Origin of the sequence: Bradyrhizobium paxllaeri (genome assembly GCF_001693515.2) — a bacterium.
In the GTDB taxonomy this organism is placed as follows: domain Bacteria; phylum Pseudomonadota; class Alphaproteobacteria; order Rhizobiales; family Xanthobacteraceae; genus Bradyrhizobium; species Bradyrhizobium paxllaeri.
This window is the reverse complement of record NZ_CP042968.1, coordinates 3,354,217-3,467,941: the sequence shown is the minus strand read 5'-3', so window position 1 is coordinate 3,467,941 and position 113,725 is coordinate 3,354,217. Positions and strand designations below refer to the sequence as shown.

General features: G+C 63.4%; 103 protein-coding genes, 3 tRNA genes and 3 pseudogenes (2 of these 109 running past the window's edge). 57 read left to right on the top strand and 52 right to left on the bottom strand.

Translation table 11 applies throughout. The annotated features are described in order from the left end of the window. Together LMTR21_RS16350 and LMTR21_RS16345 are read right to left on the bottom strand one after the other, a co-directional pair. On the bottom strand, window positions 1–1,099 hold the 5' portion of the coding sequence (locus LMTR21_RS16350) for a hypothetical protein (protein WP_141688556.1). Its footprint begins 143 nt before the window's first position; the window shows 1,099 of its 1,242 coding nt (coding positions 1–1,099); its start codon is at window positions 1,097–1,099; the stop codon falls past the left edge of the window. A gap of 2 nt (window positions 1,100–1,101) precedes the next feature. Further along, entirely contained in the window at window positions 1,102–2,475 is a 1,374-nt protein-coding gene (locus tag LMTR21_RS16345; protein ID WP_065755588.1) for an APC family permease, read from the bottom strand. Between the two features lie 357 nt (window positions 2,476–2,832). Here LMTR21_RS16345 and LMTR21_RS16340 point away from each other — a divergent pair, with 357 nt between their 5' ends. Then, entirely contained in the window at window positions 2,833–4,074 is a 1,242-nt protein-coding gene (locus LMTR21_RS16340) for an alpha/beta hydrolase (protein ID WP_141688555.1), read from the top strand. Window positions 4,075–4,088: 14 nt separating this feature from the next. On the opposite strand, the gene LMTR21_RS16335 is transcribed toward LMTR21_RS16340, so the two are convergent. Together LMTR21_RS16335 and LMTR21_RS16330 are read right to left on the bottom strand one after the other, a co-directional pair. Then, window positions 4,089–5,204: an MFS transporter gene (locus tag LMTR21_RS16335; RefSeq protein WP_065755576.1), complete on the bottom strand. Its 1,116-nt coding sequence runs from the start codon at window positions 5,202–5,204 to the stop codon at window positions 4,089–4,091. Between the two features lie 107 nt (window positions 5,205–5,311). Then, window positions 5,312–6,580, bottom strand: a complete 1,269-nt coding sequence (locus LMTR21_RS16330) for a hypothetical protein (RefSeq protein ID WP_065755575.1) — start codon at window positions 6,578–6,580, stop codon at window positions 5,312–5,314. A gap of 256 nt (window positions 6,581–6,836) precedes the next feature. On the opposite strand from LMTR21_RS16330, the gene thrS reads away from it, so the two are divergent. Both thrS and LMTR21_RS16320 read left to right on the top strand, forming a co-directional pair. Continuing rightward, a complete protein-coding gene (gene thrS, locus LMTR21_RS16325) occupies window positions 6,837–8,882 on the top strand; it encodes a threonine--tRNA ligase (RefSeq protein ID WP_065755574.1) in 2,046 nt (681 codons plus the stop codon). An 82-nt stretch (window positions 8,883–8,964) separates the two neighbouring features. After that, window positions 8,965–9,528 carry a nitroreductase family protein gene (locus tag LMTR21_RS16320; RefSeq protein WP_065755573.1) on the top strand — a complete coding sequence of 188 codons (564 nt, stop codon included), beginning with the start codon at window positions 8,965–8,967 and terminating at the stop codon, window positions 9,526–9,528. Between the two features lie 145 nt (window positions 9,529–9,673). Here the strand turns inward: LMTR21_RS16320 and LMTR21_RS16315 are convergent, their stop codons facing one another. Next, entirely contained in the window at window positions 9,674–10,747 is a 1,074-nt protein-coding gene (locus tag LMTR21_RS16315; protein WP_148636059.1) for a hypothetical protein, read from the bottom strand. A gap of 234 nt (window positions 10,748–10,981) precedes the next feature. Here LMTR21_RS16315 and LMTR21_RS16310 point away from each other — a divergent pair, with 234 nt between their 5' ends. Next, window positions 10,982–12,043, top strand: coding sequence for a patatin-like phospholipase family protein (locus tag LMTR21_RS16310; protein WP_065755572.1), 1,062 nt, complete (start codon window positions 10,982–10,984; stop codon window positions 12,041–12,043). A gap of 3 nt (window positions 12,044–12,046) precedes the next feature. Here the strand turns inward: LMTR21_RS16310 and LMTR21_RS16305 are convergent, their stop codons facing one another. After that, entirely contained in the window at window positions 12,047–12,475 is a 429-nt protein-coding gene (locus LMTR21_RS16305) for a CBS domain-containing protein (RefSeq protein ID WP_065755571.1), read from the bottom strand. 189 nt (window positions 12,476–12,664) lie between these two features. Then, entirely contained in the window at window positions 12,665–13,462 is a 798-nt protein-coding gene (locus LMTR21_RS16300; protein ID WP_187399359.1) for a rhomboid family intramembrane serine protease, read from the bottom strand. A 566-nt stretch (window positions 13,463–14,028) separates the two neighbouring features. Here LMTR21_RS16300 and LMTR21_RS16295 point away from each other — a divergent pair. After that, a complete protein-coding gene (locus tag LMTR21_RS16295) occupies window positions 14,029–14,583 on the top strand; it encodes a PAS domain-containing protein (protein ID WP_065755570.1) in 555 nt (184 codons plus the stop codon). Between the two features lie 104 nt (window positions 14,584–14,687). On the opposite strand, the gene LMTR21_RS16290 is transcribed toward LMTR21_RS16295, so the two are convergent. After that, a complete protein-coding gene (locus LMTR21_RS16290) occupies window positions 14,688–16,094 on the bottom strand; it encodes an adenylate/guanylate cyclase domain-containing protein (protein WP_065755569.1) in 1,407 nt (468 codons plus the stop codon). 89 nt (window positions 16,095–16,183) lie between these two features. Continuing rightward, entirely contained in the window at window positions 16,184–16,957 is a 774-nt protein-coding gene (locus LMTR21_RS16285) for an enoyl-CoA hydratase-related protein (protein WP_065755568.1), read from the bottom strand. A 138-nt stretch (window positions 16,958–17,095) separates the two neighbouring features. On the opposite strand from LMTR21_RS16285, the gene LMTR21_RS40875 reads away from it, so the two are divergent. From LMTR21_RS40875 to LMTR21_RS16225, 12 genes are all read left to right on the top strand, one after another. After that, window positions 17,096–17,470 (top strand): hypothetical protein, encoded by a 375-nt coding sequence (locus tag LMTR21_RS40875; RefSeq protein ID WP_246175588.1) that lies wholly within the window; start codon window positions 17,096–17,098, stop codon window positions 17,468–17,470. A gap of 66 nt (window positions 17,471–17,536) precedes the next feature. Further along, entirely contained in the window at window positions 17,537–18,154 is a 618-nt protein-coding gene (locus LMTR21_RS16275) for a PilZ domain-containing protein (RefSeq protein WP_057837294.1), read from the top strand. Window positions 18,155–18,551: 397 nt separating this feature from the next. Further along, entirely contained in the window at window positions 18,552–19,115 is a 564-nt protein-coding gene (locus tag LMTR21_RS16270) for a transglutaminase-like cysteine peptidase (RefSeq protein ID WP_430642552.1), read from the top strand. 271 nt (window positions 19,116–19,386) lie between these two features. After that, window positions 19,387–19,851 (top strand): GNAT family N-acetyltransferase, encoded by a 465-nt coding sequence (locus LMTR21_RS16265; protein ID WP_065755566.1) that lies wholly within the window; start codon window positions 19,387–19,389, stop codon window positions 19,849–19,851. 23 nt (window positions 19,852–19,874) lie between these two features. After that, window positions 19,875–20,762 carry an alpha/beta hydrolase gene (locus tag LMTR21_RS16260; protein WP_065755565.1) on the top strand — a complete coding sequence of 296 codons (888 nt, stop codon included), beginning with the start codon at window positions 19,875–19,877 and terminating at the stop codon, window positions 20,760–20,762. A 157-nt stretch (window positions 20,763–20,919) separates the two neighbouring features. Next, the gene (locus LMTR21_RS16255; RefSeq protein WP_065755564.1) at window positions 20,920–21,426 is read left to right on the top strand and encodes a hypothetical protein; all 507 of its coding nucleotides are present in this window, start codon (window positions 20,920–20,922) and stop codon (window positions 21,424–21,426) included. Between the two features lie 425 nt (window positions 21,427–21,851). Then, window positions 21,852–22,739 carry a dienelactone hydrolase family protein gene (locus tag LMTR21_RS16250; protein ID WP_065755563.1) on the top strand — a complete coding sequence of 296 codons (888 nt, stop codon included), beginning with the start codon at window positions 21,852–21,854 and terminating at the stop codon, window positions 22,737–22,739. 252 nt (window positions 22,740–22,991) lie between these two features. Further along, window positions 22,992–23,867, top strand: coding sequence for a tyrosine-type recombinase/integrase (locus tag LMTR21_RS16245; RefSeq protein WP_187399165.1), 876 nt, complete (start codon window positions 22,992–22,994; stop codon window positions 23,865–23,867). A 14-nt stretch (window positions 23,868–23,881) separates the two neighbouring features. Then, window positions 23,882–25,081, top strand: coding sequence for an IS91 family transposase (locus LMTR21_RS16240; RefSeq protein WP_065756975.1), 1,200 nt, complete (start codon window positions 23,882–23,884; stop codon window positions 25,079–25,081). Between the two features lie 578 nt (window positions 25,082–25,659). Beyond that, window positions 25,660–26,772 carry an MBL fold metallo-hydrolase gene (locus LMTR21_RS16235; RefSeq protein ID WP_065756096.1) on the top strand — a complete coding sequence of 371 codons (1,113 nt, stop codon included), beginning with the start codon at window positions 25,660–25,662 and terminating at the stop codon, window positions 26,770–26,772. A gap of 35 nt (window positions 26,773–26,807) precedes the next feature. After that, the gene (locus LMTR21_RS16230; protein WP_347339175.1) at window positions 26,808–27,383 is read left to right on the top strand and encodes an SCO family protein; all 576 of its coding nucleotides are present in this window, start codon (window positions 26,808–26,810) and stop codon (window positions 27,381–27,383) included. Between the two features lie 387 nt (window positions 27,384–27,770). Continuing rightward, window positions 27,771–28,262 carry a peptidoglycan-binding domain-containing protein gene (locus LMTR21_RS16225; RefSeq protein WP_065756094.1) on the top strand — a complete coding sequence of 164 codons (492 nt, stop codon included), beginning with the start codon at window positions 27,771–27,773 and terminating at the stop codon, window positions 28,260–28,262. Window positions 28,263–28,906: 644 nt separating this feature from the next. Here the strand turns inward: LMTR21_RS16225 and LMTR21_RS16220 are convergent. The 4 genes from LMTR21_RS16220 to LMTR21_RS40030 form a co-directional block, all read right to left on the bottom strand. Beyond that, complete coding sequence (locus LMTR21_RS16220; RefSeq protein WP_187399358.1) at window positions 28,907–30,661, bottom strand: ShlB/FhaC/HecB family hemolysin secretion/activation protein; 1,755 nt, start codon at window positions 30,659–30,661, stop codon at window positions 28,907–28,909. Between the two features lie 356 nt (window positions 30,662–31,017). Continuing rightward, window positions 31,018–37,917 (bottom strand): MBG domain-containing protein, encoded by a 6,900-nt coding sequence (locus tag LMTR21_RS16215; protein ID WP_084030964.1) that lies wholly within the window; start codon window positions 37,915–37,917, stop codon window positions 31,018–31,020. Window positions 37,918–38,125: 208 nt separating this feature from the next. Then, window positions 38,126–38,275: a hypothetical protein gene (locus LMTR21_RS40035; protein WP_187399439.1), complete on the bottom strand. Its 150-nt coding sequence runs from the start codon at window positions 38,273–38,275 to the stop codon at window positions 38,126–38,128. Window positions 38,276–38,379: 104 nt separating this feature from the next. Next, window positions 38,380–38,997 (bottom strand): hypothetical protein, encoded by a 618-nt coding sequence (locus LMTR21_RS40030; protein WP_065756091.1) that lies wholly within the window; start codon window positions 38,995–38,997, stop codon window positions 38,380–38,382. Window positions 38,998–39,690: 693 nt separating this feature from the next. Between LMTR21_RS40030 and LMTR21_RS16200 the strand changes: the two genes are divergently transcribed. Beyond that, window positions 39,691–39,918 carry a hypothetical protein gene (locus LMTR21_RS16200; protein WP_065756090.1) on the top strand — a complete coding sequence of 76 codons (228 nt, stop codon included), beginning with the start codon at window positions 39,691–39,693 and terminating at the stop codon, window positions 39,916–39,918. Continuing rightward, complete coding sequence (locus LMTR21_RS40025; RefSeq protein ID WP_187399357.1) at window positions 39,915–40,082, top strand: hypothetical protein; 168 nt, start codon at window positions 39,915–39,917, stop codon at window positions 40,080–40,082. The genes LMTR21_RS16200 and LMTR21_RS40025 overlap by 4 nt, the downstream gene beginning before the upstream one ends. 36 nt (window positions 40,083–40,118) lie before the next feature. Here the strand turns inward: LMTR21_RS40025 and LMTR21_RS16195 are convergent, their stop codons facing one another. After that, window positions 40,119–40,649, bottom strand: a complete 531-nt coding sequence (locus LMTR21_RS16195; RefSeq protein ID WP_065756089.1) for a gamma carbonic anhydrase family protein — start codon at window positions 40,647–40,649, stop codon at window positions 40,119–40,121. A 73-nt stretch (window positions 40,650–40,722) separates the two neighbouring features. Further along, window positions 40,723–41,052, bottom strand: a complete 330-nt coding sequence (locus LMTR21_RS16190) for a DUF6949 family protein (protein WP_065756088.1) — start codon at window positions 41,050–41,052, stop codon at window positions 40,723–40,725. Window positions 41,053–41,266: 214 nt separating this feature from the next. Here LMTR21_RS16190 and LMTR21_RS16185 point away from each other — a divergent pair, with 214 nt between their 5' ends. Then, the gene (locus tag LMTR21_RS16185) at window positions 41,267–41,980 is read left to right on the top strand and encodes a hypothetical protein (protein WP_065756087.1); all 714 of its coding nucleotides are present in this window, start codon (window positions 41,267–41,269) and stop codon (window positions 41,978–41,980) included. Between the two features lie 115 nt (window positions 41,981–42,095). Here the strand turns inward: LMTR21_RS16185 and LMTR21_RS16180 are convergent, their stop codons facing one another. Then, on the bottom strand, window positions 42,096–42,314 hold the full coding sequence (locus LMTR21_RS16180; RefSeq protein ID WP_025590201.1) for a DUF3126 family protein: 219 nt from the start codon (window positions 42,312–42,314) through the stop codon (window positions 42,096–42,098). A gap of 108 nt (window positions 42,315–42,422) precedes the next feature. Beyond that, window positions 42,423–43,250, bottom strand: coding sequence for a serine O-acetyltransferase (gene cysE, locus LMTR21_RS16175; RefSeq protein WP_065756086.1), 828 nt, complete (start codon window positions 43,248–43,250; stop codon window positions 42,423–42,425). Between the two features lie 225 nt (window positions 43,251–43,475). Here cysE and LMTR21_RS16170 point away from each other — a divergent pair. After that, window positions 43,476–44,810: pseudogene (locus LMTR21_RS16170) on the top strand (hypothetical protein); the annotation flags it as partial. 12 nt (window positions 44,811–44,822) lie between these two features. Here the strand turns inward: LMTR21_RS16170 and LMTR21_RS16165 are convergent. Beyond that, the gene (locus tag LMTR21_RS16165; protein WP_084030965.1) at window positions 44,823–45,575 is read right to left on the bottom strand and encodes an alpha/beta fold hydrolase; all 753 of its coding nucleotides are present in this window, start codon (window positions 45,573–45,575) and stop codon (window positions 44,823–44,825) included. Between the two features lie 56 nt (window positions 45,576–45,631). Next, a complete protein-coding gene (locus tag LMTR21_RS16160) occupies window positions 45,632–46,789 on the bottom strand; it encodes a hypothetical protein (protein WP_065756084.1) in 1,158 nt (385 codons plus the stop codon). A gap of 248 nt (window positions 46,790–47,037) precedes the next feature. Here LMTR21_RS16160 and LMTR21_RS16155 point away from each other — a divergent pair, with 248 nt between their 5' ends. Continuing rightward, a complete protein-coding gene (locus LMTR21_RS16155; RefSeq protein ID WP_057860210.1) occupies window positions 47,038–47,283 on the top strand; it encodes a zinc-finger domain-containing protein in 246 nt (81 codons plus the stop codon). A 7-nt stretch (window positions 47,284–47,290) separates the two neighbouring features. Next, a complete protein-coding gene (locus tag LMTR21_RS16150; protein ID WP_065756083.1) occupies window positions 47,291–48,493 on the top strand; it encodes an FAD-dependent monooxygenase in 1,203 nt (400 codons plus the stop codon). A gap of 560 nt (window positions 48,494–49,053) precedes the next feature. On the opposite strand, the gene LMTR21_RS16145 is transcribed toward LMTR21_RS16150, so the two are convergent. Both LMTR21_RS16145 and LMTR21_RS16140 read right to left on the bottom strand, forming a co-directional pair. After that, the gene (locus tag LMTR21_RS16145; RefSeq protein ID WP_065750576.1) at window positions 49,054–50,208 is read right to left on the bottom strand and encodes an IS110 family RNA-guided transposase; all 1,155 of its coding nucleotides are present in this window, start codon (window positions 50,206–50,208) and stop codon (window positions 49,054–49,056) included. Between the two features lie 93 nt (window positions 50,209–50,301). Then, window positions 50,302–50,736: a twin-arginine translocation pathway signal gene (locus tag LMTR21_RS16140; protein WP_065756074.1), complete on the bottom strand. Its 435-nt coding sequence runs from the start codon at window positions 50,734–50,736 to the stop codon at window positions 50,302–50,304. Between the two features lie 188 nt (window positions 50,737–50,924). Between LMTR21_RS16140 and LMTR21_RS16135 the strand changes: the two genes are divergently transcribed. After that, window positions 50,925–51,011: transfer RNA gene (locus LMTR21_RS16135), tRNA-Leu, on the top strand. Between the two features lie 220 nt (window positions 51,012–51,231). Next, window positions 51,232–51,789, top strand: coding sequence for a TMEM175 family protein (locus LMTR21_RS16130; RefSeq protein ID WP_065756073.1), 558 nt, complete (start codon window positions 51,232–51,234; stop codon window positions 51,787–51,789). Here LMTR21_RS16130 and LMTR21_RS16125 read toward each other — a convergent pair. Then, window positions 51,786–52,523, bottom strand: a complete 738-nt coding sequence (locus tag LMTR21_RS16125) for a lysophospholipid acyltransferase family protein (RefSeq protein WP_065756072.1) — start codon at window positions 52,521–52,523, stop codon at window positions 51,786–51,788. The two genes, LMTR21_RS16130 and LMTR21_RS16125, sit on opposite strands and share 4 nt — an antisense overlap. A 128-nt stretch (window positions 52,524–52,651) precedes the next feature. Between LMTR21_RS16125 and LMTR21_RS41825 the strand changes: the two are divergent. The 3 genes and pseudogenes from LMTR21_RS41825 to LMTR21_RS40020 all read left to right on the top strand — a co-directional run. Next, window positions 52,652–53,074, top strand: a pseudogene (locus LMTR21_RS41825) (alpha/beta fold hydrolase); the annotation flags it as partial. Between the two features lie 71 nt (window positions 53,075–53,145). Continuing rightward, window positions 53,146–53,508: an alpha/beta fold hydrolase gene (locus tag LMTR21_RS41455; protein WP_283813556.1), complete on the top strand. Its 363-nt coding sequence runs from the start codon at window positions 53,146–53,148 to the stop codon at window positions 53,506–53,508. A 52-nt stretch (window positions 53,509–53,560) separates the two neighbouring features. Continuing rightward, entirely contained in the window at window positions 53,561–53,704 is a 144-nt protein-coding gene (locus tag LMTR21_RS40020) for a hypothetical protein (RefSeq protein WP_187399356.1), read from the top strand. A 79-nt stretch (window positions 53,705–53,783) separates the two neighbouring features. On the opposite strand, the gene LMTR21_RS16110 is transcribed toward LMTR21_RS40020, so the two are convergent. Next, window positions 53,784–55,406, bottom strand: coding sequence for an ABC transporter substrate-binding protein (locus LMTR21_RS16110; protein WP_065756071.1), 1,623 nt, complete (start codon window positions 55,404–55,406; stop codon window positions 53,784–53,786). A 277-nt stretch (window positions 55,407–55,683) separates the two neighbouring features. Here LMTR21_RS16110 and LMTR21_RS16105 point away from each other — a divergent pair, with 277 nt between their 5' ends. The 8 genes from LMTR21_RS16105 to LMTR21_RS16065 all read left to right on the top strand — a co-directional run bounded on the left by LMTR21_RS16105 (window position 55,684) and on the right by LMTR21_RS16065 (window position 66,020). Next, entirely contained in the window at window positions 55,684–56,814 is a 1,131-nt protein-coding gene (locus LMTR21_RS16105) for a M20/M25/M40 family metallo-hydrolase (protein WP_065756070.1), read from the top strand. Window positions 56,815–56,999: 185 nt separating this feature from the next. Next, a complete protein-coding gene (locus tag LMTR21_RS16100) occupies window positions 57,000–57,941 on the top strand; it encodes an ABC transporter permease (RefSeq protein ID WP_065756069.1) in 942 nt (313 codons plus the stop codon). Between the two features lie 11 nt (window positions 57,942–57,952). After that, a complete protein-coding gene (locus LMTR21_RS16095) occupies window positions 57,953–58,843 on the top strand; it encodes an ABC transporter permease (protein WP_065756068.1) in 891 nt (296 codons plus the stop codon). Window positions 58,844–58,993: 150 nt separating this feature from the next. Then, the gene (locus LMTR21_RS16090; RefSeq protein ID WP_065756067.1) at window positions 58,994–60,634 is read left to right on the top strand and encodes an ABC transporter ATP-binding protein; all 1,641 of its coding nucleotides are present in this window, start codon (window positions 58,994–58,996) and stop codon (window positions 60,632–60,634) included. A 228-nt stretch (window positions 60,635–60,862) separates the two neighbouring features. Further along, entirely contained in the window at window positions 60,863–62,389 is a 1,527-nt protein-coding gene (locus LMTR21_RS16080) for a M81 family metallopeptidase (RefSeq protein ID WP_065756066.1), read from the top strand. Between the two features lie 7 nt (window positions 62,390–62,396). Then, window positions 62,397–63,560, top strand: coding sequence for a M20 aminoacylase family protein (locus LMTR21_RS16075; protein WP_065756065.1), 1,164 nt, complete (start codon window positions 62,397–62,399; stop codon window positions 63,558–63,560). Window position 63,561: 1 nt separating this feature from the next. Continuing rightward, window positions 63,562–64,983, top strand: a complete 1,422-nt coding sequence (locus LMTR21_RS16070) for an amidase (protein WP_065756064.1) — start codon at window positions 63,562–63,564, stop codon at window positions 64,981–64,983. A 146-nt stretch (window positions 64,984–65,129) separates the two neighbouring features. After that, window positions 65,130–66,020: a crotonase/enoyl-CoA hydratase family protein gene (locus tag LMTR21_RS16065; protein WP_065756063.1), complete on the top strand. Its 891-nt coding sequence runs from the start codon at window positions 65,130–65,132 to the stop codon at window positions 66,018–66,020. 104 nt (window positions 66,021–66,124) lie between these two features. Here the strand turns inward: LMTR21_RS16065 and LMTR21_RS16060 are convergent, their stop codons facing one another. The 3 genes from LMTR21_RS16060 to LMTR21_RS16050 form a co-directional block, all read right to left on the bottom strand. Next, window positions 66,125–67,099: an NADPH:quinone oxidoreductase family protein gene (locus LMTR21_RS16060; RefSeq protein WP_065756062.1), complete on the bottom strand. Its 975-nt coding sequence runs from the start codon at window positions 67,097–67,099 to the stop codon at window positions 66,125–66,127. Further along, on the bottom strand, window positions 67,099–67,707 hold the full coding sequence (locus tag LMTR21_RS16055) for a 2-hydroxychromene-2-carboxylate isomerase (RefSeq protein ID WP_065756061.1): 609 nt from the start codon (window positions 67,705–67,707) through the stop codon (window positions 67,099–67,101). Before LMTR21_RS16055 ends, LMTR21_RS16060 begins: the two co-directional genes overlap by 1 nt. 139 nt (window positions 67,708–67,846) lie before the next feature. After that, window positions 67,847–68,548 (bottom strand): glutathione S-transferase N-terminal domain-containing protein, encoded by a 702-nt coding sequence (locus LMTR21_RS16050; protein WP_065756060.1) that lies wholly within the window; start codon window positions 68,546–68,548, stop codon window positions 67,847–67,849. A 117-nt stretch (window positions 68,549–68,665) separates the two neighbouring features. On the opposite strand from LMTR21_RS16050, the gene LMTR21_RS16045 reads away from it, so the two are divergent. Further along, window positions 68,666–69,688 carry a methionine synthase gene (locus LMTR21_RS16045; RefSeq protein ID WP_065756059.1) on the top strand — a complete coding sequence of 341 codons (1,023 nt, stop codon included), beginning with the start codon at window positions 68,666–68,668 and terminating at the stop codon, window positions 69,686–69,688. Between the two features lie 97 nt (window positions 69,689–69,785). Here the strand turns inward: LMTR21_RS16045 and LMTR21_RS16040 are convergent, their stop codons facing one another. The 3 genes from LMTR21_RS16040 to LMTR21_RS16030 form a co-directional block, all read right to left on the bottom strand. Continuing rightward, a complete protein-coding gene (locus LMTR21_RS16040) occupies window positions 69,786–70,403 on the bottom strand; it encodes a hypothetical protein (RefSeq protein ID WP_065756058.1) in 618 nt (205 codons plus the stop codon). A 136-nt stretch (window positions 70,404–70,539) separates the two neighbouring features. After that, on the bottom strand, window positions 70,540–71,058 hold the full coding sequence (gene gpt, locus LMTR21_RS16035; RefSeq protein ID WP_065756057.1) for a xanthine phosphoribosyltransferase: 519 nt from the start codon (window positions 71,056–71,058) through the stop codon (window positions 70,540–70,542). A gap of 27 nt (window positions 71,059–71,085) precedes the next feature. Beyond that, entirely contained in the window at window positions 71,086–71,823 is a 738-nt protein-coding gene (locus LMTR21_RS16030) for a competence/damage-inducible protein A (RefSeq protein ID WP_065756056.1), read from the bottom strand. Between the two features lie 220 nt (window positions 71,824–72,043). Here LMTR21_RS16030 and LMTR21_RS16025 point away from each other — a divergent pair, with 220 nt between their 5' ends. The 4 genes from LMTR21_RS16025 to LMTR21_RS16010 all read left to right on the top strand — a co-directional run bounded on the left by LMTR21_RS16025 (window position 72,044) and on the right by LMTR21_RS16010 (window position 76,617). Then, complete coding sequence (locus LMTR21_RS16025) at window positions 72,044–73,462, top strand: circularly permuted type 2 ATP-grasp protein (RefSeq protein WP_065756055.1); 1,419 nt, start codon at window positions 72,044–72,046, stop codon at window positions 73,460–73,462. 16 nt (window positions 73,463–73,478) lie between these two features. Beyond that, the gene (locus tag LMTR21_RS16020) at window positions 73,479–74,423 is read left to right on the top strand and encodes an alpha-E domain-containing protein (RefSeq protein ID WP_065756054.1); all 945 of its coding nucleotides are present in this window, start codon (window positions 73,479–73,481) and stop codon (window positions 74,421–74,423) included. Window positions 74,424–74,572: 149 nt separating this feature from the next. Then, the gene (locus LMTR21_RS16015; protein WP_148635931.1) at window positions 74,573–75,718 is read left to right on the top strand and encodes an IS4 family transposase; all 1,146 of its coding nucleotides are present in this window, start codon (window positions 74,573–74,575) and stop codon (window positions 75,716–75,718) included. A gap of 59 nt (window positions 75,719–75,777) precedes the next feature. Beyond that, window positions 75,778–76,617, top strand: coding sequence for a transglutaminase family protein (locus tag LMTR21_RS16010; RefSeq protein WP_065756733.1), 840 nt, complete (start codon window positions 75,778–75,780; stop codon window positions 76,615–76,617). Between the two features lie 160 nt (window positions 76,618–76,777). On the opposite strand, the gene LMTR21_RS16005 is transcribed toward LMTR21_RS16010, so the two are convergent. Both LMTR21_RS16005 and LMTR21_RS16000 read right to left on the bottom strand, forming a co-directional pair. Further along, window positions 76,778–78,385, bottom strand: coding sequence for an ABC transporter substrate-binding protein (locus LMTR21_RS16005; RefSeq protein WP_065756732.1), 1,608 nt, complete (start codon window positions 78,383–78,385; stop codon window positions 76,778–76,780). Window positions 78,386–78,447: 62 nt separating this feature from the next. After that, a complete protein-coding gene (locus LMTR21_RS16000; RefSeq protein ID WP_065756731.1) occupies window positions 78,448–78,648 on the bottom strand; it encodes an SEL1-like repeat protein in 201 nt (66 codons plus the stop codon). Between the two features lie 169 nt (window positions 78,649–78,817). Here LMTR21_RS16000 and LMTR21_RS15995 point away from each other — a divergent pair, with 169 nt between their 5' ends. Both LMTR21_RS15995 and LMTR21_RS15990 read left to right on the top strand, forming a co-directional pair. Next, window positions 78,818–79,576, top strand: a complete 759-nt coding sequence (locus tag LMTR21_RS15995) for a proteasome-type protease (RefSeq protein WP_065756730.1) — start codon at window positions 78,818–78,820, stop codon at window positions 79,574–79,576. Between the two features lie 13 nt (window positions 79,577–79,589). Beyond that, the gene (locus tag LMTR21_RS15990; RefSeq protein WP_057860841.1) at window positions 79,590–80,354 is read left to right on the top strand and encodes an SDR family oxidoreductase; all 765 of its coding nucleotides are present in this window, start codon (window positions 79,590–79,592) and stop codon (window positions 80,352–80,354) included. Here LMTR21_RS15990 and LMTR21_RS15985 read toward each other — a convergent pair. After that, a complete protein-coding gene (locus tag LMTR21_RS15985) occupies window positions 80,351–81,628 on the bottom strand; it encodes a hypothetical protein (protein WP_065756729.1) in 1,278 nt (425 codons plus the stop codon). The genes LMTR21_RS15990 and LMTR21_RS15985 overlap by 4 nt on opposite strands. 103 nt (window positions 81,629–81,731) lie before the next feature. Next, window positions 81,732–81,965 (bottom strand): annotated as a pseudogene (locus LMTR21_RS40870) (MFS transporter); the annotation flags it as partial. A 309-nt stretch (window positions 81,966–82,274) separates the two neighbouring features. On the opposite strand from LMTR21_RS40870, the gene LMTR21_RS15975 reads away from it, so the two are divergent. The 3 genes from LMTR21_RS15975 to LMTR21_RS15965 are packed head-to-tail and all read left to right on the top strand — an operon-like array spanning window position 82,275 to window position 86,545. Further along, on the top strand, window positions 82,275–83,480 hold the full coding sequence (locus LMTR21_RS15975; RefSeq protein WP_065756728.1) for an HlyD family secretion protein: 1,206 nt from the start codon (window positions 82,275–82,277) through the stop codon (window positions 83,478–83,480). Next, window positions 83,480–85,450: a glycosyltransferase gene (locus LMTR21_RS15970; protein ID WP_065756727.1), complete on the top strand. Its 1,971-nt coding sequence runs from the start codon at window positions 83,480–83,482 to the stop codon at window positions 85,448–85,450. Before LMTR21_RS15975 ends, LMTR21_RS15970 begins: the two co-directional genes overlap by 1 nt. A 60-nt stretch (window positions 85,451–85,510) precedes the next feature. Then, the gene (locus LMTR21_RS15965; RefSeq protein ID WP_148635972.1) at window positions 85,511–86,545 is read left to right on the top strand and encodes a cache domain-containing protein; all 1,035 of its coding nucleotides are present in this window, start codon (window positions 85,511–85,513) and stop codon (window positions 86,543–86,545) included. Window positions 86,546–86,581: 36 nt separating this feature from the next. Here the strand turns inward: LMTR21_RS15965 and LMTR21_RS15960 are convergent, their stop codons facing one another. After that, window positions 86,582–87,805, bottom strand: coding sequence for an MFS transporter (locus tag LMTR21_RS15960; RefSeq protein ID WP_065756725.1), 1,224 nt, complete (start codon window positions 87,803–87,805; stop codon window positions 86,582–86,584). A 108-nt stretch (window positions 87,806–87,913) separates the two neighbouring features. Here LMTR21_RS15960 and LMTR21_RS15955 point away from each other — a divergent pair, with 108 nt between their 5' ends. Further along, complete coding sequence (locus tag LMTR21_RS15955; protein WP_065756724.1) at window positions 87,914–89,164, top strand: NupC/NupG family nucleoside CNT transporter; 1,251 nt, start codon at window positions 87,914–87,916, stop codon at window positions 89,162–89,164. A gap of 98 nt (window positions 89,165–89,262) precedes the next feature. On the opposite strand, the gene LMTR21_RS15950 is transcribed toward LMTR21_RS15955, so the two are convergent. From LMTR21_RS15950 to LMTR21_RS15940, 3 genes are all read right to left on the bottom strand, one after another. Further along, on the bottom strand, window positions 89,263–89,802 hold the full coding sequence (locus tag LMTR21_RS15950) for a cupin domain-containing protein (protein ID WP_065756723.1): 540 nt from the start codon (window positions 89,800–89,802) through the stop codon (window positions 89,263–89,265). Between the two features lie 486 nt (window positions 89,803–90,288). Next, window positions 90,289–91,446, bottom strand: a complete 1,158-nt coding sequence (locus tag LMTR21_RS15945) for an IS110 family RNA-guided transposase (protein WP_148635971.1) — start codon at window positions 91,444–91,446, stop codon at window positions 90,289–90,291. An 87-nt stretch (window positions 91,447–91,533) separates the two neighbouring features. Next, window positions 91,534–91,821, bottom strand: a complete 288-nt coding sequence (locus tag LMTR21_RS15940; RefSeq protein ID WP_057833772.1) for an usg protein — start codon at window positions 91,819–91,821, stop codon at window positions 91,534–91,536. A gap of 381 nt (window positions 91,822–92,202) precedes the next feature. Here LMTR21_RS15940 and LMTR21_RS15935 point away from each other — a divergent pair, with 381 nt between their 5' ends. From LMTR21_RS15935 to LMTR21_RS15915, 5 genes are all read left to right on the top strand, one after another. Next, window positions 92,203–92,517: a co-chaperone GroES gene (locus tag LMTR21_RS15935; RefSeq protein ID WP_057833773.1), complete on the top strand. Its 315-nt coding sequence runs from the start codon at window positions 92,203–92,205 to the stop codon at window positions 92,515–92,517. A gap of 91 nt (window positions 92,518–92,608) precedes the next feature. Then, window positions 92,609–94,252: a chaperonin GroEL gene (groL, locus tag LMTR21_RS15930; RefSeq protein ID WP_065754204.1), complete on the top strand. Its 1,644-nt coding sequence runs from the start codon at window positions 92,609–92,611 to the stop codon at window positions 94,250–94,252. A 435-nt stretch (window positions 94,253–94,687) separates the two neighbouring features. Continuing rightward, on the top strand, window positions 94,688–95,101 hold the full coding sequence (locus tag LMTR21_RS15925) for a phasin family protein (RefSeq protein ID WP_246175583.1): 414 nt from the start codon (window positions 94,688–94,690) through the stop codon (window positions 95,099–95,101). Window positions 95,102–95,311: 210 nt separating this feature from the next. Beyond that, the gene (locus tag LMTR21_RS15920; protein ID WP_065754203.1) at window positions 95,312–95,524 is read left to right on the top strand and encodes a hypothetical protein; all 213 of its coding nucleotides are present in this window, start codon (window positions 95,312–95,314) and stop codon (window positions 95,522–95,524) included. A gap of 42 nt (window positions 95,525–95,566) precedes the next feature. Beyond that, window positions 95,567–95,764, top strand: a complete 198-nt coding sequence (locus LMTR21_RS15915) for a hypothetical protein (protein ID WP_065754202.1) — start codon at window positions 95,567–95,569, stop codon at window positions 95,762–95,764. A gap of 49 nt (window positions 95,765–95,813) precedes the next feature. On the opposite strand, the gene LMTR21_RS15910 is transcribed toward LMTR21_RS15915, so the two are convergent. The 10 genes from LMTR21_RS15910 to LMTR21_RS15870 all read right to left on the bottom strand — a co-directional run bounded on the left by LMTR21_RS15910 (window position 95,814) and on the right by LMTR21_RS15870 (window position 104,070). Then, window positions 95,814–96,542, bottom strand: a complete 729-nt coding sequence (locus LMTR21_RS15910) for a Crp/Fnr family transcriptional regulator (protein WP_065754201.1) — start codon at window positions 96,540–96,542, stop codon at window positions 95,814–95,816. Between the two features lie 357 nt (window positions 96,543–96,899). Further along, a complete protein-coding gene (locus LMTR21_RS15905; protein WP_065754200.1) occupies window positions 96,900–97,295 on the bottom strand; it encodes a MarR family winged helix-turn-helix transcriptional regulator in 396 nt (131 codons plus the stop codon). Continuing rightward, window positions 97,288–98,439, bottom strand: a complete 1,152-nt coding sequence (locus tag LMTR21_RS15900) for a slipin family protein (RefSeq protein ID WP_065754199.1) — start codon at window positions 98,437–98,439, stop codon at window positions 97,288–97,290. Before LMTR21_RS15900 ends, LMTR21_RS15905 begins: the two co-directional genes overlap by 8 nt. Window positions 98,440–98,777: 338 nt before the next feature. Beyond that, window positions 98,778–98,844, bottom strand: a tRNA-Tyr gene (locus LMTR21_RS15895). A gap of 8 nt (window positions 98,845–98,852) precedes the next feature. Further along, window positions 98,853–98,921 (bottom strand) — tRNA-OTHER (locus LMTR21_RS15890). A 381-nt stretch (window positions 98,922–99,302) separates the two neighbouring features. After that, on the bottom strand, window positions 99,303–100,445 hold the full coding sequence (locus LMTR21_RS15885) for a DUF2778 domain-containing protein (RefSeq protein ID WP_084030724.1): 1,143 nt from the start codon (window positions 100,443–100,445) through the stop codon (window positions 99,303–99,305). Window positions 100,446–100,714: 269 nt separating this feature from the next. Beyond that, window positions 100,715–101,758, bottom strand: coding sequence for an RtcB family protein (locus tag LMTR21_RS15880; protein WP_246175572.1), 1,044 nt, complete (start codon window positions 101,756–101,758; stop codon window positions 100,715–100,717). Continuing rightward, window positions 101,697–102,056, bottom strand: a complete 360-nt coding sequence (locus tag LMTR21_RS40865) for a hypothetical protein (protein ID WP_246175564.1) — start codon at window positions 102,054–102,056, stop codon at window positions 101,697–101,699. Before LMTR21_RS40865 ends, LMTR21_RS15880 begins: the two co-directional genes overlap by 62 nt. Window positions 102,057–102,637: 581 nt before the next feature. Then, window positions 102,638–103,279 carry a glutathione S-transferase family protein gene (locus LMTR21_RS15875; RefSeq protein WP_065754198.1) on the bottom strand — a complete coding sequence of 214 codons (642 nt, stop codon included), beginning with the start codon at window positions 103,277–103,279 and terminating at the stop codon, window positions 102,638–102,640. Between the two features lie 95 nt (window positions 103,280–103,374). Further along, window positions 103,375–104,070: a DUF899 family protein gene (locus LMTR21_RS15870; RefSeq protein WP_065754197.1), complete on the bottom strand. Its 696-nt coding sequence runs from the start codon at window positions 104,068–104,070 to the stop codon at window positions 103,375–103,377. A 279-nt stretch (window positions 104,071–104,349) separates the two neighbouring features. Here LMTR21_RS15870 and LMTR21_RS15865 point away from each other — a divergent pair, with 279 nt between their 5' ends. Both LMTR21_RS15865 and LMTR21_RS15860 read left to right on the top strand, forming a co-directional pair. Continuing rightward, the gene (locus LMTR21_RS15865) at window positions 104,350–104,871 is read left to right on the top strand and encodes a FecR domain-containing protein (protein WP_065754196.1); all 522 of its coding nucleotides are present in this window, start codon (window positions 104,350–104,352) and stop codon (window positions 104,869–104,871) included. 11 nt (window positions 104,872–104,882) lie between these two features. Next, window positions 104,883–106,778 carry a CHASE2 domain-containing protein gene (locus LMTR21_RS15860; RefSeq protein WP_065754195.1) on the top strand — a complete coding sequence of 632 codons (1,896 nt, stop codon included), beginning with the start codon at window positions 104,883–104,885 and terminating at the stop codon, window positions 106,776–106,778. Window positions 106,779–106,787: 9 nt separating this feature from the next. Here the strand turns inward: LMTR21_RS15860 and LMTR21_RS15855 are convergent, their stop codons facing one another. The 3 genes from LMTR21_RS15855 to LMTR21_RS15845 all read right to left on the bottom strand — a co-directional run bounded on the left by LMTR21_RS15855 (window position 106,788) and on the right by LMTR21_RS15845 (window position 110,113). Next, complete coding sequence (locus LMTR21_RS15855; RefSeq protein WP_065754194.1) at window positions 106,788–108,287, bottom strand: glycosyltransferase family 39 protein; 1,500 nt, start codon at window positions 108,285–108,287, stop codon at window positions 106,788–106,790. Between the two features lie 241 nt (window positions 108,288–108,528). Beyond that, window positions 108,529–109,659, bottom strand: coding sequence for a glycosyltransferase (locus LMTR21_RS15850; protein WP_065754212.1), 1,131 nt, complete (start codon window positions 109,657–109,659; stop codon window positions 108,529–108,531). 253 nt (window positions 109,660–109,912) lie between these two features. Further along, window positions 109,913–110,113 carry a hypothetical protein gene (locus tag LMTR21_RS15845; RefSeq protein ID WP_065754193.1) on the bottom strand — a complete coding sequence of 67 codons (201 nt, stop codon included), beginning with the start codon at window positions 110,111–110,113 and terminating at the stop codon, window positions 109,913–109,915. Between the two features lie 301 nt (window positions 110,114–110,414). Between LMTR21_RS15845 and LMTR21_RS40565 the strand changes: the two genes are divergently transcribed. Beyond that, complete coding sequence (locus tag LMTR21_RS40565; RefSeq protein ID WP_246175563.1) at window positions 110,415–110,933, top strand: phasin family protein; 519 nt, start codon at window positions 110,415–110,417, stop codon at window positions 110,931–110,933. 148 nt (window positions 110,934–111,081) lie between these two features. Then, window positions 111,082–111,909 carry a DUF72 domain-containing protein gene (locus tag LMTR21_RS15835; protein WP_065754191.1) on the top strand — a complete coding sequence of 276 codons (828 nt, stop codon included), beginning with the start codon at window positions 111,082–111,084 and terminating at the stop codon, window positions 111,907–111,909. A gap of 7 nt (window positions 111,910–111,916) precedes the next feature. On the opposite strand, the gene LMTR21_RS15830 is transcribed toward LMTR21_RS15835, so the two are convergent. Continuing rightward, window positions 111,917–112,888, bottom strand: a complete 972-nt coding sequence (locus LMTR21_RS15830; RefSeq protein ID WP_065754190.1) for a Bug family tripartite tricarboxylate transporter substrate binding protein — start codon at window positions 112,886–112,888, stop codon at window positions 111,917–111,919. Window positions 112,889–113,028: 140 nt separating this feature from the next. On the opposite strand from LMTR21_RS15830, the gene LMTR21_RS15825 reads away from it, so the two are divergent. Next, window positions 113,029–113,493, top strand: coding sequence for a DUF488 domain-containing protein (locus tag LMTR21_RS15825; protein ID WP_065754189.1), 465 nt, complete (start codon window positions 113,029–113,031; stop codon window positions 113,491–113,493). Between the two features lie 137 nt (window positions 113,494–113,630). Here the strand turns inward: LMTR21_RS15825 and LMTR21_RS15820 are convergent, their stop codons facing one another. Beyond that, window positions 113,631–113,725, bottom strand: partial view of a PhzF family phenazine biosynthesis protein gene (locus LMTR21_RS15820; RefSeq protein WP_065754188.1) — the final stretch only. It continues 820 nt past the right edge of the window; the window shows 95 of its 915 coding nt (coding positions 821–915); its start codon lies beyond the right edge, outside the window; the stop codon is at window positions 113,631–113,633.

Sequence of the window (113,725 nt, the reverse complement as noted above, 5' to 3'; positions counted from 1 at the left end):
CGGGCGATCCATCGTCCGGCAATCTCACCGACAGCAGTACATTCGTTTCCGGCGTGCGCCAGCGATAGCCGATCCCGAAATCGATCGGCTGCGCGCGGCGGAACAGCGCAGCATAGGACTCCTGGTAGCGCCCCGGGAATTCATCGATCGGCCCGAGATAGCGGCCGAACGGAAACAGCCGCCATTTCTTCGTGCTGTAGTAGGCGAGCGGAACTCCTGAATCGTCCTGGATGATAGTGGCGCTGTTGTTGAGCAGGAAGTTGCGCACAGTGGTGAAATTGCCGGAATGCAGGAGATAGGACGCGCTCTTGATCAGGCTGTTGCCGGGCGCGAGCGTCTCACAGAATTTCAGGAAGCCGCTCGCCCTCACGCCGGAATTGGAAAGATCGGTCGAGAAGTAATACAGCGTCTTCTCCGCACCGTCGGGGCCTGCGAAGATGATGCGCACGCCGCGCACGGCATTCGGCCCGGGATTTTCGCTAGCCGAATACGCCGCGCCCTTGTCGTCCAGCGAGATCGGACTCGTGCTCTTCACCGTCATCCCCGAGCGCGCCAAGAACACATAGAGGATCGGCAAGGTGCCGCTGATCTGGCCCGCCTGCAGATCGGTCTTCATCTGCTTGGTGATGAAGAAGCTGAAGCTCAGGACCGAACTGAGCGAACGCTCGACATTGTAGAGTGCCGATGCGATGCCGCCGCGCGACAGTCGCGTCAGATCGGGTACTGAACCTACCGGCTCCAGCGCGCTCAGCACGTAAGTGGATGCCTTCGAATAGAAGGCGTTGGCGTAGAGAAAATCCGGACCAGAGAACATGTAGAACATGGTCGGCCGCGGCGCCGCCAGGTTGGTGTCCGCCCATGTGCGGATCTTTGACAACTGCCGCTGCTCGAGCTGCTCGAACGCGCCGTCGAAGAATTTGGCATGGCGCTGCCAGGCCGGCTCCCTGGTGAGCGGCGCGAGCGGCGAATCCGCCGCCGGCATCATGCCCGCAAGAAATTTCGCGGTGTCGTCCACCGTTGCAGTCTGGGCGTGACCGGCAGCGACAGCCGCCAGCAGCATGAAAGCCGCCAGCGTCGCCATTCTCAGGGAATGCAGCATGTTCACTCGGGCCCCGCAGAGACAGCCACAGGGCCTTGATCCGCCCGCTTGCGGAAGACCGCGTAGATCAGCAGGCCGGAACACATGATCAGGATACTCAGCATCGACCGCAGCGGCTGTTCGGCCAAAAGATAGTACATCATGAAACCGGTCACGAGCAGAAAGACGGCAGGGGTCACCGGGTACCCCCAGGCGCGGTACGGCCGCGGCAGATCGGGATGCGTGATGCGCAGCTTGATCACGCCGAGCACGGTGAAGAACGAACAGAACAGCAGCGCGAACTGGATGAACTCAAGCACCGCCTCGAAGCTGCGCGTGAACAGCATCAGGCTGGCGACCGTGAGTTGGAACAGGATGGCATTGGCCGGCGCACCATTGCCGGAGCGGCGGGCGAACGGCCGCAGCACCGGAATGTCCTCGCCCATCGTCATCATGACGCGCGGCCCGATCCACATCATCGCGCTGATCGAGGAGATCAGCCCGAAGCAGATCATCGCGCCGACGATGCGGCCGCCGAATTCGCCGAAGATATAGCTGCCGGAGATGCGGGCGACGTCGATCTGGCCGGCGAGCTTGTCGATCGGCGCGGTATGCAGGAATACCGCATTGAGCGCGACATACAGCACGAGCACGATCAGCGTTCCGATCAGCATCGCCCGCGGCACGTTGCGCTCGGGCAACCTCACCTCGCCCATGATGTAGGTTGCCGCGTTCCAGCCCGAGAACGAATACATCACGAACACGAGGCTGATCGCGAACGGCGCACTGACGACATAGGTGAAGTCGGAAGCCGATGGCGCAAACGACACCGGCTGCGCTGTGCCGATCACGAAACCGCAGGCCAGGAAGGCCAGGATCAGCACGACCTTCAGGATGGTCGCGACCAGTTGAAAGGTCGAGGAGTGCCTGACACCGGTGAGCTGCACCAGCGACACCAGCCAGACCACGCCCACCGCGAGCACCAGTGGCGGCGCATCAGGGAGCACCGACTTGCCGTACTCGCCGAACGCCATCGCGGCCAACGCCACCGGCGCCGCAAAGCCCACCGTCGCCGACACCCAGCCCGCCACAAAACCAAAGGCCGGGTGATAGGCCCGGCCGAGGAAATTGTACTCACCGCTCGAGCGCGGAAACATCGCACCGAGTTCGCCGTATGAAAACGCGCCGCACAGCGCGACGATGCCGCCGACCGTCCACAGCAGCAGGATCGAAAAGCCTGACGGGATGTCCTTGACCTGAAAGCCGAGGCTGGTGAAGACACCGACGCCGACCATGTCGGCAACGACGATGGCAACCGCCACCAGAACCGAAACGCCGGAGCCACTACTGGTGGGCGAGCCAGCCCAAGCCGGGCTTCCCGTTTGTGATGCTGCCATCTCGGACCCCATCTTCAAGCGCCCGCAGCCGAGAGCTGCATCGTGCAGGCTGACGCCGCGCAATTCAAGCAGTGTTAACAAGGGTTTAAATTGAGACACGAAATAGGTTCGATGGTACCGCCAAGGGCCCCCGTGCCACTACCGGATTGCGAAAACATCGTGACCATCCCACAATCGCGACACGATTGGGTGGTCTCCTCAAGCTTCCGGACGTGGGGAGTTTTTCCGGACGCTTAACGTCGCCGCGTGCAAACTTAACCCCGGTTGACGGTGGATCTTGGGACATTGGGGTGGATGGTCGGAGCTGATCCGAAATTCCAGACAATTGGTCGCGCCATGCGGTTGGCGTCATCAGTCATGCCGCGCCGCGTCCTGCAGCTGCGATGGCACTGGGTTGCCCTGGCTGCGCTGATCGTGCCGCTATCCTTTGTGCTCGTTCAGTGCGGCAAGGCGCCCAGCGCCGGCATGCTGGCTGCGAACACGGACGGCGCCAAATCCCGCGCCGCCAAACCGCAGGCTTCGGCCGATACGTTCGACGAACGTTTCCCCGGGCCGCAATTCGCCGACCGTTTCCCGACGGCAAGCGAAAGCCTCCAGCAACAGGTTGCGCTGACGCCGCAGCCGCGTACCGTTCGTACCGAACCTGTGAGAGTAGCGTCGCTGACGCCAACGCTGACGCTGTCCCGCACCGAGCGCGAAGAGCTGACTACGCTGGTCAGCATGAAGTCTTCGGCCTTTCCCTATTTCGGCAACAACCCGCGCTCCGAGGAGCCGTTCCTCAACATCACCAAGGGCGACCGCAAGGGCCACCGCAGCTATGGCGGCCGGGTCTACTGGCAGGACGAGACCTACAACGACAGCCGCGTGCTGGTGCATGTCCCCGAGACATTCGACGTCAAAAAGCCCGGCGTAATCGTGCTGTTCTTCCACGGCAACGGCGCGACGCTGGAGCGCGACGTGCGCGACCGGCAATTGGTCCCGCAGCAGATCACCGATTCCGGCGTCAACGCCGTGCTGCTCGCGCCGCAAATGGCGGTCAATGCCGCCGACTCCTCGGCCGGCAAGTTCTGGCAGCCCGGCGGCCTGAAGCGCTTCATCGATGAATCGGCCGGCCATCTCGCCCGCCTCTACGGCGATCCGAAGTCGGCGCAAGCGTTTGCGAATATGCCGATCGTGATCGTCGGCTATAGCGGCGGCTTCCTGCCGACCGCCTGGAGCCTCGAGGTCGGCGGCCTCCCCAACCGCGTCCGTGGCGTGTTCCTGCTCGATGCCGTCTATGGTGAACTCGACAAGTTCGCGTCCTGGATCGAGAAGAACCGCACCGGCTTCTTCGTTTCTTCGTACACCCGCTACACCAAGCGGCATGACCTGGAGCTGATGCAAATGCTCCGCGACAAGGGCATCACCGTCACCGAGAGCATGGACGGACCGCTGCGTCCCGGCAGCGTCGTGTTCGTGCAGACGCCTGACGGCGTCACCCATCGCGATTACGTGACGCAAGCCTGGACCGAGCATCCGGTCAAGGACGTGCTGGTCAAGATGGCGGCAACGCCCGCTTTGACCCGGATCGCCAGCGGCGCGCCTTACGCAAATCGGTAAACGCCTTCGCCGGATCAGGCCTTTTTGGGTTTGGTCAGGATCACCGTCGTCAAGGCGATCGCGACAAAGGCCGCCCCGACATAGCCATTGGCGAGGAAGAGATCGCGCGCATACAGGAAACCGCCGATGGCCGAGCCGATGGCCTGCCCCACATAGAGTACCGACGTGTTGAGCGATATCGACGCCGACGCAAGCGCAGGTGCTGCGCCGACCAGCCGCACCTGCTGCATCGAATTGGTGGAAGCAAATCCAATCCCCCAGATCGCGACGGCAGCCGCCATCAGCGGATAGATGCCGGCGCTGAGCGCCCATCCGCTCACGCCGGCGAACAGCACCGATGTGAACAGGACCGAGGTCTTCCAGGCGCCCCAGGAATCGACGATGCGGGTGGCGATCGCGGTGCCGATGACGCCGCAGATACCGTAGCAGGCGAAGACCAGGGCAATCGGATCCGGGCCGGCGCCCGTCAACCGCGCCAGCAACGGGCCCATGTAAGTAAATATCACGAACTGGCCGGACATCTGCGCGGTCGTGATCAACAGCAGCAGCAGGATCATCCGGTTGCGGCCGATGGCGGCCCATGTCTTCAGGTCGACCGGCGCGCCGATCAGCCCAGCCGGCAGGCGCCACGCCAGCAGAAGGAAACTCAGGCAGCTCATCGCGCCGATGGCGCCATAGACTGCCTGCCAGCCATAGCGGCTGGCGATAAACGTGATCGCCGGCAGGCCGACGGCAGCCGCCAGCGACCAGCCGAGAAAGATGTAGGCGATGGTGCTGCCGCGCTTTTGCACCGGCACGATCAGGGCGCCGGTGCCCGCCGCTTGCGGCGTGTAGAGCGCGCCGACCGCCAGCATGATCAGGCGAATGCCGAGCAGGCTCGCGTAGTCAGGCGCAAAGGCCGACGCAATGTTGGTCAGCGCCAGCACGGCGAGCGTAGCCGTGAGCAAGGTGCGGCGCTCGATCCTCGAGGTCAGCCACGCCGTGACCGGCGAACCGACACACAGCATGATCGCGCCGAAGGTGATCAGAAGACCTGCCGTGCGGATCGAGACGTCAAGACCGGAGGAGAGTTCGACCAGCATACCCGCCGGCGCCAGCACCGAGCAGCCGGTGACGACGTTGCCGAGCATCAGGGCGGTGGGAGCGAAGCGTTTCACACCGTCGCGTATAGTCAGCCGCCGAGTTCAATGCAACTGCATGCAAATGCATGGCCGCTGATCGAATCCGTGCCCTCTGCTCACTTCGCCGGATTTGCCGCGGCTGCCGGATCGGCGTTGACGTTGGTGGATGCCGCCGCCGGCGGTCGTGGGTTGTTGGCCGGGCACGATGCCAGCAGCCGCGTCCACGCCGCTCCGAGGCCTACCGTGTCGATGTCGAATGTCGACAGGTCGGTCTTGCCATCCGCCGCCGGTGTGCGTTCGCCCATCTGCAGGCGGGGAGCGGCCAGCATCGCCTCCATGGCCTCGGGCGCAACGATGTCGCTCCAGATTTCGAACTTGCCGACGCGCGCGGGGTATCTTCCAAAGGCCACGGATTTTTCCGGACCCGCCATCAACATCACCGTCTTGTTGCTGCTGACGTCCTTCTTGCTGCCGGCATCCTGGTCGGCGTCACGGACGAACATCAGCCTGGCGCGAGTCGTGTTCTCGCAGAACAGCCGCCACTCCATCGATCGGAACGACCCGCCCTCGCCCTGCCTAGCTGATGCGAGCTTGCGGACGTATGGGCGCGCCGCGGTCTCGAAGGTCCAGGGCGTTTCGAGCAGCGAGCGCTTGTCGATCCCGAAGCGATAGAGCTCAGCCCGCGTCAGCACGTGCAGGCTCTCGAACTTTACCGTCTTGATGAGATCGTCCAGCTCCCGGCTGACGCCCATCGAGGTGACGAACGCGGCGCGCTCGCGATCGGCGCTCGCCATGCGGCGCTGCTTGTATTCGGCGATCACCTGCGCCGGGATCGGCCCGTGAACGACCAGCGTCAGTCTGGAGTTATGCACGGCCATGACGGCATCGGGCGCAACCTCGCGAGTCGTGGCGCCGAGAAACAGGTAGCCGCAGGCCGAATTGCACATGGCGTTGCGCGTCGTGAGTTCAGCCTCAACCTCGCCGCCGCCCGTCTTGATCTTGAGGCAGGCCGCGTCGACCTGGGTTCCGCCGGCGCAGGCGGTTGCGATGGTGCGCCCGATCCGGGCAACGGCCTTCCTGCCGCGCAGCATTCGGGCGATGACATAGGACGGCCTGACCGAACCGCCAGGCGAATGGAAATAGATCGGGCGCGTCGTGTCCCTGGCGTTACGCAGGAAGCGGCTGACACGCGCTGCGGCTCCCTCATCGACCTGGCCTTCGATCGCGACCCAGCGGTCGCAACCCGGACCGCAGGAATTGGCCGGACCCTTGGCATTGTAGATGATCAGCCTCGGCGCAAAGCCGGCCTTCTCGGCCGGCGTTTCGGCACGCAATTCGCCACTGACCAGCAGCAGGGCTGCGAGAACGAGAAACCGAAACATCATCAGACCGGCACAATCGGGCGAATGGGCGAGCAAACACGCAATACGCAAGGCTAGACAATGCGCGACTGTCCGGCAATCCCTGGTGGCGAACCAGGCCTCCTGTGAGGTTAGAGCGACCGGCACTTTCCTTCATTGTGATCGCGATATGGCGTGATTTTCTCGATATTGCCCGATTGCAGGAGCCGAATCCCCTGCTATACCGCTGCTTTCCCGCTTACCTGCGCTCGTTCGCAGGAGTGAGCTCTAGGAGACGACAATGCCTGACCAGAATACGCCCGCCTCGGGATTCCAGTTCGGCCTCGCTAATTTGAAACCGGCCGAACCCGTGCAAAAGATCACCCTCACCTTCCCCGACGGCGCCAAGCGCGAATTTGCCAAGAACATCACCGGCCTCGACATCGCCAGGGGCATCTCGCCCTCGCTCGCCAAGCGCACGGTCGCGATGGCGCTGGATGGCGTGGTCGCCGATCTCAACGATCCGATCTCGGACGACGCGAAGATCGAGCTGATCAACCGCGAGGATCCCCGCGCGCTGGAACTGATCCGGCATGACTGCGCGCATGTGCTGGCGGAAGCGGTGCAATCGCTGTGGCCGGGCACGCAGGTCACCATCGGCCCTGTCATCGAGAACGGTTTCTACTACGACTTCTTCCGCAACGAGCCGTTCACGCCGGAAGACTTTGCGGCGATCGAAAAGCGGATGCGCGAGATCATCGCGCGCGACAAGCCCTTCACCAAGGAAGTGTGGGACCGCGAAAAGACCAAGCAGGTGTTCCGCGACAAGGGCGAGGCCTTCAAGGTCGAGCTGGTCGATGCCATTCCCGGCGACGAGCCGATCAAGATCTATTTTCAAGGCGACTGGTTCGATCTCTGCCGCGGCCCGCATATGTCTTCGACCGGCAAGATCGGCAACGCCTTCAAGCTAATGAAGGTGGCGGGCGCCTATTGGCGGGGCGACGCCAACAATCCGATGCTGACGCGCATCTACGGCACGGCGTTCGCCAGGCAGGAAGAGCTCGACGCCTACCTCAAGCAAATCGAGGAAGCCGAGAAGCGCGACCATCGCAAGCTCGGCCGCGAGCTCGACCTGTTCCACTTCCAGGAAGAAGGCCCCGGCGTGGTGTTCTGGCATCCGAAGGGCTGGACCATCTTCCAGGCGCTGATCGCCTATATGCGCCGCCGCCTGACCGGCGACTATGACGAGGTCAACGCGCCGCAGATCCTCGACAAGGGATTGTGGGAAACCTCGGGCCATTGGGACTGGTACCGCGAGAACATGTTCGCGGCCCAATCCGCCGGGGACGAGGCCGAGGACAAGCGCTGGTTTGCGCTCAAGCCGATGAACTGCCCCGGCCATGTGCAGATCTTCAAGCACGGCCTGAAGAGCTACCGCGACCTGCCCTTGCGCCTTGCCGAATTCGGCGTGGTGCATCGCTACGAGGCATCAGGCGCCATGCACGGCCTGATGCGCGTGCGCGGCTTCACCCAGGACGATGCGCACGTTTTCTGCACGGAGGCCCAGCTTGCCGACGAGTGTCTCAAGATCAACGAGCTGATCCTGTCGACCTACGCCGATTTCGGCTTCGACGGCGAGCTGACGGTCAAGCTCTCGACCCGGCCCGAGAAGCGTGTCGGCACCGACGAGATGTGGGATCACGCCGAACGCGTGATGGCGACCGTGCTGGCGGAAATCCAGGCCAGCGGCAACAACCGCATCAAGACCGAGATCAACCCGGGCGAAGGCGCGTTCTACGGGCCGAAGTTCGAATATGTGCTGCGCGACGCCATCGGCCGCGACTGGCAGTGCGGCACCACGCAGGTCGACTTCAACCTGCCGGAACGTTTTGGCGCGTTCTATATCGACGCCGACGGCTCGAAGAAGGCACCGGTGATGGTGCATCGCGCGATCTGCGGCTCGATGGAGCGTTTCATCGGTATTCTCATCGAGCACTTTGCCGGCAATTTCCCGCTCTGGCTGGCGCCGACCCAGGTCGTGGTGACGACGATCACCTCCGAAGGCGACGAATACGCCAAGGTGGTCGCCGCCGCCGCGCGGCGCGCGGGGCTGCGCGTCGAAATCGATCTTCGCAACGAGAAGATCAACTACAAGGTCCGCGAGCACTCGCTGGCGAAAATCCCGGCCCTGCTCGTCGTCGGCAAGAAGGAAGCCGAGACGCATTCGGTCTCGATCCGCCGGCTCGGCAGCGATGGCCAGAAGGTGATGCCGACCGACGAGGCGCTGGCCGCACTCGTCGAGGAGGCAACCCCGCCGGATGTGAAGCGGGCGCGGATGGCCGTCTGATCACAATCGATCTAAAATAGCTTCCGCTGGACCGGCTGCGCCCCTATCTCTGGCGCAGCCTTTTCCGACGAGAGACATCCTTGTGCTTGATGCCATTGAACTGCTGAAAATCCGCCGCTCGGTGAAGCCGCGCGAGATGAGCGGCCCTGGCCCGACGGCTGGCGAACTCGAGACCATCCTGACCATCGGCGCGCGGGTGCCCGATCACGGCAAGCTGACGCCGTGGCGCTTCATCGTGTTCGAGGGCGACGCCCGGGCGCGCGCCGGTGATGTCATCGCGCGGGTGTTTGCAAAAAAGAACCCGTCCGCGCCGGCCGCCGATATCGAGGTGGAGAAGCGGCGGCTGATGGATGCGCCGCTGGTGATCGCCGTGGTGAGCTTTACCCGGCCACACCCGAAGGTGCCGGCCTGGGAGCAGGAATTGTCCGCCGGCGCCAGCGCCATGAACATTGTCACCGCCGCCACCGCGTTGGGCTACGGCGCCAACTGGCTCACCGGCTGGTTTGCATTCGACCGCGACGTGCTCGACGGGCTCGGGCTGAAGGCGGACGAAAGGCTCGCCGGCTTCATCCATATCGGCACGCCGGCAAAGCCCGTTGAGGATCGCCCTCGTCCGGCGCTGTCCGATATCGTGACGCGGTTCTGAAGCCGACACGCCGCGAACCATCTCGCGCTGCGGAAGCAAGCGGCGTGAGCACTACGAGCCGGGGCGAATTCTACTTTGCATGGGGTTGTTTTGCGATTTTTTGTCCGGGCCCCGCGGTGTACCGCCAAGCCGTCTCGCGGCTAATCTAGCGCGCGATGACCTCGACCTCGGTATCGACGCCGTTGACGACGTTGAAGGGACGCTCGAACACCTTGCCTTCGTTCTTGGCAATGGCCCGGTATTCGCCTTCGGACAGGACGACGCGGGGAAACGCGCCGATCGATTCCTTGATCACGTCGCCGCCCGGCGTAATCACCGACCATGCGGTGTTGGCGAGCGCCTCGCCGCCCCTGTCGCCGACGAGTTTCAGCGTAATCACCGCCGCGCGGTGGCTGACGGTGACGTCGGTCAGTTTGCCGGCCTGCACCCGGATGTCGGAGCGCACCACGGAATTGGCGTCGCCATAGTTGGAGATGATGTAGTAGGTCCCTTCGGGGAGCAGCGCGACGTCGGTGGCGGGAACGCTCGGCAGTAGCGGGCTACGCTCGGCGCCGCCCTCGAACTGGCTGCCCTTGTACAGCGCGAACGAAATCTGGTTCGGCGGAATCTTGCTAGAGCCGACGCGGCCTTCGATTCGCAGACCTCCGGCCGGCAGCACGAAGGCGACGCGGTCGGTCTCCGCCTTCAGGCTCACCGCCCGCACCGCACTGACGAGGCCGAGGGCGACGTGGACGACGTAGTTGCCCGGCGGCAGCACGATGTTCGGGGTCGCGCCGCGCTCCTCGCGAATCAGCTTGAACGTGCCGGTATCGTCGGGCTTGTCGGCGAACACCCGCCACACCAGCCCGCCATTGATCACCGGCAGGTCCTTGCCGTAGCGCGCTGTCAGCGACAGCACCCCCTGGTTTGCGGGCGAGGCCCCCTGCGGCGCGACCGCCGGCGGGGCCGTGGCGATCGAGGGAGGGACGATGGTCGGCTGGTTCAGCGGCGGCGGAGCGGTCGGGATCGCGCCGGTCCCGGAGGGCGGCGCCAGGTTCATGGCCGGCCCGGTCTGGACGTCAGGAACCGCGGCCGGCGGCACCGGTGGCGGGCGGTCGGAGAACATCTGGGCCGAAGCAGGGACCGAAAGCGCCGCGACGAGCGCCAATGCAAGCATAAGCGCCGGGAAAGGCCGTCCGCCCTGCCCGTTTCCAGCAATGCCGTTGCCGCCCGAAATCATGGCCATGCTTTTCACCGAAAACGCGGCAAATTCAAGCCTTGGTGGCGAAAGTCAGGCCGCCCGGCCATGGCGGAACCGTGCGAGCACGTCATGTTGATGCTGCGGTCGCGGTCCAGTCACATTCCCTGCCTACGCCGGGTGTGCCGGGGCATAAACCATGCATCGGGATCGCGATAGTCTATTCTGGCGCAGCCGCGCTGCGGCGAATATCGTGGCAGCCGCAGGAGAGTTTGCGTGTTGGACAGCTGGATGGGGCGCGGCCAAAAGGGCTCCGATGCCCAGGACAAAGACAAGGTAGGGCTCGGCAGCATCCGCCGGCCGGTGATCGGACTGGCGCTCGGCGGTGGCGCCGCCCGCGGCTTTGCCCATATCGGCATCGTCCGGACGCTGGTGGCCCACGGAATCATTCCCAATGTCGTGGTCGGAACGTCGATCGGCTCCGTGGTCGGCGGCGCCTATGCGGCCGGACATCTCGATACGCTGGAAGAATGGGCGCGCAGCCTGCAGCCGCGAACCGTCCTCTCCTATCTCGACATCCGTCTGAACGGTTCCGGCCTGATCGGCGGCGCCAAGCTCGCGGCCGAGTTGGAGACCGCGCTGGGTCAGAGCCTGATCGAGGACCTGCCGGTGAAATTCGCTACCGTCGCGACCGAAGTGCGCACCGGCCACGAGATCTGGCTGACCCATGGCCCCATGGTGGATGCGATGCGCGCCTCCTACGCGCTACCCGGCATATTCTCGCCGGTCCTGGTCGGCGACCGCTGGCTGGTCGACGGCGCCCTGGTCAATCCGGTGCCGGTGTCGGCGGCGCGCGCGCTCGGCGCGGAAATCGTCATCGCCGCCAATCTTTCCAGCGACGTCTTCGCGCACTCCACGACGATCTATTCCCACGGCCCGACACCCGGCGTCTCGGTCTCGGTGATGCCGGAACCCGAACCCGAGCCGCGGAAACGCGGTATCGGAAAATTCTTCTCCGCGGAGCGCACGATGAAGCGTGAGTTCTTCGGCGGCGGCGGACGGCCCGGCATCTCCTCGGTGATGGTCGATGCCTTCAACATCATGCAGGACCGCATCACCCGCGCACGGCTTGCCGGCGATCCGCCGGATCTTCTGATCTCCCCCCGCGTCGGCAAGATCGGCTGGTTCGATTTTCATCGCGCCGACGATCTGATTGCCCACGGCGCACGCGCCGCTGAGCGCGCCATCGATTCGATCCAGGAAGCGATCCACATTCTCGTGCCGCCGACGACGGCGAGCGAAGCTGCGGCAGCGGCGGAAAAGGCCGAGAAGGAATAGCGATCAAGCCGTCTTGATATAGTCGCGCAGTGCTTCCTGCTCGGCCTCGTATTCCTGCACGCGGCTCTTGACGATGTCGCCGATCGAAATCAGCCCGACCACCTTGCCGTCCTCGACCACGGGCAGATGCCTGAACTTGCCGATCGTCATCATTTCCATGATGCCGGCGACGGTGTCGGACTCCCGGCAACTCACGACCTTGCGCGTCATGACGGCGCTGACCGGCTCCTCGAGAATCCTGGCGCCGCGCTCGCCCAACACCCGCACAATGTCGCGCTCCGAAATGATGCCCTCGAGACGTCCCTGGTTCATCACCAGCACGGCGCCGATCTTGCGCTCACCGAGGAGCTTGATCGCGGCCGAAACCTTGGCGTCCGGTTCGACGCTCATGATGTGATGGCCTTTGGTGTCGAGAATTGTGCGTACCGTCATTGTCGCCTCCTGAATCCCTATCGCGCCCCCGAGAGCCCGACTTGTTCGCGAGTCTTCAATCAACAGTTCCGCGCCGCGTTCGTTTCGGGCGCAGTTGGCAGGCGCGGCTGTCCTGCTCGGCAGCGGCTTTGGCTTGCATTGAAACCTGTGTGGATGATGGATGAAATCGTCCTTCGCCGCAAGCGGCGATCAGACGCGGCCAGCTTCGTCCGGCGATGAAGCATCTGCAGCATGCGGCATCGCACGCGGCACCGGATCGAACAGCGAGAACAACATCAGGCCGGCGAGGAATCCGCCGATATGTGCCTGCCAGGCGACACTGGCGCCCTCGGACCCGATCGAAATCGAGCCGAGGCCGAAGATGATGTTGACGCCGAACCACACCGCCAGAAATCCGAGCACGCGCCCGTTGCGCAGCGCGCGGGAAAGCGACAGCGCCGGAACTTTCGCCGCGGCATCGGCATCGCCCCGATGGAACGAAAGAAAGCTCCCCTTCACGAAGGCGAAGCGGATGGCGGCGGCCATGGCGCCGGACACCGAGGCCGAGGCGCCGATCATCGGTGCGATGGCGTGCTCATGGGTGACGAGATGGGCCAGCGCGCCCGCTGCCGCCGTCACCGCCATGAATACGAAGAACCTGACCGGGCCGAACCGGCGCGCCAGTGCGCTGCCGAACGGCAGCAACCACAATATGTTGAAACCGATATGGCTGAGATTGGCATGCAGCAGTGAATAGGTGACGAAGGTCCAGACCTTGGCGCCGGCCCCGCCGGGAAAGGTGATATTGAGCAGCGTAGAGTCGTAGCGCTTCGGAATGAAACCGAAGACGTCGATGGTCCAATTCTCCAGCTCCACCGGCAGCAGCACCCGCAAGTGGATCGCCGCGATCAACGCGATATAGGCCGTCAGCGCGCCGGGCAGCGTCAGGATCGGCTCACGCGGGGCGTCCGGCGGCTCGACCGGGGATGAGTACGACTGGGATTCCAAGGGATCCAGAACCTTAGCTGGTGCTTCGCGGCATATTGGCCCAGATAGGCGGCTTTGCCCGCCCCGTGCAAGTGCACAATCGGTCAATGTCCGGGAATTGGCACAGCGTCGATCCCGAGGCCGGTGTTGGGTCGGCCCTGCGTCGCGTCACTGCGTGCCGCGCCGCGTCCGGGACACGAGACCCCAAAATAGAAAAAGGGAGGATGCTGAGAACATCCTCCCTTGTCTCGTTGATCTTTTCGCGCCCCAGGAGCCGGGATCAGATCCCCACCCCTCCCCGCGCGATGACCAAACTGATTGACGCCGCCCGTGTACCAACTGCGCCGAGAATTCAGAGATAAGCCGGCGCCGACTGATGCGTTCCACCCTACGCGCGCCGCTCTGCGTTCGCCAACCTCATAGTTAATTTAACGTTAACAACGCAAAGCCGCGCCGCGCGCGGCCAAATCGCGTTGACGGCATGGACGCTGCAAAGCCTGTCCTGCACAACAGCCGAGGGAAGGCGTGTTGCGCAAAAGCGAGACAGAAGTGTCTCGCCAGGCAACCCGGGGGGCGAGGATAAGGATATGAAACACCCATCGAGCCGCGAGTTTTTCGCCTATTGGGATGCGAAACGCGGCGATGCGCGGGCGCCGGACCGCAGCGAGATCGAACCCGGGGCGGTACGCGAGCTGCTCGGCGACATTTTCGTATTGTCCTACGACAACGACGCCGGCTACCCGTTTCGCGTTGCCGGGACGCGCGTCTGCGCCCTGCTCGGCCGCGACCTCAAGGACACGAGCTTCTCCGCCCTGTTCACCCCGGACAGCCGCCGCGAGATCGAGGAAGTCATCACATACGTTGCGGAGGAAATGCTGGCGGCCATTGCCGGCATCACCGCGACGTCTGAAGACGGCGCGACGGCGCATCTGGAGTTACTGCTGCTGCCGTTCAACAACCGGGCGCATGCGCCGATCAGCCTGACCGGATTGCTGGCGCCGTTCGAAAACGACCTCGGCACGATCAGCGATTTCAAGCTGACGTCGTGGCGCTATCTGCACCGTCCCGAGAAGTTCGTCCCGCGCGCCCTGCGCAAGCTCGCCATCGCGCGCGGCTTCATGGTGTATGAGGGGCTGCGGTAAGCGGCAACCAGTTCGTCGGCCAGGTCAGCTAACCGAGCCGCGCATTGCCTGCAGGAGCGAACGTGTCTGTAGGATTTGACCTGCAGGCTCAACGAACCGCCGTGTCAAGAAATCTCGTAGACCAACACCTCGTCCTCGATGCCGCTCAACGCCACGCGTTTGAGCGACGGTTTTAACCCGTTGGACTCCAGCAGTGCCTGAGTTTGCGCGTTCTCTACCACGGACTTCGTCACGACGATCGAGCGCGAGGCCGCAAGGCTTTGAACGCGCGAGGCAATATTGACGGTCTGACCAAAATAGTCCTGCTGGGCATTGAGCGTGACCGCAAGGCACGATCCTTCATGGATGCCGATCTTCAGACGCAAGCTTTGATGCTGACGCTGGGCGCCGAGATCGCTCATCGCCTCACGCATGCGAATAGCGGCAGCGATGGCGCGGTCAGGCGTCTCAAAGGTCGCCATTACGGCATCGCCGATGGTCTTCACGACCGCGCCCCTTTCGGAAACGATAATCTCCTGCAGCAGCCGGAAATGCTCGTCGACGAGATCGAAGGCGACGAGGTCACCGACGCGCTCATACAGCTCCGTCGAGCCCTTCAGATCGCTGAACAGGAAAGTCAGGCTCAGAATCTTGAGACGTTGGCCGATGGCAAGTGTGTCGGTCCGGTAGAGGTCGCGGAAGGTCTGATTGGTGAGCAGACGTTTCGCGGTGAGAATGGGCTTGCGGCGATTGAGGAGGTTGTCCAGCGCCTGGTTCGCCATCCATACCGCCGGCAGCACACGGCTATCGGTACGGTTCTCCAGGGTCAGGCGAAGTGGCCCGGGATGCAAAGCAATGGTTTCGACCGGGACCTGCACCTTGTTGAAGACTACGGACAGGTTCTGGCGCCCGTTCGTCTCCCCGCCGCTGACTTCGAGGAATTGCGCCGCATGTGTCACGGGATCGAACACAATCAATGTGCCTGCCGGCAAGTGCAGGGAGAGGATGGCCCTCTCTCCCGGCGGCAAGTCGACGCTTTCAAGCGTGACCTCGTCCAGCACCTTCTCCAGATCCGCCGGAAGATCGATGGCCGAACTCCAAAAGACCTGGCGATAATATTCCGCCACGGACAAACCATCGGGGCTGTGGGCCGCGATCCTGCGTACGCGCGGGCTCACCGTGAAGGTCACCTCGACGAGGTTGTCCAGCGTCGTCTCATAGCCGGCGGCGCAGAAAGCGCAACTATACTGCCTCCTGTCCAGCGTCTTCAGGCTCTTGTTGGCGGAAAGAACGCCTGCGCAGCTCAGACACATGACATTCCATGTCATCTCGAAGATGCCAAGCGCCACCGCGTTCAATAGCGCCGCGACGACCCGTTCCTCGGAGAGGCCTTCCCTGGCAGCGAGGTCAAGCGCGTTCATCTTGTTCAAGGCATGATCCGGGGCGTCCCGCACCATACGCTCGAGCATATCAACCACGTCGTCACTGGCCGACTGACGCAGGGCCGCAAACAGGGTCTCTGCTTCGCTCATGCGACAATGCTACCTGAAAGAGTGCGGGACGGAAACTGCTTCGGCCTCACGCCTTCAACAACGACTCGTGACAATAACAGCCAGGGACATCAGCGGCCGCTGAATACGGCCGCCCGCTTCTCGAGAAAGGCGTTGCGCCCTTCCACCGCATCAGCACTCAGGCGGATCACCGCCTGTGTTTCGATCTCGCGCCGGAACTGGTCGGCATAGCTGGCGTGCTCGCTCTCATCGATCAGGCGGCGCGTCGCGACCAGCGCACGCGTCGGACCCGCGGCGAGCTTGCGTGCCAGTTCGAGCGCGCCGTCACGCAACGCCGCATCGTCAAACACGTCGCGGACCAATCCCCATTCTTTCGCCTGCTCGGCCGAGAGCGGCTCGTTGGTCATCATCAATTCGAGCGCGCGCTGCCGGCCGACAAGGCGCGGCAACAGCCAGGTCGAACCGAGATCGGGCACCAGCGCGATACGGCTGAACACCTGAATGAAGCGCGCCGAGCGCGCGGCAACGATCATGTCGCCCGCCATCGCCAGGCTGAACCCGCCGCCCGCCGCCACGCCGTTGACGGCGACCACGATCGGCACGCGGCACTCCCGCATCGCCTTGAACGCCGGCCAGTAATACTTCATCACACCGGCCGCGATGTCGTCGCCGAGGATCTGCGCGGCCTTGAGATTCTGACCGGAGCAAAAGCCGCGGCCGGCGCCCGTCAGCACCAGCGCCCGCACCTGCGGATCGTCGTTAACTTCACCGATGGCAATGGCGAGATCGCCCAATAGATCAGGCGTCATCGCGTTCAGCGTTTCAGGCTCATCCAATGTCAGCACCGTGACATTGCCATCACGCTCGCGCTTCACTCCCGGCATTTCGCAACCTCCGTTCACAGGTATTTTGGCCGGCCCGGCCGGGCGCGACAAACCCTGATGGTACCGGAAGAAGGACCTCGATCAACTGGCACAGAAATAGGCGATACCGCCATCACTGTGCCAATATCGGCGCAGTGATTGTTTACCCTGAGAGGAGCGAGCGTTGAGCAATCGCTGGGGTATTCTGGCCGTGCTGTTCATCGTGCGGCTGACCGTGGCGTTCCAGTTTCAGAGCGTCGCTGCGGTTGCGCCCTGCTCGGCGCCAAGTTCGATGCCAGCCTGGCCGATATCGGACTCCTGATCGGCCTCTATTTTACGCCGGGCGTTGCGCTGTCCTTGCCGGGCGGCGCGGTCGGAAAAAGGATCGGCGACAAGACCACCATATCAGGTGCGCTCGTGCTGATGTTGATCGGACAACTCGCCATGGTCCGGTATTGTTATGGGGATACAACCGGATTGTTGCGCCGCGACCGCAGTTCACGTAGTGCCCGCACATCCTGCAACCGCCGCTAACACATCGTTAACCCTGTCGGCCTTAGGGTCTTTCCGACGCCGAAGGACCGGCTGTCTGGTGGCAAGATGTCGTTTGCGCAAAAGAAAACAGTTACTGTCCCGTCCGCCGAGGAGCGACGGCGCTTTCAGCGCGTCAAGGTCCACCTGCTCGGCCGCTACATGCTGCCGGATCGGCGCGAATTTCCTTGCCAGATTATTAACATGTCGCCGGGCGGACTGGCGCTGCTGGCGCCGGGCATCGGCAATGTCGGCGACCGCGTGATCGCCTATCTCGACCATATCGGCCGGGTCGAAGGCAAAATCACCCGCATCATCGACAATGGCTTTGCCATGACGGTCGGCGCGACCGCGCGCAAGCGCGACAAGCTCGCCGCGCAGCTCACCTGGCTCGCCAACCGCGATATCCTCAACCTGCCCGAAGACCGCCGCCACGACCGTATCGTGCCGCGCAACCCGATCGCGCTCTTGACCCTCGAGGACGGCAGCAAGATGACCTGCCGCATCATCGACCTGTCGCTGTCGGGTGCTGCCATCGCCGCGGAGAACCGCCCGCCGCTGAAATCGCTGGTCATGCTCGGCAAGGTGCAGTCCCGCGTCGTGCGAAATCTCGAGGAAGGCTTCGCGCTGGAGTTCGTCCACGAGCAGGTCGGCGAGACGCTCGAAGACGCAGTTACCGCGCGGTAAAGCGCCAACCGGCAAAAAACCCTGATTTTTCAGCTTCAAAGGCGGTATCCGCGTTGCCGGATACCGCCTTTTGGCTGTTCGACGCCGGCCAAAGTCAGTTAACGCGAGGCGCTTTTGCCCGCGCAATCCCTGCGATTTGCAGCGTCACAGGAGTTAATCCGTAAAATTTGAATCAATTGCAGTTGTTTCAAATTTTAGTCGAATTCGATTCAAGTATAGATCGAATTCGTCGCGCCTTTTACTAGTATTCACGTCAAATGTACTTGCCTGACTTAGCGGCGGCGCAAATCCTTTGTGCGAAACGTGGTCCCAACAAGAAACGGGGGCCACGATGTTGTTCAGGGGACAGGGGAAGGGACTGGCGATCATCGCCGTCCTGTTAGGGATAAACGCTTCGATGAGCGTCTCGGCGAAGGCCGGTGACGTCCTCTACGCCAGCCTGGGCGAGACCGCGCGTTCGCCAATCGGCTGGGTCGAATTCTGCGCCGAGAACGCTGGCGAATGCCGCGGCGGCGCGTCTCAGCCGCGCGACATCGTGATGTCGCAGACGGCGTGGCGGGATTTGCTGCGGGTCAACAAGTGGGTCAACGAGACCATCAAGCCGATCACCGACATGGATCATTGGGGTGTGATCGAGAAGTGGTCGTTGCCGACGGACGGTTACGGTGACTGCGAGGACTATGTGCTTCTGAAGCGCAAGATGCTGATCGACGCCGGATGGCCGCGCGAGGCGCTGCTGATCACGGTGGTGCGCGACAAGAAGGGCGAAGGACACGCGGTACTGACGGTGAAGAGCGACAAGGGCGAGTTCGTGCTCGACAACCAGAACGAAAACGTCCTGGCCTGGACCGAGACCGGCTACCGCTTCGTCAAGCGTCAGTCGCAGAGCGACCCGAACGTGTGGGTCTCGCTCGGTGACAGCCGCCCGGCGGTCGCCACCGCCTCGTCACGCGATCGATAACAGAAGGAATTTACGAACCCGCGACCCGGTCACATCCCCACCCCTCCCCGTCCCAGACCGGTTCGCGCGCGGCCACCCTTCCCCCAAAGGGTGGCCGCAACTTTTTTGGGGTGCCATTTGCCGGCTGTCCACTTTTGTCGCCGGGCTGACAGTCGCTTTCTGCCGCGCGCCTGCAATATCCGCCTGCCATCGGAAGGCCGCCAACGGATTTACGAGTGCTCGCCCAAGCGCGATAATGCACAGGCTGAATCGTTGAAGGACGCCGCCGCCGATGGACATGCTGGTAAAGCTCTACGCGCTGCCTGCCTCCCGCGACGTGTTCGAGCGCCTGAGCAAAGCCGGCATCACGACGCGGCGCGCCCTGGCTCCGGAAAAGCACAAGGTTGTCGCCTGGGTCCGCCAGAACTTCAGCGAGGCGTGGGCCAGCGAAGTCGATGTGGCGTTTTCCCGACAACCGGTCTCCTGCTTCATCGCCATCAGGCAAAAGAGCATTCTGGGGTTTGCCTGCCATGACGCGACCTGTCCCAACTTCTTTGGACCCACGGGTGTGGACGCGAACGAGAGAAAGCACGGGATCGGCAAGGCGCTGCTCTTCAATTGCCTCGAAGCCATGAAGCAGCAGGGATATGGCTACGCCATCATCGGCGGCGTAGGGCCTGCGGAGTTCTATGCAAAGACAGTCGGCGCGATACCGATCGAGGGTTCCGAGCCCGGGGTTTATCGCGGGCTGTTGTAGCGCGGACATTCCGAGAGGATGACATGGCCGAACGCGAAATCGACGCCATCCGCAAATTGCTTGCGTCAAAGCCGCGGCCGGTCGGCTGGTCGGAACGGCGCGAGCGCCTCGACGAGGTCGGATCGACATGGCCGGTGGCTGCGGACGTTCGATGCGAGGCGGTCGATTGCGACGGCGTTGCCGGCGAGTGGTCGATCGTACCGGGCAGCGAGCTTTCGCGCGTGCTGCTGTATTTCCACGGCGGCGGATATTGCTCCGGCTCGATTGTCAGTCACCGCCGCCTGGTGACGGAAGCCGGACGCGCGGCGGGCACCCGAACCCTTGCGATCGGCTACCGGCTTGCCCCTGAACATCCCTACCCCGCCGCGCATGAAGACGCGCTTGCGGCCTGGCGCTTCCTGCGCAAGCAAGGCATCGCGGCGGCACGTATCGCCGTCGGCGGCGACAGCGCCGGCGGCAACCTGACGCTCGCCCTGATCAACCACCTGCGCACCGCCGGCGAGGCCTTGCCGGCCTGCGCCTGGCTGGTCTCGCCCTGGACCGACCTCACGATGTCAGGCAGCACGCTGCAGACCAAGGACGCCGTCGATCCCCTGATCCACAAGGCCTATCTCGACGAACTCGCGGATGCCTACGCGCCGCCGGGCGTCGACCGGAGGGATCAGCTGATCTCGCCGCTGTTCGCCGATCTCGCGGGCTTGCCGCCGGTCCTGATCCAGGTCGGATCGGCCGAGACGTTGCTGGCCGACGCCACGCGGCTCGCCGAGGCTGCGGGAGCGGCCGATGTCGATGTGACGCTGCAGATCTGGCCGCACATGATCCACGCCTGGCCGGTCTGGAATGCCAATCTCGAAGACGGCCGGCGCGCATTGGACCAGGCCGGCCAGTTCATCCGGGCGCATATCCGTTAGCCCAATCTGTTAGCCCAAGGGCGTGCTCCCCCACTCAACCCCTGATCGCGCGGGGTTTTGCCCGGAATTCCCCCGCCGCCCGGTAAATCCCGGGTTTTGGCAGCAGCATGGCTGTGCTATTTTGGAACTTCGGAATCGCGTCCGGATTTGGAGTCGCATGATCGAACTCACGCCCCGGAGTGCCAGCCCCATCGCGCGTTTCGGCGGACAGCCGATTGCGATCGCCGCTGTGGCTCTCGTCACTGTCGTGCTTGGAGTTAGTTCTATCGCCGTGTGGCGCGCCTATACCGGCAGCGCGCCCGAGACCGATCGCGCCGTCGCGGCCCGGCAGTTGCAGGCCCGCGCGGCGCAGGCGTCCGAGCAACTGGTCGAGAAGACCAAAGGCCTGGAAGCGACGCAGCAAGAATCGATCGATCAGCTGCAGATGGTGCAGGACCAGTTGCAGACGGTGCGCCGCCTGCTTGCTGCCCAACAGACCGAAAGCAAGAAGTTGTCCGAACAGGTCGGAACGCTCACGGAAGCGATCGAGGGCTTGCGGCAATCCTTTGCCAGCGCGCAGGCCACCGAACCCGCCGCATCGCCCGCGCCGCGCAAGCGGTCGGGCAAGGCAACGTCCCGCTCCGGTAGGGCGGCTAATCGGAGCCGCGCCAAGGCGCGCGGCTAACCGGCTGGCTGGGACCGCATTCGGCGATGACCCATGCCTGCGCGATCTGAGGGGTCCACGCGGCAATTTGGCCATTTTCAATCCCTATGGCGGCCGTGAACGACAACGTGCCCCCCGCTGCCAGGATATTTTCCACCGTTGAAGCGCCCCTTGCCGCAACATTTTTGCAGCTTTGTGAACTGGTTCACACATCACCGGTTGAATCCCGGGCATCCTGAAATTCACCGGATGGCGTGAGCCGATTTCAATATCCGGGGCTGGCAAGGTCGTTGACGGTATACTGCGTCGACGGCCTTGTTCTTTTGTGCCCGATTTTTGGGCGGTTAAATCCTGACGCCCCAAGCGGCTGACATCTCGCAAGCAGGTGATTTGCGTTCACGCCGGTTTGCAAGCTGAATGCGCCTCCCAAAAAAAGGAGAGCCGCCATGAGCGCCGAATCCCTGCCGACCTCTGATGTCATCGGGCTGACCAGGGTCGCACCATTCTCGCGGCGCGGCTTCATGACTGCGACGGCTGCCGTGACGGCTGGCTACACGCTGGCCGCCGGGCCGGTGCGTGCCGACGCGATCAAGACCGACACCAGCGGCCTCACGGCCGGCGACGCCAGGATCAAGCTCGCCGACGGCGAGATGCCCGGCTATTTCGCGCGGCCGGCCGGCGTCAGCAACCCGCCGGTGGTGTTGGTCGCGATGGAGATTTTCGGCCTGCACGAATACATCAAGGACGTGACGCGGCGCCTCGCCAAGCTCGGCGCGTTCGCGGTCGCGCCCGACTATTATTTCCGCAAGGGCGGCGACCTGACGAAGATTACCGAAATCCCGCAGCTCATGCCGATCGTGAATTCGAAGCCGGATGCCGAACTATTATCCGATCTCGACAGCACCGTTGCCTGGGCCAAATCGCAGGGCGGCGACGCTTCGAAACTGGGCATCATCGGGTTCTGCCGCGGCGGACGCACGGTGTGGGAGTATGCCGCCCACAGCGGCGCGCTCAAGGCGGGCGCCGCGTTCTACGGTTCGCTGGTCGATCCGCCGAACCCAGTCTGGCCGAAGAGCCCCACACAGCTCGCAGGCGAGATGAAGGCGCCGGTACTCGGCCTCTATGGCGAAGCCGACGCCGGCATTTCCGTCGCATCGGTGGAAGCCTTCAAGGCGGCGCTCGCGGCGAACAAGAAGACCGCCGAGTTCAAGATCTATCCCGGTGCCCCGCACGGTTTCCATGCCGACTATCGCCCGAGCTACCGCAAGGACGCGGCCGAGGACGCCTGGAGCCAGATGCAGGCCTGGTTCAGGAAGTACGGGGTGTTGAGCTAGCCGGAATCCGTGGCGTGAACTAGGGCGCGCTCATAAATCCGGCGCTTAGTTTGGTCGCACCTGATGTCGGCTCATCGCTCAACAGCAAGCACAAAGGCGGATATCGCCGGAGGTCGCCGAAGGGCCAAAGGACTAAACCGCTCGCGCGGTAGGGCGCCGCGGCTGGCGACGGAGCCAAGAGGATAGCGCAACGGGGCGTCCTGCCTTGAGATCGAGGGGTTCGACAACCTCACTCAAGACAGGAGCATCCCCATGACCGACGAGGCAGTGAGCCCGTTGCGCCGGCGCATGATCGAAGACATGACGATCCGCAAGTTCGCGCCGAAGACCCAACATGACTACGTGCAAAGAATCAAGAACTTCGCTGCGTTTCTCGGGCGATCACCCGATACGGCGAGCTTCGAGGATGTCCGCCGCTACCAACTTCACCTGACGGCGAGCGGTGTTGGCGTGCCGACGATCAACCAGACCGTCTCGACCTTGCGGTTCTTGTTCCGGGTCACGCTGAAGCGGCACGAGATCGTCGAACATACCCATATCATTCACGAGCCGCGCAAGCTCCCTGTGGTGCTTAGCGTCGAGGAGGTGGCGCGGCTACTCGATGCTGCACCGGGGCTCAAATGCAAGGCGGCACTGAGCGTGGCCTACGGCGCCGGTCTGCGCGCCACCGAGGTGGTCTCGCTCAAGGTCTCCGACATCGACAGCAAGCGCATGATCATCCGCGTCGAGCAGGGCAAAGGCGGCAAGGACCGTAATGTCATGCTGTCGCCGAGCTTGCTCGACCTGCTGCGGACCTGGTGGAAGGCGGCGCGCCCACAGGGCTGGCTGTTCCCGGGCCGCGATCCGGCGCAGCCGATGACCACGCGCCAGCTCAATCGTGCCTGTCATGCCGCCGCGCAGATGGCGGAGATCAGCAAGCGCGTCTCGCTGCACACCTTGCGGCACAGCTTCGCCACCCACCTGCTCGAGCAGAACATCGATGTCCGCGTCATCCAGGTGCTGCTCGGTCACGCCAAGCTCGACACCACGGCGCTCTATACCCGCGTCGCCACCAAGACGATCAGCGAGGTCATGAGCCCGCTGGAGCATATCGCGCTCAAGCTCAAGGAGAGCCGACCGCCCAGCTGACGCGCAGGCCGCTCGTGTCGCGCCCGGCCTTGGAGGTTGCGGATATCTTCCGCAACCATGGCCCGGCATGGCGTCAAGCCCATGCCGGCCATGTCAGCCTCGATCAGTTGAAGGTGATGTCGGCGATCGAGCGCTGTCGCACGGCGGCGCTGGGCGGCCATGTCGCGCGCTGCGCGGACTGCGCCTATACGACGATCGCCTACAACTCCTGCCGCAACCGGCATTGCCCGAAGTGCCAAGGCGCCGCCGCGAAAGACTGGCTTGCCGACCGCGAGACCGAGCTGTTGCCGGTGCCGTACTATCACGTGGTGTTCACGCTGCCGGCGGCCATCGCCGACATCGCCTACCAGAACAAGGCCGTGATCTACGACCTGCTGTTCAAGGTCTCGGCCGAGACCATGCTGACGATCGCCGCTGATCCGAAGCATCTGGGCGCCAAGATCGGCATCACCTCCGTGCTGCATACCTGGGGCTCGGCGCTCACCCATCACCCGCATGTGCACATGATCGTCCCGGGTGGCGGCATCTCGCCCGACGGCCAGCGCTGGGTGTCCTGCCGGCCGGGCTTCTTCCTCCCGGTGCGCGTGCTCTCCCGCCTGTTCCGCCGATTGTTCCTGGAGAAGCTCATCGCCGCCCACCAGACCGGCCGCCTCAGCTTCTTCGGCGAGAACATCCATCTGGCCGATGCGCGATCCTTCGCGGCCTATCTCGCCCCGCTGCGCAAGGCCGAGTGGATCGTCTACGCCAAGCGCCCGTTCGGCGGACCCGAGGCGGTGCTGGCCTATCTGTCGCGCTACACCCACCGCGTTGCCATCGCCAACAGCCGCTTGATTGCCTTCGACGATCGCGGCGTCACCTTCAAGTGGAAGGACTACCGCAGCGAGGGCCGCGATCGATACAAGCACATGACGCTCACCACCGACGAGTTCATCCGTCGCTTCCTCATCCACGTCCTGCCCAAAGGCTTGCACCGCATCCGCCACTACGGCCTGTTCGCCAAAGGCGCTTGTGCCGACAACATCGCCCGCGCCCGTGAACTGCTCGCCGTTGCAAAACCTGACGACCAGCCTACCGCTGCCGCCGTCGATCCCAAAAAGCCGAGCTGTCCATGCTGCGGCGGTCGTATGATCATCATTGAGGTCTTCGAACGCGGCGCAACGCCACGGCATCGGCCGACAGCTCCAGCGACCGTCATCAGGATCGACACCTCATGACCGCGTTACAATCCCGCAAATCTGCGCGTCGCGCCCGCTGCCCCTCCGCCAGCCACGGCAGAGCGCGCCCAGCTCTCTGCCCACCGTCGCAAATCGTCGGACAGCTTATGCAGTTCAGCGTCATCCGCCGCTCGTTCGTCAGCCGCTTCACCGTCGCACAACGCGTTGCTTCGGCTCGATCCCAATCAGCCAGCGCGCCCGCGGCACTCAAATTCCCATAGCGCCTGCCGCACCGCCGTACGTTCCCTTAAGCGCGGTTTCCTCCCTTGGAGGCTTTCGGACGCCGGCCGCCGAGCACGCGGCGCCGTCCCTCAAGCGGCCGGCATCCGAAACCCTTCACAGAAGCGGAAGTGAACCTGCTCCTTTGGCTGCGCCGATAGTGGTATACTCTTCGACGAGTTGCCAATGAGACGTGCCGGAGTTCTGTAGCTAAGTGCAGCAATAGTGCCGTCGGCGGGCGAGCACTACTCATTCATTGATATTGGATTTGAGGGTGCGATTTCGCTCCCTCTATTCTTCACCAGTTTCGGAGCCAGTCAGCCAAGTCTAACGCTTGGCTCCATTGCAGGGAGGGATTGATGATCGAGCAATTCAAACGCCGCGATTTTCTGACAGGTTGTGCGGCCATCGGCGGGGCCGTCGCGGCCGGCAGCTTCTCCTGCATCGAATTCGCCAAAGCAGCTGCGATTGACGTACCCATGGTGGACAAACTGTCGATCCGGGTGCTGATCGACGGAAGCCAGAATATCTTCGAGCGGCCGGCCAAGGTGGGGAACGTCTCGATCGAACCGGCACCACGGCAGCAGGACTATCGTCGTGCGCTACACAATCAATGGGGTTTGTCTCTGTACCTGCAGTCCCAACGCGGCAATGAGCAGCGCACTATCATGCTCGACTTCGGCTATACGCCGGAAGCTCTGCTCAACAATATCGAACTGACCGGCGCTGATCCCAGCAAGATCAATGCATTGGTCGTGAGCCATGGCCACTTCGATCACTACGGCGGCCTCATCGGCTTCCTGCAGAAATACCGCAGCGCGTTGCCCGCCGATGTGAAACTCTATGCCGGCGGGGAGGACAATTTCTGCCAGCGTTATAGTGGCGCACCCGGCGCACTGACCGAATTTGGCGCGCTCGATCGCCGCGAGCTGCTTGCAAACAAGGTCTCAGTCGTTCTGGCGGAAAACCCGACGGTTGTCGCCGACCACGCTTTCACGACGGGCAAGATCAAGAGGGCGGGCATCGAAAGAGTGTTGCCGAATACGCACGTTGGATTTGCTGTGAAGGATGGTCTCGGCTGTAACGCGAGCCACTACCTGCCAGCGGAGATGGTAGGTAAGATCGTTCCGGACGAGCACATCCACGAGCACGCCACCTGTTTCAATGTAAAAGACCGCGGGCTCGTGGTGATCAGCTCCTGCGGTCACGTCGGCATCGTCAATTCGGTCCGGCAGGCACAGGAAGTTTCCGGCGTGCAGAAGATACATGCTATCGTCGGTGGCTTCCATCTCGGGCCGGCACCCGAGGACTATCTCAATCAAGTTGTCGCCGAGATCAAAAAGCTCGAACCGGATGTGATTATCCCGATGCATTGTAGCGGCGACAACTTCGCTCGCGCCGTGCGCGCGCAGCTGCCGGACAGACTGCTAGTTTCGACAACCGGCGTCCGTATGACCATGGGCGCAGGATGAAGAGTCAGGTGCTTGTCGCCTCGGTCCTAGCCGCGGTGCTGCTCGGTGCGGCGCCCATGACGCACGCGCAGGGCGAACGCAGCGCCGGCGAACTGATGGACGCTGTGATGTTTGGCAAGGAGCCGATCGGCGGCCCCTTCACTCTCGTCGATCACACCGGCAAGCCTCGTACGGACGCGGATTTCCGTGGCAAGCTAATGCTCATCTATTTCGGGTTCAGCTTCTGTCCGGACGTCTGCCCGACCGATCTGATGGCGATCGGGCAGGCCGTCGACAAACTTGGCCCCGGCGGCGACGCAGTGCAGCCGTTATTTGTCACTGTCGATCCCGACCGGGATACGCCTGCGCATCTCGCCGACTACGTGCCGTTCTTTCACTCGCGCCTGCTCGGCCTGACGGGCGATGCTGCGCAAGTTCGCGACGCCGCGCGCTTGTATCGGGTCTTCTACACCAAGGTCGCAATTGAGGGCGCCGCAGAATACACTGTCGATCATTCCGGTTTCATCTATCTGATGGATCGCGACGGCAAGTATCTCGGGTTCTTCCCGCCGGGCACCCCTCCGGATCGGATGGTCGCGGTCATCAAGCCTCATCTCTCAGCCGAACGCTAAAGGCTACCGCCGTGAACCCTTTTGTCTCGACCCTGAGGTCCGCTTCGGGTCATTTCAAGAACTCGTTGGGTGAGTACACTACGTACGCCTTGCCCCGATAAGCGGGCTTCGCTGCAGTGTCCTGCAAGGTCAGAAGAGGGCCAGAAGTTGACCTCGGCGGCGCTGGCTCTAGACGTCTCTAAGCTTGAAGGGCGATGCGCCGATCCCATGCCCCCGTGCAATGCGTGTAACAATCGGCGCGAGGCTAGGGAACCGTGTGCCGCGGGCAACAGTTGCCCCCGCGACGAAGCGAAGTGGCGCCGTCGGACGTTGATAGTTCAGGACGGCGCGGTGTATGTTCACTTTCCAGGCTGAACCATCGGCAGACTTGAGGGCGAAGGAAGGGCCATGCGCGCTTTGATCCTAGCATTGTGTATCCTGGCGATCGTCGACAGCGCGCACTTTGCTACGGCGGGTCTGAGTAGCACACCTCGCGAAACGTTGGCACCCGCCGAAACGGCAATCGCTACCGACGAAGCGACTCAGGAGACTGAGGAACAGATCGGCCTCACCAAGGCGGAGCGTCGTGGAGTGCAACGTGGGCTAACCAAGCTCGGGTTCAAGACCAAGGTCAATGGGAAGTTCGACGAATCGACTCGCGCCGTCATCGCGCGCTGGCAGGAGGACCAGGGCTACCCTACGACTGGCTTCCTCAACGCCGCCCAGCACAGGGTACTAACGGACGCCGCGGCACAGACTAGCAAATCTGGCGATCAAGACCGTCGTCGCGCTGGGAGCCGTACTCGCCATTCACGTGGCATCGGCGGCCCAATCGGCGCGATCGGCAGCGCGGTGCACGGCGTTGTGGGGGGTGTGGTGGGCGGACTATTCCGCAGGTGACTCGTCCAGCCTCAAGATAGTAGGAAAGGCGCCTAAGCAGCCTACTCAGGGCATGCGCGTGGCTAGGGGCCGGAGGGTGATAAGCCGCCCTCGTCTATTGCAGGAGGTCAAACGCAGCCACCAGCAACACAGACGACGCGATCCCGATGGTGATCACCCGCAGCATATCTTTGCGCTCGAATGGCGTCATCGTGCGCACTCCATCTACTCTACTGGCACCAGAGGTCCCGACGCAGAAGGCTGGTTATCCCTGCGCCGGGACCACTCGATCCGCCGATCTGTGTCAGGGGGCTGGGAACGATGAAATCGAGCATTCCAAGTCAAACACAACCCTAGCGGAATACAAGGACAGTTTGCACCAAACACATCGCAAGATTGTGAACTAGTACACCCCAATCTTAGGCTACGTGGGAACCGAGCGGCCGCGCAACAGCTTCGCTCCAGCGCCGCGACCCTTGCCGGCCTTGCGCGAGACACGGCCTCGGAGAAAGTCGGTGTGTCGCAGCAAGCCATAAAAGCCGTTGCAGGGCGTGGGACGCGACTTCCGTTCTGGGTCACCAGTAGTAGTGCTTGAGCCGATCAGAAGTTTCCCGCTCGGCCCTCAGAAGCCGACATTGCCTCTATGAGTCACGTCCTAGCGGCCCTCAATAGCTGACCGATGCCTGCACCGATACACGCCAGGACCCGGCCGGGGTGTGGAGGCCGTCGGTCAAGGCCCTCGCCGCCAGCAGTTTGGAATTGAAGTTCGCTCCGGCCGCAAAGTCGAATCCGGCGCCGACCGAGGACAGCGTGGAGTCGCGGCGGGAAAAGAGATCCCGCCCCCAGCCGACATCGGCCAGCAGGAACGGCGCCAGCGTGCCCGGCATCCAGGAAGGCATGTTGGGTATCGAGGCATAGAGCGAATTGCGCAGGATCAGGGCCTGGTCGACCGAGCCGTCCTCGGTCACATAACCGCGCACGGCCTGGATGCCGCCGAGCCCGATGCGCTCGGTGTCCGGAAGCGGCTTGGACGACGCCAGCATGGACACTTCCGATTTCAGCGACAGGCCCATCGGCAGCGGCGTCACGCGGCCATACTCGAGCGTCACGAGATTGGTTTGCGTGTCGGTGACGCGGCCGTTGGTGAAGGCGCTCCAGGCGTTCGAATTGTTGTAGGGCAGAATGCCGCCGGGATTGGACTTGAAGCGGACATCGAGGTTGTTGGTGCCCAGATCGTCGGACCAGCGCCCGTTCCATCCCACCACCAATTGGGCGACGTCGGCGCTGCCCTCCGCGACCGGCGTACCATCGAAGATGGTCGTACGCAGCTGGTGCTTGAGTTCGACGCCGCCCAGGAGATCGCCGATCGTCGGCGGCAGCAGATCGGACAGCGCGGTGCGAACGATCGCCGAGGCCTGGCTGGTTTCGGTCTTGATCCGGAACAGATTGTTCGGCCGCTCATTGGTCAGCACATGATCGCCGACCACTTCAAGACTCGTGCGCAATCCGAGCGGCGTCAGCAGCCGCCCCGCCTGGCTGACATACTGGGCGTCGTCGGGCCGGTAGAACAGCCCCTCATTCATCCAGAAATTGCTGCTGCCGGTGAGCTGATAGGATGCGACGATATCGGCGGACGGCGCCCCGCTGACGCCGACATAATAACGATTGCGGTCGGTCAGCAGCGTGCCGCTGTTGGCATAGCCGGCATACACTTGCCACGGCTTGCGGTCGGTCACCTGGATGTTGACGTCGGTCATGCCGAGATCCTTGCCGGGACCGAACACCGCTTCGACCTGTCGAAACGGATGGCGGTTGGCCCAGTCGAGATCGGTCTCGAGCTTGCGCGCATCGATTTCCTGTCCGGGGACAAGGCGGATGCGGCTTGGCGGATAGCTTTCGGGCGCCGCCCCCGCCACCTTGATGTTGGCGACCTTGAAGGGGATCACGCGCAGTTGCAGCACACCGGTCGATACTTCCTGCGGCGGCAGCGTGATCGACACGAACGGCCGCCCGGCATCGCGGTAGGCTGCGGCTACGGCCGCTTGCACCTCGGCAATGACCTTGCGGCTGAGCGGCTGATCGAGAAACGAGGTGAGTCGCTCGCGCAAGCCGGCGGCGTCGATGCCGCTGACCTGCTCCACATCGATACCCTTCACGCCGCTTATCGGCTTCGCGCCGCCGATTGCTCCAATCAAGACGATGGCTTGAACGTTCACGCCGAGCGGCGTGGCATCGTCGCTCTTCAGCAGATCGTCGGTGCCGATCTTGATCGTCGGCGCACGACGCGCCGGCTCCGGCGGCAGATTGCGCTCCACGATTTGCGCCTGCGCGATGCTGCCCGGCACGACTGCAACAGCGCAGGCCACGAGCAGCGCGCAGCGTCTGTCGATTGCGCTCTCATGACGCGCGGATGTTCGCATCCGCTGTGTCTGCGATCTGAAATGTTTGGACAGCGCCAGCATCATGACGACCGGAGCCTGTCAGAGCTTCGCGATGTCGACATGTAAGTCCGCATGAGGCTGCACGCTTCCGACGTTCTGTCGCACACGGCGAACAATGAAGAAGTCAACCAATATGGTTTCTGGATTAATAACGGTTTAAGGTTGAGTTCCATGTGTGACATAACTGAAGCGTGTGCACGGTTGAGTTGCTGACGGCAGCACTAACTGCTGCGTGCAGAGACATGCAGCGCCGCCAGTTGAAGACCATGCGCCACTTCCGAAAAGGCGAATCTTCCGGCGACGCACGCGATGCGCGCAGCCGCATGCAATCAACATCAATTGTCGGCAAAGGCCGGCAGGCGATCACGCATCTGCATCGTGTCGACGAATCTTGCGCGCGTGCCGATGCGCCGATTGTTGGGATGAGGAAGCTCGAGGCACTGCCTGGACTTGCAGGCGATCGCGGCGGACGATTGCTCGATGCTCTCGGACTCGCGCATCTGCCCGGGCGGCTGCGGCGCGGGCAGCGTCACCCGCGACTTCACATAGGAGCCGAGTTCTGCGGTCGGTACGCGCGGAGTGGCTGCCGGCGTAATCGTGAGATTCGCGCCGACGAAAGTGAAGGCGTAGTTCAATGAGGCTGCCAGCGTGCCCTGCGTGATGTCGTAGTCTCCGGCGTTGCTCGACGTCGTCGCCGACGTCATGAGCGTACCCGAGAGCGTGTCGCCATTGACGAGACCTGCGCCGCCGATCTGATAGGTCAGCGCCGGATTGGCATCGCCATAGGCGCGGCTCTTGGCGTCAGCGGTTACCGTGATCGCGCGCTGGGCAACGGTCAGGTTGTTGCCCGCATAGCTCAGCGCATAATTGCCCGAGGCCGCCAGCGTGCCCTGCGCAATGCCGTACACGCCGACGTTGCTCGCTGTCGTCGCCGAGGTCGCCAGCGCGCCCGACAACGTGTCGCCGTTGACCAGGCCCGCGCCACCGACCTGATACGTCAGCGCCGGATTGGCGTCACCATAGGCACGGCTCTTGGCATCGGCCGTTACGGTGATGGCCCGCTGGGTGACGGTCAGGTTGTTGCCCGTATAGTTCAGCACGTAATTTCCCGACGCCGCCAGCGTGCCCTGCGCAATGCCGTACACGCCGACATTGCTTGCCGTCGTCGCCGAGGTCGCCAGCGCGCCCGACAACGTGTCGCCGTTGACCAGGCCCGCGCCACCGACCTGATACGTCAGCGCCGGATTGGCGTCGCCATAAACGCGGCTCTTCGTATCCGCGGTCACCGTGATTGCGCGCTGAGTGACGGTCAGGTTGTTGCCCGTATAGGTCAGTGCGTAGTTGCCTGAAGCGGTGAGCGTGCCCTGCCCGATCCCGTAGGTACCGACGTTACTGGTCGTGGTCGCCGACGTTGCCAGTGCACCTGACAGGCTGTCGCCATTGACGAGGCCGGAACCGCCGACCTGATAGGTCAATGCTGGATTGGCGTCGCCATAGGCGCGGCTCTTGGCATCCGCCGTCACCGTGATGGCGCGCTGGGTGACAGTCAGGTTGTTGCCCGCATAGGTCAGCGCATAGTTGCCCGAGGCCGCCAGCGTACCCTGCGTGATCGCGTAGACGCCAACATTGCTCGCTGTCGTCGCCGAGGTCGCCAGCGCACCCGACAAGCCGTCGCCGTTGACGAGGCCCGCACCGCCGACCTGATAGGTCAGCGGCGGATTGGCATCGCCGTAGGCACGGCTCTTGGCATCGGCCGTCACGGTGATGGCGCGCTGGGTGACGGTGAGATTGTTGCTCGTATAGTTCAGCGTATAATTGCCTGACGCCGCCAGCGTGCCTTGAGTAATGCTATAGACACCGACATCGCTGGCTGTGGTCGCCGACGTCGCCAACGCGCCCGACAAGCTGTCGCCATTGACGAGACCCGCACCGCCGACCTGATAGGTCAGCGGCGGATTGGCATCACCATAGGCACGGCTCTTGGCATCGGCCGTCACGGTGATGGCGCGCTGGGTGACGGTGAGATTGTTGCTCGTATAGTTCAGCGTATAATTGCCTGACGCCGCCAGCGTGCCTTGAGTAATGCTATAGACACCGACATCGCTGGCTGTGGTCGCCGACGTCGCCAACGCGCCCGACAAGCTGTCGCCATTGACGAGACCCGCACCGCCGACCTGATAGGTCAGCGGCGGATTGGCATCACCATAGGCACGGCTCTTGGCATCGGCCGTTACGGTGATGGCCCGCTGGGTGACGGTGAGGTCGGCGCTTGCATAGTTCAACGCATAATTGCCGGAGGTTGCGAGCGTGCCTTGCGTGATACCGTAGACACCAGCATTGCTCGCTGTCGTCGCCGATGTTGCCAGCGCACCCGACAGGCTATCGCCGTTGACGAGGCCCGCCCCACCGACCTGATACGTCAGTGCCGGATTGGCATCGCCATAGGCGCGGCTCTTGGCGTCGGCCGTCACCGTGATGGCGCGCTGGGTCACGGTGAGGTTGTCGCCCGTATAGGTCAGCGCATAATTGCCCGACGCCGCCACCGTCCCTTGTCCGATCCCGTAGGTGCCCACGTTGCTCGACGCCGTGGCCGAGGTCACTAGCGCGCCCGACAGGCTATCGCCATTGACCAGACCCGCGCCGCTGACCTGATAGGTCAGGGGCGGATTGGCGTCACCATAGGCGCGACTCTTGGCGTCGGCCGTCACCGTGATCGCGCGCTGGGTCACGGTAAGGTTGTCACCCGCATAGGTCAGCGCATAGTTGCCCGACGCCGCGAGCGTGCCTTGCGTGATACCGTAAACGTCAGCATTGCTCGCCGTGGTCGCCGACGTCGCCAGCGCGCCCGACAGCGTATCGCCGTTGACGAGGCCGGAACCGCCGACCAGATACGTCAGCGCCGGATTGGCATCGCCATAGGCGCGACTCTTCGCTTCCGCCGTCACCGTGATCGCGCGCGGCGTGACCGTCAGGTTTGATCCGGTAAACGAGGACACCGTGTAGTTGGACGAGGCCGCGAGCGTACCTTGGGTGATCCCGTAGGTGCCGACATTGCTGGCTGTCGTCGCCGATGTTGCCAGCGCGCCCGACAGCGTGTCACCATTGACCAGCCCGGAGCCCCCGACCTGATAAGTCAGCGCAGGGTTGGCATCGCCATAGACGCGGCTCTTGACGTCGGCCGTCACTGTGATCGCCCGCGGCGTCACCGTCAGCGTGGCAGGTGTTTGGATCAGGCGATAGGCCTGCCCAGTGGTGCTGATGACGCTGCCGCCCGCTGTGATCGCGTAGCTACCGACATTGGAGGTTGTCGTCGCCGCGGTCGATAGCGAGAGGCCGGAGAGAATGGCTGATGTGTCGCCTGTGTGCAGGCCGTAGGTCGTCGTATAGGTGAGAGCCGGATTGGCGTCGCCATAGACCCGTGACGCATTGGTGGGCTCGACGCGCAGGACGTAGTTGACCCCGTAGAGCTGCGGATAATAGCCGGCGCTCGGCGCCGACCACACGTTGGTGAAGTCCCAGCCGGCGTAGGTGGTCGCGTAACTGGCAGGATTCTGCATCTGGCTGGTCGTCAGGCCGATCCCGCCGTTGACGCCTCCAGTTCCGATGACGCTGTTCCGGCCCGTCGTCGCCGTATCCCAATAGGATTGAGTGATCGTGCCCGAGTGATAGCCGACCAGCCCGCCAAGCGTGCTGGCGCCGCTCACCGCCCCGGCCGCGTAGGCCTGGATGATGGTGCCGCCACTGTAGCCGGCGAGACCTCCGGCGCTGTTGCCATTGACGGCCCCGACGGCGTAGGCTTGTGCGATCGCGCCTTCATTGAAGCCGACAAGTCCGCCGACATAAAAATTGGGAGTGCCGACCGTCCCGCTGGCGTAAGATTGCGTGATACTGCTGCCCGTACCAACGTTTTTCCCGACCAGCCCTCCGACATCATTGCCGCTGCCGTTCACCACGCCGGTCGCGTAGGACCGCGTGATAGCCTTGGCGTTACCACCGGCCAACCCACCGACCTCGCTCCCGCCGTTGACCGCGCCGACCGCGTAGGACTCCGTGATCGTGCCTTCATTGATGCCGACAAGTCCACCAACATAAGAGTTGGCGCTGCCGACCGTCCCGCTGGCATAGGATTGCGTGATGTTGCCCGTACTGGTGCTTTTCCCGACCAGCCCGCCGACATTATTGCCGGTGCCGTTCAGCACACCGGTCGCATAAGACCGCGTAATCGTGCCGGCGTTGGCACCGGCCAGCGCGCCGACACGGTTCCCGCCGGTCACAGAGGCGCCCAGCAGGCCGACGTCCTGCACCGTTACACCCTCGCCAACATATCCAAACAGCCCGACATCGTCGGTGGTCGATCGATTGATGGTCAGATTGGCGATGGTGTACCCTTGGCCGTTGAACGCCCCGGTGAATTGCGCGGCGGTGCTGCCGATCGGGGAAAAGCCCGCCGACGACCACATGCCAGGATATTTGCCGTTGACGGCCGCCAGGCTGGAGCTGAGGTCGATATTGCTCGCCAGCGTGTAGCTCGCACCGAGATTCATCGCCATCAACTGAAGCTGGTGTGCGTTGGTGATGGTGGTCTGGTATTCCCAGCGGCCGAACGGCCGGGTCTGGCCGTCGACCATGTACCAGCCGGTCGTGCCGGTTCCCGGAAAGCTGAAGCTGCCATAGGCGCTCTGCTTGAAGGCGTAGTTGGCAGCGGCGGATTGCGCCGGGTCGCTGGTCACGGCCGTCACGCCGCCTGAACCGCTGCCGATGGCGAGCGTCTGTCCGCTGGTGTAGCTGTCCCAATAGGACGCCGTGACTGAGCTGCCATTGAAGCCGACGAGGCCGCCGATAGAAGTTGGGCCAGTGCCCGTACCGATCACAGCGCCCGTCGCATAGACCTGCGATACCAAGCCGGGAAAATTGACGCAGGGATTGGCACAATTGTTCAACCCAACGGCGCCGCCGACATACAACGGTCCGCGCACAGTGCTGTTCGAGTAACCATTCGACAGGCTGTAAAAGTTGTAGCCGATGAGCCCGCCAGCGCCGGCAGAGATGGCGGTGACCGATCCGCTTGAGTAGACATTGCTGACCGTCCCGTAGTTCCCGCCGACGATCGCACCGACAGTAGTCCCGCCGGTGACGGTCGCATCAATAACGCCGACGTTGCTTACCGTGCTGCCGGCGGCGAGATAGCCGACCAGCCCGACGTATTGGTCTGACGGCCGATAGATGAAGAGGCCCGAGATCGTGTGGCCCTGGCCGTCCAAATTCCCGGTGAAGGAGTTGCTGCCACCGATCGGCTGGAACCCGGCCCCGCTATTCCAGGTGGACGTGATGCCGGCATCGATGTCGCGGCCGAGCACGTAGGTGCCGGCCTTGTTGTTGTTCATGTTCTGCAGGTCGAAGACATTGTTGACCAGCATGTTCGTCTTGAGCGCGGCGCCGCCCACGACGTTGCCGCTGAAATTCGTCTGCGTCGGCGCCGTGTATTTGGTGGTGTTGACCGTCGAACTGCTGCCGGTCGGGTTGTAGTAGATCGAGACCGTTCCCGCGGTCGACACCTGCCCGCCCCCGAACGTCACGGTGCCGGTGCCCGTGCCGGCATTGTCGGCGCGCAGCACGACACCGCCGCCGCCGGTGCTGGTGATGTTGGCGTTGACCGCGATGTTGCGATAGGCGCTGAGCGTCAGCGTTGCGCTGGTCGACCAGCTGATCCCGCTGGTCACCGTAATGTCGCCGCTGCCGCCACTGCCGGCCGCGTTCGTCTCCTGGGTGACGTTGCTGCCGCCGTTGAGCGCGCTCGCGATGGTGCTGGCAAGCGTCGAGTTGATCGTCAGGTCCACCGGATCAAGCAGCCAGGTGCCGCCGGGACCGGCATTGACGCGGCCGCCCGCGAAGTCGAACGTATGCCCTGAGGTCTCAATGAAGCCGCCGCGCAAGCCAGTGGCGCTGATCGCGCCGCCGAACGACGTCGTGCCGTCCGACCACACCACCACATTGCCGCCGGCGCCCGACGTGCCGTCGGCCGCGATCGTCGCACCCGCCTCGATCGTCGTGTTCTGCGCATTGGCGATCGCCTGCGGCAGAAATTTCCGCGCGGCGTCCGATCCGCCGGCGCGGTCGCCGCCGATCAGCACGGTGCCGCCGGACGTCCCGCTGGCGTCGATCTTTGCGCCCGTGGTCAGGGTGACGTCCTTGCCGGTCACCACCACGGTCCCGCCGGTGCCGTCACTGCCCTTCGCTGTCACGGCGCCGCCGACCACCACCTTGTCGCCGCTAACGACGACATCGCCGCCAGTGAAAGAGCGCGGTCCGCTTGGACGTGCAGGCGCGACCGGGGCATCCGCCCGGATGCGCCGCGCCACCACCTTCTGCGTTACGTTGACCGAGCCGCCCTCGGAGGTCAGGAAAACGCGCCCGCCCTTGTTGGCAACACCGGTTGCCGAGATCGCACCATTGGTATTGCCGGCCAGCGCGTAGATGTTGCCGCCATTGGCGCGCAATTCCACTTCCGTGGCGCGGATCGCGCCGCTGTTGCGGATCTCGCCGTCCTGCACTGGGCGCCGCACCAGCACCTTGCCGTTGCCGAGCGAGCCGTCGCTCAGCAGCACCTCGCTGCCGGACGCCAATGCGGCGGTGCCGTTGCGTGCCGTCAGCGAGCCGTCGTTGCGAACCTGGCGCGCAATCAGGACGACGTCGCCCTTCGACGCGCCGATCTTGCCGAGATTGACGACCGAGGCGTTGCTGTTGCCGCTGAAGGTCAGCGCGCCGCCGGCCCGAAAGTCGGCGTCCTTCACATCCAGCGTCGAGGCGACGAAGCTGCCGCCGGTCTTGATCACGCCGGTCGGTCCAACCACGACCCCCGACGGATTGACGAGATAGACGGAGCCGGTTGCCGACACCACGCCGTTGATCGACGACGGCACGTTACCGGTCACGCGGTTCAGCGTCGCACCGCTCCCGTTATTGAATTGAACCTGATTGCCCTGCCCGACCGAGAAGCTCGACCAGTTGACGATGCCGGTGGCGCTCGACTGAGTGATTGTAAGACTGGTCGGCGACGTCTTGCCGATCGAAACATTCCCGCTCGCCACCGTTCCGCCTGATGGCAGCGATTGCGCCATCAACGGTTGCGCGCAACTGAGGCCGCATAACAGCGCGATCAGGCTGACGGAAGTTCGAAAATCCCTGGTGGACGACTGGATGGACGACGAAAGACACGACCTGGATGAGACGATCATTGAACCACCATCCGCTTAAGGCGGCACCGCAAACTTCTCGTCTCCCAAGTTCTTTGTCGGACATGCACGCTTTCGTGCAGATGGAACCTGACAGGTTCCCATCTAAGGATGTATCAAGCAACAAGCGCAATTTATCGGAAAATTGCAGATATCGGGCGTGAATCGTCGCGCGTCGCGCGAGACAGACCGCGCAATGTCACATCAGCTATTAGATGCCGTCGCGCTTGCGATGCGGTCTGGACATCCGACGCAGCCTGGACATCATCTGCTCGATTTCCCAGAACATCCAGACGAACGCGGCACCCAGAGCAACCACCACCATCAAGAACATCAATGTCAATGCGGGCGCTGTGAGCATGTTCAACATCCTCATGCGATGCAGACGGTATCAGCAAGAAATATCAAACAGCGGCCTCGATGTAATATCACCGAGACCGCGCTATTCATCTGGGCCTGACGGGATCAGACGCAGACCTGCACGCGGCGGATGCGCCAGCCGAACGGCGTAAGCACACTTCGCCGAACGATGTAGCAGCCGCCATCGCCGTAATAGTAGGAATCGTCGTAGCCGTATCCGGCGTAATACGGATACCCGTAGTCATAATAATCGTTGTAGTAGCCGCCGTATAGGCCGTAACCTAGGCCTAGACCGATTGCCGCCGCGGCGATCGGAAATCTCCGGTGATGCCTGAATCCGCGGTGGAAGCCGCCGAAGCGGTTGACCGCAAAGGTGCCGCCGCGAAATCCGGCCGCCGGCAACGCGGCCGCGCGGAAACCGCCGCCGCCAATCACGGCCGGACGGAAACCGCCGCCAATCGCCGCAGTCCGGAAGCCGGCGCCGCCCACTCCAATCGCGCCGCCCCGGAAGCCGCCGCCGCCCACTCCAATCGCACCGCCGCGGAAACCGCCGCCCATTCCCATCCCACCACCGCGGAAACCACCGCCGCCCATTCCCATTCCGCCGCCTCCGCGGAAGCCGCCACCGCCACCGCCAAACCCGCGTTGGGCCATAGCCACGTCCGGCACCAGCATGGCGACCGATGCGCATGCGAACAAGGCGATCATCATCTTGCGTAACATGACCCATCCCTCCGTGATTTCGCATTCGAACGCTCGACGCTTTCGGCGTCGGATCCTCATAGATCCCGAACCAACTCTAGGACGAGTTCTCGGAAGTGGCGGGGTAATCTTGCTCACTTCTGCGCGACTGTCGTTGGAAGATCAGCAGCCGCGGCAAATGCTCTTGATCTTGCGATCGACCGCCTTGTTCTCGTCAGAGATTGCTGCGTCAACGCTTTCTGACCCCGCCGATCTTCCCGAGCCCGTCGTTACACCGCTTTCGGTGTTGACGCCACGACCTGAAGACTGGGCGGTGCCTAGCGTGTTGGTGCCGGGCGCGGGTGGCGACGCGCGCCTTACCGAGTTCGCCGCGCCGCTCGGATCTTCGCCAGCATTGTTCAATCCGCCGGGGGCGGCGGGCCCAGGAGGAACGCCGCTGATGCCCTGCGATCCGGCACCCGCGGAGCCTGCGCTCGGCGAGCCGGCAGCGCTTCCGCTACTGCCACCGGCGGATGATCCGCCTGCACTCTGGGCGAGCGACATGGCCGGGGATATCAGGATTGTGATTGCCGCAACTGCGGCTGTTACAGACGCCAGCTTCATCGGAAATCTCCTTTTCGGAGCAACGATGGCTACCAGACCTTGTTCCTGCCGGAACGATTCCCGTGCCAGATCATTCAATTCACAACCGCTCGACGCCCGGAGTGATCGCGCTTGCGCAAATTGATCGCCTTCGACGACGACACGTTCGACAAGCTCAAACAGCTTGCACGCGACCGGATGGCGACATTTCAGGAGCTGGCTGACGAAGCCTTTGCGGACCTGTTCAAGAAGCACGGCATTCCCATCGACCTCAAGGATGCGCTGAAAAAGAGCGCCGGCGTTTCGAAGGTCACCACCGCGCGGAAGGCGAGATCGAAAACCGGAAAGACGCCGTCATGAATTCCGCCCCGGATCCGTTCGAGGAAGGCGAGCGCGCCGCGCGCCAGAACATTCCGGCGGAAGCCAATCCGTATCAGAACGGCAGCGAGGAGCATGCGCTCTGGGCGGCCGGCCACGAAAAGGTGGCCGGCCCTCGCGAGGCGAACGAGAGCGAAGGCACCTGAGCCGCGTTTGAATGTCGGGTGTGGACCGGCGGGTCTTCAGCCGATCTTCTTCAGTCCATTCTTGAATCGTGGCCCGTTCCGCGCGTAGGACTTCGCGGCACGCCCCATCGCCGTCGACTGCTCCGGCGTCAACGTCCGGACCACGCGTGCGGGCGAACCGATGATCAGGGAATATTCGGGATACTCCTTGCCTTCGGTAATGATGGAGCCTGCGCCGACGACGCTACCGCGGCGTATTCGCGCGCCATTCATGACGATCGAGCCCATTCCGACGAGCGCGTCGTCTTCAAGCGTGCAACCGTGCAGGATCACGTTGTGGCCAACGGTGCAGTTGCTGCCGATCGTGAGCGGAAAGCCGGGGTCCGTGTGGCAGGTAGAATTGTCCTGCACGTTGGAACCTTCGCCGATCTCGATCCACTCATTGTCGCCGCGCAGCACCGCGCCGAACCACACGCTGGCAGAATTCAGCAGGCGCACCTTGCCGATCACGACAGCGGTATCTGCGATGAAATAGTTTCCGTCTGCGGGGAGTTCAGGTCCCTGCCCGTCGAGTTCGTAGATCGCCATAACAAAAAGGCCTCCGTTAACGGAGACCTTGGCACAGCCGCTAGTGCGGGATCAAGCGAACAGGCCGGCCGCCTCAGGCCAGCACGCCCGCGGCACGCAGCGTCATCAGGAAGAACGTGCCGGACATCATGCTCCAGAATCCGGAAAGCACGGTCGCCATCATCACGAATTCGAAGCGGCGGCGCTCGATCTTCACGCCGCGGAGCGTATTGCGCATGATGATGAACGGTGCGGCGAAAACCAGAAACGGCACGGCCGCAAACGTCTTCGGCGCCACGCCCTCGCCCAGCAGCCCGAACCCCGCCGGCCGCTCCGCCATCGCCTGATAGCCGCTGGCGAGCGCGCCCGCGAACGCAAAGCCGATGCACAGGGCGAACAGGGAATTCAACGCTTCGGGCGACATGACAACTTCCGCTACTCGACAAACCGCGCGCCCTGCTTTCGCAAAATTGGCCGGCGGCCGCCACAGCATCCTTAAGGAAAGGTTAACAGCGGGCCGCCAGGATCTCGTTTGCGCATGGCTTGAAGGGGGCGGACTCCCGCGAAATCATGAGGAAATCGCGCGCCGCATGGCATATTCGCGAAATGATTCGCCTACTTGTTCCCCGGCCTCGTTCATGACCCTGCTTTCGACGGCCCAGCACCTCGCCCGCGATACCCGCAGGGACCCGCGCTCGCACATGATCCTGATCATGGTCGCGGTAACCATTGCCGCGGGCGCCATAGCGCTGGTCGCCTATTTGCTGTGGCCGACCTGGGTAGCGCGGCCCGCCAGTGCACCGGGACGGCTTCCGGTCAGCGTTGGCGCCACGCTCTTCAACGTGCCGACATCAGCGATCCGCCGCAAGATCCAGCGCCACTCGGGCCCGCAGGAACGCGTCGATCTCAGCTTCGTCTTCCCGTCGCTCGAACCACCGGATGCGCCGAAGCACGTCAGCGCCGATACGGTCGAGGAAAAGGCGCAGCCGATTGACCGGATCTTCGTCTCGATATCGGCTCATCACGATGCGCTGGCGCCGGATATGCGGGTCCGCACCATCTATCCGCGCTACCTCGAACAGAAGGCAACACCGATCGACGATGCATTGACGATGCGCGCGTTTCGTGACGGCTCGCCCTACGCCAATGAAGACCTGTTCTCCGCCACGTCGCCGAGCCTCAACGCGCGCTGCTCGCGCGATGGCCAGACGCCCGGCATGTGCCTGAGCGAGCGCCGCGTCGACGGCGCCGACCTGACGTTCCGCTTTCCACGAAGCTGGCTGTCGCAATGGCGCGACGTAGCGAATGCAATGGAGCGGCTGACGGCCCAGATGCGCGGTCCGAGGGGATAGCTACGGACGCGTAGGGTGGGCAAAGGAGCGTTAGCGACGTGCCCACCATCTATCACCGATCGCGCTTCGAAATGGTGGGCACGCTACGCTTTGCCCACCCTACGCGGCACGCGCATCAGCCGACGTCGGCGAGATCTTCCTCGAGGATCGCCATCTGGAATTGGAACGAACGGTCATCGTCCTCGTCATCGACGAACAGCACGCCGATGAACTCCTCGCCGATATAGACTTCGGCGGAGTCGTCCTTCTTCGGGCGCGGCACGACGCGGATCTTGGGATTGCCGAATACGCGCTTGAGATAGGCGTCTAGCTTCCTGACTTCCTGAACGTCCACGGGCGGTCTCCAATCGGATTCTCTAAATTTCCGGGAGGTTTTTAGGACGAGACGGAGCAGACTACCAGCCGTAACTTCACAAATACGGCTGGCAGAAAGTGTGGAAAATCAAAGGCCGATTGCGCCGAGCATCTGATCCATGGTGCGCGACGGCTCCGCACAGCCGGCTTCGCCCACGATCTTGGCGGGAACGCCGGCGACCGTGACGTTGTGCGGCACCGGCTTGACCACCACCGAACCTGCCGCGATGCGCGCACAATGGCCGATCTCGATATTGCCGAGAATCTTTGCGCCCGCCCCGATCAGCACGCCGCGCCTGATCTTCGGATGACGGTCCTCGTTCTCCTTGCCGGTACCACCCAGCGTGACGCCATGCAGGATCGAAACGTCGTCGTCGATGACAGCGGTCTCGCCGCAAACGAAGCCGGTGGCGTGATCGAGGAAAATGCCGCGGCCGATCCTGGCGGCGGGGTTGATATCGGTCTGAAACACCGCCGACGAGCGGCTCTGCAGGTAGAAGGCAAAATCCTTCCGGCCCTTTTGATAGAGCCAGTGCGCCAGGCGATGGGTCTGCAGCGCGTGGAAACCCTTGAAGTAGAGCAGCGGATCGATGAAGCGCGAGGTTGCGGGATCGCGATCGTAGACCGCGACCAGATCGGCGCGGAACGCATTGCCGAGATCGGGTTCGTCACGCAGCGCCTCGTCGTAGGTCTGGCGGATCAAATCGCCCGATAGCGCCGAATGATCGAGCCGCTCGGCGAGACGATGCACCACCGAATCTTCGAGGCGGTCGTGATGCAGCACGGTCGAATAGATGAAGGACGCAAGCTCGGGCTCGCGGCGGACGATGTCTTCCGCCTCACCCCGGATGCGATCCCAGATCGGATCGAGCGCGGCGATCTTCGACGCTTGCGGATTGACCTGATGCACTGCCATGATGGCTCTCGCAAATTCGCTTGGTTGGCCGATATTATAGCACGGCGGGCGGGTTTGTCCCGGGCACGCTTCGGCAGAGTAAACCATCGCCAAATGCCGTTCGGGGTTAGTTCAAGGTGGTCAGCCAATTCCGGAAATCAAGCCGGATGATGTCCGACTATTGGTCAATTTCAGCCGGCCAGCCATTCCGGGATGCTGGGGCTAATGGGGGAAAGTCGCATCAGCATGCAGATATTGCAGGCGCGGACCGCTGCGGACTCGCGGGCCGCCTGGATCGCGGCCATCGCCATCCCATTGATGTTGCTGGCCCCCGCCCTGTGGAATGGTTACCCCCTGCTCCAGTGGGATACCGGCGGCTATCTGGCGCGATGGTACGAAGGCTACCTGGTGCCCAGCCGCTCCACGACGTTCGGTCTCTATCTGCATTTCGGCGAGGATTCGAGCTTCTGGCTCAACCTCGGAATCAACGCGCTGGCGACGTTGTGGATCCTGCAACTGACACTGCGCGTGCTGGGCCAGTCCCAGCCATTGCGGCTGCTGGCCATGAGCCTTGTGCTGGCCCTGACCACCTCGCTGCCCTGGCTCACCAGCACGCTCCTGACCGATATTTTTGCCGGCCTCGCCGTGCTCGCCCTCTTCATCCTGATTACGCAGGGCGAGCGGACTTCAATCCCGGAAAAATGCCTCCTGTTCGGCCTCACCGCTTTCGCCGCGGCGACGCATAGCGCAACGCTCGCGGTGCTGCTCGGGCTGTGCGGCATGGGGTGGATCGCGCGCCCTTTTCTGCGCGGGCGGATTTCCGTTTCCGGGCTGACACAGGGCAGCCTCACCATTGTCGCCGGAGCCGCGCTGTTGCTCGCGACCAATTTTGCACTATCAGGTAAACTGGCGTGGACGCCCGGCGGCTACGGCGTCGCCTTCGGGCGCATGCTGCAAGACGGCATTGTCGCGCAATATTTGCGCGATCATTGTCCGAAGCAGAACTTCAAACTCTGCCCCTATCGCGATCAGCTTCCTGCCACGGCGGACCAGTTCCTGTGGGGCAACAGCATGTTCAACACGCTTGGCCGCTTTCAGGGACTGAACGACGAGATGGGCTTTATCGTGCTGCATTCGCTGGCCGAATATCCGGCCTGGCAGGTCAAGTCGGCGCTGACGGGGACGGCGCAGCAACTGGTGCAGGTCGCCACCGGCGAAGGCATCGGTGTCTGGCTCGGCCACACCTACGGCATCATGGAGCGCTTTCTTCCCGCGCAGGTGAAGCCGATGCGCGCGGCGCAGCAGCAGCGCTGGCATTTCGACTTCACCGCGATCAACCGGATTCATGTCCCCGTCGCATTGGCGTCGATGCTGCTGGCCGTCATCCTGTTCGGCCGCGGCGTACTGCGCCGGCCGTTCGACGATCTCACTTTGCTCGCCGGCACGGTCTCGTTCGCCGTGCTCGGCAATGCCTTCATCTGTGCGGTGATATCGGGCCCGCATGATCGCTACGGCGCACGGATGGCGTGGCTTGCTACCGCGGTGGTGCTGATCGCAGCTATCAGGCACTTCACCAGTGATGCGCGCGAGCGTTCATTGGCGCCGCGACAGGAAGTCGGTGACGCCGACCTTGTAGACCTTGTCGCCGACCGCGCGCATGTGATCGCGGTTCGGAATGTCGAGCACCTCGGCACCCGGAATGATTTTCCCGAGCGCCGCGGCTGAGCCGGCGATTTCGTCCCTGGTGCCGACCGCGATCAGGACCGGCACGCCGATGCCGGCGGCCTCCTCCGTCGTCATCAAGCGGCGCGAACCGCGCAGGCAGGCGGCCAGCGCGCGACGGTCGGAACGGGTCTGATCGGCGAAGGCGCGAAACGTCCGCCCGACCGGATCGGTGACGTCCTCCAGCGACGGCGCTTCCAGCGCGATCGCCACGTTCTCGCCGGGGCCGCCGCCCTCGATCAGTCCGATCCCGATGCCGCCGAGGATCGCCGAGCGCAGCCGCTGCGGCTGCTCGCGCGCCAGGATCGCCGTCATGCGCGACCCCAATGAATAGCCCATGATGTCGGCGCGCGCGATTTGCAGATGATCCAGCAGCGCGATGACGTCGCTCGCCATGATGGCGATTTCGTATTCGGCGGAATCGTAGAGTTTTTCCGACTCGCCATGGCCGCGGTTGTCGAGCGCGATGACGCGGCGGCCGTCCTTTTTCAGATCGGAAACCCAGGTCGGATAAACCCAGTTGACGTTCTTGCTGGAGGCAAAGCCGTGCACGAGAACGATCGGATCGCCCTCGCCCTCGTCGAGATAGGCAATTTCGACAGCGCCGTTGCGAAAACTCGGCATCATCAGTTCCATTTTTTGGGGGGATCAAAACGGGCGAGCTTGCAATGGCTGCAAGTCTAGCCCTGCGCGGCAGCACTCGCCAGAGCCGGGTCGGACGGCGAGCATGCTGCTGCCGCCTGCCTTAACCGGCGCGCTTTCTTGCGACGCAGCCACGCTTCGGTGGCGCGCTCGGTGGTGGCCTTGATCGATGAGAGAAAACCGAACAGCGCCAATAGCGCGCCGAACACCCACATCGTCAGATTGAAGGCGCCGGTCGCCAGCAGCAGCGCGCCGCGGCCGAGCACCTTCAGAATCGCGCGGGTCTGGCTGCCCTTGGATTCGGCAAGCCGTGCCGCGCGGGCGACATCCTTCGGCCCTTGCGCGATGCGCAGCGTGTCGAGTGCGCCGCGGGTGCCGGCCTTTTCGCCGACGCGTCCGACGTCCTTTGCCAGCCGCACCAGCGCACCGGCCTTCTCGGCGCGGAACGCCGCCTTGATCGCGCTGATGGTCTCGCCGGGCCGCAGCACCGAACCCTTCGCGACCGCCTGCTGCAGCACGGGCGCATCGACGACCTCGCGCGCGGAACGGCCGGCCCATTGCGTCAGCCCCTCGCCGATACGTCCAACCTTGCGGGCATCCTTGACCATGGAAAGGCCGGCACGCACCGGGCCAAGACCGCCGACGGATACGTAGGTCGCGGCAGTCACCGCGAGGCCCACTGTCGCCAGGCCCAGCACCAGCCGGTCGACCTCTTCGCCGGTCGCGAGATGCTTGCCCTCGCGCACGACGTCCCTGATGTCGCCGAACACGAAGAGATCGCCGGCGACCGTGCCGGACAAGCTTGCAACGTCGTCGGCATTACCGGTCACGAGACCCGTGGCAAAGCGTTTGGCAAAATGCGATGCAGAACCTGCCTCCGTTACGGCATCGCTGACCCGCTTCGACAATTCATCGCTGACGACAATGCCCCTGTCGCGGGCGAGTTCGACAAAGCTGTTGGCGAGATCGGAATCGCCCTCGGCGAGTGCGGCCTCGATATTCTCGGTGACCAGCGCCTGATTGCTCTGCAGGGCGGAATTGATGTGGATATCGGACAGCGCCGCGGGATCGTCCTGTGCGGCCAGAATGGCGCCAGCCTCGCGGGCGTGCGGCCACAGCGCGGCGCACACCGCCACGCTGAGCACAAGGCATCCCACTGCCCCTGCCAGAGCCGAACCGAGCCGCAATCGCCTCATCCAAAAAAACCTAATGTTTCGTCTTTATCTAGATGGTATGCCGTTTTTAAGACACAACTGCCCCGACGAAAGAAGGGCTTTTCTCCGACGACAAGATTGTGTCGAATTTGCATGAGCAAATGTGCGGCGGGACATCCCGAATCGGCTCTAGGAATCATCGGCACCCCCCACTATGGTGCGCGGCATTTCGAACCAGCCGCGTCGCGTTGATTGCGTGCGCCCGTCGTTGCTATCCAAGGTGAAACCCGATGTCCGACCATGTCGTCCCGCACTTCCATAACGACGCCGGGGTCTCGGTAATCGAGATCGGCTCGCAGGAATTCATGTGCGTGGGCGCCAACCCGCCGTTCGACCATCCGCACGTGTTCCTGGACCTCGGCAACGACAACGAGATCATCTGCCCCTATTGCTCGACGCTGTACCGCTTTGCCGCCGACCTCGGCGCCGGCGAAGCCCGGCCGCCGGAATGCGTCCTGAGGGACAAGGTCGCCTGACCTTTCGGTGGCTGCCGCGCGCACCATCATTGTTGCTGGTGCCGGGATCGGGGGACTGACGGCAGCGCTTTCGCTCGCTGCCAAGGGCTTTCGCGTCATCATCCTGGAGAAGGCGGAACGGCTGGAGGAGGCCGGTGCCGGGCTGCAGCTTTCGCCCAACGCCAGCCGGATCCTGGTCGATCTCGGCCTGCGCTCGCGGCTCGCTGCCCGTGCCGTAACGCCCGAGGCGATCAACATCATGAGTGCCCGCGCGGGCGGGGAGATCGCCCGCCTGCCGCTCGGCGAGGCCGCCAGCCTTCGCGCCGGCGCGCCCTACTGGGTGATGCACCGCGCCGATCTGCAAGCCGCACTGCTGGCTGCGGTCAACGACCATCCGGACATCGACCTCAGGCTCGGCTGCCAGTTCGAAGACGTGACTTCGCACGCCAAGGGGCTGACCGTGGTCCAGCGCCGCGGCAATACGCGGCAACACGAGCTCGCGGCGGCGCTGGTTGGCGCCGACGGCATCTGGTCGGCAGTGCGGAACCATCTGTTCCCGGAGGTGCAACCGCAATTTTCCGGCCTGATCGCCTGGCGAGGAACGCTCGATGCGACGACGCTGCCGCGCGAATATACGTCGGCCCGCGTGCAACTCTGGATGGGGCCGGATGCCCACCTGGTCGCCTACCCGATCTCGGGGGCGCGGCAGATCAACGTCGTCGCGATCGTGCCGGGAACCTGGAACCGGCCGGGCTGGAGCGCGCCGGGCGAAGCCAACGAACTGAAGAGCGCGTTCGCCTCGCAGCGCTGGCCTGCGACGGCGCGGATGCTGATCGGCGCCGTCGACGGCTGGCGGCGATGGGCGCTGTTCACCCTGCCCGATATCGGCGAATGGACCGACGGCGCCATCGCGCTGCTCGGCGATGCCGCGCATGCGATGCTGCCGTTTGCCGCGCAAGGCGCCGGCATGGCGATCGAGGACGCCGCCGTGCTCGCCAAATCCTTGAGCGAAAGCCCGGGCGACAATATCGCGGGTATCCCGGCGGCGCTGAAGCGCTATGGCCGGCAGCGGCGCGGTCGCGTGCTGCGCGTGCAGCGCGCCGCCCGGCAGCAGGGGCGCATCTATCATCTCACCGGACCGCTGGCGCTGGCGCGCGACTTCGCCATCAAGGCGATGGGACCGGAGCGCATGCTGGCGCGGCAGAACTGGATCTATGATTGGCGGGTGTAGCGGAGAGGCTGTAGCCCGCATGAGCGCAGCGACATGCGGGAAACGGCTACCCGTGTAATTCCCGGATGTCGCTTCGCTCATCCGGGCTTGTATGGGGTAGTGGTTGTCAAGGGGATTGATTCATTAGGGCATGGCTTTGCCTTGGCATGTTCGGTGGAGAGCAACGGCTCTTGATGGCTGTTTCGTTCCGATGGATAGCCGCTGCGCCGGACGCGGCACGGTCAAGGCTGGCCGCAGGCCACCGCCGGAGGCGGCGCGTAGCGGCCTTGACGGTGGCAAGGCCGGTGCGAAGCTTTCGGATCGGGACGTTTCGAGGCGCGCGATTGACAGCTTGACGTGATGTCCTGGACTGGGCCGTGACGTCGTATGCGGCCAACACCGCATCAACTTGTATCCGGTCGGGTGTGGTGGCCCGGACCCTGATCTTTCATGCACGGGTGAAGGTAAGGCCCAGAAGAGACGGGACCCATCTACGAAAGCGGAATCCGAAGACCCAAGCCCGGGTTCGGTCACACGTCTGTCCTGGATCACGTCGGCCGTCATTGGCACACCGGCGTTGGTTAGAGACTTGGACGCATCACAGCGCCGCTCGGCACAAGGCCGGTTTCCAGATAGCGCCAGAGCGCCACCATCAGCTTGCGCGCCAGCGCCACGATGGCGATCTTGCGGATGCGACCCTTGAGGTTGCCAACCCGCTCGCGGAACCAGCGGCTCAGCTCGCTGTCGGGCTGATGGCTCAGCCATAGCCAGGCGAGCTCGATGGCGGTCGTTCGCGCTCGGCGATTGCCAGCCTTGCTGATGCCCTGTTGCCTGCGGCTGGCGCCGCTGTCGTAGGGCATGTCGGTCAGTCCGAAGCAACTGCCGACCTGACGCCGGTTCTTGAAGTTGCGGTAGAAGACCTCGTTGGCGAGAAGCTGGGCGATGTGCGGGCCGATCGCCTTGAGTTGGGCAAGCTGAACCGCCTTCGCCTCTACCGAGTCCTTGGCCGGTGCCCGATGCGCGGCCGCATTCGCTGCCTCGAGCGCCTTGATCTGCTTGTGCACCAAGACCAGCCGCTCATGCTCGCGACGGATCTCGTCCTTCAGCCGCGGCGGCAGAGCGCGCCCATCGCCGGTACGCATCTCCTCCAGACCCGACAAGAAGTCCGGCTTCAGGGGCATGACATCGCGGATACCCTGGCCATGCAGCAGCCCCTTGATCCGATTGCTGTGCCCGGTGCGCTCCTCCAGCAGCCGCTCGCGCTCGCGCGTGCGCCGTTTGCGGTCCTCCTCCTCAGGCGTGGGAACCCGAACCATGCTGCAAACCCGCGGTTCGCCACGCAGGTAAGCCAGAAACGAGCGCATCAACTGCGCCAGGTCGATCCGATCGGTCTTGGCACGCCGTGCCCGCCGGTTCACCTCGATGCTCGACGCATCGATCTCGTAATTGAGCACCTCGTTGTCGGCAAGCCAGCGGTGCAGCCAATGACCGTCGAGACCTGCTTCATAGCAAGACAGGATACGAACCGGCTTCCCCGTCTGCGCCGCCTTCGATCGAGCCTTGACCAGCAAACTCGACAACGCCGCCAAGTCGCCACCGTCAATCCGGTAACGGCTCACCTTCTCGGCACCAGGCATCATTATGCCTAGCTGCCATTTCGCCTTGCTCAGTTCGAAAGCAACGTAAACCGTGGCATACTCGCAGCCGGCGGGTGTGTCAGCGTGATCTGTGCACATCGTGGATCCTCTGGGTGAGTGGGGGTCGCAAACTCAACTTACCCCCTGAACACCTGCCACCCATAGGATCTACAAGACAGCTACTAATTTGCGCTAGCCGCTCGTCTTCGCACGGCCCTTCTTGGCGACGGGAGCCGGCGCGATCGATGGCGGGGTCGGCGCCGGCCTGGCTTCCGGTTTCGATTCGTGACACCGGTTCTTCTGCCAGGCCTCCTCGGCCAGCTTCGACTGTCCGCGTACAGCGATGTAGTCGTTGCGGTAGGCCACCTCCGCCACCACCGAACCGCCGACGCCGGTTTCCGCCTTCGTCATCAGCCGCTGCAATTCGTCGGTGCGATTGGCAAGGCTCTTGCGCTCCGGCTCGAGCTGCTTGCAATCGTAGAGATCGTATCTGGCGGGATCGACGAAGGCCGGCGAAATGGTATCGCTCATGCTGGCGCAGCCGGACAGGGCGACGCTCAGCGCAACCAGCGCCAGCGCGGCGGGGCTGCGCGAGAATAACCGGCGATGGGACAACGAGTTGGACATCAGACCTTCGTTAGATGGATTATGTTGAGATCGCCTAAAGCTCGCCGCAAGTAAACACCCCAAGTGTCCGCATTGAGGCTTTGCTTTGGCGCGCGCGCTCACTTAAAGGTGGGGAGCGTTCGGGCTGGAGATTATCCCAATTTCACTTCTCCGGAAAACGCGCTAAGTATCTGATCTCCTGAGACTAAGCGGACGTGGCGGAACTGGTAGACGCAAGGGACTTAAAATCCCTCGATGGCAACGTCGTGTGGGTTCGAGTCCCACCGCCCGCACCACGCTTCGCCCTGACGGGCTACGCGTGGCGCAGCCACGCTGAGGCCGGCAGGGCGAAGCGTATCCGGCGAAGCTTGAGCACAGCGAAAGCGAAGACGGACTGTTGGACGGCCGCGAGCTACGGCTAGGCAAGCCGCGCCCTGCGAGGCATAGCTTGAGCGGGTGGCCGGGAACGGACTTGGGAGCCTGGGGACTACATTGCCGCAAATCGGTCTTTTCGAAATGCGCCGGCTGGAGATGCTGAGCAACACCATCTTCGGCGTTGCCATGACGCTGCTCGCCTATGATCTGCCGAAGGCCAGCAGTTTCAAGGAAGCGCCGACCTGGATGGGTCTGATCCACGTCTACGCGCACCCCGTCATCGCGCTGACGATCAGTTTCATCGTCGCCGGGCTATTCTGGTTCAGCCATCACCGGCGGCTTGCCGTGGCGCCGGAAGGCGGGCGCGGCGTGGTGTTTCTCAATCTGTTTTTTCTGCTCTCGATCATCATCCTGCCGGTGACGAACGGTCTCTATGGCGTCTATCGGATCGATGGCGTGATCGCGGTGCTCTATGGATTCCACCTGACCGTGATCGCCGCGCTGAACGCGCTGTTGTGGGTCCTGGCGCTGCGGGGCCAGAGCAATCCGCCGTTGCTGGCGACGGCGCTGCTTCCGCTGGGCGTTTTCGTGCTCGGCACGGCCGTGGCTTTCGTCGCGCCGAGAATCTCACAGTTCATCTGGTGCCTGGCATTCCTTGCGCCTCTCGCAGGCTGGCTCGCCGCGCGTCGCGAGGGCTAGCGCGAGACCTTTGCCTCGTTCACCTTCAGCAGCCGGCTCGCCTCCTCCGCAATCATCCGCTCCATCTTCTCCTGAAATTCCTTTCGCGGCAGGCCCGGCGCAATCGGCGGCAGGAACGAGAGCGTGATAATGCCGGAGTGCATCATCAGGGTCTTCTTGCCCCAGAACAGCCCCGAATTGCACGCCGCCGGCACCACGGAGACTTCGAGATTGGTATAGAGCGCGGAGATGCCGGCGGACTGAAACACCACGGGCTCGTCGATCGCCTGCCGCGTCCCCTGCGGAAACAGCAGCACCTTGCGGCCCTCGCCGACTGCTCTTCTCGCTTCATCGACCATCTGGCGCAGCGCGTGCCGGCCCGCCGAGCGATCGACCAGGATCATCGGATAGCGCTCGAGAAACCATCCCACCATCGGCAGCTTTCTCAGCTCCTTCTTGGCGACGATGCTGGCGTCGGGGAAGATCACGCAGAGCGCTGCGGTCTCCCACAGCGACTGGTGATTGCAGGCAATGATGCAGGGGCCGTCAGGAACGTGCTCACGACCCTCGACGCGATAGTCGAGCCCGATCACGTACTTCATCAGGAACATGATGCCGTTGGCCCATACCTGGGAGACCGCACGCACGGTCGCACTGCTCGCGTTGAACAGCGCCATGAACGGCACCGTCGATGCAACGACGACCGTCAGGATCACCACGGCGGTATCGAATAGTATGGACCTCAGATAGTGCAAACGTTCCGTCCTCTCGGGCCTATGGTGCGGCTTCCCATACAGCACTTTTCCCGGGTTGCACAATTCCGCCCGCCCGGCTGAAATAGGCCCACCATGGATCGGCCCGATTATCCGTCCAGGATCGCCGCATGCCCGACAGCGAAAAGATCGCCATCGCGCCACATCTCGTCTTCGATGCCATCACGGCCGGCCCGCCCGGCGCGCCGCTGGTGCTGTTGCTGCATGGCTTTGCGGAATCGATGCATTGCTGGCGCGCGCAGGTCACGGCGCTCGGCGACATGGGTTATCGCGCCATCGCGCCGAGCCAGCGCGGCTATTCGCCGGGCGCCCGCCCCGATCCGCGCGAATTTTCGCATTACCTGATCGACCGACTGATGGACGATGCGTTGGCGATCGCGGCGGCCGCGGGCTATGGCGAAGCGCGTTTTCATCTCGCCGGCCACGATTGGGGCGGCAGCATCGCCTGGGGCATCGCTGATCGCCACCACGAACGGCTGGCCTCGCTCACCATTCTCTCCCGTCGCATCCGAATGCGTTCAATCGCGCGCTCGAAACCGACGGAGAGCAGGCGCAGCGCTCAAAACATCACAAGGCGTTTCTGGAACCTGACGCCGCCGATATCGTGCTCGCAGACGACGCCAGATGGCTGCGCGAGCGTCTCGCCGCCAACGGCGTTCCCACCGAGGCGATCGAGCGGCATCTTGCCGTGCTCGGCAACAAGGACGCCATGGAAGGGGCGCTGGCCTGGTATCGTGCGCGCGGCGCAATCCGCGGGCCGCTCGGCCCGATCCGCGTGCCGACGCTTTATATCTGGGGCGACGTCGACGACACCGTCGGCCGCGCCGCCGCCGAAGGCACCGTAGATTTCATCGCCGCGCCCTATCGCTTCGAGGTGCTGCCCGGCGTCGGCCACTTTGCGGCGGATCAGGCGCCGGAACGTGTATGCGAATTAATGCTGGAACATCTCGCGGCGCACCCTGCGTGAGGAACGCAACGCCCGCAAGAATGTTGTCGTGCACAAAAAGGAGCACGACAAATTGGCCAACGAACAACCCTTGGACAAACCCGCCGCAACCGACCGCAAGCCGGCCCGGAACCAGGCACGTCAGCCACAACAGCCGCAGGTTCGCTCGCCGCTGTTGAACGACGGCCCGGAACTGGAGCGCGACAGCCACTGCTGACGCAGACTGCAAAAAAGAAGCGCGACGGAGGACGAAACCTCCGTCGCGCTTTTTGTTGTCCGATTGAAGCTGGTGCGCCCTACTCGCTCTTGTCGATGTTCCAGAACACCGGCGTTGCCGGGCCGTCGACGATGCCGGTGAGCGATTTGCGCCAGCCGCTCGGGATCAAATACTGGCCAAGCGGGATGTAGATCACCTGTTCATAGGCCTGCTTCTGGATGTCGGCAGCGATCTTCTTCTGCTCGTCCAATGAGCCGGAGCGCGCAAACTTGTCGCGGAGCTCTTCGATCTTGGCGTCTTCAGCCCAGCCGAACCAGCCGCCGTTCTTGCCGCGACCGCCGACTGAAGCGTTGGCGACCGGATTGGAAACGTCGGCGGCAACCCAGTTGGTGAAGAACATGTTCCAGCCGCCTTCCTTCGGCGGCTTCTGGCTGGCGCGGCGCGTCACGACGGTCTGCCAGTCGGTGGCCTGCACGTCGACCTTGAAGCCGGCTTCGCGGAGCAATTGCGCCGCGACGATCGGCTGCGCCTTCAGCGTCACGACGTCACCGGGCGCCATGACCACGACCGGCGTGCCGTCATAGCCGGACTCGGCGAGCAGCTTCTTCGCCTCCGCCATGGCATTGCCCTTCACCAAACTCTCGGCGCCGACATCGCTCTCCAGCGGAGTGTCGCACACGAAGATCGCGCCGCAGATCTTTTGATATTTGGCATTGCCAACCAGCGCATCAAGCACGTCCTTCTGCTTCATGGCCAGGAAGGCGGCGCGGCGAACCTTGACGTTGTCGAAGGGTGGATAGAGGAAGTTCATCCGTCCCAGCGTCTGGAAACCGAACTTGTTGAGGACGTCGACCTTGATATCCTTGTTCGCCTCCAGCACCGGCAGCAGATCGAACGGCAGGTTCTCCATGAAGTCGATATCGCCCGACTGCAGCGCGTTCACCGCGGTCTGCGCGTCCGGCATCGTGATCCATTCGACGCGATCGACCTTCACCACCTTGCCGCCGGAGGTCCAGCTCGGCGCTTCCTTGCGCGGCACGTAGTCCGGGTTCTTTTCATAAACGGCCTTCACGCCCGGCTGGAATTCCGCCTGCACGAACTTGAACGGACCGGAGCCGACCTGTTCCTTGATCTGCTGGCCGGCAGGGGTTTCCGCGAGCCGCTTCGGCATCATGAACGGGGTGTAGGACGACGGCTTGCCGATCGATTCCAGCACCAGGCCGTAGGGCTCCTTCAGTTTCAGCGCAAAGCTCTTGGCGTCGATCGGCTCCAGGCTGGCGACGAAATCCATCAGCTTCTGGCCCATCGTGTCGTTGCGGCCCCAGCGCTTCAGCGAGGCGACGCAATCTTCCGCCGTAACCGGCTGGCCGTCATGCCACTTCAGGCCATCACGCAATGTGAATGTGTAGGTCAGTTTGTCGTCACTGACTTTCCAATCGGCCATCTGCGGCTGGATCTTGAAATTGGAATCCGTTGCCAGCAGCGTGTCGTAGACCATGTATCCATGATCGCGGGTGATGTAGGCGGTCGTGAAACCGGGATCGATGACGCGCAGGTCGGAATGCATCACGGCGGTGATGGTCTTCTTGCCGGCGGCCATGGCCTGCGAACTGAGGGCAAGCGATGTCACCGCTACCGACAGCGCAAGCGCCGACAATGCGGACGCTATCGTGGGACGTTTCCAACGCATGATGGGGAACATTCGATCTCTCCTGACGTGAAACTGGTCAAAGTCCGCTGATTCATTATGCATGCGGTTCGTTATTTGGGCGAACTAACACGCTGTAAATCCTGACTATTTGAAGACTTGCATCAAGCGCGCGGCGCGTCAATCGGCTTTGAGGCGGCCACCACCCTGCGGATACCGCGGACGCGCGCTCATGTTTCACTTTACAAATCCGCGCGAGATCATTCTCGTAGGTGGCGAGACCGGTGCCCGACTAGTCGAAACCCAAGATCAAGAAAACCAAGAGAAGTCCATGAACCCAGCCAATCTTCCCTTTGATTCCGAGGCCATGCTGCAGGGGCTGCGTAGCTGGGTGGAATGCGAAAGCCCGACCTGGGACAAGAGCGCCGTCGAGCGCATGCTCGACCTCGCCGCGCGCGACATGGCGATCATGGGTGCGACCATCGAGCGCATCGCCGGCCGCCAGGGTTTTGCCGGTTGCGTCCGCGCCCGCTTTCCCCACCCCAAACAAGGCGAGCCCGGCATCCTGATCGCCGGACACATGGATACCGTCCATCCCGTCGGCACCATCGAGAAACTGAAGTGGCGGCGCGAGGGCGGCAAGTGCTTCGGCCCCGGCATTTTCGACATGAAGGGCGGCAATTACCTCTCGCTGGAAGCGATCCGGCAACTGGCCCGCGCCGCGTTCACGACGCCCCTGCCGATCACCGTGCTGTTCACGCCGGATGAAGAGGTCGGCACCCCCTCGACCCGCGACATCATCGAGGCGGAGGCGGCGCGCAACAAATATGTGCTGGTGCCGGAGCCCGGACGCCCCAACAACGGCGTCGTCACCGGCCGCTATGCGATTGCGCGCTTCAATCTCGAAGCTGTCGGCAAGCCGAGCCATGCCGGAGCCACGCTCTCTTCCGGCCGCTCCGCGATCCGCGAAATGGCACGCCAGATTATAGCGATCGACGGCATGACGACCGAAGATTGCACATTCTCGGTCGGCATCGTGCATGGCGGTCAATGGGTCAATTGCGTCGCCACCACCTGCACCGGCGAGGCGCTGAGCATGGCCAAGCGTCAGGCCGATCTCGACCGCGGCGTCGAACGCATGCTGGCGCTATCTGGCACCAGCAATGACGTGAACTTCACGGTGACGCGCGGCGTCACCCGCCCGGTGTGGGAACCCGATGCCGGCACCATGGCGCTGTATGAAAAGGCCCGCGGGATTGCCGCGCAGCTTGGCCTCGAACTGCCCCATGGCAGCGCCGGCGGCGGTTCTGACGGCAATTTCACCGGTGCTATGGGTGTCCCGACGCTGGATGGCCTCGGCGTCCGCGGCGCCGACGCCCATACGCTCAACGAACATATTGAAGTGGATAGTTTGGCTGAGCGCGGCCGCCTGATGGCGGGGCTGCTGGCGACGCTGGAGTGAGGGCTACGTTCTCACCGCCGTCATTGCGAGCTGAAGCCCGCTCCTTTGCGACATGACATTCGCTTAGCTGCATCGCAAAAAACGCAGGCGCAATGGCACGGGACTTGCTGAAATGCTACGTTGGTGGCGCGGAAACCAGCTCCAAGGCCGGCGCTGCCCAATTCACCCACAACTGACGGATCAAGATGCTCGGATATCTGCTTCGCCGCATTCTCGCCGCCATTCCCGTGATGGGCGTGGTCGCGCTGTTTGTGTTTCTCCTGCTGCGGCTGACGCCGGGCGATCCCGCCGCGATTTTGGCCGGCGACAACGCGACGCCTGAACAGCTCGAGCGCATCCGCACGTCGCTCGGCCTCAACGAGCCGCTTTACACCCAGTTCTTCACCTGGATCGGCAAGCTGCTGCAGGGTGACCTCGGCATGTCGCTGATATCAAACGTGCCGGTGCTGACGATGATCAGCCGGCGTGTCGAGCCATCGATCTCGATCGCACTCTGCACCATCATCCTGGCTGTCATTGTCGCCGTGCCGCTGGGCGTGATCGCGGCGTGGAAGCACGGCACGTGGATCGACCGTTTCGTGATGGGCCTGTCGGTCATCGGCTTCTCGGTGCCGGTGTTCGTGATCGGCTACGTCCTGATCCAGATCTTTGCAATCGAGCTGCGCTGGGTCCCGGTGCAGGGTTTCCGCAGCATCACGGCAGGCTTCGGCCCGTTCTTCGAGCGCATCATCCTGCCGACCTGCACGCTCTCCTTCATCTATGTCGCGCTGATCGCGCGCATGACGCGGGCGGCGATGCTCGATGTGCTGGGTGAGGATTACGTCCGCACCGCTCGGGCGAAAGGCATCAGCGAGACCGGCGTTCTGCTGCGCCATGCGCTGCGCAATGCTGCCGTGCCCGTCATCACGGTGATCGGAACGGGTTTTGCGCTGCTTATTTCCGGCGTCGTCGTTACCGAGAGCGTGTTCAACGTGCCCGGCATCGGCCGCCTCACCGTCGATGCGGTGCTGGCGCGCGACTATCCGGTGATTCAGGCGATGATCCTTTTGACGTCCGGCATCTATGTCGCCGTCAATCTCTTGATCGATCTCGCCTACACCCTTCTTGATCCCAGAATTCGTTACTGAGGTTCGGCACGATGGCGATCGAAACCCTTCCCGAACCGTCAATCCCGGTCACCACGCCGTTCCGGCCGAAACTGGGATTCCTCACAGCGACCCCGATCATCGCGGTCGCGACCATCTGCCTCGGGCTGATCATCCTGATGGCGATCCTCGCACCCCTGCTCGCGCCGCACGATCCGCAATTGCTGACGCCGGCGCAACGGCTGAAACCGGCCAGCGCGCAATTTCTGCTCGGCACTGATGCCTTTGGCCGCGACGTGCTGTCGCGCATCATCTATGGCGCGCGGATTTCGCTGCTGATCGGTCTTGGCGCCGCGGTCTTCTCGATCGGCATCGGCCTTCTGATCGGGCTCGTCTCCGGCTTCTTCCGCTGGGTCGACGCCGTGATGATGCGGGTGATGGACGGCCTGATGGCGATCCCGTCCATCCTGCTCGCGATCGCCGTGGTCTCGCTGTCGGGCGCCAGCCTGACGACGGTGCTGGTCGCGATCACCATTCCCGAAATTCCCCGCGTGGCGCGGCTGGTGCGCTCGGTCGTGCTGTCCGCGCGCGAGGAACCTTACGTGGAGGCCGCGATCTCGGTCGGTACCAGCCTGCCCAAGATCATGTGGCGGCATTTGATGCCGAACACGGTGGCGCCGCTGATCGTGCAAGGCACGTATGTCTGCGCTTCCGCTATCCTCACCGAGGCGATCCTGTCGTTCCTCGGCGCCGGCATCAGCCCGGAAACGCCGACCTGGGGCAACATCATGGCCGAGGGCCGCGCCTACTTCCAGGTCAAGCCATCGCTGATCTTCTGGCCCGGCCTGTTGCTGTCGATTGCCATCCTGAGCATCAACCTGATCGGCGACGCCGCCCGCGATGCGCTCGATCCGCGCATGAAGCAGCGGGAGGCCGGAAAGTGACGCCTTCAATGCAATTGAAGCCGTCACTCCGGGGCGCGAAGCGAACCCGGAATCTCGTCATTCCGGGTCTGGTGCTATCGCACCATCCCGGAATGACGCCCCACCAATCTCGTTGCTTCGCTCCTCGCAATGACAGTCGAAAAACCTGAAATGAAAAACATCGTTCTCGATATCGACAATCTCGTCGTCGGCCTCGGCAAGAACCCGTCCGGCCAGCGCATCATCGACGGCGTCTCCCTACAGGTCCGCGAAGGCGAGACGCTGTGCGTGGTCGGCGAAAGCGGCTCCGGCAAGTCCGTGACCTCGCTGACCGTGATGGGGCTCCTGCAAAAGGGCGCGCTGGTGCCCTCCAGCGGCAGCGTCAAACTGGTCGGCGAGGAATTGCTCACCGCCACCGACAAGCGCTTGCGGCAATTGCGCGCCACACGAATGGCGATGATCTTTCAGGAGCCGATGACGGCGCTCAATCCGGTGGTGCCGGTCGGCCGCCAGATCGACGAAGTCCTGCGTGCCCACACCGATCTCGATGCCCGCGCCCGCCGCCAGAAAATCCTGGCAATGATGGAGCATGTCCGGCTGCCCGACGTCGAGCGCATCTTTGCCTCCTACCCGCACCGGCTGTCCGGCGGACAGCGCCAGCGCATCATGATCGCGATGGCGCTGGTGCTCGAACCGAAGCTCCTGATCGCGGACGAGCCGACCACCGCGCTCGACGTCACCACGCAGAAGCAGATCCTCACCTTGATCCGCGACCTGCAGCGCGATCACGGCACCGCGGTCCTCTTCATCACCCATGACATGGGCGTGGTCGCCGAGATTGCCGACCGCGTCGCGGTGATGCGCCACGGACGGCTGGTCGAGACCGGCACGCTCGACGGCATCCTGCGCACGCCGGCGATGGAATACACCCGCAACCTGCTCTCCTCGGTGCCGAGCCTGGTGCCGCGGGCGCCGCGCGCGGAAACCGACGAGCCGATCGTGCTGGAAGCCAACGAGCTCGGCAAAGTCTACCGCGAGCGCTCCTTCTTCGGCAAAGCCCGCGAAGTCGCCGCCGCCAAGGACGTCACCCTCACGCTGCGCAAGGGCCGTACGCTCGGCATCGTCGGTGAGAGCGGCTCCGGTAAGTCGACGGTGGCGCGCTGCATCGTCCGCCTGATCGATCCGACGTCAGGCGGCGTTCGCCTGGCGGGGCGCGAAATCTCCGACCTGTCGCGGCGCCTCCTGCAGCCGCACCGCAAGAAGATCCAGATCATCTTCCAGGACCCCTATCGCTCGCTTAATCCGCGCATCACCGTCGGCGAGACCATCGCGGAAGGCCCGATCAATTACGGCATGCCCCGCGCCGAAGCGCTGGCGAAGGCGCGCGAGCTGCTCGAGCTGGTTGGCCTGCCGGCGGATGCGGTCTCGCGCTATCCGCATCAATTCTCCGGCGGCCAACGCCAGCGCATCGCGATCGCGCGTGCGCTCGCGCTCGATCCCGACGTTCTGGTCGCAGATGAAGCGGTTTCCGCCCTCGACGTCTCGGTGCAGGCGCAGGTGCTCGAGCTGCTCGACGAAATCCAGAAGCGGCTGGGCATCGCGCTTCTGTTCATCACCCACGATCTTCGTGTTGCAGCGCAGATCTGCGACGACGTCGCGGTGATGCAACATGGCCGGATTGTGGAACAGGGACCGGCGGCAGAGGTGCTGACCCATCCGCAACAGGCCTATACCAAGGCGCTTCTCGATGCCGCGCCGGGCCGCGGCTGGGATTTTGCCAATTTCCGGCCGGTGGAAGTGGCGGCGGAGTAGCGCGTCAACGTCATTCCGGGGCGATGCGCAGCATCGAGCCCGGAATCTCGAGATTCCGGGTCTGGTCCTTCGGACCATCCCGGAATGACGAGCTCTCAAATTTGCTGCCTTGCTTCGCGGCGCTATTCCGTACCACGCGGCATGCAAAACGGAATTGCTCCCCGGCTTGCGCTTGCCACGATCTCCCGCTTAACGTCCTCCCAAACCAAGAACACCGGCTGAGATAAAATGACCCGCATCGCCGTCGGCGGCTTCCTGCACGAGACCAACACCTTCGCGCCGACCAAGGCGACCTATGCCGATTTCGTTCATGGCGGCGGCTGGCCATCGATGGCGCGTGGGCCCGATGTGCTGAAGGTCATGCGCAAGATCAATGTCGGCCTCGCCGGCTTCATCGAGACGGCTGAGGCTAATGGCTGGGAACTGGTCCCTACCATCTCCGCCGCCGCGAGCCCATCGGCACATGTCACAACCGATGCCTTCGAACGCGTCATGAAGGAGATGGTCGACGGCATCGCCAATGCCGGCCCGCTCGACGCCGTCTATCTCGACCTGCACGGCGCCATGGTGACCGAGCAGCACGACGACGGCGAAGGCGAGATCCTCGCCCGCGTGCGCAAGGTGATAGGCCCGGATCTGCCGCTGGTCGTGAGCCTCGATCTCCACGCCAACGTCTCGCCCAAGATGATGGAGCATGCCGACGCGCTGATTGCCTACCGCACCTACCCCCATGTCGACATGGCCAACACCGGCCGCGCCTGTGCCAGACACCTCGCGCTGTTGCTGAAGACGAAGCATCGCTTTGCAAAAGCGTTCCGGCAACTGCCGTTCCTGATCGCAATTTCCTGGCAATGCACCAACGACCAGCCGACCAAGGGCATCTATGAAAAGCTCGCGGCGCTCGAAAGTGACGCGGTGCCGACGCTGTCTTTTGCGCCGGGCTTTCCGGCAGCGGATTTTCCTCATTGCGGTCCGAGCGTGTTCGCCTATGGCAGAACACAGGCCGATGCCGATGCCGCGGCCGACAGAATCGTCGCGCTGGTCGAGAGCCACGAGAACGATTTCGACGGTCGTATCTATTCGCCCGATGACGGCGTGCGCCTCGCGATGGAGCTTTCGAAATCGGCGACCAGGCCGATCATCATCGCCGACACCCAGGACAATCCCGGCGCCGGCGGTGATTCCGACACTACCGGCATGCTGCGTGCGCTGGTGCGCAACAAGGCGTCGGGCGCCACCGGCGTGATCTACGATCCGGAGTCGGCCAAGGCGGCGCACGCAGCCGGCGTCGGCGCCACGGTCACACTTGATCTCGGCGGCAAGTCCGGCATACCGGGCGATGCGCCCTACAAGGAAACCTTCATCGTCGAGAAACTGTCGGACGGACAGTTCGTGGCGTCCGGCCCCTATTACGGCGGCCGCGACATGGACATGGGCCCGTCGGCCTGCCTGCGCATCGGCGATGTTCGTATCGTCGTGGGCTCCTACAAGGCGCAGCTCGCCGACCAATCAATGTACCGCTATGTCGGCATCGAGCCGACCGAACAGAAAATCCTGGTCAACAAGAGCTCGGTGCATTTCCGCGCCGACTTCGAGCCGATCGCCGAAAAGCTGCTGATCTGCGCGGCTCCCGGCGCAATGCCGGCCGATACCGCGACGCTGCCCTGGACGCGCCTGCGTCCGGGCATCCGCATCAAGCCGAACGGCCCCGCCTTCACTCCATCCGCCCAACCCAAATCTTCAGTCACGGGATAACAGAGACATGCCCACTATCGAACGCATCGACGGCTTTGCCGACGAACTCACCGCCATCCGCCGCGATCTGCATGCCCATCCCGAGATCGGCTTCGAGGAAGTCCGCACCTCCGGCATCGTCGCCGAGAAGCTGAAGGGCTGGGGTATCGAGGTGCATCGCGGCCTCGGCGGCACCGGCGTGATCGGCGTGCTCAAGGGCAAGGGCAATGGCGGCAAGCGCATCGGGTTGCGCGCCGACATGGACGCGCTGCCGATGGAAGAGAATACTAACCTGAAATGGCGTTCGACCATTCCCGGCCGCTTTCACGGCTGCGGCCATGACGGCCACACCACCATGCTGCTCGGCACCGCGCGCTACCTGGCGGAGACGAAGAATTTCGACGGCACCGTGCATTTCATCTTCCAGCCCGCCGAGGAAGGCCTCGGCGGCGCCCGCGCCATGATCAAGGATGGCCTGTTCCAGAAATTTCCCTGCGACGAGATCTATGGGCTGCACAACGCGCCGGACCTGAACCACGGCGAGATTGCGATCCTGCCGGGCCCGGCAATGGCCGGCGCCGACTTCTTCGACATCACCATCCAGGGCTATGGCGCGCATGGCGCGATGCCCGAGCGCTCCAAGGACGCGGTGGTCATCGCAACCACGCTGGCGCAGGCCCTGCAGACCATCGTCAGCCGCAATGTCGATCCGTTGAAGTCGGCGGTGCTGTCGGTGACGCAGATCCATGCCGGCTCCGCCAACAACGTGATCCCCGGAGAGGCCAGGCTCGGCGGCACCGTGCGCGCGTTCGACGACGGCGTGCGCGCGTTGATCCGCGAGCGCATGCGCAAGATCTGCGCCGGCGTTGCTGCGACATTCGAGTGCGAAATCACCGCCGACATCAACGATACGTTCAGCGTCCTCATCAACGAGGAGGAACAGTCCAGGGTGGTCGAAGCCGTGGCAAAGACCGTGGTCGATCCGGCCAACGTGTTGACGCGTTCGGCCCCGAAGATGGGCAGCGAGGATTTCGCCGACATGATGCAGGCGGTGCCCGGCGCCTATTTCTGGATCGGCCATGATGGCTCGGTGCCCGTGCACAATCCCGGCTATGTGCTCGACGACAAGATCCTGCCGATCGGCGCCAGCATGTTCGCCCGCATCATCGAAACCCGGCTCCCGGTAGGTTAGCATGCAGAACGCAGCCCCCGAGGAAGAGGTCACCTCGCTGCATGACCTTTCCGCCACTGATCTGATCGCAGGCTACCGCGCAAAACAGTTCTCGCCCTCGGAAGTGCTGGAGGAAGTGATCGAGCATGTCGCGGCGTGGGAGCCGCACATCAAGGCGCTGTATCTGTACGATCCCGACGGCGCACGCGCGGTCGCAAAGGCTTCGACCGACCGCTGGCAGAAGGGTGAGCCGGTGAGCACGCTCGACGGCGTGCCGGTGACGATCAAGGACAATATCGCCACCAAGGGCCAGCCGATACCGCTGGGATCAGCCAGCGTAAAGCTGGTGGCAGCGGAAAAGGATGCACCGCCCGCCGCGCGCTTGCGCGAATCCGGCGCGATCATCTTCGCCAAGACCACGATGCCGGACTACGGCATGCTGTCGTCAGGCCTCTCCAGCTTCCATCCGCTCACCCGCAACCCCTGGGACCTCTCCAAGAATCCCGGGGGCTCCTCCTCCGGTGCGGGCGCCGCGGGCGCGGCCGGTTACGGCCCGCTGCATCTCGGCACCGACATCGGCGGCTCGGTGCGGCTGCCGGCCGCCTGGTGCGGCCTGGTCGCGCTGAAGCCGAGCCTCGGGCGCGTTCCGATCGATCCGCCCTATGTCGGCCGGGTCGCCGGCCCCATGACCCGCACGGTCGACGACGCGGCGCTGATGATGTGCGTGCTGTCGAAGCCGGATCGCCGCGACGGCATGAGCCTGCCGGCGGATACCATCAACTGGCGGGCGCACGACAAGTCGCCGCGCAAGGTCCGGATCGGCCTGATGCTCGATGCCGGCGCCGGGCAACCGCTGGAAGGTGACGTGCGAAACGTTGTCGTCAACGCGGCCAAGGCGTTCGAATCCGCCGGCGCCGTCGTCAGCGAAGTTGGCGGCATCCTGACCCGCGAGATGCTCGACGGGCTCGACGATTTCTGGCGGGCGCGGTTGTGGGACGATCTGTCAAAATTGTCGCCCGAGGAGCGCGCCAAAACGCTGCCCTACATCCACAAATGGGCGGAAGCCGGTGGAAAGCTTTCCGGCGTGGACGTCGTCAGGGGTTTCAATGCCACCATGGCGATCCGTGCCGCGGCTGCAAAACTATTCTGCGAGCTCGACTACGTGATTTCGCCGGTATCGCCGGTGGTGAACTTCCCGGCCGAATTTGCCGCCCCGATCAACGATCCGGACAAACCGTTCGAACACATTGCCTATACCGTGCCGTGGAATATGTCGGAGAACCCGGCGCTCTCGATCAATGGCGGTTACGACGCCAAGGGTTTTCCGATCGGCGTGCAAATCATCGGCCGCCGCTTCGACGATCTCGGCGTGCTCGGCATGGCCAAGGCCTTCGAGGCCCTGCGCGGTCCGCAGAAGCCGTGGCCGACGCCACCGAAGAAGTAAACGCAAGACCTGCAGGGACATGCGGGATTGTCATGCGCGGGCCTAACCCGCGCATCCATCGTCTTCATAAAAGATGGATTGCCGGGTCAAGCCCGGCAATGACAAGATGAACATCAACAATAAGTATCACGCGAGGAACCGCACCCATGGCGTATGAGACCATCAAGTACGAGGTCGACGATCAGATCCTCACCATCACGCTGAACCGGCCCGACAAGCTCAACGCCTTCAACGGCACGATGCAGCAGGAACTGATCGACGCCTTCGACGCCGCCGACAAGGACGACAATGTCCGCGCCATCATCGTCACCGGCTCAGGCCGCGGCTTCTGCGCCGGCGCCGATCTTTCCTCCGGCGCCAACACGTTCGACCGCGACGCGCGGCGCGGCCCGGTGAAGCGGCTCTCCAGCGGCGCGGTGGATTACAGCGATCCCATGGTGCGCGACGGCGGCGGCCAGGTGACGCTGCGGATTTTCAAATGCTTGAAGCCCGTGATCGCGGCGGTGAACGGACCGGCGGTCGGCATCGGCGTCACCATGCAGCTCGCGATGGATATCCGCATCGCATCGGATGCCGCGCGCTTCGGCTTCGTGTTCTCCCAGCGCGGCATCGTGCCGGAGGCCGCCTCGAGCTGGTTCCTGCCCCGCATCGTCGGCATCTCGCAGGCGCTGGAATGGTGCTATTCGGGCCGCGTCTTTCCGGCGCAGGAGGCACTTGCCGGCCGTCTCGTCAGCAAGGTGGTGCCGCCGGACGACCTGTTGCCGACCGCGCGTGCGCTGGCAAAAGAATTCGCCGCCAAGACCGCGCCGGTGTCGGTGGCGCTAATCCGGCAGATGATGTGGCGCATGATGGGTGCCGACGATCCGATGGAAGCCCACAAGGTCGACAGCCGCGGCATTTACGCCCGCGGCCGCTCGGATGACGTGAAGGAAGGCGTGGTGTCGTTTCTGGAAAAGCGCCCGGCCGAGTTCAAGAACAAGGTTTCGAGCGACATGCCGGACTATTTTCCATGGTGGCAGGAGCGCGAGTATAAATGACGGCGTAGATGCCGTAGGGTGGGCAAAGCGAAGCGTGCCCACCACTTTTCATGCCGCGAGAATGGTGGGCACGGCGCAAGTGCGCCTTTGCCCACCCTACGAGTTCAGTCCATCATCAACGCCACCCTTCCAATCGCCTTGCGATCGATCAGCAGCCGCATGGCTTTCGCATAGTCTTCCAGCGGCAGGCGGTGCGAGACGTTGGGGCGCACCTTTCCAGCCTCCGCCCATTCCGTCAGCGCCTTGATCCTGACCTCGCCGAGCGCCGGATTTCGCCGCACCGCTTCGCCGGCGCGGACGCCGAGCACGCTGGCGCCCTTGATCATCAACAGATTGGTTTTAGCGAGCCCGATGCCGCCGGTGAAGCCGATGATGAGAAGCCGCGCGCCCCAGTTGATGCAGCGCATCGAGTTCTCGAACACCTCGCCGCCGACGGGATCGAACACCACGTCCGCGCCCCGCCCGTCGGTGATGCGCTTGACGGCGTCGCGGAACGGCTCGCGGTCGTAGCGGATGAGGTGATCGGCGCCCCTCGCCTTCGCAATCGCGAGCTTCTCGTCGCTTGACGCCGTCGCGATCACGGTGGCGCCGAGCATCTTGCCGATCTCGACGGCGGCCAGCCCCACGCCGCCGCCCGCGCCATGCACCAGCAGCACCTCGCCGGTTTGAAGCCGGCCGCGATCGATCAGCGCGTGATAGGCGGTGCCGTGTCCGGCCAGAAACGTCGCGCCCTCGGCATAGTCGAAGTTCGACGGCAATTTTACGAGCTGCGACGGGTCGGCGACGGCTTCATCGGAATAGGCGCCGTGCCGCATCTTGACGATCACCTTGTCGCCAACCGCAACGCCCGTGGCTTCGTTGACCTCCACGACATCGCCGGCAGCTTCCATCCCCGGCGTGAACGGGAGCGGCGGTTTGAGCTGATACTCGCCCGCGGCCATCAGCACGTCGGGAAAATTCAACCCGGCGGCGCGAATGGCGACGCGCACCTGCCCGGGCTGCAGCGGCACGGTGGCAAAGGTTTCCAGATGCAGCGCCTCGGGCGGACCGAGCTCGCGGCAGACGACAGCCCTCGGCATCAGGCGGCCCGCGCCTTCACGCGCTCCAGCGCTTCGCGGATCAACGGCATCCGGTCGTTGCCGAAATACATGTCGGTCTTGTCGACAAAAATCGTCGGCGAGCCAAAGCCTCCACGCGCCATCACCTCATCGGTGTTGGCCTTGAGCTGGTCCTTGATCGCCTGCTGGCCAATGCCCTCGAAGAATTTGACATGGTCGACGCCGACCTTCTTGCAGACTTCCGTCAGCACCGAGTCCTGCGAGATGTCCTTGTCGGCACCCCAATAGGTCTCGAACACCGCGGTGGCGAACGGCACCACGTCCTTGCCGAGCCAGATACAGCCGCGCATCGCTTTCACGCTGTTCACCGGAAACACCGTCGGCGGCATTTTGATCGCAAGCCCCGCCGAGCGCGCCCAGTCGGCGAGATCCTTCTTCATGTAGCGCGCCTTCAACGGCACCGGCGTCTCGCGCTGCGCGTAGACGCTCGGATTGACGGTATTGAAGATGCCGCCGACCAGGATCGGTCGCCAGCTGATCTCGACGCCGAGCTCTTTGGCGAGCGGCTGGATGTTGTGGAAGGCGAGATAGGTCCAGGGGCTTGAACAGTCGAAGAAGAATTCGAGCATGGGGTTTCCTTTTGTTGTTTGTGATCCGTGTTGCTTCCACCGTCATTGCGAGCGAAGCGAAGCAATCCATGGCGCTACCCGGGGAAAGAATGGATTGCTTCGTCCGCTTCGCTCCTCGCAATGACGGCTGGGCGGCGGCCTACCCTTTGCCCGCCATCTCCTTCGCGCGCGCACCGAACATATTCCGCCGCGCCTCCTCGTCGAACGGCTCCTTCACGAACTTGCCGATCGCCAGCCCCGCCTGCACCTGCGGCCGTGCACGCACTTCCGCGTACCAGCGCTTGACGTTCGGGTAGTCGTCGAGGGTAAAGCCCTGCGCCTTGTGGGTCATCGTCCAGGGAAAACAGGCGATGTCGGCGATCGAGTAATCGCCGGCGACATAGGCACCGGTCTTGCCGAGTTGGCGGTCGAGCACGCCATAAAGTCGCGCGGCCTCGTCGCGGTAGCGCTCGATCGCGTAGGGAATCTTCTCAGCCGCATAGAGCGCGAAATGGCCGTGCTGGCCGAGCATGGGCCCCAGCCCACTCATCTGCCACATCAGCCATTGCATCACCTGGGACCGTGCCCGCATCTCCGTGGGCAGGAAGCGCCCGGTCTTGTCGGCGAGATAGATCAGGATGGCGCCGGTCTCGAACACCGAAAACGGCCCCTGCCCGTCGGCGGGTTCGTGGTCCACGATGGCGGGAATGCGGTTATTCGGGCTGATCGCCAGAAATTCTGGCCTGAACTGCTCGCCGGCGCGGATGTTCACCGGAATGACCCGATAGGGAAGCCCGAGTTCCTCCAGCATGATCGAGATTTTCCAGCCGTTCGGCGTCGGCGCGTAATGCAGCTCGATCATGGCTCCCCTAGCTGTTGATGCGGAAATATTCCCCGCGATGGCGACTTTTGTTGTTCTGTACCTCCAGCATAAGACATGGCAGACAGGCGCTCAATCAGAACTGACCGGGAGGCTCCCATGCTGTTTCCAACCACGATCGCAGGCTCCTTGCCGAAGCCGGAATGGCTCGCCGAGCCGAATACGCTCTGGGCGCCCTGGAAGTCGAAAGGCGACGAGCTCGCCCGCGCCAAGCGCGACGCCACCATGCTGGCGGTGAAACTGCAGGAAGATTCCGGCGTCGACATCGTCACCGAGGGCGAGCAGGCACGCCAGCATTTCGTCCACGGCTTCCTGGAGAAGGTCGAGGGCATCGATTTCGCCCACAAGGTCGAAATGGGCATCCGCAAAGACCGCTACAAGGCGATGGTGCCGCAGGTGACAGCGCCGCTGACGCTGAGGGGCCGCGTCCATGCCGACGAAGCCCGCGTCGCCCGCACCCACACCACCCGCAAGCTGAAATTCACCCTGCCCGGCCCGATGACCATCGCCGACACGGTCGCCGACAGCCATTACGGCGACAAGGTCAAGATGGCGTTCGCCTTTGCCGAACTGCTCAACGCCGAGGCCAAGGCATTGCAGGCCGACGGCGTCGACGTGATCCAGTTCGACGAGCCCGCCTTCAACGTCTTCATGGACGAGGTCTCCGACTGGGGCATCAAGGCACTCGAACGTGCCGCCGAAGGGCTGACCTGCACCACCGCCGTGCACATTTGCTACGGCTACGGCATCAAGGCCAATACCGACTGGAAGCAGACACTCGGCAGCGAGTGGCGGCAATACGAGGATATTTTCCCGGCGATCGAAAAAAGCCCGATCCAGCAAGTCGCGATCGAGTGCCGCAATTCCAAGGTGCCGCTGGATTTGCTGGCGCTACTCCCCGGCAAGGTGATCCAGGCCGGCGTGATCGATGTCGCCAGCGACATGGTCGAGACCGCCGAGGATGTCGTGAAGGTGATCGAGGCGGTATCGAAATTCGTACCGCTCGGCAACATCGTCGCGACAACCAATTGCGGCATGGCGCCAATGCGGCGGGACATCGCGGAGGCGAAGCTCGCGGCGCTGGGTGCGGGGGCAAAGCTGGCGAGGGAGAGGTTGGGATAGTAACCCCGTCATTGCGAGCGAAGCGAAGCAATCCATGCTTCAACTCGGGGATAGATGGATTGCTTCGTCGCTTACGCTCCTCGCAAGGACGGAGTATCTAGCCCATCGCGCTCGGATGCAGTACCGGACGATAGCCCACGCTTAGCGCGCGTAGCGTTGACGGCGGCGTCAACAGCATCGCGTCATCGATTGCTCCTTCTGCTGCGCTGTAACCAGCCATCGACCATCGCAACGCCCTGCCCTGCACGATCACAAAACTCTCCTCACCCACCTGCACCATCGCCCCATCGGGCAATTGCGCCACCGGCGCCGGCAGCGGATGCAGCCGCCTCCTGCCGCGCTCCAACCGCTCACGATGCAACACGGCATCCATCTCCCGCGCACGAATATCCGAAACGCCGTTACCCTCCTCCCACGCCGCCCGAAACCGGTTGGCGTCGTCGCGGCGGCAGAAGAAGCATGGGCGGTGGCCGGCGGCGAATGCGGTCGCCTCGTCGAGAAAGAACAGCTCGGTCCAGCTTCGCCGGCCCATCACCGGCCGCCGCCAGCCCCGGAATTCGCAGAGGCAGGTAATCCAGGCCGGGCTCGACCAGCGCTTTTTCAATAACGTCCTTGTCGCGGGGTCATGGATGATGCCGCGATTGCCGGTGAACAGGCCGCGATGCGGGGTGGCGATGATGTCGCCCAATGGCGTGACGCGGTTTTGCAGGGGCATGGGAAGGTTGGATATTCTCCGTCATTCCGGGAGGGTCCGAAGGACCAGACCTCAGATGCGCAATTGCGCATCGGGAATCTCGAGATTCCGGGTTCGCTTCGCGCCCCGGAATGACGAGACCATCACGCCCCAGCCGTCACGGTCGGATCGGCGGCTGGAACGATAGCGCGGTGTCCCAGGGAAAATGGATCCAGGTATCCTGCGATACTTCGGTGATGAACGTATCGACCAGCGGCTTGCCCTTCGGCTTGGCGTAGACGGTGGCGAAATGCGCATCGGGGAGCATCTGGCGCACCAGCCGTCCGGTGGCGCCGGTGTCGACGAGGTCGTCGACGATCAACAGCCCCTTGCCGGTGCCGCCGCCGAGTTTTGCGACCTCGGGAGATACGCCCTTGAGCACCTGCAGGTCGCCCTGGCTGGTGTGGTCGTAGCTCGCTATGCAAACGGTATCGATGATGCGGATGCCGAGCTCGCGCGCCACGATCGCGGCCGGCACAAGGCCGCCGCGGGTGATCGCGATGATGGCGTGAAACGGGCCGACGTCGTTGAGCCGCCAGGTCAACGCCCGGCAGTCGCGGTGAAATTGATCCCAGGAGACCGGAAAGGGACGGCCTGCCCGCGCGTCGGCGCTCGGTTCGGAGTTGCTGTCTGCCACGTTGGTTCGCCTCGTCTTGCCGATCTGCTATCGCGGCACGTTCAATCCCGCCAGCATCTCCTTCACCGCGGTCATCGCGGCGTTGAGCTTTTCGGGATCGCGGGAGCGGACCACAAGATTGGTGTTCGGCTTCTTGTCCTCGTCCATGAACGGATAGCTGCCGATGATGGTATCGGGATGGGCATTGGCGATGTCCCGCAGCGGCCCGCCGATGTCGCCTTCCCGCGCATTGGCCCGCACCGAATCCGACAGCATCCGCACGCCCGATTTCAGCTTGGGCGCGACGATATCCATCATCGCCTGCATGATCGAGGGGATGCCGGCCATGACGACGACGTTGCCGAGCTTGAAGCCGGGCGCGAGGATCGTCGCGCTCTGGATCAGTTCGGCGCCATCGGGCACGCGGGCCATGCGCAGCCGGGCCTCGTTCAGGTCCTGCTCACTCCAGCGCTCGCGAAAGCGCGCCACGACTTCCGGATGGTGGTCGATGCCGACGCCGAACGCTTTCGCAACGCTGTCGGCCGTGATGTCGTCATGGGTCGGCCCGATGCCGCCGGTGGTAAAGACGTAGGTGTAGCGATTCCGCAGCGCATCAATGGCTGAGATGATGTCGGCCTCGTCGTCGGCGACGACGCGGACCTCCCTAAGGTCGATTCCGATATTGGTCAGGTATTCGGCGATGAAGCCGATGTTCTTGTCCTTGGTCCGGCCGGACAGGATCTCGTCGCCAATGACCAGAATTCCCGCCGTGACGATCTCGCTCATGACTTCCCCTCGCCTGTCCCCGTACTTTGCGCAAGCAACGCATTGAAGTCACGAGGCTTTGCTGCCGAAATAAGCACCCGGCCGCCTTTTTTTAGGGCAGCGCGGCCGGCTACCCACACGAAATGCCGCAAGCCAATGCATATCGCGCTGGCCCGAGCCTTGCTACCATCCCGTGAAGTCATGCACTGTGCCGCATGGCTTTGCGAGATAGTCAGGATTTATGGCAGTTGCCTTTGATGAGATGAACGGGCCCGGTGGCGACCTCCGCCCGGCCTATCGGGAGCTCTCCCGCTGGCTGAAGGAGACGCCTCCGGACGCCCTGGAATATCGCCGTCAGGAGGCGGAACTCCTGTTCCGTCGGATCGGCATCACCTTCGCCGTCTATGGCGACGCCGAAGCCCAGGAACGGCTGATCCCCTTCGATGTGATCCCCCGGATCATGTCGGCCAAGGAATGGACCACGCTGGAAAAGGGCCTGAAGCAGCGGGTCCGCGCGCTCAACATGTTCCTGCGCGACATCTATCACGGCCGCGACATCCTGCGCGCCAACCTCATTCCCGACGACCTGATCTTCCAGAACCCAGTGTTCCGGCCGGAGATGAACGGCCAGAACGTTCCGCACGACGTCTATGTGCACATCGCCGGCATCGACATCGTCCGGGTCGATGCTGACAATTTCATCGTGCTGGAGGACAATGCCCGCACGCCCTCGGGCGTGTCCTACATGCTGGAAAACCGCGAAATCATGATGCGGTTGTTTCCGGACCTGTTCGCCCGCCACCGCGTGGCGCCGGTGGAGCGCTATCCTGACGAACTGCTTGCCGCGCTGCGCTCCGTGGCGCCGCTCTCCGCCTCGGCCGAGCCGACGGTCGCGCTGATGACGCCCGGCGTCTACAATTCCGCCTATTACGAGCACTCCTTCCTCGCCGACAAGCTCGGCATCGAACTGGTCGAAGGCCGCGACCTCATCGTCAAGAACGATGAGGTGTTCATGCGAACCACCGAGGGCCTCAAACGCGTCGACGTGATCTACCGCCGCGTCGATGACGATTTCCTCGATCCCCTCACCTTCCGCCCGGATTCGGCGCTCGGCGTCCCCGGGCTGATGTCGGCCTATGCGGCCGGCAACATCACGCTCGCGAACGCGGTCGGCACCGGCATTGCCGACGACAAGGCGATCTACTCCTACATGCCGGAGATCGTGAAATTCTATCTCGGCGAAGAGCCGATCCTGAAGAACGTGCCGACCTGGCGCTGCCGCGAGCCGAAAGACCTGTCCTACGTGCTCGACAATCTCAGCGACCTCGTGGTGAAGGAAGTCCACGGCTCCGGCGGCTACGGCATGCTGATCGGTCCTGCCGCCACCAAGGCGACGATCGAGGCGTTCCGCGACAAGCTCAAGCGCGAACCGGAGGGCTTTATCGCCCAGCCGACGCTGGCGCTATCGACCTGCCCGACCTGCACTTCCTCCGGCCTCGCGCCCCGCCACGTCGATCTCAGGCCGTTTGTGCTGACGGGCAGCAAGCACGTCACCATCGTTCCCGGTGGATTGACGCGGGTGGCGCTGAAGGAAGGCTCGCTGGTGGTCAATTCCAGCCAGGGCGGCGGCACCAAGGACACCTGGATACTGGACGAATAGAGAGCGAAATTCACGTATGCTGTCGCGCACCGCCGAAAACCTGTACTGGCTGGCCCGCTATGTCGAGCGCGCCGAATATATCGCGCGCACCATCGACGCGACGCTGCGTGTCACCGCGCTGCCCACCGCCTATATCGGCAAGACCAATGAGTGGGAATCGGCGCTGCTGACCGCCGGCGTCAGCTCCAGCTTCTACGAGACCTATCAGGAAGCCACCGAGCAGAACGTCGTCGAGTACCTGGCGTTCTCGCCGGCCAATCCCTCCTCGATCAAGAACTGCATCGAGGCGGCCCGGCTCAATTCGCGCTCGGTGCGCACGGCGCTGACATCGGAGATGTGGGACACCATCAACTCGGCCTGGATCGAATTGCAGGAAGTCTGGGGCAAGGGCACCTCGAGCCGCGAGGAACTGGCGCGGTTTCTCCGCTTCGTACAGGAGACCTCGCTGCGGTTCGACGGCTCGGCCTACCGGACCATGCTGCGCAACGACGCCTACTGGTTCTCGCGGCTCGGGCTGCATCTGGAGCGCGCCGACAACACTGCCCGCATTCTCGACGTGAAATATCACGTGCTGCTGCCCGAGGAGGAGCATGTCGGCGGTCCGCTTGATTACTATCAGTGGACCTCGATCCTCCGCTCGGTGTCGGCGCTGACCGCCTATCACTGGGTCTATCGCGAGACCCTGAAACCGTGGCTGATCGCCGACCTCCTGATCCTCAACGACACGCTGCCGCGCTCGCTGGCGAGCTGCTACAGCAATCTGGTGCGCAACCTCGACCAGATCGGCGTCGCCTATGGCCGCCAGGGCGCCTCCCAGCGCCACGCCCGCGGGGTACGAAACCGGCTTGAACACAGCCATATGGACGATATCTTCCAGCACGGCGTCCATGAATTCATCCAGGAATTCATTGCGGACAATTCAAGGCTGGGTGAGATCATCACCAGGCAGTATTTGATTTAGAGAATTCTGATGAATGCCACCAAGCACTGTCATGGCCGGGCTTGTCCCACGGCTGTCCGGTTTAATTTTTGTAGACAAGGCGCATGGCGTTGATTCTTCTGTGCTCCAAGCGTTTGGCGACGTTTTGGGACACGGAGAAGGATCAAGCCATGCTGCATCAGAATAGCGTATTCCACGGACTTCTAAAGCACGTTCCATGGCATCGGTTCGACAGGCTTGTGGAGGAGCATGGAGCCGATGCGCGGGTGCGCCGGTTGTCGACCAAGAGCCAGTTGGTGGCGCTGCTTTATGGTCAGCTTTCGGGGGCGGCGAGCTTGCGCGAGATCGTGGCAGGACTTTCGAGCCATGCTGTGCGGCTCTACCATGTGGGCGCGGCACCGGTTCAACGATCGACCTTCTCGGATGCGAACGCACAGCGGCCTGCCGCCGTGTTCACCGAACTGTTGGCGATAATGATGAAGCAGGCGCATCGCGGGCTGCGTCGCAAGCTTGCCGAGACGACCTACCTGATCGATGCCACGAGCGTGCGCTTGAACGAACACAGCGCCGGCTGGGCGCGGTTCTCGGCGGGGGTCTGCGGTGCCAAAGTGCACGTAATTTACGACGCCGACGCGGATCGCCCAATCTATGCCGCGGTCACTCCGGCCAACGTCAACGACATCACCATGGCCCAGCAAATGCCGATCGAGCCGGGCGCCACTTATGTCTTCGATCTCGGTTATTACGACTATGCCTGGTGGGCCGCGCTCGATGCCGCCGGCTGCCGGATCGTCAGCCGCTTCAAATCCAACACGCCGCTCGACGTGGTGGAGGAACTGCCCGTCATCCCGGACGGCAACATCCTCTCCGACCGCATCGGCTTCCTTCCCGCACGCCAGGCCAAGAGCCGCTGCAATCCAATGCAGGATGCGGTACGCGAGGTCCGCATCATGACCGATACCGGAAAGATGCTGCGTATCTTGTCGAATGATCTCGATGCCAGCGCACAAGAGATCGCTGATCTCTATCGTCGACGCTGGGCCATCGAGTTGTTCTTCCGCTGGATCAAGCAGACCCTCAAGATCACTCGCTTCGTCGGCACATCCGAGAATGCCATACGCATCCAGATTGCGGTCGCGCTCATCGCCTTCCTGCTGCTGCGCCTGGCCCAGGCTGCACAGAAAGCCGTTCCAAGCCCAACCGTCTTCAGCAGGCTGGTTCGGGCCAACCTCATGCACCGCCGATCGATCGACAAGCTGCTCGAACCATCGCCAATCGTCCAAGATCAGCGGCAGATGAGCCTAAGTCTATGCTAAAACTAAACCGGACAGCCGTGGGACAAGCCCGGGCATGACGACACAAATCTGGGTACACTATGCGCCTGCGAATTGCCCATACCACGAGCTATCGCTACGAGCCCCCGGCCTCGGGCGTGATCCAGATCCTGCGCATGACGCCCGGCAGCCATGACGGGCAGTATGTCGCCGAATGGCAGATCGACGTCTCCACCGATTCCCGGCTCGACACGCATCAGGATGCGTTCGGCAATGTCACCCATGTGTTGACCCACGGCCCGATCGCCGATCTCACCATCCATGTCGAGGGCCTGATCGAGACCCACGACACCGGCGGCGTGCTGCGCGGCACCGACGAGCGATTTCCGCCGAGCCTGTTCCTGCGCTCGACCGCGCTGACCGAAGTCAATCCGGCGATGGCGACCTTTGCCCGCGAGATGCGCTCGGAGTCCGACGGCGACGTGCTCGGCTTCCTGCATGCGCTGATGGTGCAGATCAACGAGCACATGATCTTCGACGAAGACCCGACCAATTCGGGCACCTCGGCGGCGGAAGCCTTCGCGCTGAAGCGCGGCGTCTGCCAGGACTACGCGCACATCTTCATCGCCTGCGCCCGCTCCGGCGGCGTGCCGGCGCGTTTCGTCTCCGGACACTTCCTGCGCTCCGACGGTACCGTCCACCAGCAGGCCGGCCATGCCTGGGCGGAAGCCTACGTGCCTGATCTCGGCTGGGTCGGCTTCGATGCCGCCAACGGCATCTGCACCACGGATGCCCATGCCCGCGTCGCCATCGGGCTCGACTACCTCGGCGCAGCTCCCGTGCGCGGCACCCGCTATGGCGGCGGCGCGGAGACGCTGACGGTCGCGGTCAAGGTCGAACAGGCCGGACGGCCGGGACAGTGGCAGAGCCAGTCGCAGTAGCACTCAGCCGTTATTGCGAGGAGCCGTAGGGTGGGCAAAGCGAAGCGTGCCCACCATCAAACAATGAGACCGTGGAAATATGGTGGGCACGGCGCAATGCGCCTTTGCCCACCCTACGGCCTTCGTCGCTGCGCTCCTCGCAATGACGGAGCAGAAACCATCACTTATCCAGCCACACATCCTCGAACCGCAGATTGTTGTACTGGCTGTTGGCGTGCGGCTGGAAGTTCTTCACATAGGGCTGCCAGCAATTGGCAGCCGACGAGTGCAGGATGATCGGCCGCGCCGCGTCCTCGACCAGCAGCCGCTCGATATCCCAGACCATCTTCTTCCGCTTCTCGCGGTCGAGCTCACTCGATTGCGCCGCCAGCAGCCGGTCGACCTCGGCGTTGCAGTACTGGGTGTAGTTGCGCTCCGACTTGCAGGAATAGTTCTCGACGATGTTGCCGTCGGGGTCGTCGACGCTGACGCCGGTGACGTTCAGCCCGATCGTGTAATCCTTCTTCGCCAGCCGCGCGTACCAGCGCGGGGTGTCGAGAATGTCGAGTTCGCTCGTGATGTAGATCTTCTTGAGCTGGTCGGTCAGGATCACGGCGGGATCGCGATAGGTCGGCAGGTTCCTGGTCTGAATCTTGATCTGCAGCGGTTTTGCATCGCTATAGCCGAGCTTCTGCATGATCGCCTGCGCCTCGGCGATGTTCTTCTCGGCATTCGGCCCGTAGCCGGTCAGCGACGACACCATGTCCTCCGGCATGCCCCATTCGCCCTCGGGCTTGGCCAGCATCGCCCCGCCCATTCGCGCCAACCCTTCCATCAGGATGGTGTTGAAGGGTTTGCGGTCGAGCGCCAGCGACATCGCTTTGCGGATATCCGCATTGTCGAACGGCGGGTTGACGCGGTTGACCATCAGATTGATCTGCGTTCCCGTCGTCATCATCTCGCAGATGGCGTTCGGCGCGCGCGCCTTCACGTCCTTCATCAGGGGAACGCTGACGTCGGAGGGAAAGGTGATGTCGTATTCGCCGGTGGCAAACGCCAGCATCCGCGTCGCGCGGCTGTCGATCATCCGGAAGGTGATCTCGTCGAGATACGGACGGTCCTTCTTCCAGTAGTCGGGATTGCGCACCAGGCGAACCGACTCGCCGCGCTTGAACTCGACGAACTTGAACGGCCCGGTGCCGACCGGCTTGGTGCGCATGGCCTGCTGCGGTACGTGGCAGGGATAAACAGGCGAAAACGCGCTCGCCAGCAGCACCGGCAGGCTTGGCTGCGGCTCGCTCAATTCGAAGGTTGCCTCATAATCGCCGTTGATGGAGACGTCCTGCAGCTTGGTGTACCAGACCTTGCGCGGATTGCGCTTGAAGTCCTGGGTCTCGCCGCTCTTCCCGATCAGCATCCGCCAGGTGCATTGCACGTCCTTGGCCGTGAACGGCTGGCCGTCGTGCCATTTCACGCCCTGCCGAAGCTTGAACGTCAGCTTGGTGTTGGAGGAATCCCACGCCCAACTTTCGGCGAGGTCCGGAATGACCGTATCGATGCTCTCGTGCACCTTGGCCGGATCGAACACCACGAGATTGTTGAAGATCGCCGCGAACGGCGTCACCGAGGCAATCGTCGCTTCCTCATGCAGTGAGGTCGAGGGCGGATTGTCATTGTGATAGAGCCGGAGCGTGCCACCCTTTTTCTGCGCTGCGGCGGGGCCGGACAATGCGATACAAAGCAGCGCGATGGATGCGACGGGTTTGAGCAACGGCCGCGTGGCGCGCATGGTGGCCTCCCAATCTTTTTGTTCTTGTCGAACAGCCAGACTGCCGGAGGCCGCAGAAGTAATCAATACGCGCCGCTCGATAGTTCGAGGCCCCGCAGGCCTGCGCCCGTGGCCTCGGCCTGCGACATCTCCGCAGGCGGCATGGTCTTCGAAACCTCGCGCAGACCGGCCTTCGCCTTGGCATCGCCACGCTTGGCGGCGAGGCTGAACCACATGAAGGCGCGGGCCGGGTTCGGCGCCATCCCCTCGCCCTTGCGGTGCATCGTGCCAATCTGGGTTTGCGCTTTCGGATTGCCCGCTTCCGCCAGCGGGCGGAACAGGCGGATTTAGCCGCCCGGCGCATGCCGCGCCACGGGAATTGGGGTTGGATGGCTCCCTGAAATTGGCTACTAGTTTCGGCGCTGAAAAACCTGAGGCGTTCGGGGACTTTGAATGACCTATTGTTGTGGAATTCTGGTGCGGGACGGCCTCGTCATGATCGCGGATACGCGCACCAATGCCGGCCTCGACAACGTCTCGACCTTCCGCAAGCTGCATATCTTCTCAACGCCCGGAGAGCGCATCATGGCGATTGCCAGCGCCGGCAATCTGGCGATCAGCCAGTCGGTGCTGTCGACCCTGACCGAGGGCATCGAGGACCCCAACACCGGCGAAGTCGAGACGCTGATGAACGCGCCGACCATGTTCCAGGCGGCCCAGCGCATCGGGCGGGCGATCCGCATGGTCCATGCCACCGAGGGCCCGGCGCTGCGGTCCGAAGACGTCTCTTTCGACGTCTCCTTCCTGTTCGGCGGGCAGATCAAAGGCTCGCGGATGCGGCTGTTCATGGTCTACACCGCCGGCAATTTCATCGAATGCACCACCGATACGCCCTATCTGCAGATCGGCGAGCACAAGTACGGCAAGCCGGTGCTCGACCGCGCGATGCATTACGACGTCGAACTGTACGAGGCGCTGAAGACCGGCCTGATCTCGATGGATTCGACCATGCGCTCCAATCTCGGCGTCGGCCTGCCGATCGACGTGCTGGTGGTGCGCACGGCTGCCTGCGAGGCTGATCTCAACCACCGCATCGAGGCAGGCGAGCCCTATTTCCACGACCTCCGCTCGCGCTGGTCGGCGGCGCTGCGCGCGGCGCACCAAAATATTCCAAGACCACCCTACAAATCCGAAACAGAAGCAAAGAAGTAAAGGCGAGGAAAACATGGCCGACGCAACCAACAAGATCGCACTCGTTACCGGTGCAGGCACCGGCGTCGGGCGCGCCGCATCGCTGGCGCTGATGAATGCCGGCTACACCGTGGTGCTGGCCGGGCGCCGCATGGAAATGCTGGAGGAGACCAAGAAGCTCGGCGACAATGTCGGCAAGAGCATGTGCGTCTCGGCCGACATGACCAAGCCGGATTCGATCGCAGCGCTGTTCGCCAAGGTGAAGGACACCTACGGCCGGCTCGACGTGCTCTTCAACAATGCCGGCATGGGCGCGCCGCCGGTCAACTTCGAAGACCTCAGCCTGGAGCAATGGCAGGCCGTGGTGAACACCAACCTCACCGGCCCGTTCCTGTGCACGCAGCACGCCTTCCGCATCATGAAGGACCAGAACCCACGCGGCGGGCGCATCATCAACAACGGCTCGATCTCGGCGCACGCCCCGCGCCCGTTCTCGTCGGCCTATACCTCGACCAAGCACGCGATCACCGGCCTGACCAAGGCGAGCAATCTCGACGGCCGCATGTACGACATTGCAGTGGGCCAGGTCGACATCGGCAATGCCGCCACACCAATGACCGACCGCATGGTCGCCGGCCCCGGCGTGATGCAGCCCGATGGCACAATGAAGCACGAACCGCGCATGGACGCGAAGGCGGTCGGCGATGCCGTCGCCTATATGGCCGGTCTGCCGCTGGATGCCAACGTGCTGTTCATGACGGTGATGGCGACCAAGATGCCGTTCGTGGGACGGGGTTAGCCGTTCACGCGCTGCAGGCGTTCGCGCAAAAACCGGCGCAACGCCTGCTCCGCCGCTTCCGTCGGGGTCGCTTTATCAAAGCCGATCAGCCGGACATCCACCAGAGGATACTCGTCGCTGCGGAACGCGAGGCCGTCCATCACGCCGAGCGGAACTCGAACGACGGCGTCCTCGCCACGTCGTGCGGCCTGCAGTTCACCGAGTTCCTTTCGAGAGTCGAACCAGACGAACCTTGTCATCTCCCGCAGCGTGATATCGCGCCGCGCGATGTGGACCTGCGGGTTGCGACTGATCGAGGTTAGCCCGTACTCGTCCGGCATGGGCACCACGACAAACGACGTCGAGCCGTCGGGCATTGCAGGACCTATGAAGACTTTGACGTCGTCATAGGGAACGTCGACGCGATATCCGGCAACAGCAATGTCGGGGGTAGGCAGGATGTGCAGCGCGCGCAGCGCCGGACGAACCTGGTTGTTCATGAGCCTGAAGCCGGTGTGGCCGAATATGTCGGGGCTGTAGAACCACGCGAAAGCACAGGCCAAAGCGAGCGCCCCAACTTTCAGACCATGCCGGGGATTGAGCTCATCGCGACGTACCCGATGAGCAAGCGATAGCTGCACGGCGAGCGCCGCAATCGCACTGATGCAGGCGGCGGCGACGGGCAGCCAGCGCGGCACGGCGGGATGACCGAGCGGCAGCTGATACGCGGAACGAATGACAAGATAACCGCCGAACGCGATCGCGAGCCAGACATATGCGCCGACCAGATTTGCCCGGAATTCCCGGCGCGTATCCGCAGCCCAGAGCGGAAGACCAAGCACATAACGGCTGGCAATGGCAAGCAGCAGCGCCAGGATGAGACCGCACCCGAGCAGTACCACGGTGCTCGCGGCGAAGAGCAGCCACGCGCCGTGGTAACCCGCACCGATCGAGATGGCCGCTCTCATCGCAAGTCCTGCAATGATACTTGGCGTTTCTTCCACAACAATCGCCAGCCCGTCGATCGCCAGCGACGATGCCGCAAAGCTCGCCAACGCCAGGACGATCAGATCGTACCAAGGCAGGATTGACCGGCGCGCAAGGTCGGAGAGGATAAAGCCCGCCAGCGCTCCTCCCGCACAGAGCTTCATGCTCAGGAGAAAGTATCCGTCGGAATGGTTCGCAACGCGCAGATAGATGGTGGCGCCGTAAGCGGCATACATCGCCCATGCGAGCGGCACGGCCACCCACAGCCAAAGCGGCACTTCGAACTGACGCTGCCCGATACGGATCATGCCGGCATGCTAGCAACGCGCGTTTAACCCGCGGTCAATGACAGCAGAAAAAGCAGGTAGCGGCGTTAGCAATCCGGAAACGATCTCGCCGCAGGCGGGCCCCCTACTCCAGCCGCTCCACCTTCCGCAGCGTCGGGAACGGCCTCATCCAAAGCAGTGCGATCGCGATGGCGCCGAACAACGCCGCAGTATCGCCGCTTTCGAACTAGCCTTGAGCTGGTTGCTCGCATTGACGAACAGGAAATTGACCGCACCGATCCGGTCACGGATCTTGTCGGGCGTTGTGAGCTCTGCACCAGCGAAAGTGGATCACGACGCTGATCGTATCAGCAGCGCCCGAGCGCGTTGCTCCCTTGATATCGCCGTGGTTGGTCCGGATCGAAATGATCAAGAGAGATGCTGCCCACTCTATTCCGCATCAGTTGCATTTGCACTGCCGCTCCCGTAGTCGTCCGGATGGATTCCGGTAATCGTCCGGATGGATAGCAAATCGGGCTTCGAGTACGACAAAGCCATCGCTGGACTACTCCTATCGAGTCTCGGTCCGCATCAACTCTCGCCTGCTACATCACGACCGTTCCGTCGCATCGCATCGGCCGGACGACGTTGAAGGCTTAACAAGCTGCAGTGCAGCTCGCGGTCGCCCATGAAACTCGCGCGTCTGATCATCGGTTTGATCTTCTTTGCTGGCGGGCTGTACGTCCTGGTCGGCGAGCACTTTGCCGGAACATCGGAAGACGCCACGGTCAATGCGCGACTTTACGTCGTCCGCGCCCCGATCGAAGGCAAAGTAGCGCTCGCGGTGCGGAGCGTTGGGTCGCGCGTCAATGCCGGCGAACTCGTGGCGCGTGTTACCGATGAAAGGTTCGACACCGCCCGCCTTCTCGAGCTCGAACGCGATCGTGACGCCCAGCAGATCGAGTTCCAGCGCATCGCTGCGCAGAGGGTCGCCTTGTCGCAGTCAAGAGCCGGCTTCGAGACGCAGTCCGCGGACTACCGACGCGGCCGAATCCGGCAGATCGAGGTGCGAATAGCGGAGGCGAAGGCGGCACAGGATGCCGCAGGCGCACGGCTGCGCGAGGCAGACGCCGAATTCAACCGCGCCAGCGAGTTGAGCAATCGCGGCGTACAGACCGCGGCGAATCTGGGTCGGGCTCGTGCGGCGTTCGATGTCGCGCAGCAAGACCTGCAGGGAACAAAGGAGCGGGGCAAATATTTCGAGACCGAACTTGCCGCCGCCCACACCGGAGTATTCATCGGCGAGTCCTACAACGACGCACCGTTCTCGGCACAACGTATCCATGAAATCGACCTGCGACTGGCCGAACTCTCCGTCGACGAGGAACGAGTCAAAGCCCGCATGCTCCAGTCCGGTCGACAGATCGACGCCGAGCGCCTTCGCGTCAACCGCTTGACGTCTGCTGCCCTCAGCGCCCGCGTCCCGGGCGTGATTTGGGATTTCCTGGTGGACGATGGCGAGCATGCACGTCGAGGCCAGGATCTCGTCAAGCTCGTCGACTGCAACAGCCTGGTCGTGACGGCGGGCGTTTCCGAGGCTCTTTACGCCAGCCTGTCGGTCGGGGCGCCGGTGCAGTTTCGATTGTTCGGGGACGATCGGATTTTTGACGGAACGGTTACCCGGCTCGGCGGATCGGGGGCATCGTCGCTTTATCAAAATCTCGCCGTGGGTCCCAGCCCTCAGCATATGCAGCGCTTCGACGTCACGGTGATGGTGCCTGAACTCACGCGGCAGCCGGATCTCGGCTGCGCGATCGGCCGGACCGGCCGCGTGATCTTTTCAGCCGGCCACATCGCTACCGTCAGGAAATTTCTCACACGCTACGGCCTTTGATGTTTCTGCTCTCGCCACTTCTGGCGGCCTTTGCCGGATCCGCAGTTATCGTCGGGCTGCGCCTCATCGTGCTGCCGCTGCTCAACCCAGGCCGATGGTACTGGCGCGCCCTTCTGCTCGGGGGAGCGACCGTTTTGTCGTGGCGCTACGTGGCCTGGCGGTTCAGCGAGACTCTCGCGCCACTCGGTTGGACGAGCGATGCCATCGTGAGCTGGGGGTTTGCGACGCTCGAGGCGCTGACGGTGCTGTCTTCGTCCATCGCCTTTTTCATCCTCTTTCGGGTGCGGGAGCGCACGGCGGAAGCGAACCGGCACGCCGGATGGTGGTTGCCTGGCGAGACGCCGCGTGTCGATATCTTCATCACGACGTTTAACGAGCCGCCGGAAGTGCTCGAACGGACGATTGTCGGCGCAAAGGCCGTACAATTTCCCCGCTATCGCGTTTTCGTGCTCGACGATGGCCGCAGGGATTGGCTGCGGCGTGCCTGCGAGCAGCATGGCGTTGGATACATCGCGCGTTCCGATAGCGCGCATGCCAAGGCCGGAAACATCAACCACGCGCTTGCCGAACGCGCTCGGGATCCGGATCGCCCGGATTTTGTCGCCGTGCTCGATGCGGACTTTGTCCCGCACGTCGACTTTATCGAGCGGGCGCTGGCGTTGTTTCACGACCCAAGAGTCGGGCTTGTTCAAACACCTCAGCACTACTTCAACGCCGATCCAATCCAGCACAACCTCGGCATAAGCTCCGCATATCCGGATGAGCAGCGCCACTTCTTCGACAATGTCGAACCGTCGCGTGATGCCTGGGGAATCGCGATTTGCTGCGGCACCTCCTCCGTGGTGAGACTTCGGGCGGTTGAGCAGATTGGCTGGCTACCGACGGAAAGCGTGACCGAGGATTTCCTGCTCACGCTGAAGCTTGCCGAAAACGGATGGCGGACGGTGTACCTGAACGAGCCGCTGACCGAGGGTTTGGCGCCGGAGGGCCTGAAGGAATATATCGCCCAGCGCAGCCGCTGGTGCCTTGGCCTCACGCAGATTGTTCGCGGCTCGTACAATCCGATCGGCTCTCATCGATTGAGCTTGATATACCGGATCGGCATCCTGGACTCATTGCTCTACTGGATCAGCACCTTTCCGTTCCGAATTGCCAGCCTGATCTGTCCCCTGCTGTATTGGTGGTTCGGCATCACGATCGTGAACGCATCGCTTGCCGACATCATCAACTATTACCTGCCGTATTATTTGGCGGTCCTGGTAACCTTGAACTGGCTTTCCAAGGGACTGTTCATTCCGATCCTCAACGACACAGCGCAGTTGATCGCGGCATGGCCGGTCTGCCGGGCTCTGACGCTGGGCCTTTTGACGAAGGGTCCCCACAAGTTTTCGGTGACGGCCAAGGGCGGCAACCGGACAAAAGTCGTCGTCCAATGGTCATTGATGCGACCATTCCTGATCCTCCTGGGGTTGACCGTCGGCGGCCTGGTCGTGCCGCTCAACTCCGATTTCATTTTCAATACCTCGTCGACAGCCGCTGATGGTCTTGCCGTCGTCATGTTCTGGACGGTCTACAACATCCTGGTCCTGCTCGTGGCCACCGCCGTCTGCATCGAACGTCCCCGATATAACCGGCCGCAGCGTCAGGTCCCCGAACCCACTGCTCTGACCATCGGAGGCGAGAAGCAGCGTGGCTGGCTCATCAATCTCGGTCCGGAAGGCGGACGAGTTAGCGGTCCAGTTGGTCTATCGTTGGGGACGACGGGGTTATTGACGATCCCGGGGATCGGCGACGTTGAGGCACTCGTCCTTGCGCCAACACGTGATGGCTATCGGTTGAGGTTCTCGTCCACCACGACGCAGCGTGCCCAGATCATCGAGAAGCTTCACACGGCTCGCGCCGTTCCGGGATCCGATCGGGCAGACATTGTCCGCATGATCCGCGAACTGGCTCGGGCTTTGACCCATTAAGGAGGCGTCATGACAGGCAGGCGGCTGAGCCTTCGTACGCTGGTGTTCTTCGGCGGCGCCATGCTCATGCTGGTGCCCGCCGTTGTGACTGCGGCGCTCTATACCACTGCCCTGCAGCGGCGCGCCGAGGAACTGCGGGTTGAGAAGCTGACGACGCGCGGCGAATTGAGCGCCAACCTGCTGGCGCGGCGCCTCCACGGAGTGTGGACGGATGTCGCACGGCTTGCCACCCTGATCGATTCGACCAACCCGGCAAGTGCCCGCGAGCAAATCCAGTTCATGAGCCGGCTCGACACCCGCTATTCCTGGCTCGGCGTCTCCAATCTCGAGGGAAAAGTGCTGGCGGCCACGGACGGAACGCTGGAGGGCGAGCGCGTCGAACAAGAGCCGTGGTTCAGGCAAGGCCTGGATGTAACGGCGGCCATCGATGGCAATGGAGCACATGATCCCGCGCACCTGCCGCCGGCATCGATGGAATCCAGTCGCTCCATCGATCTTGCCGCGCCGGTGCAGCACGCCGGTTCCGTCACCGGCGTCGTTGGCGCGCAGCTGAACTGGAACTGGGTGCTGGAGGGCATGGCAGATTTGCAGGCGCCCGGCGTCGAGCTGGTTCTGCTTTCGCGTGATCGGCTCGTCCTGTTTGGACCGCCCGATCTCGTCAACAAGCCGCTCAACATCGGTTCCGCGCTGGCGGCCGATCGGGTCAATACCGCGTCTCTGAGGGAGCGCTGGCCTGATGGCAAAGACTACTTCACCGTAATCACTCCAATGATCGGCGTGGCGGATCTCCCGAACCTGGGCTGGTCGCTTTTGATTCGCCAGAACGCGGATGACGCGATGGCGGCAACGCGCGAGTTGATCAGATCGTTCTGGATCATGCTCGGAACCGGTGCCTTCACCGCCCTGGCGCTGCTCTATCTCGCGGCGCAGTGGCTGAGGACGCCGCTGCGCCGGCTCTCTGAGGCAGCCGAGGCTATCGTGCTTGATCCTGCATCCAGAGCGCCCTACCCGGAGACGCGGTTTGAGGAAGCTGCGAGGCTGAGCAACGCCCTGGCTCGGATGCAGTCGAAGCTGATGGCCCGGTCCGGTTCCTGATTGGCGCGCGACGTTGGTGGGCGATCACACCTCTCCCTACTCCAGCCGCTCCACCTTCCGCAGCGTCGGGAACAGCTTCATCCACAACAGCGCAATCGCGATCGTGCCGACACCACCGAGTACGGCCGCCGGTACGGTGCCAAACAACGCCGCGGTAACGCCGCTTTCGAACTGGCCGAGCTGGTTGCTGGCATTGATAAAGAGGAAATTCACCGCGCCGACGCGGCCGCGCATCTCATCGGGCGTCGCGAGCTGCACCAGCGAGAAACGGATCACGACGCTGATCGTATCGGCCGCGCCGAGGGCCGCCAGCGCCAGCACCGACAGCCACATCCATTGCGACAGCGCAAACACCACCGTCGCCGCGCCGAACACGATCACGGCCTGGAACATCCGCAATCCGACTTGGCGGTTGATGGTGTGACGCGCCAGATAGGCGGTCATCAATAGCGCGCCGACCGCGGGCGCGGCGCGCAGGATGCCGAGCCCGAGCGGCCCGGTCTGCAGTATGTCGCGGGCATAGATCGGCAGCAGCGCCGTGACGCCGCCGAGCAGAACAGCAAATAGATCCAGCGAGATGGTGCCGAGGATCGCCGGATTGTTGCGGATGAAGCGAACACCGGCATACACATCGTCAGCAACCGTCGCCGCTTTCGAAACCTCCTGCTTCTCCGTGCGGATGAAGCCGGTGAGAACCGCACCCGCCAGCCAGAAGATGACGATGACGAGATAGGGCAGGCTCGGCGCGAAGACGTAGGCGAGACCGCCAAGTGCGGGGCCGGTGATGGTCGCAACCTGGGCGGCGCCCGATGAGATCGCGGTCGCGCGCTGCAGCGAGCCTCTGGGCGCGATCAGCGGCAGCAGCGCGGCCGTCGCGGGGCTTTCGAAGGCGCCGGCAATCCCGATCACGAAAGTGGCGACGAAAATCTGTACGTCGTTGAGCCAGCCGGCAAAGGTCGAGACGGCCAGGAACAGCGCGGTCACAGCTTCCGCGATCTGGCAAAGCTGCACCACCCGCTTGCGCTCGAACCGGTCGGCCGCATGGCCGGCCACGAAAACCAAAAGCGCCGTCGGCAAGAATTGCACCAGCCCGACCATGCCGAGCTGGAAGGCGCTGCCGGTGAGGTCGTAGATCTGCCAGCCGATTGCGACCGCGGCGATCTGGCTGGCAAAACGCGACAGGCTGCGCGAGAGCAGAAAATAAAGAAATGGGGCGTGCCTGAGCAATTCGCGGGCGCCCACCGGTATCGTCGAGGACATGGCGAGACGGGTGGCCGAGCACGATGCAGATGTCAACGGGCAGGCCCGCAACACGGCATTGCGCGGCCGCGCTGCGCTGGCATAATCGCCGGGGATTTTGGGGGATTCATGCTGCAGCTGCAATCGGCGTTTGGCGTGCTGGCGTTGCTGGCGATCGCATGGTCGCTCAGCGAGAACCGCCGCGCGGTATCGCTGCGGCAGGTGGCGGTTGGCCTCGCCGTCACCATCGTCACCGCGCTGGTGCTGCTCAAGCTGCCGCCGGTGGCCAGAGCGTTCGGCGCCATCAACGATGCCGTCAACACGATCTCGGCGGCGACTCGCGCCGGCACGTCTTTCGTGTTCGGCTATCTCGGCGGCGGCCCCCTTCCCTTCGATCTCAAGGCGCCCGGTGCGGATTTCATCCTGGCGTTTCAGGCGCTGCCGATCGTGCTCGTCATGAGCGTGCTGACGACCCTGCTGTTCTACTGGCGCGTGCTCCCGCCGGTCGTGCGCGGCATGGCGTGGCTATTGGAGCGCACGCTCGGCGTCGGCGGCGCGGTCGGGCTGTCGACCGCAGCCAACATCTTTCTCGGCATGGTCGAGGCGCCTTTGTTCATCCGCCCCTATCTGGCGCAGCTGACGCGCAGCGAGTTGTTCCTGGTGATGACCGGCGGCATGGCCGGCATCGCCGGCACCGTGCTGGTGCTCTACGCCACCTTCCTCGCCCCGTTGATCCCGGATGCGGCGGCGCATTTCGTCATCGCGTCGGTGCTCGGCGCGCCGGCCGCGATCCTGATCAGCCTGATCATGGTGCCGGAGACGTCGGACAAGCGTACCGGGGGATCACTGGAAGATCCTGACATGCACGTCTCAAGCAGCATGGATGCGATCGTCAAGGGTACCACGGCCGGGCTCGAGCTGTTGCTCAACATCGTCGCGATGCTGCTGGTGCTGGTGGCGCTGGTCTATCTCGTCAACGCGATTTTGGGACTGTTGCCCGAGATCGGCGGCGCCAAAATTTCGCTGCAGCGGCTGCTCGGCTACCTGATGGCGCCCGTATGCTGGCTGATGGGCCTGCCCTGGCCGCAAGCCGTCACTGCCGGCAGCCTGATGGGCATCAAGACCATCCTCAACGAACTGATCGCCTATGTCGAACTGTCGAAGCTCGGCGCTGATGCGCTCGATCCGCGCTCGCGGCTGATCATGCTCTATGCGATGTGCGGCTTCGCCAACTTCGCCAGCCTCGGCATCATGATCGGCGGCCTCGGCACCATGGCCCCGGAGCGGCGCGAGGAGATCAACGCGCTCGGGCTGAAGTCGATCGTATCAGGGACGCTGGCGACGTGTTTGATGGGCGCGGTGGTGGGGGTGTTGACGTGACACTCTCTCCGTCATTCCGGGCTGGTGCGTAAGCACCAGACCCGGAATCTCGAGATTCCGGATTCGCCGCTAACGCGTCGCTCCGGAATGACGGTGCCTCAGTTCGCCAATTCCACCGTCTTGAACTCCGCCGGCAAAATCACTTCCAGCAGTTCGACGTCGTCGGAATAGTCCATGATCAGATGCTTGATGCGCGGCGGCTGGGTCCAGGCGCTGCCCGCTTGCATCAGCGTCTCGCCCTGCCCTTCCATGTAGGTCTTCACCCAGCCCTTGAGCACATAGACCATCTGGAATTCGACATCGTGGTAATGCAGCTTTGAAACCTCCGCCGGATTGCAGGGCCCCTGCAGGCGGATCACATGCGCCTGCGCCAGGCCGTGGGTGGCGTCCGCAATGCCGAGGTCGCGGTACCTGGCGTAAGTGCGCAGGCCGTCGGCCTTGAAATCCTCTTCACGGTGATGGCTGATCGCGATGCGCTGTTTCGGCCGCGCCTTTTTGGCCGGCTTGGCTTTCGACACGCGTCCCTTGGATTTGAGGGCCTTGCGGGCTCGGGATTTGGCTGATGTCTTGTGGCCCGACCATTTCTTCTTCACGGCGGGCTGCGCCGCGGGACGTGACGTCACTTTCTTTTTGGCCATGGGAGCCTCCCTTTTTTGTTTATGCAGAGAGGCTAGCACGAATTCGATTTCGTAGGGTGGGCAAAGGCGCATCGCGCCGTGCCCACCATCTATCCAAACCGTTGGCTGCCAATGGTGGGCACGCTTCGCTTTGCCCACCCTCATATGAGGCGTTTTGAGTCAAGCATCCCGGCGGGGCTTGGATGTGATTTTTACGTTCGGTGGAGCGGCGGCGCGCGGAGCCATGCGTAGCGCAGCGTGCCGCCGCGGTCGGTGCGCTCTGGGACTGGCTTCCGGCGATTTATGCAGTTGCTCACTGCATCACCTCATATCCGGTCGGACCGCTGTGATCCGCACCCACATTCCGCATGCATGCGGCGAGGAAGCCACGAGGATGAGACCCATCTACGAAACAGCCTGTTTGCTGGCCCAAGGGTGGCACGGTCACCATCCATCCCGCGCTGACCGCGGCAGATGCCGCGACGCTGACGCGTTCGTTGAAAGTGTTTAGATCTTTACGGCCTTGAGCACCGCGCCTTCCGGCACGAGACCGGTCGTGAGGTAGCGCCACAGCGCCACCATCAGCTTGCGCGCCAGGGCGACGATGGCGACGCGCTTGATGCGCTTGCCGGCATCGAGCGTGCGCTTGCGGTACTCCAGGGTCAGCTTGCTGTCCGGCTGATGCCGCAGCCACAGCCAGGCTTCGATCGCGGCACAGCGGGCGCGCGGATTGCCCGCCTTGCTGATGCCCTGGTCGCGGTCGATGCCGCCGCTCCGCCACGGACTGGGCGTCAGCCCGAAATAACTCCCGACCTCGCGCCGGTTGCGGAAGTCCTTGTAGAACACCTCGCTGGTCAGCGTCGTCGCGAACGCCGGGCCGAGACATTTGAGCCGGCGCAGGAGTTCGCTGCGCCGGGTCATCTCGGCTTCCGCAGGGGATGGCTCCGCTGCGGCCGCCTCCTGCGCGAGCACGTCGAGCCGATCGCGCACCAGCATCAGCCGCGCGTGCTCGTGTCGGATCTCGCTCAGCATCCGCGGCGGCACCGCCTGGCCTTGCCAATCCCGCTGCGCCGCCAGCCAGCTCAGCCAGTCGCGCCGCCGCGGGTTCCCGACCGCCATGCCCAGCAGGCGCAGCAGTGCCTTGATCCGGTTGGTGTGCGCGGTTTGCTCCTTGATCAGCCGGTCGCGCTCGCGGCTGCCGCGGCGGGCGTCCTCCTGTTCGGCTGCAGGCACCCGGACGATCCGCACCACCCGCGGCTCGCCGCGCAGATACGCCATCAGCGTGCGCAGCATCCGCTCGCCATCGATCCGGTCGGTCTTCACCCGCCGCGCCCGCTGGTCCACCGCAATGCTGGCGGGATCAAACACGTAGTTCGTGATGCCGGCCGCCAGCAGCAGCCGGTGCAGCCAGAACCCGTCGTAGCCCGCCTCGTAGCAGCTCGCCACCGCCGGAACGCCTCCCAGCGTTCGAGCCGCCCGCTCCCGAACCCGACCCACCAACGCCAACAGCTCGGCATGATCGCCACCCTCCAGCTTGTGGTGCGATATCTTGTCCTTGTCCGGGCTGTGCAGCGCGACCCGCCAGCTCCGCTGGCTCAGTTCGATTGCAACGAAAATTGTGCCAATATGCCCGGCGGTGGGCGCGGCTACGGTGGATGCTTGCATCTGACTCTCCGAGGGGTTCGAGTGTGGAAACCCAAACCTTATCGGAAAGGCCACGCTCACCGCCTCATGGAATCTACGGCATCGCAATCAATGCAGCCTGAACACGCCATCCACCGCGCGCAGCTCGGCCGGCTTGATCAGCCTGGAATGCGCAACCGTCACGGAAAACAGCGGGCCATCGAGCTTTTCCTGCCAGAAGGCGAGGAAATCCTTCAGCGCGGGGAATTTCGGAAACAGATCGTAGTTCTGCCAGACATAGGTCTGCAGCAACGAGGGGTGATCCGGCATCCGATACAGAATTTGCGCCGTCGTCAGCCCGTAACCCAGCACCTGCTTCCGGAAGTCGTCGGAAGCAACTCCAACCCGCGACACCATGCCAAACCTCCATTGCTGGAAGCGCATTCACGTGGTGGCCACACACCGAGCCACCCCGGTGGAGATGCGCTCACATGAGAGAAATGTGACGCACGAGACCAACTCATCACAAGTCTAAATGTTTAACGAATTGTTGAAAATTCACGCGTTAGCAGCAGCTTACCGCACGTGCTAATACGGGGTCCCGGAGGCTGGCGGCTCCGGTTAATCATGATTAATGAAATTGGCAGGCGTCATATTTGAGTGCCAATTTTTCTGCTAGAAGCCCTTGTCCCCCGAAGAATACTGGCCTAAATCAGCCGCAGCCGAGTTAGCACTCGCTGGCTCGGACTGCCAAAATTCCAAATTCTGATAACATCTTCAGAAACTTAGGAGGACTGCATGAAATTCCGTCCGCTTCACGACCGCGTCGTGGTCAAGCGCATCGACGCCGAAGAGAAGACCGCTGGCGGCATCATCATTCCGGACAGTGCCAAGGAAAAGCCCTCCCAGGGCGAAGTCGTTGCCGTCGGCCCGGGTGGCCGTGACGAAGCCGGCAAGCTGATCCCGATCGACCTCAAGGTTGGCGACCGCGTCCTGTTCGGCAAGTGGTCGGGCACCGAGGTCAAGATCGACGGTGAAGATCTCCTGATCATGAAGGAGTCCGACGTCATGGGCGTGCTCGACGTCCCCGCCTCCAAGAAGAAGGCCGCCTAAGCCCTTCGCCTGCCACGCTCACCCTGAGGAGCGCCCGCGAGGCGCCTCCCCGACAGGGTGAGAAACAAAGATCAACTCAGGGAAACCAAATATGTCAGCCAAAGAAGTCAAATTCGGCGTTGATGCCCGCGACCGCATGCTGCGCGGCGTCGACATTCTCGCCAACGCCGTGAAGGTCACGCTCGGTCCGAAGGGCCGCAACGTCGTGCTCGACAAGTCGTTCGGCGCTCCCCGCATCACCAAGGACGGCGTCACCGTCGCCAAGGAGATCGAGCTCGACGACAAGTTCGAGAACATGGGCGCCCAGATGGTGCGCGAAGTCGCCTCGAAGTCCGCGGACGCTGCCGGCGACGGCACCACCACCGCGACCGTGCTCGCGGCTGCGATCGTCCGTGAAGGCGCCAAGTCGGTTGCCGCCGGCATGAACCCGATGGACCTGAAGCGCGGTATCGACCTGGCAGTTGAAGCCGTGGTCGCCGACCTCGCCAAGAACTCCAAGAAGGTCACCTCGAACGAGGAAATCGCCCAGGTTGGCACCATCTCCGCCAACGGCGACAAGGAAATCGGCGACTTCCTCGCCAAGGCGATGGCCAAGGTCGGCAACGAAGGCGTCATCACCGTTGAGGAAGCCAAGTCGCTCGACACCGAACTCGACGTCGTCGAGGGCATGCAGTTCGACCGCGGCTACATTTCGCCCTACTTCGTTACCAACGCCGACAAGATGCGCGTTGAAATGGACGACGCCTACATCCTGATCAACGAGAAGAAGCTCTCCTCGCTGAACGAGCTGCTGCCGCTGCTCGAAGCCGTGGTGCAGACCGGCAAGCCGCTGGTCATCGTCGCTGAAGACGTCGAAGGCGAAGCGCTCGCCACCCTCGTCGTCAACCGCCTGCGTGGCGGTCTGAAGGTCGCCGCCGTCAAGGCGCCGGGCTTCGGCGATCGCCGCAAGGCCATGCTGCAGGACATCGCGGTTCTGACCGGCGGTCAGGCGATTTCGGAAGATCTCGGCATCAAGCTCGAGAACGTCACGCTGCAGATGCTCGGCCGCGCCAAGAAGGTGATGATCGACAAGGAAAACACCACGATCGTCAACGGCGCCGGCAAGAAGGCCGACATCGAGGCCCGCGTTCAGCAGATCAAGGCGCAGATCGAGGAAACCACCTCGGACTACGACCGCGAGAAGCTGCAGGAGCGTCTGGCCAAGCTCGCGGGCGGCGTCGCGGTGATCCGCGTCGGCGGCGCGACCGAAGTCGAGGTGAAGGAGCGCAAGGATCGCGTGGATGACGCGATGCATGCGACCCGTGCGGCGGTTGAGGAAGGCATCGTGCCGGGCGGCGGCGTCGCCCTGCTCCGCGCCTCCGAGCAGCTCAAGCGCATCCGCACCCAGAACGACGACCAGAAGACCGGTGTCGAGATCGTGCGCAAGGCGCTGTCCGCGCCGGCCCGCCAGATCGCGATCAACGCCGGTGAAGACGGTTCCGTCATCGTCGGCAAGATCCTCGAGAAGGAGCAGTACTCCTACGGCTTCGACTCGCAGAACGGCGAATACGGCAACCTGGTCTCCAAGGGCATCATCGACCCGACCAAGGTGGTCCGTGCGGCGATCCAGAACGCGTCCTCGGTCGCGGCTCTCCTGATCACCACCGAGGCCATGATCGCCGAACTGCCGAAGAAGAACGCTCCGGCCGGCGGCGGCATGCCCCCCGGCGGCGGCATGGGCGGCATGGACTTCTAAGTCCAGCCACTCAGGCGATACGCAAGAAATGCAAAACCCCGGCAGCAATGCCGGGGTTTTTGTTTGGCTGACGATGTGGACAGCCGCCACCGCGGTGAAGGCTCACCTGCAACGCTACGCCGAACGAAAGGCTTGCCGCCCCCCTGAGATATCCCTGTTATGCACAGTGCTTCCGCAAATATACGATCGTTTAGGTTGACAACCTCAAAAAAAATTCCCGCGAGAGTCGGAATTCGAACCGACGTTCCGCTTCTCCTGACGCAAAGTTGTATCGGGTCGGGGCTAAATCAAAGCTCATCCAAAATCTGATCGGACACGGAGCGCGAGCTCCCGTGACGCATGCGAGCGTCGCGGATGCTTTCGCTTGAGAAGGAGTAATGTTGCGTGAGTGAAAGCGAAGTGAAAGTGACAGCAAACGGAACCAAAGTTTTCGGAATGCCCCCACTGCTGGACTTCTCGAAGATCGCCTTGCCTGGCATCGGCGGCAACGAACAGCTCGTGGCGCGCGCACGGGAAAGCTTCGAGAAAATCAAGGCCGCTTCGGAGGAGATGACCGAAGCGCTGCGCGAGACCTGTTCAAACAGTTCAAGAAGCACGACCGATTACGGGCTGAAGGTGTTTGAAATCTCAAACACCAATGCGGCCTCCGCGCTCGATTTCCTGATCGATCTCTGCGGCAGCAAGTCTGCGAGCGATGTTCTTGCGTTATCCGTGGCGCAAACGCGCAAGGCGTTCGATGCCGCTTCCAACCAGAACATGGAATTGTGGGTGCTTGCCCAGAAGTTTGCGACCGAAACGGGTGAGCCGATCAGGAAGCACTTCAGCAACGTTTTCCGCCAGGCAGGCTGAAACAACCCGCTCCATTCACATCCACGGACTTGCTTTGAGGAGAGATCCGGCCGGTTGGAAACGGGCCCGGCGAGCATGCAGCCCCCACTGGCCGTGCTCGACCAAACAAGGTGCGCGATGCCCCCCAAGTAACCGCACCGATAACGGGCGCCTTTCAACCGGCCGGTGCTTTTTGCACCAACGATAAAGACAATCGCTAGGGAGATCGACATGGGTATGGTGATGGTCAAATGTCCGCAAACCGGATTGGCGATTCCCACCGGGATCAAGACTGATCGTGAAAGCTTCGGCCGCCGCCCGGTGTTTTTTTCGCGTACGCGTTGCGTGATTTGCCACACCGATCATCCCTGGTTTGCCCGCGAAGCCTGGGTCGACGAGCCGAGCATCCGGGTGCGGCATCGCCGCGCCGGCGCCCCGGCGTAATCGCTGACACGGATCGGTTGACGATCGCAATCGAGGGACGCCATGCCACGCACGGAAATCTCAAATGAGGCATCGACCTGGCTGCTGCAGGCCAAGGAAATTCTTGATGAAGCACGACGGCTGAAGCCGGGTCCCGAGCGCAAGGAGCTGCGCCAGACGGCGAAGGTGTTGCGAGAAATCGCCAAGCGCGAGGCGGCATCCGGATCAGCGCCCGAACGTGACCGATGGCCGAGAACCTAGGCTTCGTTGTGTGATGGGTTTTCCCATAATGCAGTCGCGCCAAACGCGCTCAGATCGCATCGCGCGATTTGATCTCGGGTAGGTGCGTCGAATTCGTCGCGAAGATCTCCTCGACTTCGAGACGCATGGCGTTGTGGCATTCGCACGCTGCCGCCGCGAGCCCCGCCCGGTCGATCTCGATCAAGCCTCGTCGATCAGACCTGATTGCTCCGCGCGTTCGCAGGTTACGCATCACAAGCGTCACGGTCGTACGTCGTACGCCGAGCATTTGCGAGAGGGCTTGCTGCGTGAGCGGAAGCGCATCATGGTCGACGCAGTCGCGTAGCTGAAGCAGCCAGCGAGCCATGCGGGCTTCGACCGGGTGCAGCGCATTGCAGGCCAAACCGAGCTGGAACTGTACCAACATCGCCCTGACGTGAGTTTGAACCATGCGTCGGATCGCGGGGCTTCGGCCAAAAGCGCTGTAAAATCGCGATGCAGGAATACGAGAGGCGGTGCCGGCCGCACGAACGATGGCCGTCGTCGTCGAAGGTGATGGCCCGAGCACCGAAAGCATGCCGACGGCTCCCTCACGCCCAACTGCCGCGGTAGCAACCGTGTGTCCGTCCGCCATGTCGATCATCAACGCGATAGCGCCGCTGTGCGGGAAGACGACGTACTCAATATCGTCCCCCGCCCGCAAAAGGACCGCGTCCTGTTCGAGCGCGAATGTCTCCAGTTCGGGTTCCAGCAGATCGAGATCCGGTGCAGGCAATTCTGCAAGAAGGCGATTGCTCATGGCGCCGCCAGGTTTCACTGCGGAAATCCCCGCAGTGACGCGGCTGCGGCGTTCTCCCTCGGGAGTGTCGTGAAACGGCCGTTTCAACATAGACTAAAGCTGCTCTCTCAACGCGTACTCATACAACAACACTGGGACCCCAAATAACGAAGTCTAAACACCCGGTTGCGTGGCGGACTGTCCACTCGCAGCGGCCTTAAGAAGTTAGATGCAATTGGGCCGCCGGACGCAACCGCAAAATGCGCATGGGTAATACGGTAACAATACGGGTAGCATGGTAACAGTGCGCGAGTTCCATTTCCGGAGCATGGCAAATATGTTGCGATCCTCGCCCTGCCCGCCTGCGCATCGCAGCGGTCAATACGGCTTCGCCCAAACGTCGGCGGCCGCGATGATCTTGCCGAACAGGCGGCCGAGTTCACGTCGCTCGGCAGGATCGAGTGTCTGCAACATCGCCTTTTCGCGCGCGATGAAGCTGCCGATGATCGCGGTATACATGCGCTGACCGGACTCGCTCAGGTGCAGGACCCGCCGGCGGCTGTCGGCGATGTCAGTCTTGCGGGTGATCAGTCCTTTTTTCTGCAACAATTTTACGGCGCCGACGATGCTGGTATTGGGCCGTCCGGTCACGATGCTGATCTGCTGGGCGTTCAACCGGGGCTGCCGCGTCAGGCAGAACAGCACGATCCATTCGGAACGCGTCAGCTTGAACGAATGAAGGGCCGCCCGTGGGCGACCCTTCTTCTCACGCATTCTCCGAAGACTTGATCCGAACCAGCTTGCTCAGCAGCGCGTCGAGGCCCTGCCCGTCGCCTGCATGCAGATCGATCCGGCCGACCTTCTCGACCAGCCGCTCCAGCGACTCCAGCTCCTTGAGCCGCAGCAGCAGAGGGTTCTCCTCCATCAGCTTGGCCGTGTTCAGGAGCGAGCGCGTTGCCGCGGTCTCCTCCTGCCGGCGGATCAGGTTCGCCTTCGCGACCCGCTCCGCCTCTACGACCTTGTTGACGAGCTCGCGGATCTCGCCGGGCAGGATCACATCCTTCACGCCGAGCTCCGTGACCTCCACGCCGCTGTCGGCGACGCGGTCGCGCACGTAGTCGCGCAGCTCCGCATCCAGCGCAGCCTTCGCCGAGAGCACCTCGTCGAGCGTGCGGCCGGCTACCGCCTCGCGGATCGCGAACTGAACCAGGCGGTACAGCCACGCATCCACGTCGGGCACAGCCGCGACCATGCGCTCGGGGTCGACGATCCGGCGGAATGCCGTCAGGGTCACACGCAGCGCGATGCGATCCTTCGTCAGCATTTCCTGCGCGGTGATCTCGACCGCCTGGGGACGCAGATCGAGGCGCTTCACCTCGATCTTGCGGCCGGCGATCCAGAACGCGTGCCGACCGGGCACAAGCCGCTCGACCAGCCGGCCCTCGACATAGAGCAGACCGGCCTCGTGGTTCTCGACCACCGCTTCCGTCACGATGGTGGGACGGTTGCGCTCGATCATCGCCAAGTGCCGCTCGGTTACACGGGGATCGCTGCCCACATCGATGCGCTCGACATCGATCGAGGTTGCGACCTTCCAGTAGACGCGTGCCTGCCAGGGCGTCATCAGGTGCACGGGACGGCCGTCGAGGCTGACGATGGCGATCTCGTTCGCCTTCGTCTCCACCGCCTCGAACAGCTCCGCGGCCAGTTCAGGCCGCGCGGCCTTCAGCACCGCGTAACGCTCCGCGGGGAATTCGGTGCGAACGACGTTGAAGATCTCCGCGGTCAACTGACGCCGCAGATCGAACAACCGGTGACGGCCGGGTTCGAGCACGCGCTCGAGCCTGCCGTTGCGCGTCAGCAAGGCGCGCTCGCCATCCTTCACCGTCACCGTCTTCATCAGCAAATGCCAGGTCATGGCACGCCTCCATGGTTTGCCTTCCGGCCCTCGCGGGGTCGGAATGCGGGTTTCGTTTGCAAAGGACGTGGGGACGCGGACGACGCTTCCTGAAAAATCGACGGGCCGGGTTTGAGCTTGCGCGACGGCGGGCGCACGCGTGCAATCGCTCGACTTGCGTCGCGCGTTCGCACGTAGCCACCCGGCATCAACGCAAGCGGTATCCACCGCGGCGCAAAGCCGGTCTCACAGTGTCTGAGTTCGGACGAAAAGCCTTTCGGCAAGACGGCCGGACCGCGACTGAAGCGCGCGTCCGGTCCCCGTCAGAGGAATCAGCTTTTAGAGCTGAACCGGAGCGTTGGAGCGGGAATCGAACCCGCGACAGGATGATTTATAGTCATCTGCTCTAACCAAACTGAGCTATCCTTCGTTTGTGCTACAGACCGGAATCGAACCGGCGACCTTCGGGACATCCCGACGCTCTACCGCTGAGCTACTATCGCATCCTCGTTCGGCGGAACACGAAACCGGAAACCGGCCCGCGCCAGTCGGGATCACAACGAGCCCGAACCCATGGCCAAAGCAAGGGAGCGCGGAAATAAAGCAAGCATCCGAAGATTGCAAGCCCCTGCGCAAGATTTTTTCGTCGCCGAGGTCGACTGTAGCGGAGCGAGCACAGCGATGGCAAAGGCAACGATGACAGTTCATCCGCCGTCATTGCGAGGAGCGAAGCGACGACTTGTCCGCCGTAGCTCGAAGAGCGAAGGCGGAAGCAATCCATCTGTCCCCGTGCGGAGAGGTGGATTGCTTCGCTTCGCTCGACATGACGCGGAGAGAACTCGCGGCGCGTACCAAATACGCTGCCTTCCGAGCCGATGACGTCCCTACTGAATCTTCGCCAGCACCGCGAGGCGGCGGATGCCCTTGTTCTTGTAGGCGTCGAGGAAGGCGTAGTAATCCTTGAACGAGACGCAGCCGTTGGATTGTCCGCTCGGCCCGAGCATGTAGGTGTGGGCGAGCAATCCGTCACGATTGAAGATCTTGTCCTGGCCGCCGATGGGCGTCAGCCGCAGCGCCGGCACGCCGTGAAACAGCGCTTCGCGCGGCTTCAGTTCGTAGATGTGCGGCGGCGTCACGCCCTGCATCCGCACATGCGAGTAGCGAATGTCGTCCATCTTGGAGCCGAGGCCGGAATGCGCCTCCAGCCTGGTGCCATCGGGCAGATAGACCATCTTCGCGGAAATATCGTAGACCGCCGTCTGGCGATCATAGGGCGGCGACCCGCCGAGCATCGGGTTCTGGCTCCGCGTATCGATAATGCTGCCGGTGACGCTGGCGTCGGCGGAGGCATAGGCCAACAGCGAGTTCGACGGCTGCTTGCCCCACAGCTTCTCGACCATGTTCGTCCTGTCGCCCGCGCCGATCGACATGACCGCCGCCTTGGCGCGCTGCGCCATGTCGCGGATGGAGTTGCCGGAGGCTTTCGCAGGCTCCTGCGGCGCCGGTGCCGGAACATTGAGCGCAAGTTGCGTCGCCGGGGCCGCAACCTTCGGCTTCGGCGTTTCCGCGCGCCTGGGCGCCTCGACGGTCTTTGGCGCTTCAGCCGGCGGCGAAGCCGCCGCCAGTTTCGTTGTTTCGACGGGCCTGACCTCGTCAGCTCTCGACGGCGTGCCCTGCGCCGCCGCGGCCGCGAATCTTTCGCTGAACATCAGCGACGACGCGACGTTCTCCGGCGCGGGCATCACCAGCGGGCGCTGCTCGAGCGATGCGAAGATTTCGTTGAAGGCGGGCTGCACTGGGCGGGCGGCGATCGTGGTCGAATTGCTGACGGCGGGCGCCTCGAAGGCGGCGCTGGTCACGGATGGATAGATGCTGGCGCCGATCACGTTGGTGTAGACGGTCCAGCCGCAGCCCAGCACGAGGCCCGCGACCGCGGCACCGCCGAGAAAATATTGGGGAATGCCCTTACGGGAGGATTTCCTGCGGTTGGAGACCGCAGAGCTGTACGCACGCTTACGCTTACTCATTCACACAACGCCCAGAACAACACTTCCACCAAGTCCCCCGTTTGATGCCGCGTCCGGATAGGTCCCCGGCAGCATCTCGCAGAGGCACAGAGCGTCATTAAGGCGACTTTTAGTTAAATCCGGCTTAAACCCGGGCGGATGTAAGGCGGACCACAAATACATGGAACTATTGGAGAAATTGCCTTCGTATTGATGCGGAAATTCCGCCACAATCAAGGACATCCGGCGTCTCTGCCCACCGGATGTCCCATATTGGGCCAAGTTGAGGCTTAATCCTTGAACGGGTCGAACTCGTTCTCCCCGGCCATCGCCACCGCGAACGGACGCAGCGTGTGCTGCACCCGGACCGAGCCGGAATGTTCGGCGATCACCTCCGGCAGCCTGCGATAGGCCATCGGGCTTTCGTCGAGGTCCGCGCCGATCAGCGTCACCCCGCGCGATTGCAGCCAGGTGTCCATCTCGGTGCGCGTGAACCGCCGCTTGGCCTCCTTGCGGCCGAACAGACGGCCCGCGCCGTGCACTGTCGAATAGAGCGAAGCCTTCGCCTCCTCGCTATCGACGCCCTCGACGATCACGGCATCGTCGCCCATCGATCCGCCGATGAAGCCACGCTGGCCCGGAAATGCGGGAGTAGCGCCCTTGCGCACCACCCACAGATCCTTGCCGCCATGGTTCTCCCGCCACGCGTAATTGTGGTGGTTGTGAACCATGTCGGTGACTTCGCCGCCGATGATCTTGCGCACGCGCTCGACCACCCATTCGCGGCCGGCATAGGAGTAGCGCCCGGCGAGCTGCATCGCCGCGATGTAGCGCCGTCCGATCTCGCTGTCCTCGTCGATCACGGCCGGCGGCACGTTCATGCCGTCCTTGCCGCCCGCGGCCTTGAGGTAGCGGGTCGCGCTGGTGTGCCCGAGGCCGCGGCTGCCGAAGTGAACGCCGATCCAGACAAAGCCCTCCTCGTCGCGCAGCAGGTCGACATAGTGATTGCCCGATCCGACGGTGCCGAGCTGCGACACCGCCTTCTGCCGGTAAGCGTCCATGTCGGATTCCCGCCACGCGTCGGCATCGTCGAACAGTTCATGCTCGACGCGCTCGTCGTTGGTGCGTCCGACGCCGAACGAAATCACGTTGTGCACGTCCTTGATGATCGTGCCGACATTGCTTTCGATCTGGCTGAACGGCGTATCGAGCCGCACGGCCATGTTGCCGCAGCCGATGTCGAAGCCGACGCCGGAGATGCTGATCTGCTTCTCATAGGCGATGACGCCACCGACCGGCTGCGCATAGCCGAGATGACCGTCCGCACAGATCACCCCGGCGACCGCGTTGCCCGACCGACATGCAATTGCGCATCTGCGCGATCGTGGCGTCGTCGTGCGTGCCGAAGATCTTGAGCGGGCTGTTCTGGTACTGCTCAGCCTGCGGCCGGAGCGCGATATCGGAAGCAACGGCCTCCGCGTCCCGCGCAAGCTTCTCCTTGCGCGCGGCGTCGCGAAACAGGCACCAGGTCGGCATCGGCCGCTGGCCGGGCCGGTCGATCTTGGCATCGGGGTCGAGCCCGGCCTCGACGGCCAAGGCCCGGGCGCGCTCCTGGTAGGGATCGGATCGCATCTCACTCTCCTTCACTGCACTATATCGTTCCAAAAGCCGTTCAGGACTCCGGAACGACCTGCATCAGTCGCGACACAGGCCGGTTGGGTTTGCAGGCAGGGAGGGATTACGAGGTCGAGCTTGCCAAAAATGGCTTACCGCGGATCATTCTCCCTGCCTGGGCGGCAGGGGAACACCCGCTGCCGCGTTACGCTGGTAGTCTTTCTTGGAGGCACGATTCACAAATCGAATACACACCAAGGACGCACGCCAAAGCGCGACCGCGCCGGACGAGCGGCTGGCCTGCATAATTTGACGGGTTGGTGTCTATACGAAGCATCGTGTTTCCATAGATCGCGGAAGCGCGCGATCACATACATCAATTTCCGGATCTGTAAATAGCGCTCACAACGTCCGCGCGTCGCGGATGCTAGGCCGTCGACTCGCAAGCGCGAAGCTACAGCCGGATTGAGGCGAGCTGGACCATGGCGAGGAAGTTGGTGGCGAGCTTGTCGTAGCGGCCGCACGTGAAAGCTGGAAGCCCATGAGGAACTTTTCGCAACTATTCAACCATGCGCTTGGCCGCTTCGATAAAGCGAGCACTACAATCCCGGTGATCTCGCCGCCCAGGCCTTGGTGGCCTGGCAGCTTTCCATCGCTCGGGCGTAGGCAGGGCGTGCCGTCGTGCGGGCGAGATAGTCCCGCTCGGTAGACCCGGGGACGTAGTTGCCAGTTCGCAGGCCGAGCAGGAGGGCGTAGCTCACCGAGATATCGGCAGCCGTGAATCGGTCGCCGGCGAGATAGGGGTAATTCGCGAGGCGGCGGATAACCAACCCCAGCCGGCTCTCAAAGGTCTCGAGTGCCCAGCAGGTAACCCGGGCATTTCGCTCGGCTTCGGGCGCCAGTTGGCGACCGACAAGAACGGCGTTCATCGGCCCGGCGAGCCCGGCCTCGCCTAAGTGGAGAAATTGCAGATAGGAGGCGAAGGCGGGATCGTCCGGGGCGACGGCAAGCGAACCTGAGCCGTAGCGAGCGAGCAGGTACTCAAGGATCGCGATCGATTCGACCATGATCGTCTCGCCGTCCTGCACTGCGGGAATGAAGCCGGCGGGGTTGATCGCGAGGAAATCGCGATCCTTCTCGACTGCGAACAGATCGACCGGGTGCAGCCGATAAGCCAATCCTAATTCCTCAAGCAGCCAAATAACACGGAAGCCACGACCTTCGCCATAGACGGTGAGCATAGTTAAGCATTCCTGGATTGGACTAGATGTACTAACTCGCAGAGGTAAGCCAGTCGCGCAACGGACTGTCGATGGCGCATAATGGGGTTCACGACCTAGTAGCCCAATCGCGGATACCAGTCCTTGCCGCGCCCTTCGGGCGTGGTGTCGAGGATAGTCCACAGCGGATCGATATCAGGTGCGCCGCGCGGGTCTTGTCCGGGATCGGCGGTCGATGATCCCATTTCGCCCGACCAGAAATGACGAATGCTGCCGTCGCGACGCGTGAACACGTTGTAGCCGGGCGCATCGGCATCCGCGGCGCTGACATAGTCGCGCGTGTAATCGCCCGACATATCCGAATAGATCCGGTGCCGCGTCCAGCCGCGCGCCCTCTTCGCCTCGATCAGCCGCGCGATCGGCGATCGCGCCACGAACACGAATGCGATGCGCTGTTCGACATCGGGCAGCTTGGCCTCCCAGGTGCTCATGAAGGAGGTGCACATCGGACACGGCTGCTCGCGCTGCGGACCGAACATGTAGCTGTAGATCACCAGCGTCTGCTTGTTGCCGAACAGGTCCGACAAGGTCGCCTTGCCGCCCTCGCCTTCGAACGCATAATTCTTCGTCACCGCGCCGCCCGGCGGCAGCGCGCGACGGAATTCGGCAACGCGCTCGATGTGACGGCGCAGTTCGATCTCTTCCGCCAGCAATTGCTCGCGGGCGCGACGATACTCGGCGCTCTCGTTGGGGAAGCGCACGTCGTTTCCGCGTGCGAGTTCGGCGGCAGATTTAAGGGCGGAACCAGACATGGCAGCACCTCGGGTTGGAATGAGCCCCTACAAGACGTTTTGCCCTCCGTCGGACCGACATCGGCGAGCAAAAAAACCGGTGCCAAACCACCCGGTTTTGGGCTGATTTCGAGTCGATTTTGCGATGATTCTCCGGGACGCAGCTATTCTGCGAACCTTAGCTGCCGAACGCAGACATATTAACGCCGGTCATTGGCTTTGCACTCGCGTGCGGCGCGTGATACGGTACCGTATCACGCAATCCGCTATGCGCAAGAATACCCCGAAGGGGAAGCTGCCATGACGACACCGGCACGCGTCGGATCGATTGCTTTCGCAGGCGTCCTGCTGTTCGCGGGCCCTGCGGCTGCGCAGCCGGCGAAATCAAACTGCAGGTCCGCACCGACGGCCCAGGGCACGCAGACGCTCCGTTGCGAGGCTGCAATCACCATTGTGGCCGAGAGCGGTGCCAAGTTCGAGCTCAGGGATCGCAACCGCGACGGCCAGGTCGATTCCGTGGAGCTGAGCAACAAGGCGTTGCTGCTCGAAGTGCCGAAGAAGCCGGGGCGCACAAAATTCGACGTGGTCACGCCGCAGGCCATTGCCGCAGTGCGCGGCACCAAATGGGCGGTGGATACCGAAGGTGCAAAGACATCGGTATTCGTCGTCAACGGCCGCGTCAGCGTGGCACGATCCGCCGGCCGCGGCAGCGTCGTGCTCGGCCCCGGTGAGGGCGTGGACGTCGAGGCATCGGGCGAATTGACCGTCAAGCGCTGGGCGCCCCCGCGCGTCGCGGCGCTGATGTCGAGATTGGGACAATAGAAGCCGAGCCGATGAGCCATCGACGTCTTCATATTCTGGTTGCGTTGCTCTGCACGGGATTATGGGCAGGCACGATTTGGCTCGGCCATTCGAGCGGCCATCTGCGGTTTCTCGACCGGCTGGAGTCCGCATTGACCGACGTGCGCACGCTTGTGCGCGGGGTAAAGGCGCCGCCGGACGTCGTTACGATCGTCGCGATCGACGACACCATCGTCAAGCTCGGCGGCACCTATCCCCTGCCCCGCACGGAGCTGGCCAGGATCGTCGAGGCGATCGCACGGCTGGAGCCGAAGGTCATTGCCGTCGATCTCCTGCTGCTCGACAAAGGTCCCGCCGATGGCGATGCCGTGCTCGCGCAATCGTTCGCGGCGCGTCCGACCGTGCTGGCGGCAGCGGCAGTATTTCCGAACACCGTTCAACCCTCCGCGCAGAGCGATGGGCCACTGGCCCACCTGCCGAAGGCCGACCGCTTCCTGCTGCCGCTGCCGGCATTTGCCGAGCGCGCGGAAGTCGGCATCGCCAACGTGGCGACGGGCCAGACCGGCACGCCGCTGTCGGTCCCGATGCTGTTCCGGACGCGCGACAAGATCGAATTGTCGTTTCCGCTTCGTGTAGCCTCCGTCGCGATCAGCCAGAAGCTGACGATCGAGCCCGACCGTCTCACGTTCGGCGACCGGCCGATCGCGACCGCTTCGGACTATGCGTTGCCGATTTCCTATTACGGTCCGCGCCAAACCATCCGCACCATCAGCGCCGCCAACGTGATCGACGGCCAGATCGACAAGCAAGCCATCCAGGGCCGGATCGTCGTCATCGGCGCGACCGCGACCGGCGCCGGCGACTTCTTTCCGACGCCGTTCGATTCGCTGATGCCGGGCGTGGAAATCATTTCCACCGCGATCACCCATCTGGTCGCAGGAGACGGCGTCATACGCGACCGGACGGTTCGCATCGCCGAGGCGTTGACGACAGTACTGCTGCCGATGCTGCTGATAGGTCTCCTGGCCTGGCGGCGAAACGCAATCGGCCTGGTGGCGGTCAGCGCGATGGTGCTGGCATGGGCGGCAGCGAACGCGATTGCTTTCGCGCACGGCATCTGGCTCGACGCCGCGACGACCATCGCCGCGGCAGCGCCGCCGCTGATGCTGTTCGGCGCCGGCCAGCTATGGTCGGGCCGGCGCAGCGCCCAGCGCCTCGCCGCGCAAAACAGACTGCTCGAACAATTCCACACGCCGGGCCTGCAGCAATGGCTGAGGCGCGATCCCGACTTCCTGCTGGCACCCGTCAGGCAGGACGCCGCCGTCGTGTTTGTCGATCTCTCCGGATTTACCTCGCTCAGCGAGACGCTCGATCCGGATGTGACGAGAAGCTTGCTGAAGGAATTTCACGCGCTGGTCGACAAGGAAGTGACGCGGTGCGGCGGCATGATCACGAGCTTCCTCGGCGACGGCGCCATGATCCTGTTCGGCCTGCCGGAGGCGGCGGCGGATGACGCTGCGCGCGCCGGGCAATGTTCGATCGCGCTCTGCGTCAAGACCGAACGCTGGATCGAAGCGCTGCCGCCGGCAATCGCCCATCGGATCGGCTTCAAGATCGGCGCGCATTTCGGACCGATCGTCGCCTCCCGGCTCGGCGGCCGCAACCATCAGCACATCACCGCGACCGGCGATACCGTGAACGTGGCGAGCCGCCTGATGGAAGTGGCGGCCCGCCATGATGTCCGGCTGGCGCTCAGCGACACCCTGCGCGTCGCGGCCGAACGGAGCGGCGCGCGGCTGAAGACGGGGAGCCTTGCCGGCCCCGTCGAGGCGCAGATTCGCGGCAGGTCCGGCTCGCTCGCCGTCTGGCTATGGCAGAGCGAACGTTCCGCCATGGATCAACGCAGGCATCCCGACGCCGCCGAGTGACCGGCCGCCTTATTGCAATTCCGGCGGCGGCGTGCGGTCGAACACCTCGCCCTTCGGCCCGCGCAGCAAATGGAGCGCATAGGTCTCGATCAGAAGCGGCCCACGCTTGCGCCCGACCTCGCCCACCTTCTCGACGCTGGCGAACTTGTCCGTTAGCGGCGGATCCCCCGGCCAGATCTCGCGGACAAAGAGCAGCGGGCCGGCGAGCTGTGCCGCATCGGGCTCGGGCATGTTGACCCAGCGGATGCGCTGGTTCTGCTGCGCGACGCAAGTTCCCCTCGGCAGATGGAAGGCAAGCCAGCCGGTGGTACCGTAATCCGACGCCAGCACGCATGTGGCTCCCGTTCGCGCCCTCACCGCCTCGATGGCATCGGCCGTCTCGCGCCAGCCGATGCCGACGCTGCGCACGGTGGCATCGCGACGATAGCCCGACAGAAGGCCGGTGTCGGCCTGCACCACCAATAGCACGAACATCAGGACGCCACCCGGCACCGCCCAGCGGCGGCAGAAATCGACCAGGCGCTGCCAGCGCGGCTGCCATTCGACCAGATGTGCGGCAACCGCTGCGGCGACGGCAAATGCCGGATAGACCGGCGCAAACCAGTTGGCCTCGACGCGCGCATGCAGCGAATGCCAGACGAAATAGGCGACGATGATCCAGAACATCGTATTGACCAGCGCGCGCGCCGGCAGCGCGCCGGCCCGACGGCGGAGCAGCGCGTAGAGGCCCATCGCGCCGAGCATCCACACCAGCGGCGTCGCGAACGCGATTTGCGTCGGGATCAGTTCGGCGATGTAGACCGGGCGGAAATCCTCGATCCTCGCCCGCCCCATCTGCTTGATGAAGGACACCCAGTGGTGCTCGGCGTTCCAGAGAATGACCGGCGCAAACAGCAGCAGCGCTACGAGCCCGCCGAGGTAAAGCCAGGGCGAGATCAGCCAGTGCCGCAATTTGGGAACGGCGATCAGCCAGATCAGGATCGCCGGTCCGAAGAACAGCGCGGTGTATTTCGACAGCAGTGCGCAACCGGCGGCGGCGCCGACCGCCAGCCACCACACGCCGCGGCCGGTCTGCAGCACCTTGGCGAGCGCAAACAGCAGGAAACTGGAAGCCACCAGCAGCGGCGCGTCCGGCGTCACGATCATGGTGCCGACCGCGGCCATCAGCGTGATGTTGAGAAGGATCGCCGACGAGGCCGCGACGCGCCGGCTGCCGAACAGGATGGCGGCGGCCTGGTAGATCGCCCAGCTCATCGGCAGCGCCAGCAGGATCGAGACCAGCCGCACGCCGAACTCGGTATCGCCTGCGATCAGGGTGCCGAGCCGGATCACTACGGCGGCCATCGGCGGATGATCGTAATAGCCGCCGGCGAGATGCTTCGACCACATCCAGTAATAGGCTTCGTCGAAGGTGATCGGCGTGAACGCCGCCGCGATCAGGCGCAATGCCACCAGCGCCAGGATCGCAAGGCCGGTGTTGAGGGCAACCCGCGCCTCGTTCGCGGTCATCTTGGAGCCCTATCGGTCCTGATTGCATCAGGACCGGGCTTCAGTTTGTCCCGGCCACTACCCGTCATCCCCGCGAATGCGGGGATCCAGTACGCCGGTAAGCCTGCGATCAGACCGAAAGGCCGCGGCGTACTGGATCGCCCAGTCAAGCCGGGCGACGACGGCGGCGTGTGACGCGACCGCGTCATCTCATCATCCTTCACGCGAACCGGGTATCCGCTTCGCCCGAAAACGCTAGCGATCATCGCTTGCGCCAGACGAACAGTCCGGACATGGCGTAATTCCAGACCACGCCCATCAGCGCGCCGGCAAGTCCCGCAAGCCACCAGATCGGTTCCTGGTCGAAGACCGCGAACGCGACGCCGACATTGGCGAGCAGTCCGACGCCGCAGACGAGATAGAACAGCAACAGGCCGCGCAGGATGGCAAATCCCTTCAGCCGCTGATCGCGATAGGTGAAGAAATTGTTCAGGATGAAATTGCTGGTCATGGCGACCAGCGCGCCGGCGGCCTGCGCCTCTGCGAAAGGCTCCCTGAAGATCTCATGCGCGATAAACAGCGCCGCCAGATGCACGACAAGGCCGGTGCCTCCGACCATCGCGAACAGGATGAAGCGCAGTGACACCACGTCATGGGTCAGCTTCGCCAGCACCAGACCGAGGAAATCCAGCGCCACCATGGAATCGAGCTTGCTCTCGCCGTGCTGGCGCGAACCGAATGTGTAGGGAATTTCGATCGTGCGCAGCTTGCCTTGCGCGGTCGCGACGATGTCGAGCAGGATCTTGAAGCCCTGGGTCGAGAGCTGCGGCGCCAGTTGTTCGAAGCGGTCGCGGCGGATCATGAAGAAGCCGCTCATGGGATCGGCAACCTCGACCTTCAGCGTGCGCTTGGCGACCTCGGTCGCAAGCTGGCTGGCCCCTGCCCGCTTCGTGTTGAAACTGTCGGCGCTGCCGCCCTCGATATAGCGGCTGCCGACCACGAGTTCCGCCTCGCCGCTCCGCAAGAGCGCAACCATCTTCGGCAGCTGCGTTTCGTCGTGCTGCAGGTCGGCATCGATCACCGCCGCATAGGGTGCGCTCGAGGCCAAAATGCCCTCGATGCAGGCCCCCGACAGTCCGCGCCGCCCGATCCGGCGGATGCAGCGCACGCGGGAATCCTTCCGCGCCAGCCCCCGCACTACCTCCCAGGTCCCGTCAGGGGAATTGTCGTCGACAAAGACGACTTCCCAGGCAATGCCGGCCAGCGTGGCTTCCAGCCGCCGGTACAGCACGGTGACATTGTCGCGTTCGTTGAAGGTCGGAACAACGACCGAAAGCTCAGGCAAACCGGCCTGCAGCGGCGATTCGGGGGCCGGTTTGATGGCTTGATTCATGGCCGCCAGCGTATATCCGCAGCCGCCCGACATGCCAAGGCGGGGGTTCCGGAACAGTCATTCAGTAGGGGAAAACGGTCTTAAAAAGACGCCTAAAATGCCAACGACCACGAACAGAGGGCGCGCGTACATCCGGCGCAGCCAAACTATTCATGGTCGTCCCAGCGCCGGAGCCTTGGAGCGTCAACGTCGCCGTTAGAAGCCATATGGGAACACCGACGGCGTTCCGCAAGGGGGGCCGATCCCGCCTTTCCTAATTCGGCACTTCCCGAATCACCGGCCCGCGCGGGGCTGGCGCCACAGGAACCGATTGCACCGGTACTGGTTGCTGGATGCTGGCCGGCTGTTTGACGGGCTTTCCGAACTGGCCGATCGGCCCATAGGCGACCGCAACCACCATCACGATCGAGGCGACGATGGCTCCCAAAAGACCCGCGACGGACTGCGAATTCATGCTCAATTATCCCTAAGCCTGACTTGGAACAGATATCACGGAACCAGCGTATGTAGGAATAGTCGCCGCGTCGGCGATTGAGAAAACCGGCCTCCAAAATCTCACCACGCCAGTGCCGTGTAACTGACAAGCAAGAACCGCTATTAGATCGCAAACATGGCAGAGTCTCGACCTTTGATTTGACAGGGAATAGGGGATGAAGATGTCGAATACAGATCAGGGCAAACCGGCCGGGAAATCTGGACGGCGGAACCGGAAGGGCGAGCGGGGCAAAAAAGCTGCGCCTCAAGAGAGCCCGACCGTGAGCCCGGCGCCGGTTGAGGTGCAAAGCCCGGATCAGGATCATCAGCTGCAGCCGGAGCCGGTTCACGCGGAGAGCCCGAAGCTGGATCAGCCCGCCGCCGACGCGCCGGTCGAAGCCGTCGCCGCTTCGCCGGAGTTGCAACCGACTGCGGCACCCTCGCCAGCCGAGGTCGCGCCAGCCGAGCCCCCGCCGGCCGAAGTCGCATCGGTCCAGTCCGAGCCGGTCAAGGCGGCGGCGGAGCCCGCGCCGGTCAGTCTGCAGACCATCGCCAACGCCTATCGCGACTACACCCGGAAATCGCTCGAGGAATTCGGGTCCTTTGTCGAGCAGCTCAGCACCGTTCGCTCGCTCGACAAGGCGATGACGGTTCAAAGCGAATTCGTGAAGCGTGCTTACGAGAACTCCGTGGCCGAGTCGCAGAGGATATGCGAACTCCACAGCAAGCTCGCCAAGCAAACCTTCCAGCCGTTTCAGGGCTTCGTCGGCAAGGCACCGGAAACGCGCGGCAAGTCGTAGGGACGTCTGGCGAAATCGTTTGATGCAATTGGGAAGCAAAAGGCTCCGGTACTCAGGGGCCTTTTTCGTATGACCTGGAAACTGGCCAATCAACGCCGATTTGGCTAACATCGCCGGAACTCCCGCCTCTCTCCCGAAGAGTCTTCCCGTGAGCAAGCCAGCGAAATCGACCGCGAAAAACAGCGGCAGCATCTATATCGGCATCGGCGGCTGGACCTTTGAGCCGTGGCGCGGGGTGTTTTATCCGGAGAAGCTCGCGCAGGCGAAGGAGCTCTCCTACGCCGCGTCGAAGCTGACCTCGATCGAGATCAACGGCACCTATTACGGCTCGCAGAAGCCGGAGAGTTTTCGCAAATGGGCGCGTGAAGTGCCCGACGGTTTTGTGTTCTCATTGAAGGGACCGCGCTTCGCGACCAACCGCCGCGTGCTGGCGGAAGCCGGCGATTCCGTCAAACGCTTCTACGATTCCGGCGTGATGGAGCTTGGCGACCGGCTCGGCCCGGTGCTGTGGCAGTTCGCGCCGACCAAAAAATTCGATGGCGCCGATTTCGGCAAGTTCCTCGAGCTCTTGCCGCGCAAGCTCGAGGGACGCGCGCTGCGTCACGTGGTCGAGGTACGGCACGACAGTTTCTGCGTGCCGGAGTTCGTCGCCCTGCTGCGCGAGTTCGAAACGCCGGTCGTGTTCGCCGAGCACGGCAAATATCCCGCGATCGCCGATGTCGTCAGCGACTTCGTCTATGCGCGGCTCCAGAAGGGTAATGACGAGCTCAAGACCTGCTATCCGCCGAAGCAGCTCGACGCCTGGGCCAAGCGCTTCCAGGCCTGGGCCGCCGGCGGCGAGCCGGACGATCTGCCGCGCGTCGACAAGACCGCCAAGCCTGCGAAGGCGCCGCGCGACGTGTTTGCCTATGTGATCCACGAGGGCAAGGTGCGCGCGCCGGCCGGCGCGATGGAATTGATCGAGCGCGTCAAGTAATCCGACCTCAATCAAGCTTGATGCCGGCCTCGCGGATCAGCTTGGTCCAGCTCTCGTATTCCGAGGCGACGAAGGCGTCGACCTTGTCGTCAGGCAGATCCCACACCTCGCCGCCGCTCTTCTCGAAGCGGTCCTTGAGTTCGGGCAACGAGGCGCGGATTTCCCGGCGCAGCTTTGCGATCACCTCCGGCGGCGTCTTCGCCGGCGCGAAGATGCCGAGCCAGGAATCGACATCGAGGCCGGACACGCCGGCTTCCGACATCGTCGGCACATCGGGCGCCAGCGGGCTGCGCTTCGACGACAGCAGCGCAATGCCTTTCGCCTGGCCCGACTGAACGTAGGGGAGCCCGGCAGCGTTCGAATCGAAAAACAGGTCGATGCGGCCCGCCAGCAGATCGGTGAAGGCCGGCGGCGACCCCTTGTAGGGAATTTCCTGAAATTTCACGCCGGCCGCCTTCATGAAGGCGGCGGCGACCAGATGCTGGCCGGTGCCGACGCCCGCGGTCGCCACCGAGATCGAGCCGGGGTTGGCCTTGGCGGCGGCGACGATGTCCGCCAGCTTGCCATGCGGCAGATCCTTGCGGCCGACCATGACGTAGCCGAACTTGTAGATCAGCGCGACCGGCACGAAATCCTTGCGCGGATCGTAAGCGAGCTTGGAATAGAGCGCCGAATTGAACGCCATGTTGGAGAGCCCGCCGACCACAAGCGTGTAGCCATCCGGCTCGCTCTGGCTGGCAGCCTGGGTACCGACCACGGTGCCGGCGCCCGGCTTGTTCTCGACGACGAAGGCCTGCCCCATCCGCTTCGACAGCGCGTCGGCGAGCTGCCGCCCGACCAGATCGTAGCTGCCGCCGGGACCGATCGGGACGATGATTTTGACGGGACGGTCGGGATAGCCGCCCTGCGCATGCGCTGCGGCAATGCCCAACACGAGGCATGCGAGCATCCAGGTCAGCGAGCGGCAAATTCGGTTCATCGTGTCCCCCTGTGGCAAATGGCCATCGACTGGCTCTTTGCCGGAACTATGCGGTATGCCATCCCCGACGGCAACGCGGATGTAGCCATCGATCGGCCATTACCGTAGCCTTGTGCCAGCGACATAATGTCTGGATCGATATGGCCCGAAAGACGAAACGCCTCTTCACCATCGGCTATGAGCAGACGCCGGCGAAGGCGGTGCTCGACGAGCTGGAATCCGCCGGCGTCAAGCTTCTGGTTGACGTGCGCGCGGTGGCGGCGTCGCGCCGGCCGGGCTTTTCCAAGAACCAGCTTGCGGCCGGCCTCGACGAGCGCGGCATTTCGTACCTGCACCTGAAGGGACTTGGTACGCCGAAGTCCGGCCGCGAGGCGGCGCGCAGCGGCAAGTTCGGTCTCTTGCACAAAATCTATTCGGCGCATCTGAAGACGGCGCAGGCCCGGGAGGAGCTCGACGAGCTGTCGGCGCTGGTGAAGCAATCGGGGCCGGTGTGCATTCTCTGCTACGAGCGCGACCACACGCAGTGCCACCGGCAATGGATCGCGGAGATCATCGAGGACCGCGACGGGGTGAAGGTGGAGAACCTGGCCGCGCCGCAGGTGTAGGCTCCTGCCGTCATTGCCTCATTGCCTGCGACAAACGCAAAGCGTTTGCGCAAGGGAGCGAAGCGACGAAGCAATCCATTCTTCCTTTGTGCTGCGCGATGGATTGCTTCGCTGCGCTCGCAATGGCGGCGAACCAATCACCCTTCGCCTGCAAGGTTGAACGTTCCCTCCATCATCTTCACGCTGCTGCCGCCGACGTGAATGGATACAATCGCGCCGTTCTGCTTGCGGA

What these genes read in the sequence shown, in the direction of transcription:
- LMTR21_RS15960 (WP_065756725.1), bottom strand. Translation starts at nt 87,805, where the DNA reads ATGTCCTCGACGATACCGGTGGGCGCCCGCGAATTGCTCAGGCACGCC.
- LMTR21_RS15965 (WP_148635972.1), top strand. Translation starts at nt 85,511, where the DNA reads ATGCTCATGCTGGTGCCCGCCGTTGTGACTGCGGCGCTCTATACCACT.
- LMTR21_RS16065 (WP_065756063.1), top strand. Translation starts at nt 65,130, where the DNA reads ATGGCGTATGAGACCATCAAGTACGAGGTCGACGATCAGATCCTCACC.
- LMTR21_RS16095 (WP_065756068.1), top strand. Translation starts at nt 57,953, where the DNA reads ATGGCGATCGAAACCCTTCCCGAACCGTCAATCCCGGTCACCACGCCG.
- LMTR21_RS16265 (WP_065755566.1), top strand. Translation starts at nt 19,387, where the DNA reads ATGGACATGCTGGTAAAGCTCTACGCGCTGCCTGCCTCCCGCGACGTG.
- LMTR21_RS15910 (WP_065754201.1), bottom strand. Translation starts at nt 96,542, where the DNA reads ATGAGCAATCGCCTTCTTGCAGAATTGCCTGCACCGGATCTCGATCTG.
- LMTR21_RS15955 (WP_065756724.1), top strand. Translation starts at nt 87,914, where the DNA reads ATGCTGCAGCTGCAATCGGCGTTTGGCGTGCTGGCGTTGCTGGCGATC.
- LMTR21_RS16195 (WP_065756089.1), bottom strand. Translation starts at nt 40,649, where the DNA reads ATGGCGATCTACGAACTCGACGGGCAGGGACCTGAACTCCCCGCAGAC.
- LMTR21_RS15865 (WP_065754196.1), top strand. Translation starts at nt 104,350, where the DNA reads ATGACGACACCGGCACGCGTCGGATCGATTGCTTTCGCAGGCGTCCTG.
- LMTR21_RS16030 (WP_065756056.1), bottom strand. Translation starts at nt 71,823, where the DNA reads ATGAGCGAGATCGTCACGGCGGGAATTCTGGTCATTGGCGACGAGATC.
- LMTR21_RS16000 (WP_065756731.1), bottom strand. Translation starts at nt 78,648, where the DNA reads ATGCACCGCAAGGGCGAGGGGATGGCGCCGAACCCGGCCCGCGCCTTC.
- LMTR21_RS16145 (WP_065750576.1), bottom strand. Translation starts at nt 50,208, where the DNA reads ATGTGCACAGATCACGCTGACACACCCGCCGGCTGCGAGTATGCCACG.
- LMTR21_RS15915 (WP_065754202.1), top strand. Translation starts at nt 95,567, where the DNA reads ATGCCACGCACGGAAATCTCAAATGAGGCATCGACCTGGCTGCTGCAG.
- LMTR21_RS15855 (WP_065754194.1), bottom strand. Translation starts at nt 108,287, where the DNA reads ATGACCGCGAACGAGGCGCGGGTTGCCCTCAACACCGGCCTTGCGATC.
- LMTR21_RS16140 (WP_065756074.1), bottom strand. Translation starts at nt 50,736, where the DNA reads ATGTCCAACTCGTTGTCCCATCGCCGGTTATTCTCGCGCAGCCCCGCC.
- LMTR21_RS15995 (WP_065756730.1), top strand. Translation starts at nt 78,818, where the DNA reads ATGACCTATTGTTGTGGAATTCTGGTGCGGGACGGCCTCGTCATGATC.
- LMTR21_RS15860 (WP_065754195.1), top strand. Translation starts at nt 104,883, where the DNA reads ATGAGCCATCGACGTCTTCATATTCTGGTTGCGTTGCTCTGCACGGGA.
- LMTR21_RS16060 (WP_065756062.1), bottom strand. Translation starts at nt 67,099, where the DNA reads ATGCCGAGGGCTGTCGTCTGCCGCGAGCTCGGTCCGCCCGAGGCGCTG.
- LMTR21_RS16050 (WP_065756060.1), bottom strand. Translation starts at nt 68,548, where the DNA reads ATGATCGAGCTGCATTACGCGCCGACGCCGAACGGCTGGAAAATCTCG.
- LMTR21_RS16025 (WP_065756055.1), top strand. Translation starts at nt 72,044, where the DNA reads ATGGCAGTTGCCTTTGATGAGATGAACGGGCCCGGTGGCGACCTCCGC.
- LMTR21_RS15905 (WP_065754200.1), bottom strand. Translation starts at nt 97,295, where the DNA reads ATGCGTGAGAAGAAGGGTCGCCCACGGGCGGCCCTTCATTCGTTCAAG.
- LMTR21_RS15975 (WP_065756728.1), top strand. Translation starts at nt 82,275, where the DNA reads ATGAAACTCGCGCGTCTGATCATCGGTTTGATCTTCTTTGCTGGCGGG.
- LMTR21_RS16245 (WP_187399165.1), top strand. Translation starts at nt 22,992, where the DNA reads ATGACCGACGAGGCAGTGAGCCCGTTGCGCCGGCGCATGATCGAAGAC.
- LMTR21_RS16215 (WP_084030964.1), bottom strand. Translation starts at nt 37,917, where the DNA reads ATGATCGTCTCATCCAGGTCGTGTCTTTCGTCGTCCATCCAGTCGTCC.
- LMTR21_RS15825 (WP_065754189.1), top strand. Translation starts at nt 113,029, where the DNA reads ATGGCCCGAAAGACGAAACGCCTCTTCACCATCGGCTATGAGCAGACG.
- LMTR21_RS16235 (WP_065756096.1), top strand. Translation starts at nt 25,660, where the DNA reads ATGATCGAGCAATTCAAACGCCGCGATTTTCTGACAGGTTGTGCGGCC.
- LMTR21_RS40035 (WP_187399439.1), bottom strand. Translation starts at nt 38,275, where the DNA reads ATGCTCACAGCGCCCGCATTGACATTGATGTTCTTGATGGTGGTGGTT.
- LMTR21_RS16130 (WP_065756073.1), top strand. Translation starts at nt 51,232, where the DNA reads ATGCGCCGGCTGGAGATGCTGAGCAACACCATCTTCGGCGTTGCCATG.
- LMTR21_RS15950 (WP_065756723.1), bottom strand. Translation starts at nt 89,802, where the DNA reads ATGGCCAAAAAGAAAGTGACGTCACGTCCCGCGGCGCAGCCCGCCGTG.
- LMTR21_RS16340 (WP_141688555.1), top strand. Translation starts at nt 2,833, where the DNA reads ATGCCGCGCCGCGTCCTGCAGCTGCGATGGCACTGGGTTGCCCTGGCT.
- LMTR21_RS15850 (WP_065754212.1), bottom strand. Translation starts at nt 109,659, where the DNA reads ATGAATCAAGCCATCAAACCGGCCCCCGAATCGCCGCTGCAGGCCGGT.
- LMTR21_RS16225 (WP_065756094.1), top strand. Translation starts at nt 27,771, where the DNA reads ATGCGCGCTTTGATCCTAGCATTGTGTATCCTGGCGATCGTCGACAGC.
- LMTR21_RS16070 (WP_065756064.1), top strand. Translation starts at nt 63,562, where the DNA reads ATGCAGAACGCAGCCCCCGAGGAAGAGGTCACCTCGCTGCATGACCTT.
- LMTR21_RS15885 (WP_084030724.1), bottom strand. Translation starts at nt 100,445, where the DNA reads ATGAGTAAGCGTAAGCGTGCGTACAGCTCTGCGGTCTCCAACCGCAGG.
- LMTR21_RS16260 (WP_065755565.1), top strand. Translation starts at nt 19,875, where the DNA reads ATGGCCGAACGCGAAATCGACGCCATCCGCAAATTGCTTGCGTCAAAG.
- LMTR21_RS16190 (WP_065756088.1), bottom strand. Translation starts at nt 41,052, where the DNA reads ATGTCGCCCGAAGCGTTGAATTCCCTGTTCGCCCTGTGCATCGGCTTT.
- LMTR21_RS16295 (WP_065755570.1), top strand. Translation starts at nt 14,029, where the DNA reads ATGAAACACCCATCGAGCCGCGAGTTTTTCGCCTATTGGGATGCGAAA.
- LMTR21_RS16015 (WP_148635931.1), top strand. Translation starts at nt 74,573, where the DNA reads ATGCTGCATCAGAATAGCGTATTCCACGGACTTCTAAAGCACGTTCCA.
- LMTR21_RS16330 (WP_065755575.1), bottom strand. Translation starts at nt 6,580, where the DNA reads ATGATGTTTCGGTTTCTCGTTCTCGCAGCCCTGCTGCTGGTCAGTGGC.
- cysE (WP_065756086.1), bottom strand. Translation starts at nt 43,250, where the DNA reads ATGGCAGTGCATCAGGTCAATCCGCAAGCGTCGAAGATCGCCGCGCTC.
- LMTR21_RS16005 (WP_065756732.1), bottom strand. Translation starts at nt 78,385, where the DNA reads ATGCGCGCCACGCGGCCGTTGCTCAAACCCGTCGCATCCATCGCGCTG.
- LMTR21_RS16270 (WP_430642552.1), top strand. Translation starts at nt 18,552, where the DNA reads ATGAGCGTCTCGGCGAAGGCCGGTGACGTCCTCTACGCCAGCCTGGGC.
- LMTR21_RS16255 (WP_065755564.1), top strand. Translation starts at nt 20,920, where the DNA reads ATGATCGAACTCACGCCCCGGAGTGCCAGCCCCATCGCGCGTTTCGGC.
- LMTR21_RS16090 (WP_065756067.1), top strand. Translation starts at nt 58,994, where the DNA reads ATGAAAAACATCGTTCTCGATATCGACAATCTCGTCGTCGGCCTCGGC.
- LMTR21_RS16285 (WP_065755568.1), bottom strand. Translation starts at nt 16,957, where the DNA reads ATGCCGGGAGTGAAGCGCGAGCGTGATGGCAATGTCACGGTGCTGACA.
- LMTR21_RS16290 (WP_065755569.1), bottom strand. Translation starts at nt 16,094, where the DNA reads ATGAGCGAAGCAGAGACCCTGTTTGCGGCCCTGCGTCAGTCGGCCAGT.
- LMTR21_RS16165 (WP_084030965.1), bottom strand. Translation starts at nt 45,575, where the DNA reads ATGCCGAGTTTTCGCAACGGCGCTGTCGAAATTGCCTATCTCGACGAG.
- LMTR21_RS16220 (WP_187399358.1), bottom strand. Translation starts at nt 30,661, where the DNA reads ATGCGAACATCCGCGCGTCATGAGAGCGCAATCGACAGACGCTGCGCG.
- LMTR21_RS16315 (WP_148636059.1), bottom strand. Translation starts at nt 10,747, where the DNA reads ATGATTTCGGGCGGCAACGGCATTGCTGGAAACGGGCAGGGCGGACGG.
- LMTR21_RS16335 (WP_065755576.1), bottom strand. Translation starts at nt 5,204, where the DNA reads ATGCTCGGCAACGTCGTCACCGGCTGCTCGGTGCTGGCGCCGGCGGGT.
- LMTR21_RS16110 (WP_065756071.1), bottom strand. Translation starts at nt 55,406, where the DNA reads ATGTTCCCCATCATGCGTTGGAAACGTCCCACGATAGCGTCCGCATTG.
- LMTR21_RS15925 (WP_246175583.1), top strand. Translation starts at nt 94,688, where the DNA reads ATGCCCCCACTGCTGGACTTCTCGAAGATCGCCTTGCCTGGCATCGGC.
- LMTR21_RS16055 (WP_065756061.1), bottom strand. Translation starts at nt 67,707, where the DNA reads ATGCTCGAATTCTTCTTCGACTGTTCAAGCCCCTGGACCTATCTCGCC.
- LMTR21_RS15970 (WP_065756727.1), top strand. Translation starts at nt 83,480, where the DNA reads ATGTTTCTGCTCTCGCCACTTCTGGCGGCCTTTGCCGGATCCGCAGTT.
- LMTR21_RS40025 (WP_187399357.1), top strand. Translation starts at nt 39,915, where the DNA reads ATGAATTCCGCCCCGGATCCGTTCGAGGAAGGCGAGCGCGCCGCGCGC.
- thrS (WP_065755574.1), top strand. Translation starts at nt 6,837, where the DNA reads ATGCCTGACCAGAATACGCCCGCCTCGGGATTCCAGTTCGGCCTCGCT.
- LMTR21_RS16075 (WP_065756065.1), top strand. Translation starts at nt 62,397, where the DNA reads ATGCCCACTATCGAACGCATCGACGGCTTTGCCGACGAACTCACCGCC.
- LMTR21_RS16155 (WP_057860210.1), top strand. Translation starts at nt 47,038, where the DNA reads ATGTCCGACCATGTCGTCCCGCACTTCCATAACGACGCCGGGGTCTCG.
- LMTR21_RS15985 (WP_065756729.1), bottom strand. Translation starts at nt 81,628, where the DNA reads ATGATCCGTATCGGGCAGCGTCAGTTCGAAGTGCCGCTTTGGCTGTGG.
- LMTR21_RS16275 (WP_057837294.1), top strand. Translation starts at nt 17,537, where the DNA reads ATGTCGTTTGCGCAAAAGAAAACAGTTACTGTCCCGTCCGCCGAGGAG.
- LMTR21_RS16105 (WP_065756070.1), top strand. Translation starts at nt 55,684, where the DNA reads ATGAACCCAGCCAATCTTCCCTTTGATTCCGAGGCCATGCTGCAGGGG.
- LMTR21_RS15830 (WP_065754190.1), bottom strand. Translation starts at nt 112,888, where the DNA reads ATGAACCGAATTTGCCGCTCGCTGACCTGGATGCTCGCATGCCTCGTG.
- LMTR21_RS15945 (WP_148635971.1), bottom strand. Translation starts at nt 91,446, where the DNA reads ATGCAAGCATCCACCGTAGCCGCGCCCACCGCCGGGCATATTGGCACA.
- LMTR21_RS16010 (WP_065756733.1), top strand. Translation starts at nt 75,778, where the DNA reads ATGCGCCTGCGAATTGCCCATACCACGAGCTATCGCTACGAGCCCCCG.
- LMTR21_RS40865 (WP_246175564.1), bottom strand. Translation starts at nt 102,056, where the DNA reads ATGCGATCCGATCCCTACCAGGAGCGCGCCCGGGCCTTGGCCGTCGAG.
- LMTR21_RS15870 (WP_065754197.1), bottom strand. Translation starts at nt 104,070, where the DNA reads ATGTCTGGTTCCGCCCTTAAATCTGCCGCCGAACTCGCACGCGGAAAC.
- LMTR21_RS16080 (WP_065756066.1), top strand. Translation starts at nt 60,863, where the DNA reads ATGACCCGCATCGCCGTCGGCGGCTTCCTGCACGAGACCAACACCTTC.
- LMTR21_RS16020 (WP_065756054.1), top strand. Translation starts at nt 73,479, where the DNA reads ATGCTGTCGCGCACCGCCGAAAACCTGTACTGGCTGGCCCGCTATGTC.
- LMTR21_RS16250 (WP_065755563.1), top strand. Translation starts at nt 21,852, where the DNA reads ATGAGCGCCGAATCCCTGCCGACCTCTGATGTCATCGGGCTGACCAGG.
- LMTR21_RS16185 (WP_065756087.1), top strand. Translation starts at nt 41,267, where the DNA reads ATGACCCTGCTTTCGACGGCCCAGCACCTCGCCCGCGATACCCGCAGG.
- LMTR21_RS16040 (WP_065756058.1), bottom strand. Translation starts at nt 70,403, where the DNA reads ATGCCCCTGCAAAACCGCGTCACGCCATTGGGCGACATCATCGCCACC.
- LMTR21_RS15900 (WP_065754199.1), bottom strand. Translation starts at nt 98,439, where the DNA reads ATGACCTGGCATTTGCTGATGAAGACGGTGACGGTGAAGGATGGCGAG.
- LMTR21_RS15920 (WP_065754203.1), top strand. Translation starts at nt 95,312, where the DNA reads ATGGGTATGGTGATGGTCAAATGTCCGCAAACCGGATTGGCGATTCCC.
- LMTR21_RS15875 (WP_065754198.1), bottom strand. Translation starts at nt 103,279, where the DNA reads ATGCTCACCGTCTATGGCGAAGGTCGTGGCTTCCGTGTTATTTGGCTG.
- LMTR21_RS15940 (WP_057833772.1), bottom strand. Translation starts at nt 91,821, where the DNA reads ATGGTGTCGCGGGTTGGAGTTGCTTCCGACGACTTCCGGAAGCAGGTG.
- groL (WP_065754204.1), top strand. Translation starts at nt 92,609, where the DNA reads ATGTCAGCCAAAGAAGTCAAATTCGGCGTTGATGCCCGCGACCGCATG.
- LMTR21_RS16045 (WP_065756059.1), top strand. Translation starts at nt 68,666, where the DNA reads ATGCTGTTTCCAACCACGATCGCAGGCTCCTTGCCGAAGCCGGAATGG.
- LMTR21_RS15990 (WP_057860841.1), top strand. Translation starts at nt 79,590, where the DNA reads ATGGCCGACGCAACCAACAAGATCGCACTCGTTACCGGTGCAGGCACC.
- LMTR21_RS15935 (WP_057833773.1), top strand. Translation starts at nt 92,203, where the DNA reads ATGAAATTCCGTCCGCTTCACGACCGCGTCGTGGTCAAGCGCATCGAC.
- LMTR21_RS16160 (WP_065756084.1), bottom strand. Translation starts at nt 46,789, where the DNA reads ATGAGGCGATTGCGGCTCGGTTCGGCTCTGGCAGGGGCAGTGGGATGC.
- LMTR21_RS16305 (WP_065755571.1), bottom strand. Translation starts at nt 12,475, where the DNA reads ATGACGGTACGCACAATTCTCGACACCAAAGGCCATCACATCATGAGC.
- LMTR21_RS16100 (WP_065756069.1), top strand. Translation starts at nt 57,000, where the DNA reads ATGCTCGGATATCTGCTTCGCCGCATTCTCGCCGCCATTCCCGTGATG.
- LMTR21_RS16345 (WP_065755588.1), bottom strand. Translation starts at nt 2,475, where the DNA reads ATGGCAGCATCACAAACGGGAAGCCCGGCTTGGGCTGGCTCGCCCACC.
- LMTR21_RS15845 (WP_065754193.1), bottom strand. Translation starts at nt 110,113, where the DNA reads ATGAATTCGCAGTCCGTCGCGGGTCTTTTGGGAGCCATCGTCGCCTCG.
- LMTR21_RS40030 (WP_065756091.1), bottom strand. Translation starts at nt 38,997, where the DNA reads ATGTTACGCAAGATGATGATCGCCTTGTTCGCATGCGCATCGGTCGCC.